The following is a 115,343-nucleotide window of genomic DNA, read 5'->3' as shown; positions in this document are numbered from 1 at the left end:
TGTGGCGGCCGTCGAGCATGAACTTCTCGGTCGAAAGCGCGGTTTCGTGCGCGGCCTGATAGAGGAATTCGGTGCGCTCGACCAGTTCGCCCCAGTTCGACGACGGGTGGATGTTCACTTCGATCACGCCCGGGTCGGGCGTCACCTGAAGCATCTTCAGGCGCGGGTCGCGCGGCGGCGGATAGCCTTCGATCACCACGGGCAGCGCGAGATCGGCGGCCGTGGCTTCGATGGCGGCGAGCAGATCGAGGTAATCGTCGAGTTGCGCGAGCGGCGGCATGAACACGTGGATCTGGCCTTGCGCGCCGCCGAACGCGGCGGCTTCTGCTTGCGGGCCGGCGGCGCGCGCGGGATCGCGCACTTCCACGCACAGCGCCGTGCGGCGAATCCACGCCGCCGATTCGCCGCGCGCGGGCTGGCGGGCGGTGTCGGGGTTGCGTTCGCTATTGCGTTCGCCGTGCGCGTGCGCGCTTTGATCGGCGTACGCGGTTGCGACATCGACATCGCCCTTGACCGTAGCCGCTTCGCCGCGATACTGCATGCGCAATTCGGCGGCGCTGCGCAGCGGCGTGGGCGCGCCGAACGGATCATGCGCGTGCTGCCACGGATAGTCGCCAGCCGACACCCACGGCAGCGAGTCGAGCGGCAGCCGGTAACCCATCGGCGAATCGCCGGGAATCAGGTACATGCGCTCGTCGCGGAAGAACCATGGGCCGCTGACCCAGCGCGGTCCTTGCAGGGCGGGCTGTATGCCGCTCTGCGCCGAAAGCGGCTCGAGCGGCAGCACGTAGCCGGTGACCGCATCGAGGCCGGTATCGAATACGCGGCGCAGGCGCACGCGCTCGAGTTCGTCGTCCAGACGCGAATCGAACGGATCGACGTTCACGGGCAGGCGGCGCTCGCGCCACAGGTAATACCAGGTGTCCTCGTAGCCGGGCTGCACGTGTTGCGGATCGACCGCGAGCTTCGCGGCGAGATGGCCGATAAAGCGTTGCGCGTCGGCGGCCGTGTGGTGCGTGCTACTGCGCTCGTCGGCGAACAGCGACGGGTCGTGCCAGCACGGCTCGCCGTCCGCGCGCCAGAACAGCGACAGCGCCCAGCGCGGCAGTTGCTCGCCCGGATACCACTTGCCCTGGCCGATGTGCAGGAAACCGCGCGCGCCGTACTGCGCGCGCAGTTTGTCCATCAGCGAAATGGCGTAGCGGCGCTTGGTCGGGCCGAGCGCTTCGGTGTTCCACTCGGGCGCGTCGCGGTCGCTGGCGGCCACGAAAGTGGGCTCGCCGCCCATCGTCAGGCGCACGTCCGAGGCGGCGAGCGCGGCGTCCACCTGCTCGCCCATCGCCTGCATCTGCGTCCATTGCTCGTCGGTGTAGGGCAGCGTCACGCGCGGCGTTTCCTCCACGCGCGTGATCGTCATCGAGTGCGAAAACTCGACTTCGCAGTCGTCCAGCGCGCCCGAAATCGGCGCGGCGCTGCCCGGTTCCGGCGTGCAGGCGACGGGAATATGGCCTTCGCCCGCGAACAGCCCCGAAGTCGGATCGAGGCCGATCCAGCCCGCGCCCGGCAGATAGACTTCGCACCAGGCGTGCAGATCGGTGAAATCGGCTTCGGCGCCTTGCGGGCCGTCGATCGCCTTGACGTCGGGCGTCAGTTGCAGCAGATAGCCGGACACGAAGCGCGCGGCCAGACCCAGTTGGCGCAGCGTCTGCACCATCAGCCAGCCGGAGTCGCGGCACGAACCCGAGCGCTTTTCGAGCGTATCCTCGGGCGTCTGCACGCCGGGCTCCATGCGGATGAGATAGCCGATGTCGCGTTGCAGCCGCTGGTTCAGATCGACGAGAAAATCGACCGTGGCGCGCGGCGAACGGTCGATGGTCTCGACGAAGGCGGCGAAGCGCGGCGTGGGCTCGCTGCGCGCGAGATAGGGCGCGAGTTCGGTCGCCAGCTCCGGCGTGTAGGCGAAGGGGAACTGCTCGGCGCTCGGTTCCAGGAAGAAGTCGAACGGGTTGTAGACCGCCATTTCCGCGACCAGATCGATCGTGACGCGGAATTCGCGCGTCGGCTCTGGAAAGGCGAGCCGCGCCTGATAGTTGGCGAACGGGTCCTGCTGCCAGTTCACGAAATGATCGGCGGGTTCGACGCGCATCGAATACGAAAGGATGGGCGTGCGGCAATGCGGTGCGGGACGCAGACGCACCACATGCGGCGCGAGGCGCACGAGCCGGTCATAGCGATACTGCGTGACATGGTTTAACGCGACACGGATGGACACACCCGACTCCTCGTTCGACAGGGATGAATTGAAAGGCTGGACGCGCGCCTATGATGCGCACGGTGCGAGTGGCGGTGATGACAACCGTCGGCAACGTGCCGCCGGATGTGACGCGGCACGCGGCGTGCTCTGCCGTTCGCGCCCAACACAGGAAAGCGGCCATGAAGACGTTTCACTGCGACCACTGCAATCAACTGGTGTTCTTCGAAAACGAGCGCTGCGAGCGTTGCGACGCCCGTCTGGGCTATGTGCCCCAGAGTGGTGAAATGCATGCGTTCGAGGCGTTGGAAGCGTTGGAACAGGCGGGCGAGGGCCGCTGGCGCATCCTGAACACGCAGGCGCCTGGCACGCTGTTTCGCCAGTGCCACAACTACGCGGTCGAGAACGTCTGCAACGGCATGATCCCCGACGACGCAGCGCACGCCAACGACACGCTCTGCCGCGCCTGCCAGTTCACGCGCACGATTCCCAATCTGGAGCGCCCGGAAAACCGGCTCTACTGGTACAGGCTGGAAGTGGCCAAGCGGCGCCTGCTCTACACGCTGGGCGCGCTGGGCCTGCCGCTGGCCACGCGCGCCGAAGACCCCGAACACGGCCTGCAGTTCGAGTTTCTCGAAGAGATGGGCGATGGCCAGCACGTGCTCACCGGCCACGACCACGGCCTCATCACGATGAACATCGCCGAAGCCGACGACGCCCATCGCGAAAGCACGCGCGTGTCGCTGCACGAGCCGTATCGCACCTTGCTCGGACATTTCCGGCACGAGGTCGGCCATTACTATTTCGACCGGCTGGTGGCCGAAACGCGCTGGATCGAGCCATTCCGGCAATGTTTTGGCGACGAGCGCGCCGACTACGCCGCGGCGCTCGCCACGCACTACGCGAACGGCCCCGCGCCCGACTGGACCGGGCGTCACGTGAGCGCGTATGCGTCGGTGCATCCGTGGGAGGACTGGGCGGAAACCTGGGCGCACTACCTGCATCTCGTCGATACGCTCGATACGGCGGCCGCCTGCGGCGTGGCGCTCCTGCCCGACAGCCCCGATGAACCCGTGCTGCTCGACCAGACGCCGGTGGACGAGGCCAGCTTCGACAACCGGATGGCGCGCTGGTTTGCGCTGACCTATGCGCTCAACAGCCTGAACCGCAGCCTGGGCATGCCCGACGGCTATCCGTTCACGCTGGCTCCGCCGGTCATCGACAAGTTGCGTTTCGTTCATCGCGTGATCTCGGCGGCGGCGCAAACCTGATTGCGGATGGTCCGACGGCGCGCGTCAGGCGGCGGCCGCGACCGGCTCGGGAATCGCCGGGCGCACGAGATCGCGGCCGACGCGGCGCGCCAGTTCGTTGATGCGCGCGATCAGCGCAACGAGCCAGCTACGCAGCGCCGAGGTTTGCTCATTCGCGAACCAGGCGTCGAGCGGCGCCTGCCGCACTTCCTCGCACAGTTGCAGCGCAAGCCGCTCGGTTTGCGCCGATTGCCCGTTGCGCAGCCGCACGGCAATGCGGCGGATTTCCTCCAGACTCGCGGCGAGCGAACCCGGCCAGTCCTGGCATTGAACCAGCAGGGCCGCGACGCGCGCGGGCGCGATGGCGTCGCGATACACCTCGCGATAGGCGTCGAGCCCCGACACGGCACGCAGCAGCGCATTCGCGCCGTGATAATCGAAGGCGTCCGGTTTGAGCAATTCGCAATGGGCTTCGAGCGTGCGCGCCATATGATCGGCGCGCTCCACGCAGCCGCCCAGATGCAGGAACGCGGAGGTCTCGTTCTGCACCGGCGCGGCCAGTTGCACGCCGCGCACGAGATGCAGACGCTGCTTGATCCACTCGAAGAACGCATAGGGATCGTGCTCGTGCAGATCGTCGGCGAGAAGGCGCTGCAAATCGAGCCACGTGGCGTTGAGCGTTTCCCACAACTCCGCGCCCAGACAGCCGCGCACGGCGCGCGCATTTTCGCGCGCAAAACGCAGGCTGCTGACGATCGACGACGGATTCGCCGCATCGGCGCCCAGATACGCGATCACCTCGCGGCGCTCGATGCCGTGATGCGAAAGCCGATAGTGATCGGCCAGCCCCACGATCGACAGGATCGTGAGCCAGCTATGCGCGGCGCTGTCTTCGGCTTCGCTCGCGCCGGCATACGCGGGCAGCAAGGAGCGCTGATAGCAGGCGTCGAGCAGACGCGCGAGATGATCGGCACGCGCGGTGTGACGGGTCATCCAGAACAGATGTTCGGCAGTGCGGCTCAGCATGGGGCCTCCGGAGTGGCGCGATCGGCTGATGATTCGTTTGGTTGAACCGGTTAATTCGGATTACTGATGAGTGTGCGAGTTTCAGCTCGCCTGTCGCTCCAGCACCCAGGTGTCCTTGGTGCCGCCGCCCTGCGATGAATTGACGACCAGCGAACCTTCGCGCAACGCCACCCGCGTGAGCCCGCCCGGCACCATGCGCACTTCCTGGCCGGACAGCACGAAAGGCCGCAGATCGATATGGCGCGGCGCGATGCCGCTTTCGACCCAGGTGGGGCAGGTCGAAAGCGAAAGCGTCGGCTGGGCGATGTATTTATCGGGATGCGCGATCAGCACGGCGCGGAATTCCTCGATCTCCGCGCGCGTGGCCGCCGGGCCGATCAGCATGCCGTAGCCGCCCGCGCCATGCGTTTCCTTGACGACCAGTTCGGGCAGATGATCGAGCACGTAACGCAGATCGTCGGGCTTGCGGCACATCCACGTGGGGACGTTGTTGAGCAGCGGCTCTTCGCCCAGATAGAAACGCACCATGTCGGGCACGTAGGGGTAGATCGACTTGTCGTCGGCGACACCGGTGCCTACCGCATTGCAGAGCGTGACGTTGCCCTTGCGGTACACGTTCATGAGGCCCGCTGCGCCGAGCGTCGAATCGGAGCGGAACGCGAGCGGGTCGAGGAAATCGTCGTCCACGCGCCGGTAGATCACGTCCACGCGCTGCGGTCCCTGCGTCGTGCGCATATAGAGGTGATCGTTTTCGACGAACAGATCTTGGCCTTCGACCAGCTCGATACCCATTTGCTGTGCGAGAAACGCGTGTTCGAAATACGCCGAGTTGTACATGCCGGGCGTGAGCAGCACGACGGTGGGATTGTCGGTGCCGGCGGGCGCGGCGGCGCGCAAGGTATCGAGCAGCAGATCCGGGTAATGCGCGACCGGCGCAATGCGATTGCGCACGAACAGGTCGGGGAACAGCCGCATCATCATCTTGCGGTTTTCCAGCATGTACGAGACGCCGGAAGGCACGCGCAGATTGTCTTCGAGCACGTAGAACTCGCCTTCGCCCGCGCGCACGATGTCGATGCCGGCGATATGCGCATAGATGTCGCGCGCGACGTTTACACCCTGCATTTCAGGGCGATATTGCGCGTTGCGCAGAATCTGGTCGGCGGGCACGATACCCGCGCGCACGATGTCCTGGCCGTGATAGATATCGTGGATAAAGCGGTTGAGCGCATTCACGCGCTGGCGCAGGCCGCGTTCCAGTTGCGTCCATTCATCGCGCTGGAAAATGCGCGGAATCACGTCGAAGGGAATCGTGCGCTCGGTGCCCGCGCCCGTGACGTCCTTCTCGCCATAGACGGCGAAGGTGATGCCCACGCGGCGGAAGATCGTGTCCGCTTCCGCGCGCTTCTTGTGCATCTGATGCTCGCTCTGGCTGCGCATCCACGCGAGAAACTCGCGGTAATGCGCGCGCGGCTCGCCTGCCTGCGGAAACGCCGCGGCAGTCAGGCCCCGAACATCGAACTCCCCGTACTCGAACATCTCATTGAAGAATGTTTGCGTCATATCCGTTCTTCCGTCCGCTGCTGTCGTTCACTGCTGGCTGGCAGGTTGTCCCTGACCCGCGCGGGCTCGTTGTACGCAAGCGTGCTGCTCCGATCGGTGACGCCGGAATTCCGCCGGGGCGTGCAGCGGACCCGTGAAGGGCACGCTGCGCGGCGTCGGTAGATTCGCCTGATCGAAACATCGGTGCATCCGGCGCGCGTCGCGAGGACGCGTGCCGGATGCACGTGGCTAAGCGTTGCATGAGCGCCGCATGAGCGTTGCTCAACGAGGCCGGCATGGCTGCGCTGGGTGATCGGGCTGAAAGAGGCAATGCAACTTCCATGCCGATGCGCGCAAACTCATGCGTCGCGGCTCGATTGGCCGGTGCACCGGTTCGGCGCCCGTGGCGCGCGATGCGGCCTGCATCGCGCCGGGCGCCTGAAGCGGTGCTCAACGCGCTCGAAGCACTAAATCGATGCGTAATCCGGCTGCGTGGCGAAAAGGAAGCGGAAGGCCATGCGCGAAGATGGTGCGCGTGGCGACGGTCGACGGCGAACCGGGGCGGTGGAGCATCGCGAAAGAGTCCATAGGCGACGATTAATCGAGAAGGCGGCGCGATGGCTGGCGCCGGATGCGCGCAGCCGCTCTCGTCGGCGCGCGCGTTCTTGTTGTCGGCCTACATGAAGCGCGTCGTGTGTTTCATGATGATGACAAGGCGATGCGTGAGAGATTAATCGACGAAAAATCGTTTTTCGCTGCGCGGCGAACGAAGCCAATATCGATGCGCGCGCAACTTTCTACTTCCTTTCGTGCGCGAGCGCACTGAACTTCAAACGCTCCCGAATCCGCTCCACCACCCATTTCGCCCGCGCCGAAAGCGGCCATTCCGCGCGATGCAGCAGCCACAGCGTATCCACTACGGGTGCGCCGCATTCGATCACCTTGATCGCGGCTGCATCGGCGAATGCTTCGCGCGCATGCCGCGGAATCACCGTAAAACCCAGGCCGCGCGCCACCGGCGCAAGAATCAGCGATATCTGGTTGCTGAAGCCGCGCAAGGGCAGCGCGCGCACGCCCGGACTGGCCGGAAAACGCCGCGCCAGCAGCCGCGTGGCCATGGCCTGGCCATCGGGGTGATCGATAAAACCGAGCCGTTCGAGATCGGCCCAGCTTTGCACGTCTTCGCCAGCGGGCACGACCAGTTCCAGCGGCTCTTCCGCAAACGGTTCGGCCGCAAGCCGCGGATCGTCGGGCCGCAGCGTCACCACGCCAATTTCATAGCACTTGTCGAGCACGGCCTCGCGCGTTTCCGTGTCCGGTGCGAAACGATGGCGGATCACGAGCCCCGGATGCGCCTGCTGCAAGTCCAGCAAGAGCGGATAGAGCGCGAGCCCCACGCTGCCCGGCGTGATGAGACTGACTTCGCCGCTGTCGACGGTGCGATCGGATAGCTGCAGTTGCAGCCGTTTATGCGCCTGTTCGACGGCGTTGCAGTAGTCGAGCAGCGCCACGCCGGCCGGCATCAACTCGATCTGGCGGCCGCGCCGGACCAGCAACGGACCCAGTTGGGCCTCCAGATGCTGCATGTGCTGGCTTACGGCCGCCTGCGTCAGCCCTAATTGATTGGCCGCGCGCGTGAAGCCGCCCAGTTCGGCCACCGCCGCGAAGGAGCGCAGCCATTGAGGATTGAGCATAACGAACTCTTATCAAAGCGATAAGGTTCCATTAGAGCAGATGTGGGCTCGCACGCGCTACGCTTGTCGGGTCAACGTTTTCAGGAGTGTTCTGTCATGAACCGGCCCTATCCGCGCAGCTTTTCCCACATCGGCCTGTCGGTCACCGATCTCGACGCCGCCGTGCGTTTCTACAGCGACGTCATGGGCTGGTATCTGATCATGCCGCCGACCACCATCACCGAAGACGACAGCGCCATCGGCGTGATGTGCACGGATGTGTTCGGCGCGGGCTGGGATTCGTTCCGCATCGCGCATCTGTCGACGGGCGATCGTATCGGCGTGGAGATTTTCGAGTTCCGCAACGCGCAGAAGGCCGAGAACAACTTCGAGTACTGGAAGACCGGCGTGTTTCACTTCTGCGTGCAGGACCCGGATGTGGAAGGGCTGGCGGCGAAGATCGTCGCGGCGGGCGGCAAGCAGCGCATGCCGGTGCGCGAGTATTTCCCCGGCGAGAAGCCGTACCGCATGGTCTATATGGAAGATCCGTTCGGCAATATCGTCGAGATTTATAGCCACAGCTACGAGCTGACCTATTCGGCCGGAGCGTATCAATCGTGACGAACACGGTCGCGCCGACCCATCGTGCCTGGACCTGGCACGGCAGCGCCAATCCGCTCGATCTGACGCTGCAGCAGGTGCCGATGCCGGTGCCGGCCGCCGGTCAGGTGCTGGTGCGCAATGTCGCGATCGGGCTGAATCCGGTCGACTGGAAGGTGCTGGGCGGCGCGCTGGTGGACTGGCAGGACGGCCATGTGCCGGGCGTCGATGGCGCGGGCGTGGTGGTGGCGCTGGGCGAGGGCGTGTCGGCGCACTGGCTGGGGCGCCGCGTGGCCTGGCACACGAGTCTGCACGCGCACGGCAGCTTCGCGGAGCACACGCGCGTCGACGTGCGCGCGCTGCTCTGCATCCCCGATACGCTCGATTTCGACCTCGCCGCGAGCCTGCCGTGTCCGGCGCTGACGGCCTGGCTCGCGATCGAAAAAGTGCCGGTCAAGCCGGGCCAGACCTTGCTGATCAGCGGCGCGGGCGGTGCGGTGGGCCAGTATCTGGTGCAACTGGCGGCCGCGCGCGGCTTCGTGGTGACGGCGATGGCGAACGCGCGGCATCGCGATCGCCTCAAGTCGCTGGGCGCAGCCGATTGCATCGACGGACCCTTGCCCGATAGTGGCGCGTGGACGGGCGGACGCCGCTTTTTCGCGGTGATCGATGCGGTGAGCGGCGCTCACGCCACGCGCATGGCCGATGCCTTGAAGGCGAACGGTCATCTGGTCTGCGTGCAGGACCGCGTGGCGCAGTGGCCGTGCGATCCGTTCGGCTTGACGCTGTCGATGCACGAAGTGGCGCTGGGCGCGCTGCATCAGCATGGCGACGACGACGCGTGGACGCAGTTGCGCACCGCAGGCGAGCAGATGCTGGCCGCCATCGCGCATGCGCGTTTGCAGCCGCCGGAACGCGTGGTGCGCGACTTCGAGGATCTGGCGCATCTGCTGGACGCACTGCGGCAGCGCAGTTTCGGCGGCAAGCCGGTGGTGCTGATTCGCTAGCGCATCAGCCTGCAATCTCCTTGAGCAGATCGCGCGCGGCGCGCACGACGGCATCCGCGGTGATATCGAATTTGTCGTACACGTCCTGGATTTTCCCGGACTCGCCAAAGCTGTGCATGCCGACAAACCGGCCTTCGGTGCCGAGGTAGCGATCCCAGCCCAGTTCGACCGCCGCCTCGACCGCCACTCTCACGGGCGAATCGCCCAGCACCTTGCGCTTATAGTCGCGATCCTGCGCTTCGAACAGCAGGCGGCAGGGCATCGATACGACGGCGGTCGGCACGCCTTCGGCCTGCAGGACGTCCCGCGCTTCGACGGCCAGTTGCAGTTCGGAACCGGTCGCGAGCAAGGTGACCTGACGCGGGCCGCCCTCGGCATCGTGCAGGATGTACGCACCGCGCGCCGAGCGGTTTTCTCCATCGGCGTCATGGCGTAGCAGCGGCAAGGGCTGGCGCGAGAGTGCGAGCAGCGCCGCCTGGCGCGGATGGTCGAGCACCAGTTCCCAGCATTCGGCGGTTTCAATCGCGTCGCCGGGACGATACACGGCAAGCTGCGGAATCGCCCGCAGCGCGGCGAGATGCTCGACCGGTTGATGCGTCGGGCCGTCTTCGCCGAGACCGATCGAATCGTGGGTCATCACGTAGATCGTGCGCACGCGCATCATCGCGCTCAGGCGAATGGCGGGGCGGCAATAGTCGGAAAAACACAGGAAGGTGCCGCCATAAGGAATCAGGCCGCCGTGCAGCGCGATGCCGTTCATCGCGGCGGCCATGCCGTGCTCGCGCACGCCGTAATGCACATAGGAACCGTCATAGTGGCCCGGCGTGATTTCGACCTGATTTTTAGCCTTCGTATTGTTCGACGGCGTGAGATCGGCCGAACCGCCGAGCAGTTCTGGAATCGCGGCGAACAGGTGATTGAGCACGTCGCCGCTGGCCTTGCGCGTGGCCATCGCTTCGCCGCTGGCGACGAATGCCTGGCGCGCCGCAGTGATCGCCTTTTTCCAGTCATCCGGCAATTTGCCCGCGGTGCGGCGCTCGAACTCGCTGCGTAATGGCTCGGGCGTCTGCTTGACGCGCTCGGCCCACGCGCTGCGCTTTTCGCGGCCTTGTGCGCCGACTTCGCGCCACGACTTCAATAAATCGTCGGGAATTTCGAAGGGCGGTGAATTCCAGTCCAGAATCTTGCGCGCGCCCGCGATCTCTGCTTCGCCAGGCGCGTCGCTATGAGCCTTCTGTGTGCCGGCTTTAGTAGGAAAGCCAAAGCCGATGATGGTCTTGCAGGCGATCAGCGTCGGGCGATCGTGCGTGGCGCGCGCGGTTTCGATTGCGTTGCGAATGGCGTCGGTGTCATGCCCGTCGATGTCGAGCACTTGCCATCCCGAGGCGTGAAAGCGTTCGATTTCATTGTCCGAGACGGCGAGGCTGGTCGCGCCATCGATGGAAATCGAGTTGTTGTCCCAGAACGCGATCAGCCGGTTCAGTTTCAGATGGCCAGCCAGCGAAATGGCTTCCTGACTAATCCCTTCCATCAGGCAGCCGTCGCCAAGAAAAACGTAAGTATGGTGATTGACGAGATCGTCGCCGAAATGCGCGTTCATGATGCGTTCGGCCAGCGCCATGCCCACCGATTCCGCAATGCCTTGCCCAAGCGGCCCGGTCGTGAGTTCGATTCCTTCGGCGTGCGAATATTCCGGGTGCCCGGCCGTCTTGCTGCCAACCTGCCTGAAGCGCTTGATTTCGTCGATCGTCATATCGGCGTAACCGGTCAGATAGAGCAGGCTGTAGAGCAGCATCGATGCGTGGCCATTCGAGAGCACGAAGCGGTCGCGGTCCAGCCAATGCGGATCGGACGCGTCGAATTGCATGAAGTCCTTGAAGAGGACTGTTGCCACGTCGGCGAGTCCCATTGGCGCGCCGGGGTGTCCGCTATTGGCTTGCTGGACCGCGTCCATCGAAAGAAAGCGGATGCAGTTCGCCATTGCGCGAAGATGCGGATCGCGCGGCGCGGGCACGGCGTGCGATGGCGTGGAATTCGGCTCGGTCATGGAAGTTCCTCGATAGCTTGCGTGAAAGGGGGCGAGCTTGCGGCGTCACATGCTGAAGTGATTCGTCAGCGCAATTTCCATACCGATTTGCGCGGGATTGGTATGGATCGGGCTTGGATCGATATCAATCAGGCATCGGCACATCGATTGCGCTTGAGTGTGGCCCGAAACCGCTCGAAGAACCTGAGGAGCCACCCATGCCCCATCGCAATCGTCCCGCTGGCAAGGCGCCAGCCAGTCAGGCCAACGCCGCGCATCCTGCGAATGCCAGCGCAGTGGACGCCAAGTCGCAAAGTCTCGAAACGTTCCGCGCGCACGCCGATGGCGAAGCGCTGCGCACGAATCAGGGCGTGAAGATCGCCGACAACCAGAACAGTTTGCGCGCCGGCCCGCGCGGTCCGACCTTGCTCGAAGATTTCATTATGCGCGAGAAAATCACGCACTTCGATCACGAGCGCATTCCCGAACGCATCGTGCACGCGCGGGGCTCGGCGGCGCACGGCTATTTCCAGGTCTATGAATCGCAGGCCAGGCTCACGCGCGCCGATTTTCTGCAGGACCCTGCTAAAACCACGCCGGTCTATGTACGCTTTTCGACGGTACAGGGCCCGCGCGGCTCGGCAGATACCGTGCGCGACGTGCGCGGCTTCGCCACCAAGTTCTATACGGACGAAGGCAATTTCGATCTCGTCGGCAATAACGTGCCGGTGTTCTTCATTCAGGACGCGATCAAGTTCCCCGATTTCGTGCACGCGGTAAAACCCGAAGCGCCCGACGAAATGCCGACGGGCGGCACCGCGCACGACACGTTCTGGGACTTCGTTTCCCTGGTGCCGGAAAGCGCGCATACGGTGATCTGGGCCATGTCGGACCGCGCGATTCCCAAAAGCCTGCGCACGATGGAAGGCTTTGGCGTGCATACGTTCCGGCTGATCGACGCTAAAGGTCACGCGCGTTTCGTGAAGTGGCACTGGCGGCCGGTGCTGGGTTCGTATTCGCTGGTCTGGGACGAGGCGCAGAAGATCGCCGGAAAGGATCCCGATTTCCATCGGCGAGATCTTTGGGAAGCGATCGAACGCGGGGATTATCCGGAGTACGAATTAGGCGTGCAGATTGTAGAAGAAGCCGACGAGCACAAATTTGGCTTCGATCTGCTCGATCCGACCAAACTCATTCCCGAAGAACTCGTGCCGGTTCAGTTGATCGGCAAGATGACGCTCAATCGCAACCCGGACAATTTCTTCGCCGAAACGGAACAGGTGGCATTTCATCCGGGGCATATCGTGCCGGGCATCGATTTCAGCAACGACCCGCTTTTGCAGGGGCGTTTGTTCTCCTATACCGATACACAGATCAGCCGTCTTGGCGGGCCGAACTTTCACGAGATTCCGATTAACCGGCCGGTTTGTCCGTTTCAGAATAACCAGCGCGACGCCATGCATCGGCAGACGATCAACGTAGGCCAGGCATCCTACGAACCGAATTCGGTGGGCGAGGGTTGGCCGAAGGAAACGCCGCCGAAGGACGGCGGTTTCGAAAGCTATCAGGAGCGCATGGACGGTGCAAAGGTCCGAGTGCGCAGCGAATCCTTCGCCGATCATTTTTCGCAGGCGACGATGTTCTATCAGAGCATGTCCGAACCGGAAAAGGCGCATATTCTTGCGGCCTATTCGTTCGAACTGGCCAAGGTCAAGCGCACGGAAATTCGCGAGCGTGTGGTCAATGAAATCCTCGTGAATATCGATGCGGATCTTGCGGCGCAGGTCGCGAAGGCGCTCGGTATGAGCAAGCCGAAGGCGGGTCGCAAGCCTGGCAAGCCGCATCCCGCGAGTTCGCCCGCGCTGAGTTTGTTGAATCGCGTCAAGCCCGGTATCGCCACGCGCAAGATTGCGCTTCTGAGTGCGCCGGGCGCGGATGGCGCGACGCTCAAGCAACTACGCGACGCGTTTGCGAAGGAGGGGGCGACCGCACTGCTGATTGCGCCAACGCTCGAACCCATCGACGGTCTTGCACCGGATGCGACGCTAGCGGGCATGCCTTCGGTCATGTTCGACGCGGTGTTTATCCCCGGCGGCGAGAAGGCGGCGCAGACGCTCGTGCAATCGGGCGATGCGCGTCACTTCGTGAACGAGGCTTTCAAGCATCTGAAGGCGATTGCTGCGGTGGATACGGGGCGCTTGCTGCTGGCGGCCGCGCAACTGCCCGATCATGCGGATGGCGTAGTACAGGGCGATGCCGCCGATCTGAAGCGAGTGATCGACGCGTTTATTGAAGCGGCGGGGCAGCACCGTATCTGGTCGCGTGCTGCGCAGGCTGAATCGGTGCCTGCATAAGGTTTGCGTGTCTGAAGCGCCTTGGCGAGCGATTCGCCTTGGCGCTTCAGCATGAAACTTGAATCACTTCGAATGCTTCTTCGGAATCTTCGCGCCTGATTTACGCGCTTCATTGAGCGCAATCGCTACGGCCTGCTTTTGCGGCTTGCCCTGTTTCATCTCCGTTTTGATGTTTTTCGAAATGGCTTCGCGAGACTTTCCCTTGCTGAGCGGCATGATCGTTCTCCCGTGTGAAAACCTCTACGCCTGCGCAGTGCGCATGCCCGCGATCTTATTTTACTTTGGCGGCGCTGGCGGGTTCGCTGCGGATCATCCGATCGTTGGTGGGCTGCTGGGGCTTCCTGACAGGCATATTGTCGGGATTCGTCGCACTGGCGGCGCCGGGCGCGGCAGCGGGCGGTTTGACCATGGGTGTGATGGGCGGTTCGGCTGGCGTGCTGGGCGACTGCGCGATAGCGGGCGCACTGCACAGTATCTGCGCAGCGCTGGCGACAACGAGCGCGAAGCGCAAACGTGGCGCTGTCATTTTCATGGCGATCTCCGAAAGCGGGCACACGCCGTTTCCGCGCGCGAATACCATGCCCGGTTGCCGGGAAAATCAATCCGCGAGCGTCGTTGTCAGAAGGGACGCGTTTGCGGCAATGTCGGCAATCCCGCCAGCGCTTATCGCCTGGCTATATAAAAAGCCCTGTGCATGCGTGCAGCCGTTCTGCAGCAGGAAGTCGCGATGCCCGTAGGTTTCGACGCCTTCCGCAATCAATTCGAAATCCAGTGCCTTCGCCACCGCAATCACGGCCAACGCAATGGCTTCCGTTTCCGCGTCATGACCGATTTCGCGCACGAATTCGCGATCGATCTTGAGGCGATCGACGCGAAAGCGCTTTAGATAACCCAAACTCGAATAACCCGTGCCGAAGTCGTCGATAGCGATACGCACGCCCATTTCGCGCAGCGTCGCGAGCGTTCGCGCAGTGAGTTCGGGGTTGCGCATGAGTGCGCCTTCCGTCACTTCCAGTTCGAGCAGTTCGGGCGCGAGGCCCGAATCGGCGAGTGCGTCGCTCACCTGCGCGATCAGATTGCCATGTTCGAGTTGCAACGGCGAAACATTGACCGATACGCGCGTGGGCCGCGCCGGATCGCGATTCCATTGCGCCGCTTCACGACAGGCCTCGCGCAGCACCCATTCGCCGATACCGCGAATCAGCCCGGTTTCTTCCGCAATGGGAATAAAGAGCGCCGGCGAAACGCTGCCCAGTTCCGCATCGGTCCAGCGCAGCAAGGCCTCCGCACCGATCATCGCGCCCGTTGCCATATCGAATTGCGGCTGATACAGCACGTTCAGTCCGCCGCTGCGGAACGCCTGGCGCAGACGCGTGGAAATGCGCAGACGCGAAGTTGCGGCTTCGCTCAATTCCGGGCGATAGAACTGATACTGATTGCGGCCATTTTGCTTGGCGAGATACATCGCGGCATCGGCATTGCGCACCAGGTTTTCCGCGTCGTCGCCATCGACGGGATAAAGACTGATGCCGATACTCGCTTCGATAAAGAGTTCGTGGCCGAGCACCTGAATCGGTTCGGTCATGGCGGCCAGCAGCGCGTCGAGCATCGGCATCAGCAAGGGACGCGTGCCGTCGCAGAACATCATGAATTCGTCGCCGCCGTAGCGCGCCACGGTGCCGCTCTCGCCAACCACGCGCTCGATACGCCGCGCGATCAAGGCGAGCAAGGCGTCGCCCACGCGATGGCCGAGCGAATCGTTCACTTCCTTGAAATTGTCGAGATCGAGAAAGATCACCGCAAGCGTTCTGGCCGACTGGCCCGCACGTTGCAATTCGAGCGCGATGCGTTCGTCGAAATGCTTGCGATTCGACAGACCGGTGAGCGCATCGTATTCGGCGCGATGCTGGAGTTCGGCCTGAACCGCGAGTTGCGCGGTGACGTCTTCCATTACGCACAACGTCGCGCTGCGTTCATCGAAATCCGTCTGCAGGTGAAACACATTCATCGAACGCAATTCGCCGTTGCGGGTGCGATGCTCCCAGATGGCCGTGCCGCCGTGCTGCGCGCGTCCGGGCGCGAGCGACGCACCGTGCAGCGCGGTCTCGTCCATGCGCAGATCGGCGAGCGACATGCGCAGCATTTCGTCGGCGCGATAACCCATCGCTTTGACCGCCATGTCGTTGACGGCGACCAGACCGGACGTTGCGTCGTCAACGATCCAAATCGGCAATGGATTCTGCTGGAACAGACGCTGATATTTCTGCCGATTGCTGTCCGCCGTGCGCAACGCTTCGCGCAGCGAGGCAGTCACGCGCGCATTGCGTTGCAAAAACGCAAGCAGTAGACATGCCGCTGCAAGACCCGAACCGAGCAGCAGGGCAGCGACGCGCTGCGAATCCCTGGACGCCTGCGTGACCGATTGTTCCAGATGCGCATCCTCGTCCACGCGGATTTCGCCGATCTTTTCCATGGTCTGGAAAAAGCGCGCATCGAGCTCGCCCAACGAAGGCGTCGCCACCGTCACGCTGCCGGGATAGAGCAGGGCGCGCATCGCCAGTTCATTGCTCAACTGGCCCAGATGGCGAATCATGTCTTTGAGTTCGTCGAGCAGCGCGAGACAGCGCTCGCGGCCTTCGCAGGTTTTCTGCGCGGCGTTGGCGTGGTCGATCAGCGCGGGCAGCGGATAGATATAAGCCGCGCGCCGGTAAAACGGCCGCGTGCCGATCACCGTGTAAAGCTGTTCGTGCTCGTCGAGCAGCGTATTTTGCAACTCGTCGAGATTCTGTTTGACCGACTCGACCGCGTGCTGCTGGGTCAGCGCGTTGCGCTGTTCGTGCACCTGCTTGAGCGCGAGGGTCGTATTCAGGGCAATGGCCGCCAGAATCGCGACAACGGCAAGAGGCGCAACAAGCCGCGCGCGCAACGCCGCCGCCGGTCGTTTGAGGACCGGATCATGGCTATCATCGCTCGTCTGTGTGTCGCTTTTTTGACTGCTCGTCATCGGGTTTCCCGCCATCAATGCCCACGGCTTATCGACAGCTAACGGAGCTAACTTGAGGGGTAAGCCGATGCACTTTGGGCTTTATTTGCGGGGCGGCGGGGAGTGCCAGAACCGGTCTGTCGCTCCCCGTCTGGCGATCAAGCGCGCAGCGCGGGCGCCGCCGGGAAATCGACCGGTACACGCGTGATGGCGTGTAAATAATTGGTCATAATCTTGTCGCCAATCACCATGATCGTGTCGACGAGATTCGCCTTTGTCCAGCCAGCCGCGAAGAACGCATCGACGAGTGCCGGGTCGGCATGACCGCGTTCGACTGCGATGTTTTTCACGAGGCGGGCGAGTGCATCGAACTTCGGATCGAAGCTTGCCGTGCCGGCGCGAATCTCCAGAATCTGCTCGTCGCTGAATCCATTCATCTTGCCGATGACCGTGTGGGCAGCGAGGCAGTACGCGCAGTCATTGACCTGACTGACGACGAGATTCACCACTTCGCGTGCGCGGCCCGTGATACTGCTTTTGGCATTCTGCAGTTGCAGATAATTGCCGAGTGCGTGTTCCGAATGCGCGAAGGTTGCATACAGGTTCGGCACCATGCCGAGGCCCGCTTTCAGCTTGTCGAACAGGGCCTGGTTTTCGGGCGAAACGTCGTCACGAGTCGGGATGTTGATCGTTTGCATGTTAGTCATCCGAAGTAAATGAAGTGATGGGATTGTTGCGCGTGTTGTGCTTATTGCGCGACATATCCGCCATCGACGGCAATCGACTGGCCGGTGAGAAAGCGCGCCTTGTCGCTGGCGAGGAACAGGATGGTTTCGGCGATTTCATCGGGCGATGCGGCGCGGCGCGCGGGCACGGTGGCGAGCAGGCCGGCCTTGTTGTCGTCGCTGCCGCCGGTGAAGCGATCGAGCATATTCGTCGCCACCGGGCCAGGCGCCACGGCGTTCACGCGCACGCCCGTTGCGGCGCCTTCGAGGGCCGCGCTTTTCGTCAGGCCTTCGACCGCGTGCTTGGAGGCGACGTACACCGACGCGCCCGCTATGCCGACCAGCCCCGCAATCGACGAAAGATTCACGATCGAACCGGCGCCTTGCTCCAGCATCACACGCATTTCGTGTTTGACCGAAAGCAGCGTGCCCAGCACGTTCGCGGAGAACGTCTCTTCGTAATTCGCGGCCGATTGCTCGACTATCGGCGCGATGTGGCCTTCGGTGCCCGCGTTGTTGACGGCCACATCGAGGCGGCCAAAACGGTGCACGGTCTGCTCGACCAGTTGCCGGACGTCGGCTTCGTAGCGCACATCGGCACGCACGAATTCCGCTTCGGCGCCAAGGGCGCGCAGTTCCGCGGCCAGCGCGTGACCGGCTTCTTCGCGGCGGCCGCTGACGACCACGCGGGCGCCGTCACGGGCGAAGGCGAGCGCCGTGGCGCGGCCGATGCCGGTCAGTGCGCCGGTAATGAGGACGACGGGTGAGTTCATGGCAAGACTCCTGGGTGGGTTTCGATTCTGTTCATTCGTGGATGTAATCGCGGATGCGATGGGTGAACTTTGATTGATTCCACTGATTTGCAGTAGCCGTCTAGTAGGCCTATTATTCAGTCCAGTCAGGAATGAATTAGCGAGCTGAAATGGACAAGCTGCAATCGATGGCCACTTTTGTGCGGGTGGTGGAAGCGGGGAGTTTTTCTTCGGTCGCGCACGAACGCGATACGACGCAGAGCGCGATCAGCAAACAGGTGGCGGCTTTGGAGCGCGTGCTAGGCGTGAAGCTGCTGACGCGCACCACGCGCTCGCTTTCGCTGACCGAAGAAGGCGCGCGCTATTTCGAAGAAGCGCGCCGGCTGGTGGCCGAAATCGCCGAGGCCGAAGGCGCGCTCCAGCGCGGCGAGCAGCAGTTGACCGGCTGGCTGCGGATTGCGGCATCGGTGGGATTCGGTCGCCTCAAGCTGATGCCGATCGTCCAGACTTTTCTCGCGGCGAACCCTGGCGTGAAGATCGATTTGCGCCTGCATGACAGCTTCGTCGATCTGGTCGAGCAGGGCATCGACGCAGCGGTGCGCATCGGCGATCTGGGCGATAGCAGCCTGGTTGCGCGCCGCATCGGCACTTCGCACCGGCAGATCGTGGCGCACCGGCGTTATCTGCGCGCGCTGCCCAAGGGCGTGACGACGCCGCGCAAACCCGATGACCTCGCCCAGCACAACTGCATCGTCTACACCGAGCTGGCGATGCGCAACAACTGGCCGTTCACCGCGCGCGCGGGAGCGGCGCAGCCCGAAGGCGCAACCTGCATCGTGCGCGTCGATGGCAATCTGCAAACCAACAGCAGCGAAGTGATTCGCGCGGCGACGCTGGCGGGGATGGGCATTGCCTACGCGCCGAACTGGTTGTTCGACGAGGAAATCGCCAGCGGCGAATTGCAGACGCTCTTGACCGACTGGCAGCCGCCGCCCATTCCCGTCCACCTGGTCAGCCCGCGCGAGCGGCGCAATTCGGCGAAGGTGCGGGCGTTTGCGCAGCATCTCGCCGAGGCGCTGGCCGATGACGAAGGCGCCCGGCACTGAGCAAGCAGGACGAACCCGGTATTGCCCTGTTTGCAACTAACTGCCAACCCCGCGCCGATCCGTCCAACACCTTCGGCGGCAAACAACGCGTTAGCGATAAACGGTAATTTTTCACGGGTGTCGTGCGATACGATACGCATCGGACCTTTCGCCGCTACAACTATTCTTATGCCTAGCGCTTTCGCACTCCTGGGGATTCTGATCGTCTCTTGTTTGATGAGTGTGGCCGTGCTGGGCTCGCTGGTGCGTACCACGGCGCCGGGCGTCAGCCGCTGGTGCGTCGGTTACGGGCTGCTGGCCGTATCGTCGTGCTGGATTCTGGTCGGCGGGATGGGTGCCGGCGCAATCACCGTCATCGGCGTGTCGTTCACGACGCTGGCCGCCGTGCTCGTGCTGGTGCAGGGCACACGCCAGTTCTTCGGCCTGCAGCCGGTGCGACGCGACGAGTGCATCGCGCTGATTGTCGTCTGCGCAGCGCTGCTGTACTTCACCTGCATTTCGCCGAACGTGGATGCGCGCGGCGTGCTGATCTCCATCGGCCTGATTTACGGGCGCATCGTGCTGGGTGTGCTGGCGCTGCGCCACGCGCCGCGCGAAGGCTCGCGCTACGCCTGCCGGCTGATCGCGGCGGCCGCGTGGCTGGGCGCGTTGGTCTATGCTGCGCGCATCGTCGTGATCGTGCTTGGCAAGGCGCCGACGCTATCGTTCCTGCAGCCGTCGCCGTGGAACGTGGCGCTGCTCGGGCTGGCGATCGTCTCTTTGCCCTGTATTTCGACGGGCATGGTGATGCTCGCGCACGACCAGATTTTGCGCAGGATGGAAAAGCTCGCGACGATCGACGAACTCACCGGCGCGCTGACGCGGCGCGCCTTCATGGAAAAAGCGCATGCGCGGCTGGTGGAGTTGCGCGAGCGGGGCGCGCTGATGTCGATCGCCATTCTCGATATCGACAAGTTCAAAAGCGTCAATGACAGCTTTGGTCATGCGGTCGGTGACCGGTTGCTAGCGCACGTTTCCGCGGTCGTATCCGCGCACTTGCGGCCCGGCGATCTGTTCGGGCGGCTGGGCGGCGAAGAGTTTGCCGTGCTGTTCGCGCGCGCGGGCCAGCACGACGCGGTGGCGATGACGAATGCACTGCGCATTGCCGTCGAGCGATCGGCTGCGGATGGCGTGAGCTGCACGCTGAGCGCGGGCGTGGGCGGCGTGATGTACGCGGATACGCTGGAAAGTGCGATGGTGCGGGCCGATGCTGCGCTCTATGTGGCGAAGGCGGCGGGGCGTAATCGCGTCATTGTGTCGTCGCAAGACGATGAAAGCGCATCGCCTCGAATTGCCGAATCGCGCTGAGCGAAAAACTCATTACGCACATTTTCGGCAAACAAATCTTTTATTTAAAAAAGTTAAGTGGATTGATGTGCCGGGCATAAATCGACATGAAGTCGATGTGAAGCCGACGTGAAGCCGACATGAAACATTACGCTTCCAGCAATCTCGCCAGCAAAAGATCGATTTCGTCGAACTGAATTTTCGATAATTGGTGAGTCTGCATAATTTCGCGCAAACGCTTGCGCCAATAAGCCGGCGGCAAACCTAAAGTATTCATATCCTGGATAGACAATCGCTGCAGCATCGACTTGATATGCAAAATATCGTCGTGCGCGATTTTTGATGAGGTAGCGCCCGACATTTTTGGTCGCGCGCCAATTTCCAGACCCCGTTCAGAGATTATTCCCATTGTTTTTTGCCGCAGAAACGGTCACGCGCAAGCCCTGAGCGCGATGCCGGCCTTGTCGCCTCCAGTTGCCATCTGATTGGATTCAGCGCCTGGCGAGCCCTTTTCGCCGGGAGCCAATGAATTTATTCGTTCGGCACTACCGAACGCTGTTCGGTAAGATTATTTATGGTAGGTTGCACACTAATGACTGTCAATGTCGAATGTGCGAAGCGGTCCATCGCTTCAAACCATTGTCCGATTCGCTAACGGTAAGAACATGAAATAAAAATGACCCAAACCGCACAAAGCACTGAAGACCGATATGCACTTCGCAGCGTCAGCCGGGCGCTCGATGTTCTGGAAGCACTGGGGACCGGCACGACAGATGGATCGACGGTGGCGGAAATCGCCACAGCCATTGGCGTTTCAAAGAGCACGGCATTTGCCTTATTGCAGACGCTGCTGGCGCGTAATTTTGTAATCGACGTGCGTCTGGGCGGTTCGCGGCGCTATCGGCTGGGATTTGCGCTCGTGCATCTTGGCGATCGCGCGGCAGCGGACGTGGGCGTGTCCCAACTGGCGATGCCGGTGCTCAGGGAGTTGACGGAAGTGACCGGCCTCACATCGCGGCTCGCCGTGCTCGATGAAAACGGTTACGCCGTGGCCATCAATCGTGTCGAGGCGCCGGGCATCGTGCGCATTGCGTCGTCGCTGGGGCAGCGTGAATTGCCGCATTGTTCGGCGCTCGGCAAATCGCTGTTTGCGCTGCTACCGCCCGCGCGCGTCGTCAAGCTGCTGGCGCATACCGGCATGCCGCGCCGCACGCGATTTACCCGCGTGACGCCGGGCGAACTGATGAACGATCTGATTCTGGTCGCCGAACGCGGCTACGCTTTCGACGACGAAGAGGACAACATCGGCGTGGTGTGCGTGGGCGCGGCCATTACCGATCGCGATGGAGCCGGCGTGGCGGCGATCAGCGTGACCACGCTAAAAGGCGATTTGAGCGACGACTATTTGCATGATTTGGGACGCACATTGCGTAAATATGCAGAGCGCATTAGCCAGATGCTGGGCGCTCAAGTGCAGTCATAAATTGATGGGCGGGGCCGGCGCAATCGATCGCCGGCCACCGCACTCACCGCGACGTCCGGGGATTTCATGTCGACTCATTTTCTCGATCTGTTCGATTGGCAAGACGTTGGAGGCTATCTGCCCGAATTGCTGCAGGGCGCGCTAACGAGCGTGCAACTGACGTTCTGTATTCTGGCGCTTGCGCTGCCGTGCGGTCTGCTGCTGGCGATCGCCCGCATCAGTCACACACGCGTGCCACGTTTGTTTGCAAGCGCCTATATCGAACTGATCCGCGGCACGCCCGCGCTGCTGCAGCTTTTCTATATCTATTTCGTGTTGCCTTCATTCGGCATTCGCTTCGCACCCTTTATCGCCGGGGTCATTGGCTTGTCGATCAATTACTCCGCTTATCTGGCCGAGGTATATCGCGCGGGCATCGAGGCGGTGCCCAAAAGCCAGATCGCGGCGGCCAAGGCGCTCGGCATGTCGAACGGCCAGACCTTGCGGCTGATCGTGCTGCCCCAGGCACTGCGTATTGTCGTGCCGCCGCTTGGAAATTATGCGATTTCGCTATTCAAGGACACATCGCTGGTTTCGATCGTGACCGTCAAGGAATTGATGTTCACCGGGCAGATTGTTTCTTCCACAAACTTTCAGTACGCGACGGTCTTCACGATAATTGGTGCAATATATTTGTCGCTATCGTGGCCGAGTGCATTCGTCGTGCGATGGCTAGAGCGCAAGATGGGCAGCCCCCGGCATGTGAATGTATCGACCGGTCCACGATGGATTGCGCGTTTTCGTGCGAGGGCTAAACAAACCGGTAACACAAACACCATTTAATTATTACGTCGGCCAAACCAATCATACTGGAGCCTTTCGTGCGCAAAATAATACTGGCGGTTGTCACTGTATTGACGGGGATTGTCGGGTTGTCCAATGCCTATGCCGATGACGGCGCTGCAATGAGCGGCGTGCGTTTCGACGGCGGCGACGGTTCATACACACGGGCGGTGCGCGACGGCGTGACGCTGGCTATCGCCAACGATCCGCCCTCGACCTTTCAGGACGACAAGACGCATCAATTCGATGGCGCGGATGTACGCATTTTCCGCGAAGTGATGAAGCGGCTTGGCGTTACGAAGGTCAATTGGCAGATCATGCCGTTCGACGCGATGATTCCGGCTCTGCTTTCCGGGCGCGCCGATGTCATTGTCGACAATCTGCACGAGAACGAAGCGCGGCTGCGCGTCGTGGCATTCACGAGCCCGGCGTACTGGTATGGATCGGCGATTGCGGTGCAAAAGGGCAATCCGTTGAATATTCACGGCTGGGACAGCTTTGCCGGTCATACCGTTGGTACGTTGCGCGGCAGTATCAATCACCAGCTCTTGCAGGGGCGCAAGGATCTTAAGGAACTCAAGCTCTATACGAGCAGCGAGGCGGAATTCGCCGATCTGATGGCCGGGCGTATTGATGTGGCGATGGAAGACGGCATCAAGATCGTGCAATTCCTGAAGCAACATCCGTCGTCGAGCATGGAAATGGTGGTCGACTATAAGCCTTTGCCGCAGGAATATGGCTATGCGCGCTACGCCGTGCGCAAGAACGATGTCGATCTGAATCATGCTGTCTCGCGCGCGCTCGACGAAATGCGCGCGGATGGTACGCTCGCTTCGATTCTTAAACAGTTTGGCTATAGCGATCGCAATCTCTGGTATTTCCCGGTGAAGGATTGAGTTTGCCGGTTCGTTAATGAAAAAGGCCTGGCGATCGCGCCAGGCCTTTTGCGTTTACATCGGTGTGCTATCCACGTGTTATCCACGCGCCTGCAGGCTGTCGAACGTGCCGAGCAGCGCCTGCATGGCGTCCTTGCAATCGGATTGATTCGGCGTGCTGGCGCGAAGGGCTTCCAATGCGCGGTCGATGGCTTTGTCGAGGCGATGCCAGTCGGCGGGCGCGCGTGGCTTGAGGCCGGCTTCGGCTTCGTCCCACGTTACTTCGAGTTCTTTCACGCGCGTCTTTGCGCCGGAAAGATCGCCGTTATTGACCTGGGTGGTCACGTCCGCAGCAATCGCACGAAACGCCGCCAGATCGCCGAGCGACGAAACGGTTTGCGTGGAACTGGCCGCTGCCGCGTTCGTGCTGGCGGAATCGGTTGAACGGGAACATCCGCTCATTGCCAGGGTGAGCGCGACGAGCGCAGCGCAGAGGGCAGAAAGACGTGCGAAACGAATCGACATGATGTTTCCTTGCTCAAGGATGTGTTATTTCGTGAGGGAATGCGTGTGGTCAATGCGCGCGTGCCATTGCGCGGCGCTCACCAGTCCGATAATGGCGGCGAGAAACAGCGCGCTTGTCCACTGGGCGCCAAAACCCAATCCGCCGTAGTGCTGCGCCTGCGTGAGCAGATCGCCTAGCGCCGCGCCGAATGGTCGCGTCAAAACATAGGCGATCCAGAATGTCGCAATGGCGTTCGCACCCATGCGCCAAAGCAGCCAGGTCAGTGCGATCAATGCACCGAATATCAGGACGCCTCGCGTAAAGCCGAGCCCGATCGCTTCGGTTGCGAGATCGCCCGCTGCGGTCCCGAGCGCGAAGGTGCAGAGAATGGCCGCCCAATAAAACGCCTCACGCTTTCGCGTGACGATGGTGTGGATCGACAAGGTGCGTTCGCTGCGATACCAGAGCGCAAAAATCGCGCTGAGTGCGATTGCAAAGCATGCGGTGCTGGCATAAAGACTCACGCCGAGTTTGTCGGTCAAGAGATCGGTGATCTGCGTGCCGACGATACTCACCAGTACGACCGCGAACCAGTAAAGCCAGGGACGAAAGCGCGGCGAACCCACTTGCAGCACGAGAATCGCGCAAAGCAGGGTGCCCATGATGGCGCTTGTCAGCCCTTGTCCAAGGCCTGCGTTGACAGCCAGTGAATCGGCGCCCGTTTCGCCGACGGTCGTGGACAGCACTTTCACGACCCAGAACGACAGCGTGATTGCCGGCACCTTGTTTTGCAGGGATATTGAAGGGGTTGAATGCGTAGTCGTCATGGCGCGTTCCGCGAAAGTTGAATCCGCCGGGATGGCTTCGATTACGCACAGCTTACGGTTGAAAGACTTAGCTAACGCTTAGCTTGCAATGCAAAATAACATTAAGGTTCCCCTAAGCGAGTAACGCAGAGAATTCCTTCGGCATGCGTGAAATCGGCCCGACTGTGCGTGCCCGATTCGCAAACAGGAATTCGTCGTGAACCCAACCGAGATGGCAGCGGCCCCCGATCTGTGGGCGGACTGGTTATTGCATAAGCGCTTTTCAAACGACGCGAATGTCGAAAGCGCATTGCGAAGCAGCATTGAAACTGACGTCGATCGAATGCTCGATCATGCGCAATTGAAAGCGGGCATGGCGCTGCTCGATGTAGGCAGCGGTGACGGCACCGTGGGCTTACGTGCCATCGCACGCGTGGGCGCGGCGCTGAACGTACACATGAGTGATGTTTCTCCCACCTTGCTCGATCACGCGAAACAGCGCACGCACGATGCGGGCGTGGCATCGCAATGCCGGTTTTCGCTGTGCGATGCGCAGGCGCTAACCGTCATCGAAGACGCTTGCGTGGATGCCGTGACGACGCGCGCGGTCATCGGCTATTTGCCGGATAAACTCGCGGTATTTCGCGAGTTTTATCGCGTGCTCAAACCGGGCGGCCGAATCTCGCTGGCCGAACCGATCCGGCGCGACGAAGCCTTCGAAGTGTGTTCACTCAGAAAGCTCGTGGAAGCGGGGCGCGACGCGCCGGAGAATCGCTTTTTCTCCTTGCTGCATCGCTGGAAACGTACGCAGTTTCCCGATACCGAAGAAGCGCTCGCCACCATGCCGATGACCAGTTTCAGCGAGCGCGATCTCGTCAGTTGCGCCATGTTGAGCGGCTTCACCGATATCCATATGGAGTTTCATATCGATATTGGCGCCGCAATCAGCCGCTCGTGGGACAGCATGCTGGACAGCACGCCATTTCCCTGGGCACCGACATTGCGCCGCGTGATGGACGAACAATTCAGCGTAGAAGAAAGGCAATTGTTCGAGCAGGTGTTACGTTCGGATATTGGTGCCGAACGAATGCGTACGGCTACGCGTATGGCGTATATATCCGCGGCGAAACCTTAGGCATTGCTGTGCGAAAACGGGTGCGTTGCCGCACCCGTTCAATGACTCATTACGGAGCCGCAACGCCCAGCGTTGCCGCGGTGTAAGGCGTATAGAAACTCGCGCCGGCCCAGGTGTGCGTCGGCTGGTTATAGAGCGCCGCGCCTTGCGTCCAGTTCGCACCGCTATGCCAGTCGCCGCTGCCGCTGTATCGCGCGACGGCCGGATACGGATAAACCGGGCGGCTTGCCGTGACCGCATTCGACGAATCGGTCTGATACGTCATGACGGCATTCGGCGCGGTGCCGTGCTCGGTCCAGGCCGTGATCTGCGAAACGAGGTCGATGTTCGGGAAGCCTTCGCCGCCGCCGCAATGACCCACGCCTGGCACGAGGTAAAGGCGCGCAAAATCGCTCACCGTAGACGCGCCCATGGTGTTCTGCATCGCCTCGTAGTATTGGATCGTGAAGAGCGGCGAGATATGTTGATCGGCCCAGCCGTGCCACAGAATCAGTTTGCCGCCGCCCTTTTTGAATGCCGAGAGATCCGGGTTGGTCGCGTCGTTGAGTGCGTGATTCGCCTGCAGGTAGTTGGCGTAGAAACTCGTATCGGTAAAGCCGAACGTATCCACCGTCGGCATGGTGGGCGAGCCCGTGAAAATCAGGTTATACGCGCCCGAAACAATCAGGTAGCTGAAAAGACTCGTCACGGGAACGGGCGTATCCGTCGAATTCGTGGTGGGCACTTCCACGCCGATCCAGTTGGCCTCCGAGCCAAATTGCGGCGAGCCGGCCAGCATGCGCTCGCCGGTTGTAGCGTCGACCGGGCCGCCATAGATCTTGCTGGCGGTGGCCACTTCGGCAGCCGTCAAACAGTTGCTCGTGCTGGTCGCGCCATTAGCGCATTCGATCGAAGCGGGATCGAAATTGCAGGTACGCGGGTCGGCCAGCAAGCCGTCGGCCACACCTGTCTGACCGCCGCATGCCGCCACCACGGCCTTGTGCAGCACGAGTGCCTTGTCGGCATAAAGAATGGCGTTGCCGGTGCTGTCGCCGGTCGTGCTTTGCGACTTTACGCTCCAGCCGTGATACAGTGAATTCTGGACCTGGAAATGCGCAGCCGGTGCGCCCGCGATAATGCCGTTGTAATCGGTGGGGTAGCGTTGCGCGGCCATGAGTGCTTCGCGTCCGCCGTCCGAGCAGCCAATGAAATAGGCGTATTTCTGCGTTTGACCGTAATAGGCTTTAATCAGTTTTTCGGCGGCGAGCGTGGTGATGTGCTGGCCGCGATAGGCGAAGTCGGCGCGTTGCTGTTCGTTGCTTGTCCACGTGCTGCTTTGTCCCGAGTGGCCCATGTCCGTCGCGGCGGTCACGAAGCCGCCTTGCTGTACGAGCGGGCAGGTATAGCTGAAGCTGAACGAACTCTGCTGCGTGGGATCGCTCAACGTTCCGCACAGGCCGCCGCAACCTAATTCGGCAAAGCGTTGTGTCCAGGTGCTGACCGGCAGCGCGACTTCAAAGGTATTGGACGGCGCGAGCGTGCCCTTCACGGTGCAGAAGTTGACCGAAGCGCCATTGATAGTGGCTGTCGTGACGGTCGCCGAAGTAATCGTGCTGCCGGGTCCGCCAATATCCGTTATATCGACTGCAGCCAGTTTCGAACAGTCCGTCACCGGCGCCACTACGGCCAAAGGCGTATTGGCGGTGCTGCCCACGCTACCGCCGCTTCCACAGGCCGCGAGCAGGGCGGTGGCGAGGGTGGCTGCGAAGGTGGCTGCAATACGCGCGAACCACGATGAAAAGCGCGCGTGCGTAGAGCGGGGCAGGCGCTCCAGGCGTATTCCTCTCATGCATCATCTCCTTGTTTTATCGTTGTTAAATAGCCGATTCGTCGCGCTTTTATGCGATCAGTAATCCTGCATAAATGGCGATGCGGTACAGCGGTTAATCGATGCAGATTCCGCCAGAGGTTATGGAAGGAAAGATATCGAGTCGGCGTGGCCCGATCAACGGGCGGGTAAACCATCAAACCGCTCGATTGGCTTACCGGCTTGCGAGAGAAAAGTATGCGGATGCGATGGGAACGACACGCGAAAGCGCACACCATGCCGCACCGCATTCGTTCTCACGGCGATCTGGCTGCCGGCCAAACGCGCCACGCGGCTAACATCGCGATAAGGAAAAATGATGGCAAAAGCGCAAACTCGCAAGCGCGCCCCAGGCGGCGCAGCCGCCATCAACCAGCAATGAACGCTTGAAGGACTGTCATGCGGTTGACTTAAGCAAAGCTTACATTCACGGCTCAAATTGAATCCCAAAGAGGACATAACCCGTGAATCACTCCTACCGCTCTACGGCGGTGGGCTGCTGTCTGGCCTTCGCGGCCAGCCTGCCGGCCTGCGCGCTCGCTCAATCCAACGCCACCGGTGACGGCTCCGTCACGCTCTACGGCATCATCGATACAGGCATCGAATACCTGACGAATGCATCCAGCTCGCAAGGGCAGACGCATAGCGTCGAACGTCTCACGTCCGGCAATATGTCGGGCTCGCGCTGGGGCGTGACCGGGACCGAAAACCTTGGCGGCGGCACGCATGCGTTCTTCCGCCTCGAAAGCGGCTTTAACGTCGATAGCGGTGCTTCGCTGCAAGGCAGCCGCGAATTCGGGCGTCTTGCCTACGTGGGGATCGCCGACCAGACCTGGGGCTCGTTCTCGCTGGGCCGTCAAGGCGGCCTGTTTCTCGATTGGGTCAGCGAATACAATCCGCTGAAAAACGCGGTCTATGCGATCAAGATGCAGGACCCGGCGTTTTCCGACCGTCTCGACAATACCGCGCGCTACGAGCAGCATTTCGGCGATCTGGCGGCCATCGTGCAGTACAGCTTCGGCTACGACAGCGTGACGTATGGCGCGCAACCGGCTGGCGATACGCGCCTCGCGCGCGTGATCGAAGCGGGCCTGCGCTACAAGCACGGGCCATTTAGCGCGACGCTCGTATACGACCAGAAGAACGGCGGCAGCACGAATCGCACCGCAGCGATGACAACCAAGGGCGGTGGCTACGAAGGCAATATCGACCGTCGCGTGGCATTGGCGGCGAGCTACAAGATCTCGACGGTGACCACCTACGCGGGTTATCGCTATCTCAACTCGCATGCCATCCATCTGACGACGCTCGACAGCGCGTCGCCGGCGGAATCGACCAGCCTCTACTGGCTGGGCGCAACGTGGCTCGCGAGGCCCGATGTGGCGTTTTCCGGCACCGCGATGTACCAGAACTTCTATGGCTCTTCGCGCGATCCGTGGTCGTTCCAGATTGATGCGGACTACTTCCTTTCGAAGCGCACCGATCTCTATCTGAACCTTGCTTATGCGCTCAATCGTAACGGCTCGAATCTGGGCTTGAACGGCTTTGGTTCGGATGTGGTGGCGGGCAAGAACCAGTTCGGTCTGATGGCTGGCATTCGCCACAAGTTCTAGGAGCGGGCATGAAGGGCGACAGCATCTCGATCCATTTGCGTGGATTACGGCAGCGCTTTAACGGCGTGAGCGTGCTCGACGGTATCGATCTCGACGTGCTTGCGGGAACGACGCTCGCGCTGCTCGGGCCGTCCGGCTGTGGCAAGAGCACCTTGCTCAAACTGCTGGCGGGATTGCTGCGCCCCGACGAAGGCCGCGTGATGTTCGGCAGCGAAACCGTTGCCGATGCATCGCAATGCGTGCCGCCCGAAGCGCGCGATCTTGGCATGGTGTTTCAGGACTATGCCTTGTGGCCGCATATGACAGTGGCGGGCAATGTGTCCTTTCCGCTCGAAATGCGCGGTGTGCCGCGCGCCGAACGCACCAAGGCGGTCGCTGATGCGCTCGCCCTGGTGGGTTTGCGGGAGCTGGCATCGCGCCGTCCGTCTGCTTTGTCGGGCGGACAGCAGCAACGTGTGGCGCTGGCGCGCGCGATTGTCGCGAGGCCACGCGTGCTGCTGTTCGACGAACCGCTTTCGAATCTCGATGCGCCGCTGCGCGCGTCCCTATGTGAAGAAATCCGCGCGGTCCTCGCGCAGTTGGGCACAACCGCCGTGTACGTGACGCACGATCGAGCCGAAGCCGATGCGCTCGCGCATACCATCGTCACGCTTTCGCACGGCAGGGTTGAACATACTGTCCATCGATAACGGAATCGCTACAATGCCAAGACTGATTGCTTCAACTCTCTGTTCCCTTTTTCTGGCCTTCGGGCTGAATGCTTCCGTGCACGCTCTCACTGTTTATACCGCCGGCCCCGGCAATCTCAGCAAAAAACTTGCGCAGGGTTTCGAGCGCAAGACCGGTATCAAGGTCGATCTTTTCCAGGCCACCACTGGCAAGGTGATGGCGCGCATCGAAGCCGAGGCCAGCAATCCGCACGCCGACGTGCTGATTTCCGCTTCGTGGGATACCGCAGAGGATCTCGACAAACGCGGCTGGCTCGCACCGTATACGAGCCCGAATGCCGAACACGTTCCGCCGATGTTTAAAACACCTGACTATGTGGCGCAGGGTATTTCCGCGCTCGGCATTGTCTGGAACAAGAACACGGGCAAACCCGAGCCGCGCGACTGGCGCGATCTGGCCCAGCCCGCGTATCGCGATCAGGTGACGACGCCGAACCCGGCGCTCTCCGGTGCATCGCTCGATTTGTTGCTGGGTTTGCAGGATCGCCTGGGCGAAGGGGCATGGTCGCTATTCGATAGCCTGCACAAGAACGGTATGGTCGTGCTCGGCCCGAATGCGCAGGCAATCAATCCCGTGCTGCAGGGCGCGAAATCGGCCGTATTCGGCGCCGTCGATTATGTGGCGTATGCGGCCGCGGCAAACGGCGAAGCGGTCAAGGTAATTTTCCCGACCAGCGGCACGGTCATTGCACCGCGTCCGATGATGATTCTGAAAACCTCGCGTGTTCAGACCGAAGCGCGTGCGTTTATCGATTATGTGCTTTCGGATGAAGGGCAGAGTCTTGTCGCGGCGGCGTATCTGATTCCCGCTCGCGACGATATCGACACGCCGCGCACGCGCCTGAAAGATCTCAAGCTTTTGCCGCAAGACGACGGCAGCAATACGAAATCGCGCGCCGACGTTCTGAAGCGTTTTAACGCACTCTTTGGCGAACACTGATGGCGAGCGTGCCCGCACGAAACCACGCGATGCGGCGCGCGTGGTTGCCGGTGCGCGCCAGCCGCTTTGCGGGCATCGGCGCGCTGTATGCCGTGCTTGCGCTGCTGGTTGTGTTGCCGATCGCCTTCGTTGCGCTACAGGCGCTGTTCCCTGAACTCAATCGCGGATCATTCGCGCATCCGTTCGCTGCCGTGCGTGCCACATTCGGCGATCCGGCAACGTGGCCGCTGTTCGGCAATACACTGCGATTCGGCGTCACGGTGGCGGTGCTGAGTCTTGCGATCGGTGTGCCGCTGGGCGCATTGCGTGGCCTCGTGCGCGTGCCGTTCGCGCGCTGCTGGGACGTGCTATTGCTTGCGCCGTTTCTGATTCCGCCTTATCTCGCGGCGCTTGGCTGGATGCTGCTTTTACAGCCTCATGGTTATTTAGCGCAAATTGCCGGTTTCGATCTGGGTGCTGCGTTGTTCTCGTTCGCGGGCATTGTCTTCGCCATGACGATGACGGTGTTTCCGGTGGTGTACTTCTCCGTATCGCGCGCGTTGATGGCGGCCGGCGGTCGACTCGCGCAAGTTGCGCGCGTGCATGGCGCGACGCCGTGGCGCGCGTTCGTGCGCATTACGCTGCCGCTCGCCGCGCCCGCAATTGCGGCGAGTGCGTTGCTCGCGTTCACGATGGCCATCGAGGAATTCGGCATTCCCGCAGCGCTTGGCGCACGCGCAGGCGTCAGCGTGCTGGTGACGTCGATCGAGGCACGCTTTTCCGATTGGCCAATCGATCTGGCAGGTGCATCCGTGCTCTCCGCATTGCTCGCATTGACGGCGATGCTGGCCTTCGTGCTGCAACGGCGTTTGCTCGCAGGCCGCGACTTCGAGACGCAAACCGGCAAGCCCGCTGCGCACGAACTCATCGAACCGGGCTGCTGGCGCGTGCCGCTCGTGTTGCTGTTTCTCGTGACGACGTGTTGCTCGACCTTCGCGCCTATCGGCGCAATCGTTGTCACTTCGTTCATGCGCACGCTCTCGGGTGGCCTCGCGGCGAGCAACCTAACATTGATGCACTACGGCTCCCTCTTCGCCGCAGGTGAGGGCGCAAGCGCCTTGCTCACGAGTCTGGGGCTTGCGGCGGCCACGGCCATCGTCACGGGTGCGCTGGGTTTTCTCGCCGCGTGGGTCGTGGTGAAGACGCGCACGCCGGGTCGCGCCGCGCTCGACGGCATGACGCTGATACCGCATGCCATGCCGGGCATTGTGATCGGCGTGGGGCTGATTCTCGCGTGGAATCTGCCGATATGGCCAGTCACGCCCTATAACACGTGGACGATTCTGCTGCTCTCGTATGCCTGTCTGATGCTGCCTTATCCCGTGCGTTATGCGAGCGCGGCGCTGCGGCAGATTGGCGGCAGTCTTGAAGCGGCGGGGCGCGTGCATGGCGCGAGCGGTGTACAGGTGTTGTGGCGCATTGTATTGCCGCTGGTGGCGGCGCCGCTCGCGGCATCGATGATGATTGTGTTTGCCGTAGCGTCGCGCGAGCTTGTGACTTCATTGCTGCTTTCGCCGAGCGGCGTGCAGACAACGGCCGTGTATATCTGGCAGCAGTTCGAACAAGGATCGATTGGCGACGGCATGGCGATGGGCACGATGCTGCTACTGATTAGCGGCGCGCTGCTGGCGCTGGCTTCGCGTCTGGCTGGACGTATCGATACATCGGCCTGAAAAGATCAAACCGTATCAAGCGGAGTGGATAGCCGGACCATTCTGGTCCGGCTATTGTCGATTTATCTCACGACATTACTGGCTGCAAAAGCCCGTTTGATACTTGTAGACCCACGCCGTTTTCGTCGTACTCGGCGACAGTACCCAATTCGTCATGCCCTGAAGCGTGTCGAAAATCAGTTGCGAGCGCGACGTCACCTTGTCGGTGAATACGCCGTCGTCGTTGACGTCCACTTCGAATGAGATTTCCGCGAGTGTCGGCGCGGTCGAGCCATTCGTGTACCACACCGTCATGGTGAAATCGGCATCTTCCTGACCGAGATCGCTGGTCGGTCCGCTGTACGTCAGTTCATGAATCGAAAGTCCGCTCACCGGCACGAGCGACTGGCTGCTGATGCTGTCGAAAGCGGTGGTGGTGGGAAACAGATCCTTGATGTCGCTGAGGTGATTGATGTTCTTCGAATCGGCCAGCGGTTCCTTGGTCGAATGCGAGAAAACATGATTCGACGGCGGCGTGATGTCCTCTTCGAGTTTGCTGCTGGCTTTGGATGAACTGCCCGTTACATCGGTATTGGCAGAGGTGCTTTCATCTGCGGAGCCAAATTTGAGCTCGATTTCGCGGTCGCCGCTTTCGTCGCGCTCGCGCATGGAATAGCCGATCGATTTGAGCGGGCAGGTGCCTGCTGTGTCGTAGTAGAGCACGGTGCGGTCGTCGTCGGCTTTGAAGGTTTTCGTGACGGTGCGATCGAAGCCGTTGGCCGCCAGGCTGGCCTGAAGATCCGTGAGAAAGCGGTTCGCCGTATCCGCGGGCGTGCCCGTGAAAGTAGCCGGGTTCAACAGGACTTTATATTCGCGGCTGCCGACGCTGGGCGTCTTTGCCTGTGCGACGCTCGCCACTGCGAACAGGGCGATAACGGCTGCATGATTCCATGTGATCTTTGTCATTTCGGTTCTCATGAGTTGATTGAGTAAATCTCGGGTGATGCGTTCGGTAATTTAGGGTAACGAAATGACGTGGTGGTGAAAGCAAGACTATTGAGTCGCTGTGTCGGCTGCTTTCCGTTGACGGGCGTGGCATACGCGATCACCATGATGCAATGGCCGTCATTGAGCGCTATCAGGGAGGCATCATGAGCGAACGCGACAAGGTGTTTGCGGGTTCGATTCCGCAGTTCTATGACACGTTGATGGTTCCGCTGATCTTCGATGTCTACGCTCAGGAGGTAGCGGCAATCGTCGCTGCCATGTCGCCGGCATCCGTGCTGGAAACGGCCGCCGGCAGCGGCGCCGTCACACGCGTGCTTGCGCCCCAACTGCGGGCCGACACGCGCTACGTGGTCACCGATCTCAATCAGCCCATGCTCGACTACGCCGCCGCGAAGCAGGGCGTAGACGCGCGAATCGAATGGAAACAGGCCAATGCACTCGCGCTGCCATTCGACGATGCATCGTTCGACGTGGTGTTCTGCCAGTTCGGTGCGATGTTCTTTCCCGATCGGACCGCGGGTTATACCGAAGCGCGCCGCGTGCTCAATATTGACGGGCGCTTTGTTTTCAGTGTCTGGGATCGCATCGAAGAAAACGAATTTGCGGATGAAGTGACCGGTGCATTGGCCACATTGTTTCCGAACGATCCGCCGCGCTTCCTGGCGAGAACGCCGCACGGCTACCACGATGTCGCGCTGATTCGCGAGGATTTGCGCTGTGCCGGGTTCACCGATATTCGAATCAACACGTACACGAAAGCGAGTCGCGCTCAATCCGCACGCGAAGCCGCGACTGCTTTTTGTCTGGGAACGCCGCTACGCAATGAGATCGAAGCGCGCGAGGCCAGTTTGCTTCAGCCCGCGATCGATTGTGCAACCAGGGCAATCGCAAGCCGCCATGGCAAAGGCCAGGTGAGTGGCCGGATTCAGGCACATGTGATCGTCGCCGCAAGTTGATGACGTTTCTGCGTTAAGTGCCTATGCCGTTGGTCGCCGTGACTTTCCCGCATTGCGGGAAATAGATTCCTCTTTTCGCTCTAGGTTCGATCCGGCCTGCGAATATACACTCGCCCAAAAGCAAAATAATGAAGTGGGCGGAGACACAAGGCGCGAGCCATTCGCATGAGTCGGCCATTGCTTGCATCAATCCGTCTGATGATTCCTATGTATTCCGAAATAATCGTGCGAATGATCGCAGGGATTTGCCTTGCCTGAAAAATCTAACAACGATGCAACCTACAGGAGCGGAGATTCAATGAACAAGATGTGGATGGGGATCGCAATGGCTGCGGTCGCGGCGTCGGCGCATGCGCAAAGCAGCGTGACCTTGTACGGCATTGTCGATAACGGGATTCAATACGAAACCGGTCAGCCCAAAGGGCATGTGTTCGGCGCGCAGAGTGGCGGTTGGGCGCAGTCCCGCTTCGGACTCAAAGGCGCTGAAGACATCGGCGGCGGAACGAAAGCCGTTTTCCAGCTCGAATCGCGATTGAATACCCAGAACGGCAGTCTGGCGAATGGCAGCTTTTTCGAAGGCCAGGCCACGGTGGGTTTGCAGAACGATAGTTGGGGGCAACTCAAATTCGGCAATATGGGTTCGGCGGAAATCAGCCAGTATTCTGGCGACGTCGATCCGCAGCAGACCAAGAAATATGCGATTGGCACGCTGGTGCGCGGCCGGATCTTTTCGCAGGCTGGCAATGGCGTGGAATACCTCTCACCGAAGATGGGCGGATTCATTGTGCAAGGCCAGTACGATCTGACCAATTCGCCTAAATGGAATGCCGGAACGCCGGGCAGTGCGCCAGGCCAACTCGGGTCATCCACGGGACTGGGCAGCGCGCAAGGCCGCACGGACGGCATCAAGCTGTCGTTCCAGAGCGGCGGGCTCTTCTGGCAGGCCACCTACGACGAAGTGCGTGATCCCAACGGTCAGTTCAGCAATGTCTATCTGGCTTCGCGCTCGATACTCACGGGCTTGACCTATGCGTTCGGGCCCGTGGTCGCCTACGTGGGATATCAACATCTGAGCGCGCCCAATGCTTCGAATGAAGGTTATTTCGGCAGCGCCACGCCCACTGCCTTGCCTGCCGGTACATCGTTGCCCACGGCGGTCAATCATGAATGGATCGGCGCGATCTGGCAGAGCACACCGGCCCTTGCGATTACCGGTGCGGTTTATCATGCCAACGCCAATAACGGCAATGGCAATGCAACCTTGTTCACCTTGGGCGTGAATTACTCGTTGTCAAAGCGGACCTTGCTCTACACTGAACTGGGCTATGTGCGCAACAGTTCGACGTCGAATCTCGGTCTGGATGGCGGGCTGTACGGTGCGAATACGAACTTCGACCCAACGAGCGCGAGTGCGTCCAGTACGAATCCGAACTACGGCAAGAGTCAGTTTGGCGTGATTGCGGGGATCGCAACGCAGTTTTAACGTGAGCGGGAAGGGCGAGCAACGATACGTTCGCCCTTTGTTTTGAGGGAGAAAGGTGCGCAGCACTATCTACGGAAGCGTGTGGCCACATGCTCGGGAATATTCTCGGGCGTCACCACGACGACCGACGATGAAGGAGAAACCGCCGATTCCGGCAACAAGCGGTGAAAGTGCATGATGTGCTGGCAGGCCGAGCGCATGTCCTGGCGCAAGTCGTGATAGAGAATGGCCTGAATCTTGCCTTCACGAAGCAGTTCGACATTGTCGCGATCCAGATCGTGCCCGATGTAGCACTTCGGCGTCTGCCCGTGAATCTCTAGCGCGCGTAGAATTGCACGATTCCCGCCGCCCATGGAGTACACCGCAAGCACGTCACGACGCGAATCGAGGGCTTTTTTTACGAGCTTTTCTGTGGGACCGTCGAGTCCGTGCCCACCACTCGCGTCGATCAGATCAAGGCGCGGATGGCGGGTTCGAAGCCCGCGCCGAAAGCTGATCTCGCGCTCCTCTTCGCCGCGAAAGCGCTCGTCGCTCATGGTGATCAGCACGCTGCCGGCAAGATCGCCAAGCCAGCGTTCGAGTAACCAGGCCGCCGTCGCCCCAGCTACGCGATTATCGAGCCCCGCATAAGCGATTCTTCCCGAGAGCGGTATGTCGGTGAAAATCGTGACCACGGGAATACCACTGCGTTTGAGTTCGCCAATGGCTTCCGTGATTTCGGGCACATCGCGCGCTTTCAAAAAAATGCCATGACTGCCGCGCTGGGCAATCGAGCGCAGCGCCGCGACTACTTCTGCCGTGGTCATGGTCTCCTGCATCAGAAAGCGCGGGCGGAAAATAGCGGGCTGCAGTGTGGGGAGTTCGGCCTCCAGTGCGTCGCGGATTTCATCGGCGAAACGATTGGGGGCCTCGACGATCACATCGACAATGAGTTTGCGCCCGGACGAATGCGCATAGTGCTCCTGCTGTTCCAGTTCCTTGATGGCCTGCTCGACGCGTTTTCGCGTTTGCTCGCGCACGTTGCCGCGATCGTTGATTACGCGGTCGACGGTCGCGACGCCCACCCCTGCCTGAAGCGCGATTTCCTTGATCAGAAAGCGATGGGCCACGAACTCATCTCCTCATTGATGGATTGCTGATGATCCGATGATAGCCGCGCCTACGCGAATTGAGCATTGAACGCATGGCAGAAGCATAGCGTTATGCCTGGATGGTTGAATAAAATCTCGGGTTATCCCCTAGTTTGATTGATTGCTGATGTGTTTTTGACGCATCAAAAACACATCGATTGCCGTATTCTTCCACTGACATGACCCGGATGGCAGGAGATGGACCAGTTCAAGGAAGTTCAGCTTTTCGTCGAGGTTGCAGAGACGGGGAGTATCAGCCGGGCAGCGGAGGCCGTCGAACTGTCGATCTCCGCTGCGAGCCGTTATCTGATTTCGCTGGAGTCGCGCCTGGGTGTGCAACTGGTGCGCAGAACCACGCGCAATCTCTATCTCACGGAAGCGGGCGCGGAATTCCACCGGCGCTGCAAATCCATTCTTGCGGATCTGGGCGAAGCGGAACTGGTCGTGAAAGACGCCGTGGCGCGCCCGAGCGGATTGCTCAGGGTGACTGCGTCGCTATCGTTTTGCATGCTGCATATCGCGCCGATGTTGCCGGAATTCAATGCACGTTATCCGGACATCAGTGTCGATGTGGTGGCCGCGAATCGCTATTACGACATCATCGAAAACGGTATCGATGTTGCGATCCGCACCAAAGTGCTGGAAGCCGACAGCAATATCACGGTGCGCCGGCTGGCTTCTACGCGACGCATTCTGGCGGCGTCGCCTGGCTATATTGCCGCGCACGGCGCGCCGCGCTTTCCCGCTGAATTAGGCAAGCATAAGGTGCTGAACTACGGCCTTGCCGATAATCCACGCGATCTTGCTTTTCAGCGCGACGGCGAATGCGTGGTGGTGAAAGTCAGGCCGTTGCTCGAATCGAACGATGGCCAGGTCTTGAGAGTTGCCGCGCTAGACGGTATGGGCATTCTGGTCCAGCCGAAATACATCATTTACGACGATCTCGTCGCTGGCCGTCTCGTGCCGGTGCTGGACGAATGGGATTTGCCGCGCCTGACCATGAATATCGCATTTCAGACGCGCTCGCATATGCCGGTCAAGGTTCGCCTCTTTATTGAAGCGCTCGCGGAACGCTTTCGCAAGCACGACTTCGAGCGGCTTTGGTCCGAGTGATGGCATATACCATCGCGTGAATGCGCTGCAGCCAGCGACTTTCCCGCGAAACGCGAAATAGATTCCCTTTTCAACTCTGTTTTGCCGGCGCGAGCGAATATAGACTTCCTTCAAAGCAGTACAAGAACACGGAAGGAGACGCTCAATGCAACAAGCTGGATCTCACGCTTCTCAATCGGCATCCTCGTATTTCGACGAGGCACGTTCCGCGGATGTTGTGAACGCTCGCATGGGCGCGGATGTCGATCCGCGACTCAAGCAGGTCATGGAGGTGCTCGTCAAGCACCTCCATGCCGCGGTCAAGGAAATCGAGCCGACTCACGAAGAATGGTTTGCCGCCATACGCTTTCTCACTGAAACCGGCCAGATGTGCAACGAATGGCGGCAGGAATATATCCTGTTGTCCGATATTCTCGGCGTGTCGATGCTGGTCGATGCGATTAATCATCGCCGGCCGAGCGGCGCTACACCGAACACGATTCTCGGGCCGTTCTATGTCGAGAACGCGCCGCAATATGAAAACGGCGCGAACATCTGCCTCGATGGCAAAGGCGAGCCGCTGATCGTCGCAGGACGTGTCACCGACATTAACGGCCAACCGGTGCCGAACGCGAAGCTCGAAGTCTGGCAGACCAACGACGACGGTTTCTACGACGTCCAGCAGAAGGGTATTCAACCCGACTCGAATTTGCGCGGCGTGTTCACCTCGGATGCTACCGGCGCGTATTCATTCCGGTCAGTCAAACCGCGCCACTATCCGATTCCCTCCGATGGCCCGGTGGGCAAACTGCTGGGCGCGATGGGCCGACATCCGAACCGTGCGGCGCATTTGCATTTCATCGTGACGGCGCCGGGCTACGAGCCCGTGATTACGCATATTTTTACGCCGGATTGCCCGTATCTCCCGGAGGACGCCGTGTTTGGCGTCAAGAGCGATCTGATCGCCGATTTCAAACAGATAGACGATGCCGAGGCCGCAGAAAAAGCCGGTCTGGCAGCGCCTTTCTGGTCGGTGACGTGGGATTTTACGCTGGCACCTGTCACGAAATCGGCCTGAATGTTTCGGCTGCGCCTGGCATTCCGAATTAATTTATCCACTGGATACTGGAAATGAGCACGAAAAGCAAAGAGCTTCTGGCCGCCTATTGGACGCTGGCTGGCGACGTCTATCCGGGTGCCCCGACGGAAATCAGCCCCTACACGCTGCGCGAACGCGCCGAGGCAGCATCGAAAGCGGGCTGGCGAGGCATCGGTCTGATTCTCGACGATCTCGAACACAGTGTCGATCAATATGGCATCGAGGGCGTGAAGCAGATTCTCGACGATACGGGCATGAAGTATTTCGAACTCGAAATCCTGATGGACTGGTATCTCGATGGCGAAGCGCGCGCTAAATCCGATCATTTCCGCCGCCGTGTGATTGAACTGGGCGCGCAACTCGGTATGCGCAATCTGAAGATAGGCGCGAACCCCTTCGATACGACGCCAGCGGATTTCCCGCGCATGACCGCCGAATTCGCGACGCTCTGCGAAGACGTCGCAACGATTGGCGCAACGGTGGCGATCGAATTCATGCCGTTCTCGGTCATTCGCAATATCGGCGACGCTTTGCAGATTGCTCAAGGCGCCGACCAGCCCAATGGTGGCTTGATGGTGGATCATTGGCACGTCGCGCGCTTCGGCAGCCCGTATAGCGAAGTTGCGGCTATTCCCGCACGCTTTATCAAGGGTGTCGAACTGGATGACGTGGCCGCACAGATTCGCGGCACCTTGCTGGACGACTCGACTTTCAATCGCCAGTTGTGCGGCGAAGGCGTCGCCGACTGCCCGGCATTCGTTCAGGCGCTGGAACAGGCCGGCTGCGATCTGCCTTATTACGGCGTCGAATTGATTTCGGAGTCGTTCCGCAAGCTGCCATTGGAGCAAATGGCGAAGCGCGCGTATGACACCACCATCGCGCAATTTTCTGCCACGAATCGTGCCCTGGCCTGATCCGGTCATTTTCGCCGATCGAAACCACTGAATATCTCTGGAGACAAACATGATTCGAATCGCCGTCCTTGGCGCTGGCCGGATTGGCCGCATTCACGCCGGCAATGCCGCTGCCATTCCGAACGCGAAGCTCGTCGTGGTGGCCGATCCGGTGCCTGCTGCGGCCAATGCACTCGCGGAACGTCTGGGTTGCGAGGCATCCACCGATTGCATGGCAGTGCTTCAACGCAGCGATATCGACGCCGTCGTGATCGGCACGCCGACCGACACGCATATTGCGTTCATGCTCGAAGCGGTGGCACGCGGCAAAGCCGTGCTTTGCGAAAAGCCCATCGATCTCGACATGGAGAAGTCGCTGGCCGCCGCGCGCGAAGTCGAGCGTCGCAATGGCCGCGTGATGCTGGCGTTCAATCGTCGCTTCGATCCCACGTCGCAGGCGTTTCGTCAGGCCATTGACGCGGGCGATGTGGGCGAAGTGCGCCAGGTGATTATTTCGAGCCGCGACCCCGGCATGCCTCCGCGCGATTACGTCGAGCATTCGGGTGGCATCTTCCGCGACATGGTGATTCACGACCTCGATATGGCGCGCTGGTTGCTCGGCGAAGAGCCGGTGGAAGTGATGGCGATGGCGAGCCGTCTCGTCGATTCATCGCTCTCCGAACTCGGCGACTTCGATACGGTGATGGTCCAGTTGCGCACGGCATCGGGCAAGCAATGCCATATCAACTGCTGTCGCGAAGCGGTTTATGGCTACGATCAGCGCATGGAAGTGTCGGGCTCGAAAGGCATGCTGCTACAGGAAAATCTGCGCCCGTCCACGATCCGCCGATGGAGCAAGGAAGCGACCGATGTGCGCGAGCCGCTGCTCAACTTCTTCCTCGAACGTTATGTCGATGCTTACCGTAATGAGTTGCAGGCTTTTGTCGATGCGCTGAATAACGGCACGCCGCTGCCGACTTCGGTTGACGACGGCCTGAAGGCGCTGCGCCTTGCTGAATGCGCGCTTGAATCCGCCCGTTCCGGCAAAGCCATTACGGTCTAATTCACGAGCAGGAGGAAAAAAGTCATGGCGCACAACATTGATTCTGCAGAAACGATTGGCGTAGCGTGTCTGGGCATTACGCATCCGCACACATCGGGCCGGGTGAAAGCGATTCAGCGCAGAAGCGACGCGAAGATGCTCGGCGCGTGGGACACCAGCCCCTTGCTCACGCCCTTCGTGGATGCGTTGGGACTGCAGGCGCGCACGAAAGAAGAGATTCTTGCCGATAAGAACGTACATGTCGTGCTCGTGCATTCGAAGAGCGACAAGATGGCGGAACTGACCATCGAGGCGCTCGAAGCCGGCAAGGCAGTGCTGTGCGAAAAGCCGGCCGGGCGCAGTTCCGAAGACGCCAGGCGCATCATGCAGGCCGTCGAGCGCACAGGCGGGCTCGTGCAGGTGGGATATTGCTGGCGCTTTGCACCGTCGGTCGACGCGATGCAGGCTGCGCTGAAAAGTGGGCGTCTTGGCAAGGTCGTGCAGGTGCGTGCGCACGGCGGCTGCTCGCACGACGAAGCGGGAACGGCGCATATGACGCAGCCAGGCGATATTGGTGGCGCGGTGTTTGTGATCGGCTGCCATCTGGTCGATCGCATTCTGCTGCATTTCGGTACGCCGAAGTCAGTCAACGCGCGTATCACGAAGTTCCCCGATTTCCACGGCGACGAATCGCGTGAAGATGCCGCGGGCGCAGTGCTCAATTACGACGACAAGATTGTGACCATCGACTTTATGTCGTGGGACGTGCTGCCATGGACGGAAAGCTGGGACATCACGGCTTATGGCACCGAAGGCATTATGTCGTCGCGTTCGCTGCCGGCCAGCTACAAGATTTACGACGCAGGCAAGGGCGATTATCCCGAAGGCTGGACCGAGTGGCAGGAAACCAGCTTCCCCGAAATCTGGGCCACGAAAAAAACCGAGTATTCGCCGGATATCGCTGAAATTGGCAACCCGGTGTATTTCGACCGCGAATCGACTGCGTTCTTCGACGCATTGCGCAACGGTACGCCGTCTGTCGTGCCAGCGAGCCAGGCCTACAACATCAGCCGTGTGATCGAGGCCATGTTCGCTTCGTCGAAAAAGGCAGGCGCCGAGGTCTTTATCGAGTAAGCGGAGTCAGCGGAAACCGGTCTCGTGGGAGGCCGGTTCATCCAGAATCATTCAATCAAAGATAATTAGTCATACTGATCAGGAGACAAGCATGAACATCGTCAAGCGTGCCGTTATTGCTACGGCTATCGGTATCGGCCTTTCCGCCATGTCGGCTTCTTTGTACGCGCAGGACAAGGGCGTGATCGGCATTTCGCTGCCGGACAAGACTGAGTCGCGCTGGCTGACCGACGGCAAAAGCATGGTCGAGGCACTCAAGGCCAAAGGCTATAGCGCCGACCTGCAATACGCGAACTACGATGTGCCGACCCAGGTGAATCAGGTCGAAAACATGCTGGCCAAAGGCGTGAAAGCGCTGATCATCGCGCCGATCGACGGCAAGACGTTTTCGGATGCACTGGCCTACGCGCAGAAGAAACATATCAAGGTCATCTCCTATGACCGCCTGATCAGCCAGACCAGGGATGTCGATTACTACGCGACGTTCGATAACTATGGCGTGGGTGTGCTGCAGGCGCAAAGCATCGTGGCGCAATGGCAGAAGAAGGGCAGCAAGACGCCGTTCAATATCGAACTCTTCGGCGGTTCGTCCGACGATAACAACGCACACATGATTTACGCGGGTGGTATGTCGGTGCTCAAGCCTTATATCGATAGCGGCAAGTTCGTGATTCGTAGCAAGCAGGTGGCGTTCGAGAAGATCGCGACGCGCAACTGGGACGGCGCAACGGCGCAATCGCGAATGGACAATCTTCTCAGCGCCTTCTACGGCAAGGAGCATCTTGACGCCGTGTGGACGCCCAATGACGCGATTGCCATCGGCGTGATTTCTTCGCTCAAGGGAGTGGGCTATGGGACGGCCCAGGCGGGTATGCCGGTCGTCACGGGCCAGGATGCGGACGTGCAGAACGTCAAGGCGATCATGCGCGGCGAACAAACCACCACGGTATTCAAGGACACGCGCAAGCTTGCGAGCGTCACCGCCGATATGGTGGACGACGCGCTCGCCGGCAAGACGGTTCCCGTCAACGACACGAAAAGCTACAACAACGGCGTGAAGGTCGTGCCCACCTATCTCGTGAAGCCGGTGCTGGTCGATAAGGATTCGGTGCAGAGCATGCTGATCAACAGCGGTTATTACACGCAAGCGCAAGTCAAGTAATGGCGGCAGTGCGGTGACGTGATCGGGCGTGTAAAGCGCGAGCCTGTGAGAAGCGAGGAACAGAGAGATGGACACGATTCTGGAAATGAAAAGCATCCAGAAGACCTTCGGCCAGGTCAAGGCATTGAATAACGTCAACCTGCGCGTCAGGAAGGGCGAGATTCACGCGATCTGCGGAGAGAACGGTGCCGGTAAATCGACGCTCATGAAGATTCTGAGTGGCGTCTATGCCCATGGTTCGTATGCTGGCAGCGTGGTGTATGACGGCGAGGAACGCGCCTTTTCGGATATCACCGATAGCGAGGACGTGGGCATCATCATCATTCACCAGGAGCTGGCGCTGGTGCCGATGCTCTCGATTACCGAGAACATTTTTCTTGGTAACGAGCAGTCGCGGCGCGGCGTGATCGACTGGCAGGGGGCGCGTGCACGTGCCAGGACGCTACTGGAGAAAGTCGGGCTGAACGATTCGCCGGATGCGCCGGTGGGCACGCTGGGCATCGGAAAGCAGCAACTGGTGGAAATCGCGAAAGCGTTGTCGAAGGAAGTGCGGCTGCTGATACTCGACGAACCTACGGCAAGCCTGAATGAGAAAGACAGCGAAACGCTGCTCGATTTGCTGCTGGATCTGAAAGAGCGCGGTGTGACGTCCATCATCATTTCGCACAAGCTCAATGAGATTTCGCGCGTTGCGGACAGCATCACTGTCATTCGCGATGGTTCTACGGTCGATGAACTGGATTGCCGCGCGCAAAGCGTGAGTGAAGACCGCATCATCAAGGCAATGGTCGGCCGCGAAATGTCGGATCGCTATCCAAAGCGCACACCTAATATCGGCGAAGTGATTTTCGAGGTGAAGGACTGGCGCGTCCAGCATCCCACGCAGCGCGATCGTGCGGTGATCAAGGGCGTCAATCTGCAGGCGCGCGCGGGCGAGATCGTCGGCATTGCGGGGTTGATGGGTTCGGGGCGAACCGAACTGGCGATGAGTGTGTTCGGCGGCACGTATGGTCAGGACATCAGCGGGACGGTGCTGCTGCATGGAAAGCCGGCTGATGTTTCTTCCGTGCGTAAGGCGATCGATGCGGGCCTGGCGTATGTCACCGAAGACCGCAAAGGCAATGGTCTGCTGCTGGACGACGATATTCAGACCAATATCTCGCTGGCCAATCTTGCGGGCGTTTCAAAATATGGTGTCCTGAATGAATACGGTGAAGCCAGCATCGCAGCAGAGTATCTCAAGAAACTGAGAATTCGCGCGCAGGGCGTGTCCCATGTGGTGGGCAACCTGTCGGGCGGCAATCAGCAAAAGGTCGTGCTCAGCAAATGGCTGTTTTCCGAACCCGATGTACTCATTCTCGACGAGCCGACACGCGGTATCGACGTCGGCGCTAAATACGAAATCTACAGCATCATCAATCAGGCGGTTGCGGCGGGTAAGTGCGTCGTCATGATTTCTTCCGAGATGCCGGAGCTTCTTGGCATGTGCGATCGCGTTTATGTCATGAACGAAGGCCGCTTTGTCGGCGAGTTCAGCTCGGAAGAAGTCTCGCAGGAAAAGATCATGCGGGCAATCATGCGTAATGGAGGCATCTGAAATGCGTAAAGCTCTCTCGCCCATGGCTGAGCAGGAAGTGGAAGTCAAGAAAAGCGAAATCGTGGCGGCGTTCAAGCGCGGCGCCAGTGAATATGGGCTGCTGTTCTCGCTCATCGTCATTATGGTGTTCTTTCAGGTGGCGACGGGCGGCGTGCTCATGCAGCCGCTCAACCTGACGAATCTGGTGCTGCAAAACAGCTATATCGTCATCATGGCGCTTGGCATGCTGATGGTGATCGTGGCGGGGCATATCGATCTGTCGGTGGGTTCGACGGCGGGGCTCGTTGGCGCACTGGCTGCGGTGTTGATGGTGCAGTTCAATGTCAACTATGTGTTGGCCACGCTGATCTGCATTGCAGCCGGCGCACTGATCGGCGCCGTGCAGGGCTACTGGATCGCGTTCTGGAAGATGCCATCGTTTATCGTCACGCTGGCCGGCATGCTGGTGTTTCGCGGGCTGACCAATCTGGTGCTGCAAGGCCAGTCGATAGGCCCTTTTCCTGATAGCTTCGCTGCCGTGAGTTCGGGATTCATTCCCGATGTATTCAACGGTCAGGATCTGCATATCACGTCGATTGTGCTTGGCGTGCTGGTGGGCGCGGCGTTTTTCGCCATCGAGTGGCGCCACCGCGCGAGCGCCGCGAAGCACGGCATGGCCAAGGGTTCGTTTTCGATGTTCGTGGCGAAGAACGTCGTGCTCACCGCCTTGATCGTCTATTTCTGCTATCTGCTGGCGTCGTATCGCGGCTTGCCTACGGTGCTCGTCATCATGGGCGTGCTGATTGGCGTGTACACCTTCGTGATGAATCGTACGACGATCGGCCGCCGTGTCTACGCGGTGGGCGGCAATGCCAAGGCCGCGCGCCTTTCCGGCGTGAGCGTACCGGCCGTGAGCTTCCTCACGTTCGTCAATATGGGCGTGCTCGCCGCACTGGCAGGGATTATTTTCGCCGCGCGCCTCAATAGCGGTACGCCTAAAGCGGGGACCGGTTTCGAACTCGATGTGATTGCCGCGTGCTTTATCGGCGGAGCGTCGGCATCTGGTGGCGTGGGCAAGGTCGTGGGTGCCGTGGTGGGCGCATTCATCATGGGCGTCATGAATAACGGCATGTCCATCATGGGCATCGGCGTCGATTATCAGCAGGTGATCAAAGGCATCGTGCTGCTGGCCGCGGTGTTCGTCGATGTCTACAACAAGAACAAGGCTTAAGGCGCCGATATGATCAAGCACATCGTAATGTGGAAGGTTCGCGGCGAAACGCCCGAGCAGAAAAGGGAAACGGCGCAGTTCGTGAAATCGGCCTTCGAAAGTCTGGCGGGCAAGATTCCCGGGCTGACGAAGCTGGAAGTCGGCATGGATGTCAGCAAGGTCGATTATGCGTGCGACGTCGTTCTGTATACGGAATTCGCCAGTCACGCAGATCTCGAAGCCTATGCTTCGCACCCCGAACATATGCGCGTCAAGCAGGTGCTCGGCGACTGCCGCATCGCGCGACATCAGGTCGATTACGTCTGACACTTCGCGGAGAAAACGGCTTATGTACGAGTTCACTTATACGACACATGCCGCGCGCGTGGTGTTTGGCGCGGGCAGCATGAATCTGGTCCAGCAGGAAGTCGAGGCGCTGGGCGCGCGCCGCGCGATTGTTCTGTGTACGCCGCAGCAGCGCGAGCAGGCGGAGGCAGTGGCCGCTTTGCTGGGCCCGCAAAGCGCAGGCGTATTCGATGGGGCACAGATGCACGTGCCGATCGAAAATGCGCGCCGTGCGCGCGAGTTTGCGAAAGAGGCTGGCGCCGATTGCGCAGTGGCGATTGGCGGCGGCTCGACCATTGGCCTTGGCAAGGCGATCGCGCTGGAGTCGTCGCTGCCGATCATCGCGATTCCCACGACCTATGCCGGATCGGAGATGACGCCGATCTTTGGCATAACTGAAGATGGCTTGAAGCGCACCGGCCGCGATGCCAAAGTGCTGCCGAAAACCGTGCTCTACGATCCAGAGCTATCAGCGGGGTTGCCTGCGCAGTTGTCGTTCGTCAGCGGCTTGAATGCCATTGCGCACGCTGCGGAAGGGCTGTACGCGAAAGACGGCAATCCCGTGATGGCCTTGATGGCGGAGGAGGGCATCCGTTCGCTGGCGAAGGGGCTGCGCGGCATCAACAAGCGTCACCGGAACATGGAAGCGCGCAGCGATGCCCTGTACGGCGCGTGGCTTTGCGGCATGGTGTTGGGTAACGTCGGCATGGCGCTGCATCACAAGCTTTGCCATACGCTGGGCGGCACCTTCAACCTGCCGCACGCCGAAACGCATGCCATCGTGCTGCCTCACGCACTGGCCTATAACAGCACGGCGGCGGAAGACGCGATGCTTCGTATCGCCCGTGCGCTCGACACGACGAATGCCGCGCAAGGACTTTACGATCTGAGCCGTGAACTGGGTGTGCCCGCGAGCCTCGCTGAAATCGGGCTGCGCGAAGAAGATCTGGACCGCGCGTGCGAAGTGGCGATGTCCAATCCGTACTGGAATCCGCGTGCGATTGAAGCGGCACCGCTGCGCGAACTGCTGCAGCGCGCCTGGGCCGGGCATCCGCCACGCGAATAACGCGCGCTTGTGCGCGAGCCGATAGAAAAATGGCGCTGCCGGCATGAAGCCCGCAGCGCCATTGCGCATTGCACGATCAGCAAAACTACGGTGCCAGCTTCACACCGTAGCGATGCGATCAACGCTTAGATCTGCACCGTGTCGGCGACTTCCTTGAAGTCTTCGATCTTGTCGAAGTTCATGTACTGATAGATCTTGTCGCCGTTCGCGGTGAGCACGCCCATATCGGCCATGTACTCTTCCTTGGTCGGGATCTTGCCCAGACGCGAGCAGATCGCTGCCAGTTCCGCCGAGCCCAGATACACGTTCGTGTTCTTGCCCAGACGGTTCGGGAAGTTACGGGTCGAAGTGGACATGACCGTCGCGCCTTCGCGCACTTGTGCCTGGTTACCCATGCACAGCGAGCAGCCCGGCATTTCGGTACGCGCGCCAGCCGTGCCGAACACGCCATAGTGGCCTTCTTCGGTCAGTTGCTTCTGGTCCATCTTGGTCGGCGGAGCGACCCACAGCTTGACCGGAATGTCGCGCTTGCCTTCGAGCAGCTTCGAAGCCGCACGGAAGTGACCGATGTTGGTCATGCACGAACCGATGAACACTTCGTCGATCTTCGCACCGGCGACGTCCGACAGCGTCTTCACGTCGTCCGGATCGTTCGGGCAGGCGACGATCGGCTCATGCACTTCGGCCAGATCGATTTCGATGACGGCTGCGTATTCCGCGTCTGCGTCCGGCTGGAGCAGTTGCGGGTCGGCCAGCCAGGCTTCCATCGCCTTGATACGACGCTCGAGGCTGCGCGGGTCCTGGTAGCCTTGCGCGATCATCCACTTCAGCAGCGTGATGTTGCTGTTGAGGTATTCGATGATCGGTTCCTTGTTCAGGTGCACCGTGCAACCGGCTGCCGAACGCTCTGCCGATGCATCCGACAGTTCGAATGCCTGTTCGACCTTCAGATCGGGCAGACCTTCGATTTCCAGAATGCGGCCTGAGAAGATGTTCTTCTTGCCTTGCTTGGCGACCGTCAGCGTGCCTTCCTTGATGGCCCACAGCGGGATGGCGTTGACGAGGTCACGCAGCGTGACGCCCGGCTGCATCTTGCCCTTGAAGCGCACGAGCACCGATTCCGGCATGTCCAGCGGCATCGTGCCGGTAGCAGCCGCGAAGGCGACCAGACCCGAACCTGCCGGGAAGCTGATGCCGATCGGGAAACGCGTGTGCGAGTCGCCGCCGGTGCCGACGGTGTCGGGCAGCAGCATGCGGTTCAGCCACGAGTGGATCACGCCGTCGCCCGGACGCAGCGCGATACCGCCGCGCGTGCTGATGAAGTTCGGCAGCGTCTGGTGCGTCTTGACGTCGACCGGCTTCGGATACGCTGCCGTGTGGCAGAACGACTGCATGACGAGGTCGGCCGAGAAGCCCAGGCAGGCCAGGTCCTTCAGTTCGTCGCGGGTCATCGGGCCCGTGGTGTCCTGCGAGCCAACCGAGGTCATCTTCGGTTCGCAGTACGTGCCCGGGCGCACGCCTTGGCCTTCCGGCAGACCGCATGCGCGGCCAACCATCTTCTGTGCGAGCGAGAAACCCTTGCCGCTGTTGGCCGGCTGTTGCGGCAGGCGGAACAGCGTCGACGGTGCGAGGCCCAGCGCTTCACGCGCCTTGGCAGTCAGACCACGGCCGATGATCAGCGGAATGCGGCCGCCGGCGCGCACTTCGTCGAACAGCACGTCGGACTTGACCTGGAACGTGGAGATGACTTCGCCGTTCTTGAAGGCCTTGCCTTCGTACGGACGCAGTTCGACCACGTCGCCCATGTCCATCTGCGACACGTCGAGTTCGATCGGCAGTGCGCCGGCGTCTTCCATCGTGTTGTAGAAGATCGGAGCGATCTTGCCGCCGAGGCACACGCCGCCGAAGCGCTTGTTCGGGATGAAGGGGATGTCTTCGCCCGTGAACCACAGCACCGAGTTGGTTGCCGACTTACGCGAGGAACCCGTGCCGACCACGTCGCCCACATAAGCGACCAGGTGACCCTTTTCCTTCAGCGATTCGATGAACTTGATCGGGCCGCGCTTGCCGTCTTCTTCCGGCGTGATGCCGGGACGGGCGTTCTTGAGCATCGCCAGCGCGTGCATCGGGATGTCCGGGCGCGTGGTGGCGTCAGGAGCGGGCGACAGGTCGTCGGTGTTGGTTTCGCCGGTGACCTTGAAGACGGTGATGGTCAGGCTTTCCGGCACTTCCGGACGGCTCGTGAACCATTCTGCGTCGGCCCAGCTTTGCAGCACGGCCTTGGCGTTTGCGTTGCCTTTATCCGCGAGTTCCTTGACGTCATGGAACTGGTCGAACATCAGCAGGGTTTTCTTCAGCGCGTCGGCTGCAACCGTGCCGACTTCGGCGTCGGACAGCAGCTCGATCAGCGGGGCGATGTTGTAGCCGCCCAGCATGGTGCCGAGGAGTTCGGTCGCGCGGGCACGCGAGATCAGCGCGCAGGCGGTTTCGCCCTTGGCCACAGCCGCCAGGAAGCCAGCCTTCACGCGAGCCGCTTCGTCCACGCCAGCCGGCACGCGGTTGGTGATCAGATCGACGAGGGTCTGCTCTTCGCCTGCGGGCGGGTTGGTCAGCAGTTCAACCAGCTCGGCGGTCTGTTGGGCCGTCAGCGGCAGAGGGGGAATGCCGAGCGCGGCGCGCTGGGCTACATGAGCACGGTAATTTTCAAGCATGGGGGACCTGCTGATATTGCGTTTCAGGGGAAGGCTCTTCGGCACTCCGAGGCTGTGCCAGGCACTGCTTTGACCGCGATTTTAACGGGATTGAGCGCTCGCGTCAAATGTCTTATGTCTTATATAAGAGTTAAAAAAGCCTTCAAAATCATGGATGTAGCGACGGTAATGGTTTTTGTGCGGAAAACTGGCGGGATGCCCGAAGGCATGAGCGGGAAGGGGTGTTCTGGCCCCGTCTGCGGAGCGCGTGCGCGGTGTTCGGGCCGCTTCGGCAACCGCTCGCTGGCTTTGGCGCGGACCGGCCAGCGAGCGGTTCGGTGGGACTGGGTGGAATCGGTGGAATTGCGTTGCGTTGCGCGGATCAGGTATTCGAGCCGATCACGTTCAGGCCGCCGGCGCCGCTGAACGTCAGCGTGTCGTTGGTGTTCAGCACGTTGTCCCACGAACTGCCGCGCGTCGTCACGACCTGCGAACCATTGGAAAACGCGCCGTCCGAACCCGAAGAAACGACGAGGCCGTTAAGGAACGGATTCTGCGAATTGCCGTATTCCACCGTTTGCCGTCCCCCCGGCGGCAACGTAACCGTCACGATCGGACCGGCTTGATTGGGTTCCGATCCCAGACGGGAAACGAGTTCGATTGAAAGTGACAGGCCGCTTTGGTTGATGAGCTTCTTGTAAGCCATGATTCGCTATCCTTAATAAAGTAAGGTGCCTCGGGCTGCCGCCGGTATTTCACGACTTCTGCAGGCGCGCGGCGGTTCGCGCCCGCTATGACCGGAATCTGGAAAAAGCACACGAGATGGCGCCTGCGTTGCGTTATCGGCAATGCATTGGACGCTTCGAAAGCGATGATCGTGGGAGTTTTTTGCGTGCTTTGAATGGGCTCGCGCGCCGTGAAAATTCGTGGTTTTCAGGGCCGGTTCTCTGTCTTTTGTTCTGAGGAAAATATAGGCGATTCGCAGTGCCTGGCAGGGCGATAAAAGGGCTTCCTATCCAGGTAGATAGTTAGGGTTGCGGTTGACGGATATGCTGCGGGCATTCAATCGAATTGGATTGGCGTGATTGGTCGATTTCAGTAATTTGCAATTTCGATAATTGAATAAGGAATACGTATTTTCGAAAAATCATATTTCGAAAATAGATGTCAGCATCACGGTGACATTCGCCGGCTGTGCTTGCCGTGTGCTTGCTGGTGCGGAATCTGTTCCGGGGTTTGCCCCGAAGCTTGCCCGGCCAGTTGCCATCCCCGCTAACCCGCATCGGGCAAAATAGGCGCGTCGAGACGCGGGTGGCGGCATCGCCCAGTCACTGTGGTTCTCATCGGAATGTGGAGATGCGCTATGGAAAACTTCCCGCTACGTCGTTTGGCGCTTGCTGCGTTGGCGCTCTTGCTGGCTGGGTGTGCGGCCTATGGCGTGCCGCAGAACGGTCCGCATCTGAGCCCGACCGAGTGCCGCGATCTGGCGGCGCTCAGGACCAACGCGCCGCCCACGATGGCCGAACATCAAAGCGAACTGGCCGCGCTCAGGAAAGCGGGCTACAACCCTTCGCCGTGGAACGACGACCCGTACTATCCAGACGATCTGCAGGAAGCGCAGCGCATCGTCGATTACTGGTTCACCACGGAATGCCAGCCGGGTCAGCGCCAGTGAAAGCATGAACTTGAGGGGAGGAAGCGTGATGAAGCTCCTCGTCTTCTTGGCTCGACGGCGTTTCAGGTGGCGTCCGAACCCGTAAAAAATCTCACAGGGCAGTCTTGCTTTCCAATTAGATGATGACTATCATCTAATTAACGTAAAATCTGGAAGCAGCCGCCGCCATGAGAAAGTCGAAAGTCGAAACCGCCGAAACGCGTCGCCGCATCGTGGAAATCGCGGCCGAAGCGTTTCGCGCCAACGGCATCCACGCCACGGGCCTCGCCGATGTGATGGCCGCAGCGGGGCTTTCGCACGGCGGTTTCTATCGGCACTTCGAGTCGAAAGATCAACTGGTGGCCGAGGCCTGCGAAGCCGGCACGGTCAGCATTCTCGAGTCGCTGGAAAATGCCGCCGGGGCGAGCGTGGGGGCCGAAGGACTGCGCGCCGTGGTGGACGCTTACCTTTCCAGCGCGCATCGCGATGCGCCGGGCGCGGGATGCCCGCTCGCCGGCATGGGCAGCGAACTCGCTCGCGGCGATGAAGGCACACGCGCCGCGGCATCGCGTAGCGTCGAGGCGCTCGTGACCCTGCTGGCCTCGCGCACCGGCGATCCGCAGGAAAAGGCGAACCGCTCGCAGGCCGTTTTCGCACTCTCGGCGATGATCGGTGCGCTGACCGTCGCGCGCATCCTGAACGATCCCGAAGCGTCGGACGCGCTGTTGAGCGATGTCCGACAGCAGATCGAAGCGATCGCACCGATCGAACCAATCGAACCAATCTAATAATAAGCATCTACGGATGCCGCTTTACTCGCTCCAAAATGTGCATATGCACAGATTAGAAATGCAGCTCCTCTGAACTCATGTAACGGAGAACCGTCATGCAGCAACGCAAATACCTCATTACTGGCGCCACGGGCAAAACCGGCGTGCATATCGTCAATAATCTGCTCGAAGCGGGGCACGCGGTACGCGCGATGGTGCGCCAGGAAGACGCGCGTAGCGCAGCGCTGCGTGCAGCAGGCGCCGAAGTCGTAGTGGGCGATCTGCTCAATCACGACGACCTGATTCGCGCGACATCGGGCGTAACGGGCGCGTACCTTTGCTATCCGGTGTCGCCGGGCTTTATTCAGGGCACCGCGTATTTCGCCGAGGCGGCGCGGCGCGCAGGACTCGAAGTCGTGGTGGAGATGTCGCAGATTTCCGCACGCGAGAATGCGAAAAGCCACGCCGCGCGCGATCACTGGATTGCGGAGCGTCTGCTCGACTGGTCGGGCGTGCCCACGATTCATATCCGCCCGACTTTCTTTTCCGAATGGCTGATTTTCCCGTGGGTGCGCGACACCATCGTCAAGGAAGGCCGGATTGCGCTGCCGTATGGCGAAGGGCGTCACGCCCCGATCGCGGCAGAGGATCAGGCGCGTTTCATTGCCGCCGTGCTGACGCAACCGGCAGCGCATATCGGCAAGGCATATGAGTTGTGCGGTCCCGTCGAGATGGATCACCACGCTATCGCCGATGAAATCAGCCGGATCATCGACCGCAAGATTGTGTATCGCCCGGATACGCTCGATCAATATCGCGCGCATCTGCAGCAGTATGGTCTTTCGGAATTCACGATCCAGCACTTTATTGAAGTTGCCGTCGATTACCAGAACGGCGTCTTCAAGGGCACCGACCAGGTGATCGAACGCGTGACCGGCCAGGCGCCGCAAACCGTGGCCGAATTCGTTCGCGCGCATCGTCAGCTTTTTCAGTCCTGATTCATTACGGCATCCTTATCAAGGTGATTAACATGAAAATCGCAAATTCCGTTGTATTCGTCACTGGCGCAAGCCGTGGTCTGGGTTTGGCTTTCGCGCGCGAAGCGCTGGCGCGCGGTGCGGCGAAGGTCTACGCGGGCGTGCGCAATCCGGCCGCCTTCAACGAGCCAGGCATCGTGCCGATTGCGCTCGACGTCACCGATGCGGCTTCGGTCGAAGCCGCCGCAAAAGCAGCGCCGGATGTCACGGTGCTGGTCAATAACGCGGGCATTGCCGAAGTGACCGGCTCGCCGCTGGCGGACGAAGCCGAAGCGCACGCGCGCCGCGTGTTCGAAACGAACTACTACGGCGTGATGCGCGTGACGCGCGCATTCGAACCCGCGCTGCCCGGCGACGGAAGCGGCGGCATCGTCAACGTGCTGTCCGACGTAACGTGGCGTACGGTGCCGATGCTCGCACCGTACGCTGCATCCAAAGCCGCCGCCTGGAGTTTCACCAACACGCTTCGCGCCCAACTCAAGACGCGCAACATCGGCGTGGTGGGGCTGCATGTCGGCTTTGTGGATACCGATCTCACGAAAGACTTCGATGTTCCCAAGGCCAGTCCCGTCGATGTCGTCAGGCAGGCATTCGATGCGCTCGAAGCAAATGAAAGCGAAGTGCTGGCAGACGAGGGCAGCCGCGCGCTGAAAGCGACGCTTTCACTGCCGGTTCCCGCTTATATCGATCCCGCCGTGCTCGAAGGAAAGTGAGCAACGCGCAATACGCCGCGGTTCACGCCTGGTTTACATCCGGTTTCTGCGCCACGTTTCGCTCGGCAATTCGCCGAACTGCTCGCGGTATTCGCTGGCGAAATTGCCGAAGTGCCAGAAACCCCAGCGCGTCGCGACCTCGGTAACGGTCGCGGCGTGCATCAATTCCTGGCGCACCCGCGCGAGCCGCACGGCGCGCATATAGGCGAGCGGGTTGATGCCCGTGGCCTCTTCGAAGGCGTATTGCAAGGTACGCCGGCTCGCATGCATGCGCGCGCAAAGCTCGGCCACCGAAAGCGGGCAATCGGGCGATCCTTCGACGATATCGCGCACGCTGCGCACCAGTTGCCAGTTCCGGGCGATGCGCGCCTCGCCGCGCTGCTGCGGGGCGATATCGGGAAACTCATGAAGCGCTTCGCTCAGTCCATAGACGATGGACTTTTCAAACGAGGCCACGCTTGCGCGGTCTGCGAGCAGACGCGGCGCCGCGCTCACGCTATCGAGCAAAACCCTTAGCACCGCGCGAAACCGTTCGAGCCGCTCTGGCGCGATGTTGACGATGCCCGATTTCGCGCCGATGCGCGCAATCACCGCTTCTAGTTGAGCGCGCGTGGCCAGATCCGTCACGGCCTCGGGCTCGATTTCCAGATTGACGAACAGATGCTGGTCGGGCGAGAGAAATTCGAAACCGTCCTTGCCGGAGAACACGTGAAGCGCGTCGAGATGGCTCGTCTGTCCCGACAGCAGGGCGTGGCCTTCGAGCTGAAACGGAATGCCCAGCGCGAATTTGTGTTCCGAGACACAGCCGCGCTGATAGACCGTGCGGTTGAGCTTCTCGACCAGCACTTTCACGCCGCCCGCCATGAACCAGCGCACCGAGCCGTCGAACAGGCCGCGCGAAAGCTGGCAATAGCTCTGGTTCCATGTGTCGAGCAGCGCCGCCTGTTCGTCGACGCTGTGACAGCTTCGAAACTGTATGGCCTCGTCCGGCCAGTGGCCCGCTTCCATTGAGTCTCCAGATGGGTGAGGCCGGCAATGTGGCCCCGCGCTCGCGCTTCGCAACCCTGCCGCCGCTCACTGCGCGATTCCTGATTTTTACGGCAATTTTATTTTTTTGCCAAATTTGGATAGTTCCCGTTTTTTGGCGCACCTAACTTGTGCATACCTTGCATACGAACAGGAGCCAGGCATGAGTGAAAGGTCCAGAAAGCTGGAAGGCAAGATCGCGATTGTGTCGGGCGGGGCAACCGGAGCGGGCGGCGCGGCGTCGCTGCTGTTCGCCCGCGAAGGCGCCCAGATTGCCGTGGTCGACGTCAATCGCGGCGCGGGCGAGGAAGTGGTGGCGCGCATCCGCGCGGAAGGCGGCGTGGCCGAACTGTTTGTGGCGGACGTTTCACAACGCGCCGCCGTGGACGCTGCAGTAGAGGGAATCGTCGAACGCTTCGGCCGTATCGACACCTTGTTCAATCACGCGGGCAGTATCGTGGTGAAGCCATTTCTGGACACCACCGACGACGAATACGACTGGCTCATGAACGTCAACGTGAAGAGCATGTTCATGATGACGCGGGCCGTTTTGCCCCACATGCTGGCGGCGGGGCGCGGCTCGATCGTGTGTACGGCGTCGATATCCTCGGTGGCGGCCACGCCGCTGGAAGTGCTTTACTGCACCACCAAGGGCGCCTGTGCGATGTTCGCGCGCGCCATTGCCGTGGAGTACCGCGATCGCGGCATACGCTGCAATGCGGTGTGTCCGGGCTTCATCAACACGCCGCACGGGCAGCGCGAAATCAGCGCGCTCGCGAAATATGGCTTCGATGCCAGCGAAGCCGCGCTGTCGCTCCAGCAAGGGCGTCTGTGCAAACCGGAAGAAGTGGCGCAGGCCGCCTTGTTCCTCGCCAGCGACGACGCCAGTTTCATCAACGGTGCGCATCTTTTTGTCGATAACTGCTTTACGGCTGCGTGATACGGAATCCTGATCAATGGATAACGGCTTCGACGCTTCAACCACCTCGTTTGAAGGATCGTCACATGGACGCGAATACGATTGAACCGGCGGCGGAAAGCGCCGACCACGACGTCTCGCTGCTACACAAGATGGGCTATGCCCAGGAGTTGTCGCGCCGCATGGGTGCGTTCTCCAATTTTGCTGTGTCGTTTTCGCTGATCTGTATTCTGTCCGGCGGCATTACCTCGTTCCAGATGGGCTTTTCCGCTGCGGGCGGCGCGTCGATCGGGCTGGGCTGGCCGTTGGGATCGCTGTTCGCGCTGGTCGTGGCGGCGGCCATGGCGCAGATTGCCTCGTCGTATCCCACCGCTGGCGGGCTTTATCACTGGGGCTCGATTCTGGGCGGGAAAACGTGGGGCTGGCTCACGGCCTGGTTGAATCTGCTCGGGCTGGTGTTCGTGGTCGCGGCCATCAATTACGGCACCTACGACCCGTTCTTTCGCACGCTGATTGCACCGATGTTCGGCGTGAATCCCGATTCGCTCGGCTGGTGGGATCAGACGATCTTTCTCACGCTGATTACCGCTTCGCAGGCATTTCTGAATCATCGCGGCATCCGCATTACGAGCAAGATCACCGATCTTTCCGGCTACCTGATTTTTGTGGTGACCGTGGTGCTCGTGGTGTCCCTGCTCGCGTATTCACCGGTGAAACTGGATCTTTCGCGTCTCTATACCTTTACGAACTTCACCGGCACGGACGGCGGCGCATGGCCGAAGCAGACCATGGCGATGGCGTTTCTCTCGGGCCTGCTGCTGACCGCCTATACGATTACGGGCTTCGACGCTTCCGCTCACACCTCCGAAGAAACCCATCAGGCGGCGCGTAACGTGCCGCGCGGCATCGTCGGATCGGTGTTCTGGTCGACGACGTTCGGCTATGTGATGGTGTGCGCCTTCGTGCTCGTCATGCCGGATCTCGCCGCGGCCGTGAAGCAGGGCACCGGCTTCTTCCAGGCCATCCTCGCGCCGATTCCCACGCCCTTGCGCATCACCATCGAGTTGCTGATGTTCTTCATCAACTACGCGTGCGGTCTGGCCGCCGTGACCTCGACTTCGCGCATGATGTTCGCATTCGCACGCGATGGCGGCCTGCCGGGATCGAAATGGCTGCGCAAGGTCAATCCGGCCCATCGCACGCCGGGCGTGGCGATCTGGACGTCGGCCGTGCTCGCGATTGCTGCGACGCTTTACGGCGATGCATTCACGGTCCTGAGCGCAGGCAGCGCGGTGTTCCTGTTCGTTTCGTATGCGATGCCGATTGCCGCGGGTATCCGCGCGGAAGGCCGCACGTGGACCGAGAAGGGGCCGTTCCAGCTGGGCAAACTGTCGAAGCCGTTTGCCATTGCGGCGGTGGTCGGGGCGCTGATTCTCGCGTATGTCGGCATTCAGCCGCCTAACGAGAAAGTGCTGTATCTGATCGGCGGGCTGCTGTTCGTGCTGCTGGCGATCTGGTACGTGGGCGGCGTGCGTAATCGCTTTGCCGGGCCGCCGGTTGCGCAAACGTCGGCACAGGCATCGCTGGCGCGCGAACAGCAACTGGAATTGGCCGAACGCGAAATCGGCGCTAAATAAAGGCGCTATTCAATCCTGCTGCGCGTGATCCATCGGCACGATCACGCGCACGCAGAGGCCGCCATCGGGATGATCGCCAATCTTGAGCGTTGCGTTGCACCGTTGCGCGAGACGACGCACGATCGACAGGCCGATACCCCAATGCGCGCCCAGCGCAAGGCCAGCCGCACTGGAAGGCGTAGTGAGCGGCGTATCGTCGAGCGTGCCCGCGCCGATGCCGCTGCCGTGATCGCGCACGCTCAGGACCCATGCGCGCGCGCCACGCGCGGTGCGAATTTCAACGGGCGGCGCGCCGTGTGCAAGCGCATTGCCGACGAGATTTTCGACCAGCCGCGTCAGCGCCGAACGCGGCAACTGGAACGCGTCGCCGGCTTCGAGCTTGACGACGATGCGGGCATCGTCCGCCATCGCGCCATAGATAAAGCGGTCCTTCAGCCAGGCTTCCACGCCCACCGGCGCATGGATGGCGCTATGGCCGCCGGCCGTTTCCACGAACTGCCGCGCCACATCCTGAAAGTGATCGATATCTTCGACCAAGGCCACGCGCAGATTCCAGCGCGCCACATTCATGGCGTAGGCGCGCAGCCGGGCGGCGCGCGACTCGATCTGCCGAAGGAAACCGCCGAAGCATTCCGACTGGTCTTCCAGCATGCTGCTGCGGCGTTGCAGGAGGTCGCCCAGCGTGCGCGCCAGGCCGTGCAGTTCGCGCGGATGGCACGCGGGCTCAGTGACTTCGTGGCCCAAAGGCAGGCTCAAACTGGCGGTGAGTTCATGCAGATCGGCGCGGATTTCACGCAGCCAGTAGCCGCGCAGCGCCACCAGAAACGCGCAGAACGCCAGCAGGCAGGCGGCGAATCGCGCGTCGAACCAGTGCGCCAACGTTTGCACGCTGGCGAACCCAGACGCGCTGGAATCGTTCAGATGCAGGGCGCCTGCAGCCGATTCGGCGTCCGTGGCCCAGACCGCGTCGCGCAGATGCGGTGCGACGCCGCGCTCGAGATCGACCATATGCGGCTTGATCGATACGGCCGCCACGACGCCTTCCGCTCGCATGGGCGGATCGAGTTCCGCGTCGGGCTGCCACGCCGGATGTTCCTGCAGCGAATCGGCCGGGAAACCTGCGCTGCCGGAAAAGAAGGGCGAATCCGCGTTGGGATCGCGAAAACCGACGTACGCCAGCATCAACGATGCAATCGATAACAGTGCGATTCTGGCTAGCAAGTCGGTCACCCCGTATTTTTTCTTGATATCGAATAGTTCGCTTTACGACGTCGGGCGTCGCGTGCGATAGCCGTAGTTTCGGACTATGACGGGCATTGTCCGCGATGCAGGGCGATTCAAAAGCGTCGAAAAAGGGCGGAAATGCAGGTCTTTTCCGCTTTTGAGCGGACGAAAAGCAGCGAAATGGAAGACCGGCACAAGCTGAACGCAAGGCGCAAGCCAGTGTGAGCAGCGTGAAAACGCGGCGTTCGAAGGGAGCGTTGGGCAGTGAAAGGCGCCGCGCACGTTGGTGCGCGACGCGTCTGGAACGCGGGCTCTTTAAAGCACGCGTTGGACCGTGCGTGCCGAGTCCGTGATGTCCTGGCCGAAGCCGGCAATCGTATTGCAGCCGGTCAGGCCGATCGTGGTAGCGGCGATCAGAAGGATCGCCAGAGTACGAATGTGCATGTCAAACCCCGCGTGATAAACGACGGCCGGCTTTGCGCTTTATTGCTTTCAGCTTTGCGTTCTGCGTTGCGTTGAGCTTTTGCGTTCTCTTCACCGGCACGGGCGGAAGTCTATCAGCACTCGGCGCTGCGGTGCCTTACATCGGCTTCTGGATAAAGCGCCGTTTATTGCGTCGCGTGCGTTGCGACTTCGTTCACACGCGGCGCACGCTTCGCACGCCAGCGTGCATAGGCGGCGGTCAGCAGCGGGGCGAGCAGGGACGTCACGATGGTCGAGGCCGCAATCTGCGGCGTGGCCACGGCCACCAGCGCACCCAGCCGCGGATCGACCGCGGCGATGGCCGTAGGTGTCGCGACGGCGTTGCCAGCCGTCGTCGCAGCGGCAATGCCGCCCACGCCCGAACCGCCCATCAGACGCGAAGCCAGCACGTTGAAAAGCGCGCCCGCAGCCAGCGTGATCAGCCCGAGCACGATGCCCGAAAGACCGGCGCCGAGAATCGCGTGCAGATTGATCTGTGCGCCCAGTCCGAAGGCAAAAAACGGAATCAGCAGGTCGCCGCCCGATTTGAGGAACTTGCGCATGTCGGCGTCGAGATTGCCGAGCACCATGCCGATCACGATCGGCAAGACTGTCGCGACCAGATCGAGCACGGGAATTTTTGCGAGGCCGGAAAGCCCGAGTGCCACCATCGTGACAAACGGTCCTTCGAGAATCGACAATACGGCAAGCGCGCCGCGATCCATTTCGTCGCCGAATTGCCGTGTGAGCGCCGCGTAAAGGCCCATATTCGCATTGGTGACGGCCGCGATGATCGCCATGCCCGACAAACCGAGAAAGCCTTCCGCGCCAAAGCATCGACTGACGACCAGACCAATCAGCACGCCGCTCACGAGTTTCGCAATCGTAATAGCCGCGCCATTGCGCAACGCACGCGGTGCAGTGCGAAATTGAATTTCCGCGCCCATGCAAACAAAAAACACCGCCAGAATCGGCAGCGCACCGTGCGCGAGTTGCGTCGAAAAACTGCCAATGCCGAGCACACGCGGCGCAAATGTATTGAGTACGCTGCCCCAAAGCAGAGGAATGACCATCATGCCTCCGGGAAAGCGCTCAATGGCCTTTTTGATTTTCATCTTGAGTCTCCTTCGTTATTGTCCGGCGCGGGCGCGCGGCTTTGCCTGATGTTTTGCTCATGGCGCCCGGCCGGTTTCATCGGTCAACGCGATACCGCACGCCGCATTACATTTGCGCGCCAATCATCCACGGCACAAATTCCTCATTGCCGATACCGAGTGCCTCGCTCTTGCTTTTACCGCCCGAGGCGACTTCGACGATCATGCGGAAAATCTCTTCGCCCTTTTGCTCGACGCTGGCCGTGCCGTCCATGATGTCGCCGCAATTGATATCCATATCGTCGGCCATGCGGCGATACATCGGCGAATTGGTCGCGAGCTTGATGGACGGCGCGGGCTTCGCGCCAAAGCACGAACCGCGGCCCGTGGTGAACACCACGAGGTTCGCGCCACTGGCGATCTGGCCGGTTGCGCCCATCGGGTCGTAGCCCGGCGCATCCATGAAAACAAGGCCATTCGTGTCGATCGGCTCGGCATAACGATAAACGCCCATCAACGGCGACGATCCGCTTTTCGCAACGGCGCCGAGCGATTTTTCGAGGATCGTCGTGAGGCCGCCGGCCTTGTTGCCGGGCGTCGGATTGTTGTCGATACTGCCTTTTTCGCGCTGCGCGTAAGCTTCCCACCAGTGAATGCGCTCGACGATTTTTTCGCCCACTTCCTGGCTGATCGCGCGGCGCGTCAACAGATGTTCCGCACCGTAAATTTCAGGCGTTTCCGAAAGAATGGCGGTGCCGCCATGCCGCACGAGCAGATCGACGGCGGCGCCCAGCGCGGGATTGGCCGTGATGCCCGAATAGCCGTCCGAGCCGCCGCATTGCAGGGCGATATTGATGTGCGAAACCGGCAAAGGCTCGCGCACGGACTGATTCGCGACCGGCAGCATGGCCTTCACGGCCGCAATGGCGGCGTCCACGGTCTTTTGCGTGCCGCCTTCTTCCTGCATCACGAGCGGCACGAGCAGCGGGCCCGGCTCGACGCCTTCGGCAATGAACATCGCGCCCATCTGATTGGCCTCGCAACCCAGGCCGATAATCACGACGCCCGCGAAATTCGGATGCTTTACATAGCCGCCAATCGTGCGGCGCAATTGCGCGATCCCTTCGCCATGATGGTCGATACAGCAGCCGAAGCTGTGGGTGATCGGCACGATGCCGTCGACATTCGGATACGCGTCGAGCGCGCCTGGCGTGCTGAAATGCTGCGAAACCAGCTTGGTGACGGTGGCTGAGCAGTTCACCGTGCTGATCACGCCGATATAGTTGCGGGTCGCGACGCGGCCGTCCGCGCGGCGAAAACCATTGAACGTGAGCGGCATGCTGGCCGGCTCGACGCGCGTGACGTCCTGGCCAAAGGCATAATCACGGTCGAATTCGCCGATCGAGAGATTGTGGACGTGGACGTGGTCGCCTGCACGAATCGGCTGTGTGGCAAAGCCGATGATCTGGCCGTAGCGGCGCACCGGCGCGCCCTGGGCAACGTCGCGGCAGGCGACCTTGTGGGCGGCGGGAATATCGGCGGCGCAAACAAGATTGTCGAAATCGGCGAGAATCGTACCGGCGGCAAGGGCGCCGCGTGCGATCAGCACGTCGTCGAGGTCGTGCAGTTTGATGGCGAGCGTAGCCTGGCTCATCGTGTCCTCCTGAATGTGGGGTCGGGGTGCCGGGCACGTCTCGTCGTAGTGGCTTGCGAGCGTTGACCGGCGTGGACACATGATCGGGCGGCCAGGAGACAGGCGCAAATTGGTCAGGCCACTTTATTCCGCGCCATCCAGGCAAAGCGAACAGAGAGTCGAAAGTGGAAAGTCGTTTAAAGAACACAGGCGCGCTGGCCCAGACGGTCAGGCGCATCGAGACAGGTATTCAGGAGGGGCTCTGGCTGGCTGAGGAGCGCTTGCCTTCCGAGCGTGCGCTCGCCGAGACCTATGGCGTGTCGCGCGCGACGGTGCGCGAGGCGATCGCGCGGCTCGCGAGCAAAGGCGTGCTGGAGACGCGGCGCGGCAGCGGCGTATATTTGTTGCGCGCGAAACCGGTTGGGCTGGCGGCGCCGTGGCTGCAGTTGATTGCCGATACGCCGCCATTGCGTTCGGAAACACTCGAATTCCGGCTGGTATTCGAATGCGCGGCGGCGCGTTTTGCGGCGCTTCGTTCGTCGGGGCATGAACTGGAGCGCTTTGAAACCATCCTCGAACGCATGCGCGATGCCGTTGCACGCGCCGATGTGGATGCCGAAGCCGCAACCGATGGCGAATTCCACACGGCGTTGACGGCCGCGTCGCATAACCGTTTGCTCGACCAGTTTTACGCGAGTGTAATTTCGATGTTGCGCGAGCATATCGCAAGCAATACTTACGATGCCACGGTGAACAATGCGAACGCGGCGACCCAGGCGCGCCGAAGGCTCGATCAGCACGAATCGATTTACTACGCGATTCGCGACCGCAATCCCGATGCGGCACAACAGGCGATGTATCTGCATATCGATTACGTGGGCAAGCAGTTCAATGTTTAAGCAGTGAATCAAGGAATGAAGGATGGACAAAGCAAAAGACGATGTGCCTGAAAACGGCGAATACGTAGCGATCTGCAAGGAAAACAATCCGCTTTCGGCGGCTGCAAATGGTCACAGCGAGGTATTCCCGCGCGCGCTGGTAATCGTGAAGGACGGTTGGGCCACGTTTTACCGCGACGGCGAGGAGATCTGGAATTGCAACGCACGCTATGCCGCGGCGAATTTCGTGCTTCAGAAGGAGTAAGGGGCGAGCAGGATTGCGCCCGGATGTGAATAGAGCAGCACACCGCTAACAATAACCTTGAAGCGTGCCGCGCATGACTCGCAATGACCCGCCCAGAGTATTCACTTCCAGGCGCCCTTATCGATGGGCACGGATTCTATTCAGCGTTCTGGTCATTGCGCTCGCCGCGGCAGTCATCGGCGGCTGGCTGACCTTGCGGGCCAGCTTGGCGCAACTCGAAGGCACGCATGCCGCGCCGCTTTCCGCCACGATAACGATCGAGCGTGACGCATTGGGCGTGCCCACCGTGACCGGCCGCACACGCGACGACGTGGCCTATGCGAGCGGCTTCATTCACGCGCAGGACCGCTATTTCCAGATGGATTTGCTACGCCGGGTTGCGGCGGGCGAAGTGGCGGCGCTGATCGGACCGGCGGCGCTTGCGCTGGACCGGCGCGACCGGCCTTTGCGCTTTCGCGAGCATGCGCGGGCCGCGCTCGCGGCCTTGCCGGCGGAACAGCGGCAATGGATCGAGCGTTACACCGCAGGTGTCAACGACGGACTTCAGGCGCTGCGCGCGCGGCCGTTCGAATACTGGCTGCTGCACACGCGTCCGGTGCCGTGGCGCGCCGAAGATACCTTGCTGACGGTCTATGCGATGTATTTCGACCTTCAGTATGAACAGGTTTCGCACACGTTATCGCGTGCGGCATTGCGCGAACGCGTCCCGGCCGATCTCTATACGTTCCTGCTCCCGGCGACTACGCATTGGGATGCGCCGCTCGATGGCGAACCAGCATCGGCGTCATGGCCTGTAGCGGTGCCTGCATCGCCGCCGTGGCTGAGAAGCGCGATAAATACCGCCGCAACGAAGCCAGAAACCTTAGCAATACCAGGTAATCTGCCTGGCTTCATCGATGGAAACGGCCCCGCGGGATCGATGGTCGGCAGCAACAGCTTTGCCGTCGATGGCGCTCACGGCGCGCAAGGCGGCGCACTGGTGGCGAGCGATATGCACCTCGGTTTGTCCTTGCCGAACATCTGGTATCGGATGTCGCTGATTTATCCCGCAGCGGATGGCACCGAACGGCGCATCACGGGCGTGAGTCTGCCGGGCACGCCGCTGGTCGTGGCGGGCAGCAATGGTCATATTGCGTGGGCATTCACGAACAGCTATGGCCGCTTTGTCGATCTGGTCGAATTGCAGCGTGATCCGGCCGATTCGCTGCATTACCGCGTGCCAGGCAATACGTGGGAGAAGGCGCGGGTGATTCACGAGCGCCTCGAGGTGAACGGCGGTGCGAGCGTCGATCTGCCCGTCGTTCAAACGCGCTGGGGCCCGCAAATCATGGCCGGTTCGCACGCATATGCGCTGCACTGGGTCGCGCAGGACCCGCAGGCAGTGAATCTGAATCTCGCGCTGCTCGAAGGCACGACAACCGTCGCCGATGCCTTGCGCGCCGCCACGACCTTCGGCGTGCCCACGCAAAACTTCACGGTGGCCGATGCGCAAGGCCATATCGGCTGGACGCTCGCCGGGCCATTGCCGCGTTTCGCCGATGCGGATATCGGCGCGAACACCACGCCGCTCGCCAGTTTGCCATCGGCTTCCAGTACGTATATCGGCTGGCAGGGTTATCGGGCGAGCGATGCGTACCCCGTGCGTATCAATCCGCCAGTGGGCCGGCTCTGGACCGCGAATAACCGCACGCTGCCTTTGCAGGAAGCGGCGCATATAGGCGACGCGGGTACTGACTTGGGCGCACGCGCCACGCAGATCCGCAACGATCTTCTCGCGCTGCCGCGGGCCCGTGCGAGCGACATGCTGGCGATCCAGACCGACGACCGCGCTTTCTGGATCGACTACTGGAAGCGCGTCGCGCTCGAAGCACTCGATGCGCACGCACTGGAAGGTCATCCGCAGCGCGCGCAATTCCGTCAACTGATCGAAACATGGAATGGCCGCGCCGATGCCGATGCAGTCGGTTACCGCCTGGTACGTGCGTTCACGTTTTCGCTCTACGATGCGTGGTTCGGCGCGCTCGACAAACAACTGGGCGCGATGGCGCCTGGCTTGAGCTATCGCGCGGCGAATACGCGCAATGTCGCGACGATGGAAACACTCGCCGATCATCACGCGTGGATACCCGAGGGCTTTGCGAACTGGCAGGCGTTCATGCTGGACCGCATCGATCACTCGATGGCGCAATTGCCGAAAGGTGTGAGTCTGGCCGATGCGCGCTGGGGCGAGCGTAATCGCTCGCAAATTGCGCATCCATTCGCGCGCATGGTGCCGGCCTGGTTGCCGTGGGTGCGTGGCTGGCTCAGCACGCCGCCCGATGCGTTACCGGGTGACATCAATATGCCGCGCGTGCAGACGCCGAATTTTGGCGCGTCCGAGCGCTTCGTTGTGTCTCCCGGGCGCGAGCAGGAGGGCATCTTCGAGATGCCGGGCGGACAGTCGGCGAATCCGCTTTCGCCGTACTTTATCGCGGGACACGAAGCGTGGGTGCATGGCGAGGCGACGCCGTTCCTGCCCGGCACGCCGGTGCATACGTTGACCTTGACTGCCTCCGGTGAGCGGTCATCGCCGTAACCGGAGGCAGTGAGCACAGGTTCAATGCGGTTTGTAGCCGTCGGTGAGCGTGCCGATAAACGCTATGATGTCCTGAATATCCTGATCCGACATCGCAGGCTTATCCGCGGGTTTGCGGTCGAATGGCGCATCGGCGTAATCGACATTGCCTTGCCAGGCCTTCGGAATATCGTTGTACACCTGCACCTTGCCCGAGGCATCGCGCGGATAGATCTTGCCCGGATCGGTATTGCGAAGATTGTAGAAGTCCATCACCTGCTTCAGGTCGTGATACACGCCGTTGTGAAAGTACACATGGCGAATCGCACTGTTGCGCAGCGTCGGCGTGAGGAACATGCCGCAGTATTGCGTCTGCTTCGACAGGTCCTGGCGAATCGGTCCGCACAGGCCGAGGTCGAAGAATTTTGGATCGCGGTTCGCTTCAAGGCGCGGATTGCGCGGCACGCCCAGCGCTTCGTATTGCGTATCGGTGAAAAGCGGCGGCAGGCCGTCCGAAGTCGGCTGGCTCAAATGGCAACCGGCGCAATTGGCTTTCTTCGAATCGTTGAACAGACGCAGGCCGCGCAGTTCCGCATGCGTGAGGCGCGCCTTGCCTTGCAGCCAGTAATCGTATTTGCTGGTGAAGGCGTGGAAGTCGGGTTCCTCGAATTCGTAGCGCCCGACTGCGAACATCGCCTCGGCGGTCAGCATGGTCGGATTGGCAAAAATGCGCGGGCCGAACAGCTTGCGGAAGCTGTCCGCATAGCTGGCGTGCGCGAGTTTATCGGCGACCGTGGCGGCGTCCGGGTTCGCCATTTCGGTGGGATTGAGCAGCGGCCCGAGCGCCTGGCGCTGATAGGAATCGGCACGGCCGTCCCAGAACAGGCCGCCTACCGGCACCATCGCGACTGTCGTGGGCGTGGCGCCCGCTACTTTGTCCGCGCGCTGCGTGCCCATTGCGGCTTGCGCGAGTGCATTGAAATCGGGCGGGGCGGCGGCATCGGCGGCATCGGGGCCGATGCTGAACGGCGCCTGCCGGTACAGATACGCGAGCGAGGGCGGCGGCCGGTAGCTCTGGCGATCGAGGTTCGGGCCGCCCAGTTGCACGTCGAGATCGTTCGGCGGTCCGTAGGCGCGCGTCGCGCTATGGCACGACGCACACGACTGCTTGCCCGAGGCCGACAGCGACGTGTCGTAGAAAATCTGCTTGCCAAGTTTCGCGACCGCGCTCAGCGGCGCCTGCGGCGGCAGCACGAGCTGCACGGGATGCGGATTGGCGCCGGTGAGATCCTCCATGGCGTCGCCCACTTGCTCGGGCATGCGTTCGGGCCAGGCGAGCGCATAGCCGGCCAGCCCGGCGACGGCGACCAGTGCGAGCGCGCAGCCTGCAAGCAGGCGCTGGCGGCCGCGCGAGGGTCCGTTAGGCCCTTTAAGTCCGTTAGGCCCGGTGGAATCGGCAGGAGACGACGTGCTGTACGGTTGCGTTGACATAAGCGGGTGATAAGCGATACCGGCGAAGCCCTTGAAAAACCGGGGCGATCGAACCGGGTAAAAAATGCATCGATCCGACCGCGGCCGGACCGATGCACAAAGGAGCGTCCTGATGCGATGTCTCGCAACGGGACGCTCATCGATGGTCAGACGTTTTGCGCAGGTTTTACGCTTAGAGCGACGGCCCGGTGATCGCTGCCGGTGCGGCCGAAAGCTGCGTGCCCTTGTTCGAATCGAGGTACAGCGTCGCATTCGGCGACGTGCTTGCGAAGTTGAACAGGTTCATGATGCTGCCCGCATTCGCGTCGTTCGAACCCTGGCCGATACGCGCGCCACCCAACCAGTTATCCTCGATAAATCGGACAACTGAGGATTGCGTGACGACCGTGGTGCTATCGACGAAGTTCGCCTTCGCATACGGCGAGATCACGAGGAACGGAATGCGCGTGCCCGGACCGCAGCGGCCGTTCACCGCGCCGCCGTTCACGCCCACGCCCTGTACCGCGCCCGTGGCGTTACAGACGCCCGCGCCGTTGAGCTGGTCGGCGCCCGTCACCGCGGTCTTGGTCGTCTGGCCCGTCGTTTCCGCCGAGGTGGAATCGAACGAGGAGGTTGTCGGCGCGATGTACTGGTGGTCATACCAGCCGTCCGAATCGTCGTAGGTCACGATCACGGCGGTGTCTTTCCAGTCCGGTTGCTGCTGCAGGAAGTTCACCACGCTCGTGACGAAGGACTGCTCGTCGAGCGGGTCGGAGTTGCCAGGGTGCGCGTCGGCAACGGCCGGTGCCTTCAGGAAACTCACCGACGGGAAGTTGCCCGCCTTGACGGCCGTGAAGAAGTCATTCACGTCGTACTGGTGATGCACCGGCGTGGCCGAGTTGTCGAGCGGATCGGTGTAGCCGATCGCCGCCACCGAAGAGGGACGTGTATGCGCGAGGTTCTGCGTGCTCGTGTAGTACTGGAACCACGCGTGATGCTGCACATAGTCGTTTTCGCTCGCCCCGAGCACCGACGAATACGTCGAGCGATTGCAGCCCGTCGTGCCGTTCGCGTTCACGGTCTGCAGATTGAAGCCGCCCATGAAGCCGCCCCACGTGACGCCGCCCGAATTGAGCAGGTCGCCGATGTTCTTCGACTTCAGCGCCGCCGTGGTGGTCGAGCCGGCTGCGACCGTACAGGCGTCGCCGGTCGGGTCGAGGTCGCCGGTCAGCGTCCAGCCGCCTTGCAGGTCATACACCACATCGGTCGACGGGCTCGACGTGGCGCTGCCTGTCACCACCGCGCCGTTCTTGGTCACCACGGTGCCGTTGTGCTGGCCTGAGATCACCGAAATCGCGCCGGGCGTGGAGGGACCATAGGTGTCCGTGTAGGCGTTGTCGCTCATCGCGAAGTGCTGCGCGTAATTCCACAGCGCTGTGACGGTGTTGCCGTCGTAATAGCCCATCACGAGGCCCGGCTCGCCGAACGTATTGGCCGAACCCACCGCGTTGTTACCCGTGTTGAGCGGGAACAGATCCATCTTGCCGCCATCGGCTGCAAGCTGTTCGGGCGTGTAGTTGTGGTTCTGGCTTTCCGTGGCGGCCTGCGAACGATCGAGACGGAACGGGTTGATGTTCGTGCCGCTCGGGTTGTTCGTGTTCGAGACTGTCGGGTTGCTGGTCAGCAGTGCCGAGGTGAGGCCGTTGACCGTGGGCGTGCCCGAGGCGGCCGTGAAGACCGGCTCGCCTTCGGGATTCTGCGCGTTCGGGTAGGTGCCGAAGTAGTGGTCGAAGGACTCGTTCTCGCCAAAGATCACGACGAGGTGCTTGATCGGCGTGGCCGTTTTGAGGGCGTCCTGCGTCGATACAGCGGCAGTCGTCGTCGAGGACGGATTGTTATTGCTGCTGCCGCAGGCAGCGATCACGGTGACAGCAGCAGCGATCGAAACGGACAGCAAAATCTTTCTTGAATGCATTTAGCGCACTCCAGGGTTTTTAATATGGCGCTTCGTCTTATGGGTCGAAAGCAGGCGGTTGTGTATTTGCAGAAAACGCAATGGTTGCTCTTTGATGGCGCCGTCAAAGTGGCCGCATTGAAGCATTTCATTGTGAAACTTTTATAAAGAATTTCGAATAATTGCCGAGTAATATTCGGCAATTGTTGCGATAAACAAGCGGAATAGGCGTGACTTTCGCCCTACATCAGGCAGGTAAATGAAAGCAATGAGCGAGGCGGGGCTTAAGAAGAAGTTACAGCGTGGAATGGATCGCCGAATGGGAAATGGCTTCCCGGGCGATCAATAAATCATTGATAAATCACTGTGAATGACAGATTCAGGCGGTGAAATAAAAAGTAAAAAACGTGTTATTAATTTGTGGAAATATTTCAATTCAATTTCTGCGTGGTTTCAATTACATTCTGCAATTGGACGCCTTTTGCCGATTTTTGCAGTTTTTGAATGGTTGTTCGCGCAACGGGTGCTAGTCGGCGATCGTCCGGCCAGGCACGGGAAAATGCACGCCAGCGCGTTGTGCGGCAGCGCGGATATGCGCCTCGATCGCCTCGCCCGCAATGGCCGGATCGCGCGTCTTGAGCGCCGCCACGATGGCGCTGTGCTCGCGGTAGGTCGAAAGCACAAGCTCGCGCCGGTAGAACGGCATGCGCTGGCTTTCCTTCATGATGTCCGCGCTGCTGCGCAGAATCGATTCGATCGCCGCGTTGCCCGCAAGACTGACGATGCGCATATGAAAGTCGAAGTCGAGTTGCGCGGCTTCGTCGAGTTCGTCGCAACTGAGCGCCGAGTGCAGCGCTTCCAGATTCGCCTCGAACCACGCCATGTCTGCGTCGCCGATCGCCAGGGCCGCCATGCGCGCCGCGAATCCTTCCAGCGCGTAGCGCATCTGGTACGTGTCGGGCAGGGAGGTCTGATCGGCGAATCGCCACGGATGCTCGCTGGCGGCCTGTGCGCTCGTCACGTACACACCCTTGCCCGCGCGGATCGTCAGCATGCCGAGCGCTTCCAGCGTGGATAGCGCCTCGCGCAGCGACGCGCGGCTGATCTCCAGTTCCTCGGAAAGCTGGCGCTGCGCCGGCAACAGGCTGCCGACCGGATACAGGCCGTTTTCGATCCGTTCGCGGATCGTGGCGATGGCGGCGTCGGTGACGGTGTGCGGAACGTTCTTCATTGGGCTGGGGCGTCACGTGGTCTGACCGGTATTGTAGTCCGGCGCGCGGGCCTCACAGGCGCCGCGTGGCGGCATCTATTGTGTTGTCGAGGGTAAACACGGTTTTTTGGCGCCTTGACTCCACTATATCGGCTTCCTACTATCCAACATAAAAGCACTGGTCAGACCAGTCGGAACAGTTGCTCGCCCCCCCTTGCAGGCTGTGCATGGGACGGGACTCGGCGATCAGGCGCCACGTCCCATCGACAAAGGAGAAAGTCGTGACGAAGTTCTTCAATTCGCTGTTTGGTCGGGTGGTCATTGCGCTCATCGCGGGCATCGTGGTCGGGGCGATATTCCCCCATTTCGCCCAGTCGCTCAGACCGCTAGGCGATGGCTTTCTCAAACTCATCAAGATGGTGATCGGGCCGATCGTGTTCTGCGTGGTCGTGAGCGGCATGGCGCACGCGGGCGACCTTAAGAAGGTGGGGCGAGTCGGTCTGAAGTCGGTGATTTACTTCGAAGCGATGACGACGGTTGCGCTCGTGATCGGCGCGATACTCGCTTACGTGACGCGGCCGGGCGCAGGCATGAACGTGAATCTGCATTCGCTCGACGCCGCTTCGCTCGCCACGTACACCGAGAACGCAAAGAGCCTGAAAGACACGGCCGCGTTTCTGCTGAAGATTATTCCCGATACCGCATTCGATGCTTTCGCGAAGGGCGACATCCTGCAGATTCTGGTGTTTTCCGTGTTGTTCGGCAGCGCGCTTTCGCTGCTCGGGCCGAAAGCGCAGCGCGTGAATGCGATTGTGGATGAACTCGCGCAGGTGTTTTTCCGCGTCATGGGTTTCATCATCAAGCTCGCGCCGCTGGGCGTGCTCGGTGCGATTGCTTTCACGACCGGCACGTATGGCGTGGCTTCGCTCAAGCAACTCGGTCTGCTGGTGATTGTGTTCTACGCGAGCTGTATCGTGTTCGTTGCGGTTGTGCTGGGTATCGTGATGCGCCTTGCGGGCTTCAATATCTTCAAACTGATTCGATATTTGCGCGAAGAACTGTCGATCGTGCTGGGCACCGCATCGTCGGATGCCGTGCTGCCGCAGGTCATGCGCAAGCTCGAATTCATGGGCGTGAAGGACTCCACCGTTGGCCTCGTGATTCCGACCGGCTATTCGTTCAACCTCGACGGCTTCTCGATCTACCTCACGCTGGCCGTGATCTTTATCGCGCAGGCCACCAATACGCCGCTTTCCGTGCATGACCTGATCGTGGTGGTGCTGGTTTCGCTCGTGACTTCGAAAGGCGCGCACGGCATTCCGGGCTCGGCCATCGTGATTCTGGCCGCGACGCTTTCCGCGATTCCCGCCATTCCCGTGCTGGGCCTGGTGCTGATTCTGCCGGTGGACTGGTTTGTCGGCATCGCCCGTGCGATTACGAACCTGATCGGCAACTGTGTGGCAACGGTGGTGGTGGCGGTCTGGGAGCGCGATATCGACAAGGCGCGTGCAAAGCGCGTGCTGAATTTCGACGAAGGTTTTCTCTTTGTGCCGGGCGGCAACGAAGAAGCCGCGAATCAGGCCGATGCGCACGACGGTCTGCTCGGCGGCAAGCCCGCACATGCATGAACATGCCGAACCCGCTGTAATCGATTCGAATAACTGAACATTTTATTTGCAGGAGACACAATCATGGCGATTCCGACGCTCGATCCCAATGCACCGGCTTTCACGCGCCGCTACATGAACCTTGCGGATTCGCGCCTTGGCGCCCGCGCGCTGGTCGCAAGCGATGAGTTTTTCGCGCCGAAGGAGCGCATGCTGGAACCGCAGGCCGCTGTCTTTATTCCGGGCAAATACGACGATCACGGAAAGTGGATGGACGGCTGGGAAACGCGCCGCAAGCGCACGACGGGCCACGATTTTTGCATCGTGCGGCTGGCGCGACCGGGCGTGATTTATGGCGTCGATCTCGACACCAGCCATTTCACCGGCAACTTCCCGCCGGCGGCTTCGATCGAGGCGTGCCATGCGGATAGCAGCGAAGACGCGCCGCCCGCCAACGCCGACTGGCAAACCGTTGTGCCCGCAACGACGTTGCAGGGCAACCAGCATCATTACATCGAAGTGAGCGATACGCGCGCCTTCACGCATCTGCGCGTGAATCTCTATCCCGATGGCGGTCTTGCGCGCCTGCGCGTCTATGGTCAGCCCAAACGCGACTGGAACGGTGTGGAGAAGGGCAGTCTCGTCGATCTGGCCGCCGTCGAAAACGGCGCGTATCTGGTGGCGGCAAACAACCAGCACTTCGGCATGGCCTCGACCTTGCTGATGCCGGGGCGTGGCGTGAATATGGGCGACGGCTGGGAAACGCGCCGCCGCCGCGAGCCGGGCAACGACTGGGCCATTGTGGCGCTGGCGCGGCCGGGCATCATCCACAAGATCGAAGTCGATACGGCGCATTTCAAGGGCAATTATCCCGACCGTTGCTCGCTGCAGGCGGCCACCGTAACCGGCGGCACCGACGATTCGCTCGTCACGCAGGCGATGTTCTGGCCGGTGCTGCTGGGCGAGCAAAAGCTCGAAATGGACAAACAGCACATCTTCGAAAGCGGCCTCGCGGCGCTCGGCCCGGTCACGCACGTGCGTTTCAATATCTTCCCGGACGGCGGTGTATCGCGTCTGCGTCTGTGGGGCGAACTCGCCTGAACGGAGAAGTGCCATGCAAACCGTACAGGCCTTGCAACTGGAACCGCTCACGCGTGAAGCGTTCGCGCCGTTTGGCGATGTGATCGAACTCGACGGCGCGCGCCATTTTCCGATCAATGGCGGCACGACCGAACGCTTTCACGACCTCGCACATATCGACGTGGGCGAAGCGGGCGGCCGGCCGCTCGTCAACGTGTTCCGCGCGCAGCCGCGCACATGGCCCGTGGCGATCACGATGATGGAGCGGCATCCGCTCGGCAGTCAGGCTTTCGTGCCGCTCGCGCCCACGCGTTATGCCGTAGTCGTGGCGCCCGCAGGCGAACTCGACGCCACGCAACTGCGTGCGTTCTGGGTGGACGGCACGCAGGGCGTGAATTATGCAAAAGGCGTCTGGCACCATCCCTTGCTCGCTTTCGACCGCGTGAGCGACTTCCTCGTGATCGATCGCGGCGGCACGCAGCCGAATTGCGATGAAACCGATCTGGCGATCGCGTGGGAGCTTGCGAAACCGCATTGAATCATCACTCGAGTCACGACTGCAGTCACCTCACGAATCCGCGCCCCAAAACGGCGCGGATTTTTTTTGACTTGCGCTGGCGAGCGCCTTCTGTTTAATCACCATTGCGTTGGTCAACCGCGATAAGGAAAAGTTATCACGCTAAGAAAAAGTGATTTGGCGGATATTTTTGATGAACGAATACTCAATCACACCTTCATCAACGTCTACGCCGGAGCGCTTTTATGAACCCTGTGATTCTGCCCGCCGCGCCAGTCGACGCACCCTCACGCGCCACACCGGCCAGTCGCAACGTGCGGACGATCGCCGCCTGTTCGATCGGCAATGCGCTGGAAATGTACGACTTCACGGTCTACAGCTTCTTCGCGATGCTGATCGGCAAGCTGTTCTTTCCCACCGATAGCGCTTACGGCTCGCTGCTGCTGGCGGTCGGCACGTTTGGCATCGGCTTCGTCATGCGTCCGCTCGGCGCGCTGGTGATCGGCAGTTTCGCGGACCGGCGCGGGCGCAAGGCGGCGATGACGCTCACCATCGCCTTGATGGTCGTCGGCACGCTTGGCCTCGCGTTCGCGCCTACTTATGCCAGCGCGGGCACGTGGGGCTCGCTCGTGGTGGTCGGCGCGCGCATGGTGCAGGGCTTTTCGCTGGGCGGCGAAATTGGTGCCTCCACTTCAATGCTGATGGAGTCGGGCGGCTTCGGCAGCCGTGGCTTCCGGATCGGCTGGCAAGGCGCCAGCCAGGGCTTCGCGGCGGTGCTCGGCGCGCTCAGCGGCGCGGTGCTGTATGCAAGCCTCGACGCGGCCGCGCTCGAAAGCTGGGGCTGGCGCGTGCCGTTTCTGCTCGGCCTGTTGATCGCGCCGGTTGGCCTTTATATCCGCTCGCATCTGGACGAAACGCTCGAACGCGAGAGCAGCAGCGAAGCGCAACCGCTCACCGAACTCTTTTCCTCGCACAAGAGCAAGATCGTGCGTGGCGTCCTGTCGATCGTATCCGGCACGGTGGGCATGTATCTGATCGTGTTCTTCATGCCGACGTTTCTGGTGCGTGTGCTGCATCTGCCCGCATCGCTTTCGCTGATGGCGGGTTGCGTCTCGGGCGCGACCATGGCCGTGATGTGCATCGTATCGGGCCTGCTGGCCGACCGCATGCGTTCACGCAAGCCGATGGCGCTGACTTCGGTCGTGCTCACCGCGCTGTTGATCTATCCGGCGATCGCGCTCATGACATCGCATCCGGGCGTGCCGCTGGCCCTCGCGATTGTCGCGGTGCTGACGGCGATCAGCAGCCTGGGCGGCGCGCACCTGCTGCTCCTGCTCATGGAGATGTTCCCGGCGCGCGTTCGCGCGAGCGGATTGTCCGTGATTTACAGCATCGCCGTGGCCTTGTTCGGCGGTACGGCGCAACTGATCGTGACCTGGCTGCTTGCCAAAACCGGCAACCCGATGTCGCTCGCGCTCTATATGGTGGTTTGCGGTTTTATCACCGTCTGCGCCATTTCCAGCCTGCCCGAGACGCGTACACGCGCTTCATGACACTCCGCGCGGCGCGCTGATGCCAGCGAAACGCCGCGCTTTCCGCTGCACTGACGATTCCTGAACGTCGCTGTGTCGCGCGCTCGCGAAATGCGGGCGGCGTGACACCGCTCGTCCCGACATTCGAATTTTTAACGACCCCACGCCAGCGGAGCTTCCGAATGAAATGCACTTTGCGCGCGCTTGTTGCCGCGCTTTCCACGGGCACCTGCCTGCACGCACTCGCCGAAGTCTCGCCGGGTGCGCCTTCCGACGCTGCCTCCACCACAGCCAGCACGGCCGGATCGCAGATGCAATCGACTTTTGCGTTCTGGGGATCGGGACTCGGGCCGCAGACACTCGGCGTCGCGCCGCAACGCACTTTCGTGACGCTCTACGGCACCGTGGATGAAGGCCTCAACTACACGCGCGGCGGCTCGCAGGGCGTCGTGCGCGTGCAGTCGGGCGGGGCGCTGACGTCGAAATTCGGCCTCTACGGCCAGGAATATCTGGGCAATAACTGGAGCGCGTTATTCCGGCTTGAAAATGGTTTTATGGCGAACACGGGCACGACGCAGGATTCGACGTCGATGTTCAATCGCGCATCGTATGTGGGTATGCAGAATCCGTTCTATGGACAACTCACGTTTGGCCGCCAATACACCTCGGGCGGCGCGGCGGCATTGGGCGCCGACCCGTTTCTCGGCCCGGCGCACGAATCCGCCTATACGTATTTGCTGGCCACTTCCGATCTGGGCACCGGCGCGAACAGCGATGCACTCGGTCGTCTGCCGAACACGATTCGTTATATCTCGCCACGTGTCGGCCACTTCGGTATCGACCTGAGCTACTCGTTCAAGCAGGACCAGGAAGTGGGACCGGCCGTGCATCAGCGCTCGGCGATGGTCTCCTATTCCGGGCGTCGCGTGATTATTTCGGCGGCGTTCGGGCAGGGCTGGTGCGATCCGGGCATGTCGGGCGATTGCAGCAGCACGGCCAACGATGCGCCGGGCAAACGCACCGACACCTATCTCGCGAGCGTGATGTTCGATGTCGGGCCGTTTATCGCGCAGGGTGCGTACATCCGCTACGTGCCGCAGGCGCAAACGAGTGCGATTGCAAATCTTTATCTGCTGGGCGTGCAGAAGTGGTGGGGCGTCGATCTCGTGCGCGCTTCCGCTGCGATGCGCGATACGACGATTTCGGGCGACTACGCTTACGGCGGCACCGTCGGTATCGATCATTTTCTTTCGAAGCGCACTTCGCTTTACGGCCGCGTGGGCGTGATGCGAAACGGTCCGCATTCGAGCATCACTTACAACTACGACAGCGGCTCGCCATCCGCAGCACCGGGCCGCACGTTCTCGAGCATCACGCTGGGCATGACGCATACGTTCTGAAAAAGAACGCGTAGCACAACCAGGCATCAATAAATCAATCTTCACTATCAGGAGCGCACCATGTCGATTGAGCTTGTCGACGATTTCATCGAAAGCAGCAAGCAACGCTACGTCACGCTATCCGACGATATCTGGCAATACGCGGAACTTGGCTATCACGAGCAGCAATCGGCGGCCGCACACATTGCCTTGCTGAAAAGCGAGGGCTTTCGCGTGCGCGAAGGCGTGGCCGGCATTCCGACTGCGTTTGTCGCGGAAGCGGGCTCGGGCGGCCCGGTGATTGCCATTCTCGGCGAATTCGATGCGCTTTCCGGGCTGAGCCAGGAAAGCCTTGCGCTGTCGTGCTGCCCATCGAGCGAGATTGCCAATGGCAACGGTCATGGCTGCGGCCATCATCTGCTGGGCACGGCCGCGCATCTTGCGGCGGTTGCGGTCAAGGACGCGCTCGCGCGTGCCGGTATCGAAGGCACGGTGCGTTTCTATGGCTGTCCCGCGGAAGAAGGCGGCTGGGGCAAAACCTATATGACGCGCGCGGGGCTGTTCGACGATGTATCTGCCGCCATCACATGGCATCCCGGCGTGGCCAATTCGATCATGAATCTGGAAAGCCTGGCCGTCAAACAGGCGTATTTCCGCTTCAAGGGCGTGGCTGCTCATGCGGGCGCGTCGCCGCATCTCGGTCGCAGTGCGCTCGATGCGCTCGAACTCATGAATATCGGCACGAATTTCCTGCGCGAACATATGTTGCCCGACGCGCGCGTGCATTACGCGATCACGGATTCAGGCGGTATCGCGCCCAATGTCGTGCAGCCCAATGCGAGCGCGCTCTATATGATTCGCGCGCCGCGCAATCGCGACGTCAAGGAGCTTTACGAGCGCGTGTGCAACATCGCGCGCGGCGCTGCGTTGATGACCGATTGCCAGCTTGAAATCGAGGTGCATTCCGCGTGCTCGAACCTGCTGCGCAATCACACGCTCAATGAGTTGATGCAGGCGAAACTCGCGGAATTGGGCGCGCCGGCTTATACGCGCCAGGAACGCGATTTCGCCGATTCGATGCATCGCACCACGCGTCCCGACGAGATCGAAATGGCGGGCCGCATGCTGCAAGCCGCGTGGCGAGAGCCCAAAGCGCTATTCGACCGCATCGACTCGCTCGATAACGATCGTCCCTCGCAGATGCACGGATCGACCGATGTCGGCGATGTGAGCTGGGTGACGCCCACCGTGCAGTGCATGACCGCGTGCTTTGCATTCGGCACCTCGCCGCATTCATGGCAGTGGGTCGCGCAGGGCAAGAGCGCGATTGCGCACAAGGGCATGGTGCTGGCATCGAAAACCATGGCGGCGACGGCGCTCGAACTGTTCTCGAATCCGCTGCTGCTGGCGGCCGCGCGCACGGAACTGAGCGAGCGTCTCGCGACCGAGCCCTACGTGTGCCCGATTCCGCAAGGTGTCGAGCCGCCGTTGCCGCGTGCGGCCTGACGCGAACCGAAGCGAACTAAAGCAAACTGAGCGCAACGGCTTTATGGCTTGTTATGCTGCCCCGTAACCGATCATCGAGCGGGGTTTCCTTGAAGCTGCGACAACTCGAGGCGCTGCGCGCCATCGCCGAGGCGAAAAGCCTCCACGAAGCGGCGCGCCGCCTGTTCCTCACCCAGCCCGCGATCAGCCGGTCGATTCGCGAGCTGGAAATCGAACTGGGCCTGCCGCTGCTCACGCGTTCGGCGCGCGGCGCAAGCCTCACGCCGTTCGCGCATCAGGTGCTCAAGCGCAGCCAGGTCGTGCAGCGCGAAGTGGGCCGTATTCTCGAAGATGCCGCTGCCGCGCGCGGCGAACTGGCGGGACAGTTGCGGATCGCCGTGACGCCGCCCGCCTCGACGCGCGCGCTGGCCGATACGCTGCTGGAACTGGTGGCGGCGCGGCCCGGCGTGCGGCCCGAAGTCATCGAATGGCGTGCGGAAAATATCGCCGATGGTCTCGACGACGGCACGATCGACGTCGGCGTTTTCACGCAGTATCGCGAGCCGCGCACGACGGCGTTCGAATGGGTTCGGCTCTATGAACTCGATGTGGTGCTGTCGATTCCCGCGAGCTGGCGCGGCAAGCGCACCATGAACGTGACGGAGATTCATGCGCTGCCCTGGATCGTGCTCGATGCGCCTGAAGACGACGCGGGTTTTGTCGCCACGTTCTTCGGCCGCTATGGACTGCCGTTGCCGAAACAGACGCTGCGCTGCAGCTCGATGAATCTTTATCTGGATCTGGCGATGCGCATGGAAGCGGTCGCCGTGTGGACTTCGCTCGCGCGGCCTTATCTGGCTGAACGCGAACGCGCGGGGAGCGTGATTCTGCTCGACGTCGACGAACCCTTGCCGCGCTCCGGCGTGTATCTGGCGTATTCGAGCGAGGATCTGCTGACGGCCACGGCGCAGGATTTTATCCAGCGATTGAGCGGCAAACTGATGGCCGACGAGCGCTCGCGCGCGCCAGCAGGTCTTATCTACGACGAATTCGTCTGACCGTATTTGTCTGACCGTATTTGCCTGACTACTGGCCGCGCCCGGCTGTCACATTCTTCATGCGCGTTTTTCAAGGCGCGCCTTTTAAAACAAATTTGTGCGGGCGTCTGCAATCGCCTTGCATCCCCATTGCGGCTTTCTACAATATAAGGCGATACGCAATTTTTGCCTTGCCGCGCGCTCACGCCCGCTTCAGCGATTCAATCAGTTCTCCGTCTACATTTTCTCTTTTTGTCGCGCCATTTCCTTTTTCGACTGCTACCGGCCATTGGCTACGAGCGATGGGCTACCGGCGGCCGTCCGTCCTGTCGACAGTGCCCAACGGAGGCAACCATGAGCTATCACCTTGAAGGCCGTCTGCTGGAGGTTTGCAACTGTCGCGTGCTGTGTCCGTGCTGGATTGGCGAAGATCCCGATTTCGGAACCTGCCAGTCGATCGTGGCCTGGCATTTCGATCAGGGTGCGATCGAAGGCGTCGATGTCGCGGGCTGCACGCTGGCCGCCGTGTGCAATATTCCGGGCAACGTATTGCAGGGCAACTGGGCCGTCGCGATCTATCTCAACGACGATGCCACGAAGGAACAGGAAGACGCATTGCTCGAGGTCTACACGGGCAAGGCGGGCGGCCCGATTGCCGATCTCGCGAAGCTGATCGGCACGGTGGTGTCCGTCGAGCGCGCGCCGATCCAGTTCGATGTGGTGGGCGGCAAGGGCACGCTCAAGATCGGCCAGGATTATCACGCGGATCTGGAGCCCTACATGGGGCCCTCGGGTGCAAAGACGACCTTGTCGGATACGGTGTTTTCCACGGTTCCGGGTGCGCCGGTATTCGTCGGCAAGGCGCCGCTTTATCGTTCGAAGAATGCGGCGCTGGGCATCGATATGAGTCTGAAGGACCATAACGCATTGCAAAGCACGTTCCGTTTCGATTCTTGATGAGCGTGTGATTCGCGCGCATCGCGCGGGTCGACCATGCCCGGCACTGCGCGACATCGGCGCATTTTCGTGCCCGTGCTCGGCGCGATGGTGCTGCTCGCGTGGCTGACCTTGTGGCTCTGGGCGCGCAGTCCGTACGGACGTTATCTTGAGCATGGCGAGCCGCTTGCCGCCGGGCCCGCTGCCGCGCTATGCCGCGCCATTCCGGGCGGCTCGCCGGTCCTGCAAGCCGTGCTCTACGCGCTCTCGTGGACGCTGATGATCATGGCCATGATGCTGCCGACCACGCTGGCGCTGTTCAACGCGGTCGAGCGTATCGTCGCGGGGCGGCCTGACCGCTCGCGTGTGCTGTCGATGCTTTACCTCGGCTATATCGCGGCGTGGAGCGCCTTCGGGCTGCTGGCGCATGGATTGCACGCGCTGCTGTTGGAAGGCGTCGCGCGCGTCCCGGCGATGATCGGCAACGGCTGGGTGATCGGTGCAGTGACGCTCGCGTGTGCCGGTGCGTTTCAGTTCAGCCAACTTAAACATCGGTGTCTGGAGAAGTGCCGCATGCCGCTCGGTTTCGTGATCGGTCATTGGCATGGCGCAGCGCCTGGTCGCGAGGCGCTTTCGTTAGGCTGGCATCACGGGCTGTTTTGCGTCGGGTGCTGCTGGGCGTTGATGTTGCTGATGTTCGTGGTCGGCACCGGCAGTCTCGGCTGGATGCTGGTGCTCGCGTGCGTCATGGCGATCGAGAAGAACTTCGCCTGGGGACAGCGGCTTGGCGCACCGCTGGGAGCCGTGCTGCTGATCTGGGCGGCATGCATTGTCGCGAGCCATGCCTGACGCGTTTCTATTCACTCTTCGATGTCTGAGTGCGGATATGGACCCTCTTCAACCCGCCGCGCGCACCGCGTTGCTCACCAGCGTCACGATGGTGGCATTCGCTTCCAACTCGCTGTTGTGCCGGCTGGCTTTGCAGCACGGCAGCATCGACGCCGCCAGTTTTTCCAGTATCCGGCTGGTTTCCGGCGCAGTCATGCTGCTGATACTCGCGCGCACGAACGCGGCCCGCACGCCGCCCGCGAAAGGCGACTGGCTCGCCGCTGTCATGTTGTTTGGCTACGTGGCATTTTTCTCGTTTGCGTATGTGACGGTGAGCGCGAGCACGGGCGCTTTGATTCTGTTCGGCGCGGTGCAATTGACGATGTTCGCGGCCGGTCTGCATGCGGGCGAGCAGTTCGCGCCACCCGCGTGGCTGGGTCTCGCGCTCGCGCTTGCGGGTCTCATCTATCTGGTTTCGCCGGGCATTACCGCGCCCACTCCGGTGGGCGCCGCGCTGATGAGCGTGGCGGGCGTGTGCTGGGGCGTGTATTCGTTGCGCGGCCGTGGCGTGGCGAATCCGCTGGCGGCCACGGCGGCTAATTTCTTGCGCGCGGCGCCGTTGGCGCTGGTGCTGAGCCTGTTTTTACTGGGCCGTTCTCACGCCACGCCTGCCGGTATCGCGCTGGCGATCACTTCCGGCGCGGTGACATCGGGGATCGGTTACGTGATCTGGTATGCCGCGCTCAAAGGCCTCTCGGCCATGCGCGCCGCAACAGTGCAGCTTTCCGTACCGCCGATTGCCGCGTTTGGCGCGGTATTTCTGCTTTCGGAGGCGATCACGATGCGCCTCGTTTTGGCATCGGCGGCAATTCTTGGCGGCATTGCCATGGCGATGACGAGCCGCACGCAAAGCCAGCGCCCGGCACCGTTGCTCGATGAGCGTCAAAAACAGCCGCGCCGTAATGGATAGGACATGTAAAGCGGGATCGTTTAATAACGATTCAAATTCCAATTTAAATGATAAACGTTACTGTTCTGATTCAGGCTCAAAGTATTGCTTAACGGCCCGGATACAAACTGTTTCAATTACGCTAACCCGCGCTCCACGCGTCTTTCACGGAATCCTAAAAGGAAATCGAAAGTAACGCTTCACGGCATTTTCTTATTCGGCTCCTTATCTCCTCTGGGGCACATTCGTGCCTCACTCAGAATTCCAATCAAGAGGTGAAGAATGAGCGAATCGAGAAAGTGGTTTGGAGCCAGGGCGATTTTCGGTGCGAGCATGCTGGCATTCGCGAGCATGAGCGCGATAGCGCAGGATCAGGATGGCGATCGCCATCGGCAATACACGCATGTGTTGTTGATCAGCGTGGATGGCATGCACGAGGCCGATCTGGAAAACTACATCAGGTCGCATCCGCAATCCACGTTCGCAAAGCTCGTCAAACACGGTGTCGAATACACGCACGCCTCCACGTCCAGACCTTCGGATTCGTTTCCAGGGCTTCTGGCGTTCGCAACGGGCGGCAGTCCGCTCAGCCACGGCGTTTTTTATGACGATACTTACGACGCCACGCTTTATCCGCCGGGCAGCAATTGCACCGGCACGCCCGGTACGGAAGTCAGCAATTTTGAAGCCCTAGACTGGGATCTGAGCCAACTCGACGGCGGCTCGCCGCCCGCGGGCGCAACGTATGATCCGCGCAATCCGCACATTAATCCGGCGAAGCTGGCGCTGCGCAAAACGTCCAGCGGATGCGAACCGGTCTGGCCGCATCGATATATGAAGAACGGCACGAATACGATTTTCGAAGTCATTCATCAGGCGGGTCTGCGCACGGCCTGGTCGGACAAACATCCGGCTTACGAAATCATCAATGGACCTTCGGGTGTGGGGCTGGACGAACTCTATGCGCCCGAAATCAATTCGACTTCACTGCAGACCAATGGCTTTCCGGCTGCGCCCGCCGGCGACGACTGGACTTCCGATCCGCTCTATACGCGCACTTATGACGGCTTCAAGGTCAAGGTCGTGCTGAACTGGATTCACGGGCTCGATCAGACCGGCACGAAACAGGTAGGCGTGCCAGCCATCTTCGGCATGAACTTTCAGGCGGTGAGCGTGGCCCAGAAGGTCACGGTGGCGATGGAGGGCGCTTCCACGAACCGCGGCGGTTATCTGGATGCCGCCGCCACGCCGACACTGCCGGTCACGCAATCGCTCGATTATGTCGATGGCGCATTGGGGCAAATGTACGACGCGCTGAAAGCGAGCCATCTGCTGCATTCGACCTTGTTTATCGTCGGCGCCAAACACGGGCAGTCGCCAATCGACGTCAGCAAACTTCAGATGCTGAGCGGCTCGAAGAATACCTATGCGAAGGCCGACGTCAGCGATGTGGCCGATCTCTTGACCAATGGCGGCGTGCCGGTTGCGCAGGAAACAGCGGACGATGTCTCGCTCATCTGGCTCAAGAATCACGGCGATGCGGCCAAGGCGGTGTCGATCCTGAGCGCCGATCAGGCAGGCAGCAATACCACCCATATCCAGACGCTCTATCACGACGCAACCTTGAAAACGATCTGGGGCAATCCCGCCGGCGGGCGCGTGCCCGATCTCATCGTTCAACCGATACCGGGCACGATTTACAGCAAGAGCGCGGCCAAACTGGCGGAACACGGCGGCCTGGCGGCGGACGATACGAACACCTTGCTGGTGCTCTCCAATCCGCATCTGAAGAAGAATGTCGTCAATGCGCCGGTCACCAATATGCAGGTGGCGCCGACCATTCTCAGGGCGCTTGGGCTCGATCCGCGCAGGCTGGTGGCCGTTCAGCGCGAAGGGACGCAGACGCTGCCGGGACTCGAAACGTCGGGTGACGAAGATACCGACGATTAAACTGTGAAATGGAATTGATGCAATAGAAAAAGCGCCGACGGTAAGGTTCGATTTAAAACCGTCGGCGCTTTTTTCTTATGGCGTGTTGCTTGCTGTTTAACGCGCCATCAGATCCGCGCCTTTGCAACCCGGATCGGGTTTCTCGCCGAGCGAAAGCATCGTGAAGCCATTACGTTCCTGGCGCACGACGCCATATTGCGTATCGGCTTCGCCGGGCTTCTTTGTCTGCAAGCCGATCTCCACCTGATAGCGGTCTTTGCCGCTGGCACACGCACGCACGGGGCCATAGTTGAGCAACTTGCTGTGGTCCTTGATGCTGGCCATCAGCGATTGGCGCGCCGCCAGTAGCGCGTCCGCAGCGTGCGGGTCGCTCCAGTTGCGTGCGCTGGCGTCATCCACGGTCAGCCATGCGTCGACGAAATCGCGCCCGTTGATGGCGGCCGGTTGAATGCGCTCGACCGTATCGCCCTTGACGCGGTAACGATAAACCGCCTTGCGCGTAATGAGTTCGGCGTCGAGCGGCGAGATGCTGGTGCGCAGTTCGAAACCATCCGGGCGAGCCTTCAGCGTCAGTCCGCCGCCGGTGACGTCCAGATCTTCGGCATAGGCATGATCGAGATGAAAGAGGCTGCGCTGCGCCTGCTTGTCGTCCGCGGGCGCGAGTACATCCAGGCCGAAGTTATGCCAGCGCGACGAACACCACGGCCCGCCATGCGCCACCGCAATTTGCCCGCCGGGCAGCACGGCGTACTGGAACGTATCGCCGAAAGCGCCCGAAATGCTGTCGTAATTGTCGCTCTGCCAACGCAGCACGCGACGCCATGTAGCGCCGTCCCATGCGTACGCAACGAGCAGATTGTCGTCGCCGCACGGAATGCCGAAGCCCGCACGTACGAGCATGAGCGGCTTGCTAGCCGCATTGCGCGTGACGCTCACATTGATCGCGCCGCCGATTGTGCCGCTGCTATCGGCGGCAGGCGGTGTTTTCACTACGCCGAACGACGCTTCTAACGCGCGCTGCAAGGCGTCGGGTTCCGCGTGCGCATCGCTGCACGAGAGGCGCGCGTCGATAGCATTGACGAGCGCATCCTTGAACGCCCGCATTTCGGTGCGCTGCTGCGCCGATACCGATTCGCCGTCCGGGTCCGATTTGTCAGCCGGGGCGTTCTGCAGCCGATGCTGTGCTTCGATTGCGAGGCGGCCAGCCGCTTCCGCATCGACGCAACTGGTGGACGCCCAGGCGAAGGAGGGCGCGGCAATCAGCGCAAGCAGCGCAGCCCGCAGCGAAATCCATCTCATCCCTGCATATAACGAATGCGTTTTTGAATTCATATCGACTCGAAGTGAAAGGATGCGCGAGCGGGCGCTGATTTTAAAAACGGCGGCTATTTTATGCCAATGCGGCGTACCAGGTCGTTTTTGCGTCATCAATTCATTCATGACGCATCGGAGTCACGCGTTTTCTACATCATAATGATGGCCCGTTTGGTGGTCCATTTAACTTGCTCATTCCCGATGAAACGTCGCGCATCGTTGTACCATTCCCGCCGGTTGATCGCTGGCCTTGCCACGTGCCTTAGCCTTGCGCACGGCCCGCTCGCGCAGGCCGACGAAACCGTGCACTCGATCGACGGCGTGCGCGGTGCGTTACATTCGAGCGATACCCGCCAGATGTTCGACGCGTCGATGAGCGGCAAGCAGAACGACGGGTTCGGCACGAGGCTGCCGGCCGGTTTTACGACGGCGTTTCTGGTCGCACAGATGGCGCCGGGGGAAGAAGCAGGTAGCGTTGTGATGGCGGGCGCGAAGCCTTGGCCGCTGCGCCCGCATAGCTACGTCGCGATGCTTTGCCTCGCCGATAATCCCGCCGATGCCGCCGAGGCCCGAAAGTATGGCGCACCTCCATGCGATATTTTGGGCGATGACGCCAGGGACGCGCGGCGTGTCTGGTTCGGCGTTTTTGAAAGTACGGAGGCGGGCGCACCGCGACTGGTGGCGCGCACCGAATCGCCGGTCGCAACACCGACCGACTGGAACGACACGAATATCGAACTGCCCGATAGCCTTGAAGAAGGCGCTGCGGGAAGCGACATGAAGGCCATGCCCACAAGCTGGTCGCGTTTCGATCTCGCCGCTTATCAACTGCGCACGGGCGAATACGCATTCGGTGTGCGTGCCGGCTGGAGCGTGGGTTACGCGGGCGGCGGAGCCGATTTCGAAGCGCTCTATCTTTTCGCCATCGACGGAAACACACTGCATGTCGTCTTCGCGCAGCCAATGGCCTTCGACAAGATGATCGCTGGCGACTGGCACAAGGACGGCACGCGCAGCCACGACGTCGACGACGGAGCCAATGCGCTGACCGTGCTTCCTTCGACAACGGCGGGCTATCACGATCTCCAGCTGCGGGAGAAAGCGGGCGGCAAATGGCGTCGCACCTTTAAATGGTCGAGCGCGGACCATCGCTATCAATAAGCCGGCGGCCAGGGCAAAGCCGAGAGGAGGGCCGCAAGCCTTTCCGATGAGTTTTCGCGAACGCAGGCATCGGAATATGTCACTTGTCGCCCCAATTGTGGCTACTTAGGATCAATCCGACTAGTCGCGGTGGGAGCGCTCGGCACAGCCGACGCGGGCCCGGTCTTCACTCTCTCGTCGGATGCCCAGCATGATCGACCCCAATAAAAGCAGACGCGCCAGCCTCGCGGTATTCGCGCTGCTCTATCTCGGCTACTGCATTTCGTATATCGATCGCTCGGCGATTGCCTTGTCGCTGGTGGCGATCGGCAAGGAGTTTCACGTAGGCTCGGCGGCGCTCGGCGTGGTCATGAGCACCTTTTACATCAGCTACGCCGCCATGCAGATTCCCGGCGGCTGGATTGCCGACCGTTGGGGCAGCAAGAAAGTCATTGTCGTTTCGGTGGCGTTCTGGTCCGTGTTCACGCTGATGACCGGCCTCGCGTGGTCGCTCGCCTCGCTGATCGCGATCCGCTTTATCTTCGGTCTGGGCGAAGGCGGCTATCCTGGCGCTGCGGTCAAGGGCGTGACGGAATCCTGCGCGCGCGCCGATCGTCCGAAGATGTCCGCGTTGTTGATGTCGTCGAATTACGTGGGGAGTTTTATTGCGCCGCTCGCCATTGCGCCCCTCATTTTGCTGCTGGGCTGGCGTCATGCGTTTGTCGTGGCGGGCTGCGCCGGTCTGGTGTTCGCGCTTTTTTATCTGTTCGCGGTAAAAGATACGCATCAGAAACGCGATTCGACGGGCCGCACCGCGCGCATCGACGGCGCCGCCACGCGTGCGCTCCTCAAAATGCCGCTGATGTGGAAGATTTTGCTGACCTGGTTCGGCATGGGCATCGTCAACAAGGGACTCGATGCCTGGATGCCCGCCTATCTGCTGACCGAGCGCCATCTCGATCTCAAGGCGGTCGGTATGCTCACGCCCTTGCCATTCGTGGCGGCGAGTATTTCGACGGCGCTGGGCGGCTGGATTCTCACGCGCTGGTTCGATGGCCGCGAGAAGTGGTTGATGGCGGCCTGCTGCGCGATTTCAGGCTTCTTTCTCTATGAGATGTATACGGCTGAAACGGTGACGGGCGTGATTGCGTTTCAATCGATCGTCTACTTCTTCAAGTCGTTCGTGTTTGCAGGCGTATTCGCGCTGCCGGCTAAATTCCTGCCGCAAAAACTCATTGGCACGGGCGCGGGTATGGTGAATTTCGGCGGACAGGTCGCGGGATTCGTTGCGCCCGCGGTGATTGGCCTGCTGGTCTCCGTTACCGGCAACTACAACGCCGTATTTGGTTTCCTGATCGTGGCGACGGCGTTTGCGCTCGTGACCAGTCTGTCGATCCGCCTCTCGCCCGAAGCCGATGCACGACTGGGCGCGCCCGGCGAGGCCTGAGCGCATTGGCGGACAATGAGGCGCTATGATGGAGCATTCCGCGTATTCCCATCGATCCATCATGAGCGCCCGTATTCTTCAGGAAGCCGCTGTTCGCTACTTCCTCGAAGTGGTCAACACCGGTTCCGTTGCCGATGCCGCCAGCCGGCTCAATGTCGTGCCGTCGGCGGTCAGCCGCCAGATTGCGCGGCTCGAAAGCGAACTCGGTACGCCGCTTTTCGTGCGTCAATCGCGCGGCATGGTGCCGAGCAAGGCGGGTGAAATGCTCGCCGCCTACGCGCGCCGCTCGCAACTGGACGCCGAACAGATTTCCCTTGAAATCGACGCCTTGCGCGGCGAAGCGGAACGCACGATCCGTATTGCCTGCACAGAAGGTTTCTCGGCCGCATTTTTGCCGCGTGCAATGGCGGAGTTTCGCCGCACGGTTGCGCCCGCTTCGTTTGAAGTCGTGCTCGATACGGCGGCAGGCGTCACGCAGCGCGTGCGCGAAGCCGAATGTGATATTGGCCTCACATTCAGTTTCGGGCCGGAAAAAGATATTCACGTGGCGTTTGCCGCGCCTTCGCCGATCTTCGCAATCGTGGCGGCCTCGCATCCGCTTGCGCAATCGGCGCAGGTGTCGTTTCGGGAATTGCTGGCTTATCCGCTTGCCTTGCCGGGCGTTCAATCCACATTGCACAAGCTGATCGATATCTATTGCAGCCGCGAAGGCGTGGCGTGCAAAAGCGTGCTGAGCAGCGCCACGCTAGAAACGCTGCTGGGTTTTACGCTTGCCAGCGACGCCGTCACTTTCAGCGGCGAACTGTTCGTGCGCCCGCGTCTCGCGAGCGGGGAACTGGTGGCGTTGCCCGTGCCGGAACTGACTGCGAGCGAGCGCACGGTGGAAATACAGACGCTTGCGCGGCGCGCATTGCCGCCCTTGCTGCAAGCGTTTATCGAACGTTTGAGCGGCGAACTATCGTCGCATGTCGATTGAAAAAAGCAGTGAGCAAAAGTGAATTGACCTTTCGATAAACATCACTGGCGGTGGTATTGGTCGTCGTCTACATTGGGCGAACTCCTGCTTGCCGCTAAATGGACTGTCCGATGAACGATCGCCACGAACTCACCCGTCATAGCGCTGTCGCGCTGCGCACGCTGTTGCAGACGCGCGAAATCTCCGCCGTTGAATTGCTCGAAGCCTGTATCGCGCGAATCGAAACGCTCAATCCTTATGTGAACGCCATTACGGCCACGAGTTTCGAGCGCGCGCGCATCGAAGCCCGCGCAGCCGATGCGGCACTCGCGCGTGGCGAATCCGTCGGCGCCTTGCACGGTTTGCCGATCGGTATCAAGGATCTCGAAGAGACCGAAGGCCTTCTCACAACGTACGGCTCGCCGATCTATCGCGCCAACGTGCCGGCGCAGGACAACACGCTGGTGCGCCGTCTGCGTGCAGCCGGGGCGATCGTCGTCGGCAAGACCAACGTGCCGGAAATGGGTGCGGGCGCAAACAGTTTCAATCCGGTCTGGGGCGCGACGGGTAATCCCTTCGATCCGCGCCTGAATGCGGGCGGCTCCTCGGGCGGTTCGGCCGCGGCGCTCGCGCTCGATCTGGTGCCGCTCGCCAGCGGCTCCGACACGGGCGGCTCGCTGCGCATTCCTGCTGCGAAATGCGGCGTCGTCGGTCTGCGCACCTCGCCGGGACTCGTGCCGAGCGATCGCAAACCGGTCGGCTGGACGCCGATTGCGGTCGTGGGCCCGATGGGCCGCAATGTCGAGGATACCTGGCTGCAACTCGCGGCGACAGTCGGCCAGTCGGGCAGCGATCCGCTCGGCTATCCGTTTGCCATGAATCCGACCATGGAGGGCCGCGCGCTCACGGATGTATCGAAACTGCGTATCGGTTACACGGAAGATTTCGGCGTGTGCGAAGTCGATAACGATATTCGCGCCGTGTTTCGCCGCAAGATCGAATACCTGCGCCGCGAGGTGGCGGTATGCGAGCCAATCGACGTGGATTTCGACGGCGCGCATCGCTGCTTCGACGTGCTGCGCGCCGAAGCCTTTGTCGCGGGCCTGCAAAAAGCCTATGAAGCCGACCCGGATTCGCTCGGGCCCAATCCGCGCGCGAACTATGAAATGGGTATCAACCTCGGACTCGCGGATTGCGTGCGCGCGCATGGCGATCAGACGCGCCTGTTCCGCCGTTTCCAGACGCTATTCGATCGCTACGATGTGATTCTTTCGCCCACCACGCCGGTTTCGCCGTTCCCGTGGGTGCAGCCGTATCTGAAATCGGTGAATGGCGTCGAGTTGGAGAATTACTATCGCTGGCTCTCGCTCACTTATGTGGTGACGCTCGCGACCAATCCGGCCTTGTCGCTGCCGTGCGGTGTCGATCATCGCGGCATGCCATTCGGCTTGCAGATGATTGGCGCATTTCGCGGCGATCTCGCGCTGCTCGATGCCGCGCGTGCCTTTGAAACGCTGTTCGAAACTTCCGAAGAAACGCGACGTCCTATTCCCGACGCCGCGAAACTGCGCGCATCGAAAGTGGACCTGAAGTCCATCGTCACGCATCCGCCCGTGCTCGATGCTGTCGCGTCTTCCCATAACTCCGCCTCCGCTGTCTGAATTCAAAATGATCGAATCGATTTACGGCAAGCTGCTCGACACCTGGCTGGACGAATACCCGCTCCTGCGCGAACTCATGGCGCTCGAACCCGTCGAGTGGTTCAATCCGGCCGTCGCGCCGCTCGTTGAAGCGATTCACGATATTCCGCTCGACGCCGCCCATATCGCCGACGCGAGCGCGCGTCTGCAGCGATTCGCGCCGTTCCTCGCCGAGGCTTTCGACGATGTGCGCGCGGCGGGCGGCATCATCGAATCGCCGTTGACGGAAGTGCCCGCATTTGCGCAGGCACTGAGCCAGCGCTACGACGTCGAAACGCCTGCACGCCTGCTGCTGAAACAGGACAGCCATCTGCCGATTTCCGGTTCGATCAAGGCGCGCGGCGGTATTTACGAAGTGCTCTTTCACGCCGAGCAACTCGCTATCCGTCACGGCCTGCTCAAAGAAGACGACGATTACCGCGTGCTCGCGGGCGACGCATGCCGTGCGCTGTTTCGCCAGCACAGTATCGCGGTGGGGTCGACGGGTAATCTGGGTATGTCGATCGGCATTGCCAGCGCAACGCTGGGCTTCGCGACGACCGTGCATATGTCCGCCGATGCGCGGCAGTGGAAAAAGGACCGTTTGCGCGCGCATGGCGTCACGGTGGTGGAATACGCGGGCGATTATGGCGAGGCAATCGAAAGCGGGCGGCGTCTCGCGGAAAACGATCCGATGTGCCATTTCGTCGACGACGAAAACTCGACGACGCTGTTCCTCGGTTATGCCGTCGCGGGCGAGCGTTTGAAGCGTCAGCTCGACGCCGCGAACGTGCGCGTGGATGCGGCGCATCCGCTCTTTGTATATCTGCCGTGCGGTGTCGGCGGCGGTCCTGGCGGCGTGGCGTTCGGTCTGAAACTCGCGTTCGGCGATGCCGTGCATTGCGTCTTTGCGGAACCGACGCATTCTCCCTGTATGTTGATGGGCGTGCTCACCGGGCTGCACGAAGCGCTTGCCGTGCAGGACTTTGGCATCGACAACGTGACGGCCGCCGACGGTCTTGCGGTGGGGCGTCCGTCCGGTTTCGTGGGCCGCGCGATGCAGCGCATGATCGACGGCTATTACACGGTCGATGACCGCGAACTCTATGCGCTGCTCGCGCTGATGGCGCAAACGCAGGATATTCGTCTGGAGCCGTCTGCGCTGGCGGGCGCGCCGGGTTTCGCGCGCGTTTCGAAGGCGCCGCAGGACTATCGCGCGCGCATGCAACTCGACAATGCGGCCATGCACAATGCCACGCATGTGATCTGGGCGACGGGCGGCGGCATGGTGCCGCCCGCGGAAATGAACGCGTATCTCGAGACGGGGCGCCAGGCGCTGGCCTAGAAAATGCGCTCGGGTTTGGTGGGCTTGACCGCTTCCAGCAGCGGTTTGCCGGTAGCGATCTCGCTGCCAACCCGCACAATCACGGCAGGCACGGCGATGATCGCGTGAATCACCATCGCGATCGCGAGATACACACCAAACTCCAGCCGCCGCAGCATACCGAGAGCACGGCCTTCCTTGTCGCCGAGGAAGGCCGCCTGCAACGACGCCACGTTTTTCCATTGCGCACGGTCGATTTCATCGCGCGTCGTGCGGCGATAGAGATTGCGGCTACGGCAACCCAGTGAAAATGCCCGCCACATTCTCCGTGGCTGCAAAATCCATCCTGTCGACAAGGCAATCAGATTCATGATGCCGAGTATCGGCGACGCCAGCATCGATCCAGTGCCCAGTTCCCACGCGCTGACTTCTCCTTCGCCAATTCGCCCCACGCTGTAACCCGTGATCATGTGGTGCAGATCGTGATATTTCAGGTAGCGATGCCGGGTTTCGATATTCGGCAATGGCACCAGCAGGCAACCGGTAAATACCGGCACTGTGCGCGGATGCGGGCCTTTCGAGGACGGCGCAAAACCGCAGCGTCGATAAAACTCGTCGAGTTCTTCCTGTAGCGTCATGGTCTCTATTCGATAAGCGTCGCGCTGATATTCATTTTAAATAGCGCGTGATTTGCGCGTCATTGGCGTGTTTTGCGCGCGTTCATGCTTATACACCACACCGCTGGGATAGCGGTCCACTAACGCGCAAGCGTCCAGATCAGCGAACCGGAAAAGAGCGCGACCACGATCGACGCGCATCGCTGGATCATGGCGGGGCGCACACGCGGCAGCCGACCTTCGCGCGGCGCGGCGCCAATTGCGATCCAGATGCAGCCGATGGGAATCAGCAGCAGCGCGAAGATCGCCATGGCTTCCAGCCATGTTTCGAATGTCGTGAATGCTCCGGGCGGAAAAATCGATCCTGCAAACAGAATGGCTTTGGGATTGAGCACGGTTGCGCTGAACAGCGTGCGCGCGCCAATAACCCTGGCTGCGGACGTTTCGATCGAATTAGCCGTGAGCCACAGGCGGATGGCGAGCCATGCAAGGTAGAGCGCGCTGGCGAGGCGCAAGGTCCTGGGCAGCCATGCCAGCGACTGTGACGCGTGTGTGAAGCAGAGACCCCACAACGAAATCGATACCAGATAGCCCGCCAGTTCCGCGACGCTCAGATGAGCGGAACGCCGGAATCCCTGACCGAGGCCGGCGGCGGCGAGCAGGGTGTTGGTCGGTCCTGGCATGAGCAGCACGATCGCGCTGCCCGACGCCATCAGCGCGGCGGTGGAAAAGGAGAGCATGAGAGGATAAGTGGGGTCAAACAAAAACCGGACAGGAATCAAAGAGCATTCAGACTGGATCGGTGCGCCATCACAGCCGTCGGGCGACATTTTAAGGCTTTCGCACCCGCGGCCGCATTCAGTCATATTCAGCGGAATTCAGGCGGAGCGGCACATCTCATTAACGCGCGAGTGCGTTGAACATGAACGTTGCAATCACAACGTTATCGATTTGTCTATCTAGATTCACCCCAGGTTATACGTATGCGATATGAATCGATAAAGCGGCAAGTGTCACACTCCTGAGAATTCTTTCGGAACTTTAAATCATTGATTTAAAAGTGAGTTATTGATGCTAGTCAGATGATTCTAATTTATTTCGGCGTTATCCCTAAATAAAGCGCATTGCATGCCGTTAAAGTAGGCGCGAGAACTCGAGCCTGGAATTGAATGGGCCGGGAATAATAGACCAACACCGTTCGGGGCGCGGCGCATGCACAGTGAGCCGCCGACCTTCACTCTGCCATGCCCGATTTATCCTGGACCTTGCCCGTCGCGCGTTGGTCCTTCTGGTCTTCTGCTGCGCAAAGCCAGCCTGACGTCGCCTTTGTCGATCCGATGATGCGCCGCCGGCTGAGTTCGCTCTCGCGGATGGCGTTGAAGGTCGCGGGCGATTGCGTCGATGCACAGACCCACGCGCGCGTGGTGTTCGCGTCGAGGCATGGCGAACTGCGCCGCACGACCGAGATCCTGCGCGACATCGAAGCGGGCAAACCGGTTTCGCCGAACGCATTTAGCCTTTCGGTACTCAATGCGATGTCGGGTCTGTTCGGTATCGCGCGGCGCGATCGCTCGGCGGCAACGGCCTTGTCGGCGGGGGCGCAAACGCTCGGCTATGCGCTGCTGGAAGCGCACGCGCAGCGCACGGACGATGCCGGCTCGCCAGTGCTGGTGATCTACACCGACGAGCCCGCCGACGCGTGCTACGGCGCCATCGAACAGGAAGTGCAGGGCGGCGCATTCGCCTTGCTGCTGGATACGGACGACACCGCACAAGGCCTGCTCACCTGTACGGTCGCGCCGTCCGCCCGCGGCGAAGCGCCCCCGGCAAGCATCGCGCAAGTCCATCAAGTCCATCAATTCGCCACCCAAAGCGAAGCGCTTCATCACTGCCTGAGCACCGGCGAATGCGCGGCATGGGACGGCGGCGGCAACCGTTGGCAATGGAGCTGGCATGCCGTCACGCCTTGATTACGCCTGGCGTCTTTTCGCCACGGCGTTCAGCTTCGTGGTGTTCGGCGTGTGCGGGTTGCTGTTTTCGCTGATCGCGTTTCCGCTCGCGTCGATCTGGCCGCATCGCGCGTCGCGCCAGCGCGCCGTCACGACCATCATCCACTGGTTTTTCCGCGCGCTGGTGGCCGCCTTGCAGCGTGCGGGCGTGATGGAACTCGATCTGGCCGGTGTCGCCGCGCTGCGCTCGGGCACGCCCGCCATTGTGGTCGCGAACCATCCCACCTATCTCGATGTGGTGGTGTTGCTCTCGCTCACGCCTTCGGCCTGCTGCGTGGTGAAGAACGCGCACTGGAGCAATCCCTGCCTGTGGGGCATCGTGCGGGCGGCCCAGTACGTGAGTAACGCCGATCCCGCCGGCTTCGTGGAAGACTGCGCGCGCCAGCTTCAGAACGGCTACACCATGATCATCTTCCCGGAAGGCTCGCGCAGCCCGGCGCCCAATCGGCTGCATGCTTTCTCGCGTGGTTTTGCGCACACCGCGCTCGAAGCCGGCGTGCCCATTCAGCCTTTGCTCATGCATTGCGACCCGCCTGCTTTCACCAAGCAGATGCGCTGGTATCACGTGCCGGAGCGTGCGTTTCGCATCACCGTGAACGTGCTGGCGCCTATCGGCGTCGAGCAGCTTGCGCCGCGCGAAATGCCGCCAGCACTCGCCGCCCGCAATGTCACACGCGCCGTCGAGGCGCATATCACCCAGTACCTGTTCGACTATGGATTCTTTAAAACTGGAAATTAAGCAGCTCCTGATCGAGGCGCTCGATCTGGAGCATCTCACGCCCGCCGATATCGACGACGACGCAGCACTGTTCGATACCGACGGCGTGGGCCTCGATTCGATCGACGCACTGGAGATCGGAATCGTGCTGCGCCAACACTATCAACTGACGATCGCCGCCGACGATGAAAACGTGCGTGGCCATTTTCGTTCGATCAACACGCTCGCCGCGCTCGTTGCAGGTCATCGCAACGACAGCGAAGCGCTGGAAGCAACTGCAGGCAAGGGGGACTGAAACATGAACGACGTAGAAATTCTCGAGCGTATCCGCGAGATCTTTCAGGAAAACTTCGATATCGAGCCGTCGCGCGTCACGCCCGATGCGCATCTGTTCGAAGAACTCGATCTGGACAGCATCGACGCCGTCGATCTCGCCATCAAGCTCCAGGAGATGACGGGCCGCCGCATCAAGCCGGAAGAGTTCAAGTCGGTGCGCACGGTGGGCGACGTGATCGCCGCGGTGGAGTCGCTGCTCGCGACCCAGGCCTGAAGGATTTCGTGATGGTTCGTTCCGGGCATGGCGCCCAGGCCGCATCAGCATCGGGCGTCGCGCGCGCGCAGGGCATGCTGAGACTGCTCGCGAAGCTCGCGTATCCGGTCGTGATTCTCTGCGCGTGGCGCTGGGATTCGCCGCGTCTCGTCGGCGTGATGCTGCTGGTGCTGCTCTGGCTGCAGCGCGTGGCGGGCACGGGCGCGATTGCGGCGCAGTTGCGCAAGCTCACGCCGGTGGACTGGGGCGTAGCCATCACCCTTAACCTCGCTTCGGTGGCGATTGTGTTCACCAATAGCGAACTGATCATGCGTTTGTATCCTGCATTTGTGAATCTCGGGTTGCTCGTGGCGTTCGGCGCGACGCTTGTCAAAGGACCGTCGATGATCGAGAAGTTCGCCCAGCGGAATTTCCCCGAACCGCCCGCGCATATCGTGCGCTACACGCGCCGCGTCACGCAGGTCTGGTGCGCGTTTTTCGCCGTCAACGGCGTGTTTTCCGCATGGACCGCGCTCGACTGGCCGGTTCGGCTGTGGTCGCTCTATAACGGCGCGATTGCCTATGGCCTGATCGGCGTGCTGATCGTGGGCGAGATCGCCTGGCGCAAATGGATCGTGCTGCCGCGCGCGGCCCGGCTGGAGGTTCTGTGATCGCGTTGCACGAATTGCTCGCGGTGCCGTGCCGCGAGCCGCAGGCCGTGGTGAGCATCGACGGCGCGAACCTTACGCGCTTCGGCGCGTTCCGCGCGCAGGCCTCGGGTATTGCTGCGCGGCTGCGCGAACGCACGGGCCAGCGCGTCGCACTCTGGAGCGACGATCCCTACCATTTCGCCTGCGCGCTGTATGGCGTGCTGGCGGCGGGCAAGGTGCCGGTGATCCCCGCGAATGCCACGCCGGGCTATCTCGCCGATCTGCGCGACGCCTACGATTTTCTGCTCGACGACAGCGAGATCGCGCCGTGGTGCGCCGATACGGCGGCCGCTCCGCAAGCGTCTTGCGACGCAATCGACTCAATCGACGCGAGCGCGCCGCTGATTCTCTTCACCTCCGGCAGCAGCGGCACGCCCAAGCCGGTGCACAAGACGCTCGCGCAATTCGATGCCGAAGTCTGCACGCTCGAAGCCGAATGGGGCGCGCTCGCCGCCGGGGCAACGGTGCTGGCCAGCGTGCCGCATCACCATATCTACGGGCTGCTGTTCCGGGTGTTCTGGCCGCTGGCGGCCGGGCGGCCGTTCGATCGCGCGACCTGTGCAGAGCCGCGGCAACTGCAGGCGCGCATGACCCAATGCGGCGAAAGCGTCGTAGTGTCCACGCCCGCGCAACTGTCGCGCTGGCCCGATCTGCCGGGTTTCGCCGCGCTGGCACCGCAGCCGCGTGCGTTTTTCTCATCGGGTGGCCCGCTTGCGCTCGACGCTGCGCAACGCTATGCCGAAACGTTCGGCGCAGCGCCGCTGGAGATTTACGGCAGCACGGAAACCGGCGGCATTGCATGGCGACGTCAGAGCGAAACCGATGCCTGGACGCCGATGCAAGGCATCCGCGTGCGTGCGGCCGCCGCGCAAGAGGGCGGCGCGCTCGAAGTGTGTTCGGCGCATCTGGGCCACGCTGCCTGGCATCGCACCGACGATAAAGCCGCCTTCGACGATCAGGGACGGTTCCGCCTGCAAGGCCGCCTCGACCGCGTGGTCAAGCTCGACGGCAAGCGCGTATCGCTCGGCGAAATGGAAAGCCGTCTGCTGCTGCATCCCGATATCGCCGAGGTGAGAACCGTGCCGCTCGCAGGCGCCGCGCGCCAGCGCATCGGCGCGTTGATCGTGCTGTCCGCGCAGGGCCGCGAGCGCTTGCAGCGCGACGGCCGCGTCGCGCTCGTGAAGGCCTTGCGCCGCCATCTCGCCGCGTGGTTCGATGCGGTCGTGCTGCCGCGTCACTGGCGCATTCGCCGCGCGCTGCCGCTCGATGCGCGCGGCAAGGTGCAGGCGCAGGCTGTCGCGCAGGCATTCACCGCTCGCGAAGAAGGGTTCGAGTTGCTGGCGGAATGGGACGATGCGCAGGCGCGCGTGTTCGAACTGCGCGTGCCCCACACGCTCGTGCATTTCGCCGGCCACTTTCCGGGCTTGCCGATCCTGCCGGGCGTGGTTCAGGTGGACTGGGCGCTGCGGCTTGCCGATGAATGGCTGCCAGGCGTGCGCACGCTCGCCTCGGTCGATCAACTGAAATTCATGGCGCCGGTGCCGCCCGGCGTGCTGCTCACACTCAAGCTGACGCACGACGCCGCGCGTCGGCGCGTCGCGTTCGTGTGGCGCTTCGGCGAGCGCGATTGCGCCTCGGGCGCCATCGTGTACCGGGAGCCCGCATGAGCCTCGCGGCCTGTATCGTTATTCCGATCTACAACCACAAGGACGCCATCGGCGACACCGTGGCGAACCTGATCGTTCACGGCCTGCCGCTGTTCGTCGTCGACGATGGCAGCGACGAAGCCACCCAGCAGGTGCTCGCCGGTCTCGCGCTGCGTTATGGCAGCCAGCTCACGCTGCTGCGCCTGCCCGTCAACGGCGGCAAAGGCGCGGCGGTGATGGCGGGACTGCGCGCGGCGCGCAACGCGGGCTATACGCACGCCTTGCAGATCGATGCCGATGGCCAGCACGACGCCGCCGACGTGCCGCGTTTTCTCGCCGCCGCCCAGGCGAAACCGCACGCGGTCGTGCTCGGCCGGCCCGTGTACGACGAGAGCGTGCCAAAGGCGCGCCTCTATGGCCGCTATCTCACGCATGTCTGGGTGTGGATCGAGACGCTGTCCCTGAGGATCCGCGATTCGATGTGCGGCTTCCGGCTTTATCCGCTCGATCTCGCCTGCGCGCTGATCGACCGCGTGAAGCTGCCCGAGCGCATGGATTTCGATATCGAGATTCTCGTGCGTCTGCACTGGCGCGGCGTCGAATTCGTGTCGATTCCCACCGCCGTCACCTATGCCGCCGATGGCGTCTCGCACTTCGACGTGCTGTGGGACAACGTACGCATCAGCCGCAGCCATACGCGGCTCGTCGCGGGCATGCTCGTGCGGCTGCCGTTGCTGCTCGCGCACAAGGTTCTGCCGCGCCGCGTGCGCGGCGACGGCACGCAGGCGCCGTGGTGGCGCCGGGCGGAGCGCGGCAGCCGTCTGGGCATGCGTCTGCTGGCGTTGAGTTGTCGTCTGTTCGGGCGGCGCTTCACGTCGCTCTGGCTGCATCCGATCGTCGCGTACTTTCTGCTCACGGGTCGTCCGGCGCGCGAGGCGTCGCGGCGCTATTTCGATCGACTCGCGCAGTACGCGCAATCCGCGCAAGCCGCACCGTTGCAGCACGACACGCCGCGTCCGGGCTGGCTCACGTCGTACCGCCATATGCTCGCGTTCGCGCAATCGGGTTTCGACAAGCTTGCCGCCTGGAGCGGCCGGGTCGATCTCGCCGATGTGCCGGTCGACGACGCCGGCGCGCTCGACGCGCTGCTCGCGAGCGGGCGCGGCGCGCTCGTGATCGGCTCGCATCAGGGCAATCTGGAGATGGCGCGCGCGCTTGCCGTGCGCGGCGCGCAGACGAAGGTGACGGCGATCGTCTACACGGAGCACGCGAAGCGTTTCAACAGCGTGCTGGCGGGCGCGCATCGCGATTTCGCGCAGCATCTCGTGCCGGTGAGCGACTTCGGTCCGCAGACCGCGCTGATGATGCAGGAGCGTATCGAGCGCGGCGAATTGCTGGTGATCGTCGGCGACCGCACGCCCGCGCACGAAAGCGGACGCACGACCGAGGCGCAGTTCCTCGGCGAGAAGGCGCCGTTCGCGCAAGGGCCCTACGTGCTCGCGCATGCGCTCGGATGTCCCGTCTATCTGCTGTTCTGCCTGAAAGAGCGCGGTGGCTACCGGATCTATTTCGAGCCGTTCGCGGAGCGCATCGATTTGCCGCGCCGCGGTCGTGCCGAACATATCGCGGCCTGGGCGCAGCGCTTTGCGAACCGCCTCGAACACTATTGCCGCAAGGCGCCTTATCAATGGTTCAATTTTTACGATTTCTGGGCGCGGCCCAACGGGAAAACCCATGGCCGACCATGACCTGAACGATGCGGCGCTTGCAGACGCAACGGCACGCCGGACCGCAACCGTGATCATTGGCGCTCGCCGTCTGACGATCGAGGACGTCGTGGCGGTGGCGCGCGAAGGCGCTGCCGTGCAACTGAGCGACGACCCGGCCTGGCGCGCACGCATCGCGCGCGGCGCGGAATTTCTGCGCCGTCATCTGGACGCGGGCGCCACGGTCTACGGCGTCAACACCGGCTATGGCGACGCCTGCGTGGTCGATGTGCCGATGGCGCTCGTCGAGGCTTTGCCGCTGCAGCTCACGCGTTATCACGGCTGCGGCATGGGCGAGTATCTGGACGATGCGTCCGCGCTGGCCGTGATCGCCGCGCGCCTGAATTCGCTGGCTTATGGGCTCTCGGGCGTGCGTCCGGTGCTGCTCGAACGGCTGGCCGATCTGATCAATCATCGCGTGCTGCCGCGCATTCCCGCCGAGGGTTCGGTGGGCGCGAGCGGCGACCTCACGCCGCTGTCGTATGTGGCGGCGGCGCTGGCCGGCGAGCGCGACGTGCAGTTTCGCGGCGCATCCTGCGCGGCGCGCGACGCATGGCAGGCGCTCGGCCACTCGCCGCTTACGCTGGCGCCCAAGGAAGGTCTCGCGCTCATGAACGGCACGGCCGTGATGACCGGGCTCGCGTGTCTCGCGTTCGCGCGGGCGGCGCAACTGGCCCGCCTGTGCGCGCGTCTCACCGCGCTCGCGACGGTGGCGCTCGACGGCCGCGCGGCGCATTTCGACGCCCTGATCTTCGAAGCCAAGCCGCACGCCGGGCAGGGCGAGGCTGCGGCGTGGATTCGCGCGGATCTGGCCGGGCGTCCCGATACACCGGGCCATCGGTTGCAGGACCGCTATTCGATCCGCTGCGCGCCGCATGTGATTGGCGTGCTGGGCGATGCGCTGACGTGGATGCGCCGCGACATCGAAAACGAACTCAACAGCGCCAACGACAACCCGCTGATCGATCCCGACGGCGAGCGCGTGCTGCACGGCGGCAACTTCTACGGCGGTCATATCGCGTTCGCGATGGACGGGCTGAAAACCGCCGTGGCCAATCTCGCCGACTTGATGGACCGCCAGCTTGCGCTGCTCGTCGACGACAAGTTCAACAACGGCCTGCCGCGCAACCTGACCGGCGCGAGCGCGGCGCGTGCGGCGATCAATCACGGCTTCAAGGCGGTGCAGATTTCGTCGTCGGCGTGGACGGCGGAGGCGCTCAAGCACACGATGCCCGCCAGCGTGTTCTCGCGCTCCACCGAAGCGCACAACCAGGACAAGGTGAGCATGGGGACGATCGCGGCGCGCGACTGTCTGCGCGTGTTGCAGTTGACCGAGCAGGTCGCGGCGGCGCATGCGCTCGCCACGGTGCAGGCAGCGCGCCTGCGTCTGCGAGGCAACGCGGCCACGGTCATTCCCGAACCGCTGCGCGTTTTCATGGACGCGGTCGAGGCAAGCTCGCCGTTCGTCGACGAAGACCGCGCGCTCGAACACGAACTGCGGGCCATGACGGAGCGCATCGCCGCTGGAGATTTCATCGGCGATATGAATGGCAGCAGAGTTAGCGGAGAACCTGTATGAGCGTGGCAGACAAAGCGGTACTCAGCGCGAGTACGACGTTCGAAGTGCCGTTTCATGACGTCGATGCCATGCACGTCTGCTGGCACGGACACTATCTGAAGTACTTCGAATTCGGCCGCGCGGCGCTGCTGCGCAAATTCGATTACGACTATCGCGAGATGGAAGCTTCGGGCTATGTCTGGCCCGTGGTCGAAGCGCATCTGAAGTTTGTGCGGCCTGCGGTCTATGGGCAGCAACTCGAGGTGTGCGCGCATCTGGTCGAGTACGCGAATCGCCTGAAAATCAGCTACGAGATTTTCGATTGCGTCTCGCGCGAGCGGCTTACCAAGGGCTTCACGATTCAGGTCGCGGTGCACGCCGGCACGAAGGAGTTGCAGTTCGTATCGCCGCCTGTGGTGACGGAAAAACTGGAGCGCGCATGGGCAAGCTGAAGCAGGGTCTCGCGCTTGCGGCGCTGCTCGCGCTACAGGCGGCGTGGGCACCGGCCTATGCTGCAACCGCTGCGCCGGCTGCCGCCACTAACGACGCCGATGCCGCCCTCGTCGCGCAGATCGCCGCGCGTCTTGCGCATGCGAAGGGCGTGCGCGCGCGCTTCACGCAGACGCAGACGCTCGCCGCCATGAAGGCGCCGCTCGTGAGCACCGGTTCGATGCTGTTTTTCCGCGACCGCGGGTTGATCTGGCAGATCGACACGCCTTACCGGAAAACCTGGGTCATGCGCGATGGCGGCCTGACGGTGCTCGATGCGTCGGGCAAGCGCGTCGCTGGCGGCTCGCAGCAGGGTGCGCGCGGCGCGACCGAGATCGGCAAGATGATGCGCTCGATGCTGGGCGGCGATCTGAGCGCGTTGTATTCGCAATTCGATGTGCAGGCGCGCGGCACGCCCGCGCGCTGGGAGATGCGGCTCGTGCCGCGTCAGCCGCAGATCGCGCAGGCGCTGCGCGGCATCGACATGCAAGGCGGCGATTTCCTGCAAAGCCTGCGCATCACGCTCGCCAATGGCGACCTCACGCAGTTCGACTTCAGCGGCAGCGCCGAAGTAATCGAACTCGCGCCCGCCGACCAGACGCTGTTCGGAACGCCATAGTGGATTCGCCCGAGATTCGTATCGCAAATGCTGCCTGGCGGCAATGGACGTTGCGCGCGGCGTGGCTGCTGCTCGCGGTGGCCGCCGCGCTTTACTGCGGCTGGCGCTTCGCCGGGCCGTCGCCGTTGCAGACCAATCTGCTCGCCCTGTTGCCCGCGACCGAAGCCGATCCGGTGGCCGAAGAGGCCGTCGATCAGCTTGCCGGCGTACTCGGCAATCGCGCCGTGCTGCTCGTGTCCAGCGACGATGACGCGCACGCCAAAGCCGCGGCGCTGCAACTGGGCGCGTCACTGACGGCGAGCCACGCGTTCGCCTCGGTCACGGCGCGCATTCCGCCGTTCGACCTCGGTCGCATCGCGCGCTTCTATATGCCGTACCGCTTCGGCCTGCTTACTCCGGACGACCGCGCGAACCTTGCGCAGGCCGGCGGCCCGCAGGCGCTGGGCGGCGCGCTGACCGAACGTCTCTACGGCATGCCGGGCGCGGGCCTCGCGACGCCGCTTGCCGACGATCCGTTCGGCTGGCTCCAGCACTGGCTGGCGGGCCTGCCGCTCGCGGCATCGAATCTCACCGTCGAAGATGGCTTGCTGGTCGCGCATCGCGGCGCTGCGACGAGCGTGCTCGTGGTGGGCACGCTGCCGGGCTCGGCCTACGAGTCGAGCGTCCAGCAAGGCGTGCTGCACGCCGTCACGCAGGGCGAAAGCGCGCTCAAGTCCGCGTGGCCCGACGTTTCGGTCGCGCGCACGGGGGCGGTGTTCTACGCCGAATCCGCGCGCCGGGCTTCCGAGCGCGACGTGCACGTGATCGGCATTGTTTCGGCGGTGGGCATCGCGTTGCTGATGCTGTGGATTTTCCGCTCGCCGCGCCTGCTCCTGCTGGGTTTCGTGTCGACGGCGCTGGGCATTCTGTGCGCGCTCGCCGCCACCATGCTGATTTTCGGCAAGCTGCATCTGCTGACGCTGGTGTTCGGCGCGAGCCTGATCGGCGAAGCGGTCGATTATTCGATTCAGTATTTCGTCGTCTATCTGGGCGCGCGACAGGGCTGGAACGCCAAGCGCGGCGCGCGCGAGGTGTTGCCCGCGCTGGGCGTGGCGCTGGCCACGAGTCTGCTGGGCTACGCGATCCTGACTTTCGCGCCGTTTCCGGCGCTCAAGCAGATCGCCTGCTTTGCGATCGTCGGCATCTTTACGGCTTTTGCTTCGGTGCTCGGTCTGTTGCCGAGCCTGATGACGCGTCCCGCGCGCCGCAGTCCGCAGACGCTGTTCGCCGTGGCGGCGACGCTGCTCGCGAAGTGGCATGCGCTGATCGGCGGCCGGCGCGCTTTCGTGCTGGCGCTGGCGATCGTGATCGTCGCGGTGCCGGGCTGGCTGCAACTGCGCAGCGACGACGATATCCATCTGCTGATCCAGCGCGATGCGTCGCTGGTGGCGCAGGAGCGCGTGGTGAGCGCCGCAGTGGGCGTCGATAACAGCGCGCAGTTCTTTGTGGTGCGCGGCGCCTCGCCGGAAGCGGTGCTCGAACGCGCCGAAGCGCTGTGCGCGCGTCTGGGCGCGCTCCCGGGCGATGTGGCGCTGCGCGGCTGGCAGTCGGTTACGTCCTTCGTGCCTTCGGCGCAGCAGCAGCGCGCCGATCGCGCCTTGCTGGGCGCGCACGTATTCGCCGATCGGACCGCGTTGCGCGCGATGTTGAGCGCCGCCGGATTTCGCGACGATATCGCCCAGAGCTGGCCCGAAGCGTGGTCCCAGTCGGGTACGAAGACGCTCGGTGTGAACGACTGGCTGGCCGAGCCGTGGTCGCAGCCGTTCCGGCATCTGTGGCTCGGCCGCCCGGCCAGCACGCCGGATGCGTTCGCGGCGGTGGTGATACCGCAAGGGGTGTCGACGACGAACGAACCCGCGCTGCGCGCGCTGGCGCAGACCCTGCCCGGCGTGAGTTTCGTCGATAAGGCCGCGAGCGTGTCGCATCTCTTCGGGGTCTACCGGCAGGACGGCGCGCTCTGGCTCGCAGGCGCGCTGGTGCTCGTGCTGGCGTTGCTGATGCTGCGCTACGGCTGGCGCGCGGCGTTCGCGGTTGCGCTGCCCGTGTGGCTCGCGATCGGCGTGACGCTGGCGGCGTTCGGCTACGCGCATATCCGCATCAATCTCTTCAACCTGCTGGCGCTGATGCTGGTGCTCGGCGTGGGCGCGAACTACGCGGTGTTTCTGCGCGAAGGCGCGATGCGCGCCGGTGCCGATATCGGCGCGGTCTGGACCGGCGTGCTGCTGTCGGCGGCGACCACCTTGCTGTCCTTCGGCATGCTCGCGATGACGTCGATGCCCGCGCTCAAGAGCTTCGGCGCGACCTTGTCGCTCGGCATCATGGTGTCGGTGCTGCTTGCGCCGGTCGGCATGGCCTCGATTCCAAGGAGAAACACGTAATGGCGCTGTCAGCCTCCCGGTCGGCTTTGCGGCCCGCTTCCAAGCCCGCTTATCTGCATGCGCTCGGCATGGTCAACGCACTGGGCGACGACGTCGCGGCGATCGTCGATGCGCTCGCACGCGGCGAAGCGCCCGGTATGGGGCCGATCGCGACGCGCATCGGCACGGCGTTCGCGGGCAGCGTGAAGACGCCGCTCGATGTCGCGCCGCCCGCGGCGCTCGCGCAGTACGACTGCCGCAACAATCGTCTGCTGCTGGCCGCGCTCGCCCAGATCGCGCCCGCCATCGACGCGGCGCGCGAGCGCTACGGCTCGGGGCGCATCGGCGTCGTGCTCGGTACGAGCACCTCGGGCATCAGCGCGGCGGAAGCGGTGTTCACGCAAGCCGGCGCAGCGCCTGCCGCCGCCTTCGACTATCGGCAGATGGAAATCGGCACGGCCGCGCCGTTTGCCGCCGCCGCGCTGGGGCTGGGCGGCCCGGCGTTCACGATCTCCACGGCCTGCACGTCGAGCGCCAAGGCCTTCGTCGCGGCGCGCCGCCTGCTGCGCGCGAATCTGTGCGACGCAGTCGTGGTCGGTGGCGTCGACACGCTTTGCGAACTCACGCTGCAAGGGTTCGCCGCGCTCGAATCGACCAGCGCCGTGCGCACCAATCCGATGAGCGCGAACCGTTGCGGCATCAACATCGGCGAAGGTGCGGCGGTGTTTCTGATGAGCCGCGAAGAAGGCGCGGTGCGGCTCGCGGGCGCGGGCGAATCGAGCGATGCGCACCATATTTCGGCACCCGATCCGCAGGGCACGGGCGGCGAAATCGCGCTGCGCGCGGCGCTGGCGGATGCGGGTATCGGCGCCGATGTGATCGGCTACGTCAATCTGCACGCCACCGCGACGATCAAGAACGACCAGATGGAAGCGCAGCTGATGGCGCGCGTCTTTCCCGATGGCGTGGCCGCGAGCGGCACGAAGCCCTTGACGGGCCACACGCTGGGTGCAGCGGGCGCGACCGAAGCCGCTCTCGCCTGGCTCACGCTCGCGCGCGCCGACGTCGCGCTGCCGCGCCACGTGTGGGACGGGCACGCCGATCCCAGCTTGCCGCCGCTCGATTTCGTCGAGTCGGTGCGCTACTTGCCGCCGGGATGCCAGTACGTCATGAGCAATTCGTTCGCGTTCGGCGGCAGCAACGTCTCACTGGTGCTTGCACGATGACCACAGAACTGTTCCCGCCGATCGAATCGATCATTCCGCACCGCGGCACGATGCTGCTGCTCGACGCCGTGTGCGCGTGCAGCGACGAATCGCTCACGGCACAGGCGAGCGTGCGCGCCGACGCCTGGTACGCCGATGGCGCGGGCGCGATGCCCGCGTGGATCGGCATCGAATTGATGGCGCAGGCGATTGCGGCGCACGTGGGCCTGTTGTCGATGCGCGAAGGCAAAGCGGCGCGCCCGGGCGTGCTGCTCGGCACGCGCCGCTATACGGCGATGCGCCCGGCGTTCGCCAGCGGCGCATTGCTGCGCGTGAGCGTCAACGAACTGCTGCGCAGCGCCGAAGGCCACGGCGCCTACGGCTGCACCATCGAACAGCATGGCGAGCTGTGCGCCGAGGCTACGGTCAAGGTGTATCAGCCGCACGATTTTCAGACTTTCATCGAGGAAAATTCCCGACCATGAACCGGCGTGTTCTCGTTACCGGCGCCAGCCGCGGCATTGGCCGCGCGATTGCGTATCAACTGGCCGCGGACGGCTTCGCCGTTACCGTGCATTGCCGCACGGGCCTCAATGAAGCGCAGGCCGTCACGGCCGGCATTACTGCGCAAGGCGGCACGGCGAGCGTCCTGCAATTCGACGTGCGCGATCGCGCCGCGTGCCGCGGCGCGCTCGAAGCGGATGTCGACGCGCACGGCGCGTATTACGGCATCGTCTGTTGCGCGGGCGTGACGCGCGACGCCGCCTTTCCGGCGCTGACCGAGGAAGACTGGGACATCGTGCTGGAAACCGGGCTCGACGCGTTCTACAACGTCGTGCATCCGCTTGTCATGCCGATGGTGCGTGCGCGCAAAGGCGGGCGCATCGTCACGGTGGCGTCGGTGTCGGGCGTGACCGGCAATCGCGGCCAGGTGAACTACAGCGCCGCGAAAGCCGGCCTGATCGGCGCGACCAAGGCGCTTGCGGTCGAACTGGCCACGCGCAATATCACGGTCAACAGCGTCGCGCCCGGGCTCGTGGACACCGGCATGCTCGACGAAGTGCCGCTCGATCACGCGCTCAAGGCCGTGCCGATGAACCGCGTGGGACAGCCCGCCGAAGTCGCCGCCGTGGTGGGCTTCCTGATGTCCGATGCGGCGTCTTACGTCACGCGTCAGGTGATCGGCGTGAACGGAGGGATGGTCTGATGCGGCGCGTCGTCGTGACCGGCATGGGCGGCGTCACCGCGCTCGGCGACCGGTGGGAGCAGGTGGAAGCGGCGCTCGAACGCGGCGTCAATGCCGTGCGGCGGGTGCACGACTGGGATTACATCGAGCAGCTGCATACGCGCCTCGCGTGCCCGCTGCCGAAGTTCGAGATGCCGGTGCACTATCCGCGCAAGAAGACGCGCTCGATGGGGCCGGTGTCGCTCTACGCGGTGCGGGCGAGCGAATACGCACTCGCCGATGCCGGTCTGCTCGACGATGCGTCGATCAAGGACGGCCGCATGGGCGTGGCGTATGGTTCTTCGTCCGGTTCGGTCGAGCCGATCCGTGCGTTCGGCAAGATGCTCGAAACCGGCTCGATGAGCGACGTGACCTCGAACAGCTACGTGCAGATGATGCCGCATACGACCGCGGTGAACGTGAGCCTGTTCTGGGATCTGAAGGGCCGCGTCGTGCCCACTTCCTGCGCCTGCGCGTCGGGCAGCCAGGCGATTGGCTACGCGTACGAAATGATCGCCAGCGGCAAGCAGACGCTGATGCTGGCGGGCGGCGCCGAGGAGCTTTCGGGCCCGGCCGTAGCGGTGTTCGACATGCTCTACGCCACCAGCACGCGCAACGACGAGCCGCAGCAGACGCCGCGTCCGTTCGATGCCGCGCGTGACGGCCTGGTGGTGGGCGAAGGCGCCGCGACGCTCGTGCTCGAGGAATACGAGCATGCCGTGGCGCGTGGCGCGCGCATTCACGCGGAAGTCGTGGGCTTCGGCTGCAATTCCGATGGCGCGCATATCACGCAGCCCACGGCGGCGACGATGGCCGTGGCGATGCGCCAGGCGCTCGCCGACGCGAAACTCGCGCCCGAGGCGATCGCCTACGTGAACGCGCACGGCACCTCGACCGATCGCGGCGACATCGCCGAAAGTCACGCTACCGCCGAAACCTTCGGCGCGCGGGTGCCGATCAGCTCGCTCAAGAGCTACATCGGCCATACGCTGGGCGCGTGCGGCGCAATCGAGGCGTGGTGGACGATCGAAATGATGAAGCGCAATCGCTACGCGCCCACGCTCAATCTGAACGAAGTCGATCCGGCCTGCGCGCCGCTCGACTACATCAAGGGCGCAGCGCGCGAGATCGACGCCGATTACGTGATGAGCAATAACTTCGCGTTTGGCGGCGTGAACACTTCGCTGATTTTTGCGCGCGTGCGGTGAGCATGCAGGAATCCTCGATATTCGCTGGATCGACCGGATCGGCTGGATTGCAGCGGGTGGTCGTCACCGGCATGGGGATCGTCTCGTGCCTGGGCAATACGCTGGACGGCGTAGCCGCGCGCCTGCGCGAAGGGCGCGGCGGCATCACGCGCGTGGAGGCCTGGCGCGAGCGCGGCTTCGCGAGTCAGGTGGCGGCGGTCGCAACCGTGGAGGGCGAAACGCCGTTTGCGCGCAAGGCCGAACGCTTTATGGGCGATACCGCGCGCTTTGCTTGCCACGCCGCGCGCAGCGCCATCGCCGATGCGGGTATCGACGAAGCGGCTTTGCGGCATCCGCGTGTTGGCGCGGTGGTCGGCTCGGGCGTCGGCACGATGTCGGCGTATGACGCGGCCATGGCCTGCGCGCAGGCGCGCGGCGTGGACCGCGTGCCGCCCTATACCGTGCCGCAGGCCATGAGCAGTACCGCATCGGCGAATCTCGCGCATGTGTTCGGCATGGAAGGCGTGACGTATTCGCCGTCCTCGGCCTGCACGACATCGGCGCTGGCGATCGGTCAGGCGATGCAGTTGATCCAGACCGGCCGTCAGGATGTGGTGCTGGCGGGCGGCAGCGAGGCGCTGCACGACAACATGACGTTGATGTTCGACGCCATGGGTGCGCTGTCACGCGGCTTCAACGACACGCCTGGGCAGGCGTCGCGGCCCTACGACGTGCGCCGCGATGGCTTCGTGATCGGCTCCGGCGCGGGGGTGCTGGTGCTCGAATCGCTTGCCCACGCGCAGTCGCGCGGCGCGCGTATCTACGCCGAACTGACGGGCTTCGGCCATTGCACGGACGGCGTGCAACTGGTCGCGCCGCAGGCGGGCGGGATTGCGCGCGCGATGCGTGCATCGCTCGACGAAGCGGCCTCATGGCCCGACTACATCAACACGCACGCGCCTTCGACGCCGTCGGGCGATGTCGAGGAACTGCTCGCGCTGCGCGCCGTGTTTGGCGCGGCAGTGCCGGCGTTTTCGTCGACCAAGGCCTTGAGCGGCCATCCGCTTGGCGCCTGCGGGGCGCACGAAGCGATCTACACCTTGCTGATGATGCGCGACGGCTTTATCGCGGGCGCCGTGGGTATCGACGATCTCGATGCGGGCGCGGCGGAAATGCCGCTCGTGCGGGCGACGCGGGAGGCGCGCATGGCTTCGGCGATGTCGGTTTCGTTTGGGTTCGGCGGGAGTTGCGCGAGCCTGATGTTTCGCGCCTGGAACGACAAGTGACGTTACAGGCAACCCTGAAAATGACGAGGAAAACCATGAGAACACCGAGCCTGACACTGAGTGCAGCCGCGCTGATCAGCCTGACGCTGGCCGCTTGCGGCACGGAGCTGAAAACGCTGCCGTTGCAGGGCGCGTTGCATCCCGTTACGTCTGTTACGAATGCCGCGAATGCCGCACCGGCTACGCCGAATGCGGCCTCCGATGTGGCGGTGTACTTCGGTGCGCAGCCGCATGCCGATGTCGTGCACCGTATCGGCGATGCGTCGCACGCTATCCGTGTCGCGCGCGCGACCGACGACGGCGATGTCGCCTGCAACAAGGCGCTCGCGGAAGGACTCGACAAGCTGCGCAACGACGCCCGCGAGAAGAAGGCGAACGCCGTTATCAACGTGACCACGCGCTTTCATGGCAGCCACTCGGAATCGTCCACCGAATTCAACTGCGGTCTGAGCCGCAGCGCCGCGGCGATCGTCGTGAAGGGCGATCTTGTCGTGCTGCAAGCCAATTGATTCATTGACCCAACGGAGAGCAAAAAAGATGAAGAAGCAGATGAAGAAGCTTTGGATGCTGAGCGCGCTGTGCGCCGCTTTCGCGACGTCGCACGTCTACGCGCGCGATTCGGTGAGCACCTATGCAGTGGACGCCGCGCTCAAGAGCGAGCCGGGCAAGGTGAGCGACGATATCGGCCTGTATTTTGCGGGCCAGTCGCATCCGGCCGTGCAGAAAACCATCGGCGAGTTTGCGACCAACAAGAAGACCAATGCGTTCGGCAAGAGCGATGAAGCGGCCTGCCAGCACGTGTTTCTTTCGGCCGTGCTGGAACTGCAGGAACGCGCGCGCAAGGAAGGCGGCAACGCGGTCATCAACATCAAGAGCAATTACAAGAAAGACCTGCGCGCAAGCGCCACGGAATTCACCTGCGGCGCGGGCGCCGTGGTGGCGGGCGTCGCGCTGGTGGGCGACGTCGTGACGCTGAAAGCGAAGTAAGCGCGGAAACGCGCGGCCTGAGATGTTGAAGCGGCGGCGCATGCCAGCACGGGCTGCCGCTTCAATCGGCCTGATCGCTATTTGTCAGACCGTTGCGTCCGCTTTCACGGCTGCCACGTTGACAAGCGTTTCGCGCCGCTTGCCGGGCTTCGGACGATGCAGACCCAGGCGCTCGAACAGCCCGAAGTCGGCGGCACGGCTCCACCACAAATAGGGGAGCGAGACATTGCGCTTTGTGAAGCGGAATCCGCCATGGCGTATCATTTCGAGATACTCGTCGGCGCTTTTCTGCACTTCCATCGGATGGCGGAACAGCAGGCGGATCACCCATGAACGAATGTAGGCCTCGGTGGACTCGGCGAATAACAGGATGCCGCCGGGTTTGAGCACACGATGGAATTCCGCGAGCGCGCGTTCCTGTTCGACCAGGTGATGAAAGGTCTGGTGACAGAACACGATGTCCGCGCTGGCCGAGGGTAGCGGCAGGTTCGCGCAGTCGCCATGCAGTACGTCGAATGCGATTTGCGATGGATTCGGACAGGCACGCGCGGCCTGCCTCGCGAGCTCGAGCGAATCTTCGTGATAGTCGATACCGACGATGCGACGCGGGTGAAACGCCTCTGCGAGCAGGTGAAACGATTTGCCCTGGCCGCAGCCGACATCGACGATCGTAGGAGCCGTGGGCAGAGGCGAGTCGATCAGGCGTTTGAGGTCGTTGATCGCGACACGCAGGACATGATGTTCCCACGTGTGCGTGCGGAGAAACCAGATGCCGAAGGCCGTCTCCGGCACGAACGGCACCTGCTTTGATTCGGAAACCGACATATTTTTTCCCCGATGCATTTCCGGTCCTGGAAGAGAAGGGGCATTGTAATGGCAAGGGCGGCGTGAATGGCGTGAGGTCGACGTCAAAGCGGTCATCGCGTCGCGCATTCATGCGACGCACGCAGGAAGAGCTTAGGAATTATGGAACACAGTCAGGAAGAGACAGTAAAGGACGCTGCGATCCAGCGTGAAACGGTCGACGTGGCCATCATCGGCGCGGGTCCTTCGGGTGCGCTGGCGGCGGCGCTGTTGCGCAAGTCCGGCCGTTCGGTGCTGGTGCTCGAACGTCAGCATTTTCCGCGCTTTTCGATCGGCGAAAGTCTGTTGCCGCAGAGCATGGCGTACCTCGAAGAAGCGGGCATGTTGCAGGCCGTTGTGGAAGCCGGCTTTCAGTACAAGAACGGCGCGCAGTTCGTGTGGCGCGATCGCGCTACGGCCTATGACTTCCGCGATAAACATTCGCCGGGTTGGGGCACGACGTATCAGGTCGAGCGCGCGAAATTCGACGACGTGCTGATTCAATGCGCGGCTCAGCAGGGTGCGCAAGTGCGCTTCGGTCATACGGTGCTGGCGATGCATCCGGGCGACGCGCCGGTGCTCGAAGTGGCCGACGAAAGCGGCGCGCGCTACGACGTTCACGCGCGCTTTGTGCTCGATGCGAGCGGCTTTGGCCGCGTGCTGCCGCGTCTGCTGAATCTGGAAGCGCCAACCGGCATGCCCACGCGCGCGGCGATCTTCAGCCATGTGCGCGACGGCCTCGCACTCGACGACTTCGATCGCAACAAGATCTGCGTCGCGACGCATCCTGAGCATCGCGATGTGTGGTTCTGGATGATTCCGCTGGCGGGCGGCCGCTCGTCGGTGGGCTGCGTGGCCGACGCCGCGTTTCACGACATGCCTGAAGACGAGCGCGAGGCGCGTCTGCGCACGCTGATTCGCGAGGAACCGACGCTGAACCGTTTGATTGGCGACGCCCCTTTCGTGATGCCGGTGCGGCAGATCGGCGGCTATGCGGCCAATGTCGAACGTCTGCACGGGCCGGGTTATGCATTGCTCGGCAACGCGGGAGAGTTTCTCGATCCGGTATTTTCGTCGGGCGTTACGATCGCATTGCGTTCGGCGCGTCAGGCAGTCCAGGTGCTGGAGCGCGTGCTCGAAGGCGAGACTGTGGATTGGCACGCCGACTACGACGTGCCCTTGCGCAAGGGGATCGATACGTTCCGTGCGTTCGTCGAGCGCTGGTACACGGGCGAGTTACAGGACATCATTTATTACCCGCGCCAGACGCCCTTGATTCGACGCATGATCTGCTCGGTGCTCGCGGGTTACGCATGGGATGAGAGCAATCCGTATGTGGCGGAACCGGATCGCCGGCTCAATACCTTGTACGAGGCCTGCAAGTCCTGAGCGAATGGCGCGGCAATACGCATCAGAACTTGTGCGTAATGCCGACGATGACGCCGCGCGCGGTCGCGCCCGGCGTCATGGCGATACCGGAATACTCCGTGCCGTTGAGCGTGTAGCTGGCCTGATTGCGGTTATCGATCAAACCGGCCGCAGCGTAGAGAATCGACGACTTCGAGAGAAAGTATTCATAGGACAGACCGATCTGTTGCGCGTTGTTGCCCTTTCCGGTGCGATCGTGCAGATAACCGTACATCACTGCGATCTCATTGGCCGGATTGAACAGGTAGGAAGCAGAAGCCGAATAGGTGGCTTCATTCTGGCTATGATCGGATTGGGTTTCCGTGTGATAGACCAGATAGAAGCGTGCCGCCTTGACCCGTAACGACGTGACGGCGGTGAAAACCTTCTGCATCGACTTGCCTGTTGCGTTGTCCTGCTGGTCGTAGCCGGCCGCAACGTGCCACGGGCCATTGATGTATTTCACCACCACGTTATAGGTTTGAATGCCGTTGGAGGGCTGCGTGGTGGAGTCGCGCAGGCCCACCAGAAATTGTGCGGTTAGCCCGTGCCAGTCTGGCGTAAACCAGGTAATGGCGTTGCTTGCCCGCACGGAGACGTCGTCGAAATCGTTGAGCGGCGAGGCAATGGATTTCGCAGCCAGCGGATCGATTTCGCCATCCAGATAGAGATATTGCGGCTTCTTTTGCCGGCCAAAGCGCAATTCGCCGAAGCTTCCCGACAAGCCGACCCAGGCAAGACGATTGAATGCGTCGGCTGAATTCTGTGCTGCGCCATTTACGGCGGAAAAGCCTTGTTCCAGCTGGAAATTCACATGAAGGCCACCGCCCAGATCCTCGTGACCGATGAAACCATAGACGGTTGCGAACAGACCGCCCGACGAAGCGCGGATCACATGATTCGCACCGCCGCCGCTCTGATATTCGATGCCGTTATCGACGATGCCGTAGAGCGTAACGGAAGACTGGGCATGGGCGGGCTGGAAGGAAAACGACGAGATCGCGGCGGACGCGGCGAGAAGGGTCTTCTTCATTTATCTCCATGTCTGTTTATTGTCGGCACCCTGACGAATTCGCAAGGCCAGCCCATGGTAGGAAATTGAAGGAGCGGAGTCCCTGCAATAAATGGTGATTCGCTTGAATTTTTTGCTGATGCGAACGTGGTTGCTGCGTGCGGTAATTTGTGGAGTAGTGTGTGGATGGTCGGTTAATTTGACCGGTATGCACGTGGGCAAAGTCGTGCACAATAGCGCGGATGGATACTGCAGACCTTGAACGCCTCGTTACGCTTGCGATGCCCTTTGGGAAGTACAAAGGTCGGCTGATTGCCGATCTGCCTGGGCATTATCTCAACTGGTTTGCACGGGAGGGATTTCCGCCGGGGGAGATTGGCAGGCTGCTCGCGCTGATGCAGGAGATGGATCATAACGGGCTGCGGGGGTTGCTGGTGCCATTGCGGAAGCGGGGGTAGGTTTTGGTTTTGTGGTGTTGGTTTTTGGCATTTCCTTGTTTTCGTGTCGGTCTATTAGCGTTGTCC

102 protein-coding genes (1 of these 102 running past the window's edge) are annotated in these 115,343 nt (G+C 61.9%); 71 read left to right on the top strand and 31 right to left on the bottom strand.

Going from position 1 to position 115,343, the window contains the following annotated elements; genetic code table 11:
- Positions 1–2,272: the 5' portion of a transglutaminase family protein gene (locus U5A67_RS12680; protein ID WP_321814887.1), read on the bottom strand. The gene continues 1,226 nt to the left of window position 1, outside the view; 2,272 of the gene's 3,498 nt are visible here — the first part of the coding sequence; the start codon lies at positions 2,270–2,272; the stop codon falls past the left edge of the window.
- A 161-nt stretch (positions 2,273–2,433) separates the two neighbouring features.
- Between U5A67_RS12680 and U5A67_RS12675 the strand changes: the two genes are divergently transcribed.
- Entirely contained in the window at positions 2,434–3,522 is a 1,089-nt protein-coding gene (locus U5A67_RS12675) for a putative zinc-binding metallopeptidase (RefSeq protein WP_321814888.1), read from the top strand.
- Between the two features lie 24 nt (positions 3,523–3,546).
- On the opposite strand, the gene U5A67_RS12670 is transcribed toward U5A67_RS12675, so the two are convergent.
- The 3 genes from U5A67_RS12670 to U5A67_RS12660 all read right to left on the bottom strand — a co-directional run bounded on the left by U5A67_RS12670 (position 3,547) and on the right by U5A67_RS12660 (position 7,763).
- On the bottom strand, positions 3,547–4,527 hold the full coding sequence (locus tag U5A67_RS12670) for an alpha-E domain-containing protein (protein ID WP_321814889.1): 981 nt from the start codon (positions 4,525–4,527) through the stop codon (positions 3,547–3,549).
- Between the two features lie 81 nt (positions 4,528–4,608).
- Positions 4,609–6,090: a circularly permuted type 2 ATP-grasp protein gene (locus U5A67_RS12665; RefSeq protein WP_205981035.1), complete on the bottom strand. Its 1,482-nt coding sequence runs from the start codon at positions 6,088–6,090 to the stop codon at positions 4,609–4,611.
- Between the two features lie 776 nt (positions 6,091–6,866).
- Positions 6,867–7,763 (bottom strand): LysR family transcriptional regulator, encoded by an 897-nt coding sequence (locus U5A67_RS12660; protein ID WP_321814890.1) that lies wholly within the window; start codon positions 7,761–7,763, stop codon positions 6,867–6,869.
- A gap of 96 nt (positions 7,764–7,859) precedes the next feature.
- Here U5A67_RS12660 and U5A67_RS12655 point away from each other — a divergent pair, with 96 nt between their 5' ends.
- Both U5A67_RS12655 and U5A67_RS12650 read left to right on the top strand, forming a co-directional pair.
- A complete protein-coding gene (locus U5A67_RS12655; RefSeq protein WP_321814891.1) occupies positions 7,860–8,363 on the top strand; it encodes a lactoylglutathione lyase family protein in 504 nt (167 codons plus the stop codon).
- Positions 8,360–9,349 (top strand): zinc-binding dehydrogenase, encoded by a 990-nt coding sequence (locus tag U5A67_RS12650; RefSeq protein WP_321814892.1) that lies wholly within the window; start codon positions 8,360–8,362, stop codon positions 9,347–9,349. The genes U5A67_RS12655 and U5A67_RS12650 overlap by 4 nt, the downstream gene beginning before the upstream one ends.
- A gap of 4 nt (positions 9,350–9,353) precedes the next feature.
- Here U5A67_RS12650 and tkt read toward each other — a convergent pair whose 3' ends face one another.
- Positions 9,354–11,396, bottom strand: coding sequence for a transketolase (tkt, locus tag U5A67_RS12645; RefSeq protein ID WP_321814893.1), 2,043 nt, complete (start codon positions 11,394–11,396; stop codon positions 9,354–9,356).
- A 197-nt stretch (positions 11,397–11,593) separates the two neighbouring features.
- Here tkt and katE point away from each other — a divergent pair, with 197 nt between their 5' ends.
- A complete protein-coding gene (gene katE / locus U5A67_RS12640; RefSeq protein WP_321814894.1) occupies positions 11,594–13,729 on the top strand; it encodes a catalase HPII in 2,136 nt (711 codons plus the stop codon).
- 63 nt (positions 13,730–13,792) lie between these two features.
- Here the strand turns inward: katE and U5A67_RS12635 are convergent, their stop codons facing one another.
- The 5 genes from U5A67_RS12635 to U5A67_RS12615 all read right to left on the bottom strand — a co-directional run bounded on the left by U5A67_RS12635 (position 13,793) and on the right by U5A67_RS12615 (position 18,210).
- On the bottom strand, positions 13,793–13,888 hold the full coding sequence (locus tag U5A67_RS12635; RefSeq protein ID WP_321959713.1) for a DUF6496 domain-containing protein: 96 nt from the start codon (positions 13,886–13,888) through the stop codon (positions 13,793–13,795).
- 112 nt (positions 13,889–14,000) lie between these two features.
- Positions 14,001–14,261: a hypothetical protein gene (locus U5A67_RS12630; protein ID WP_321814895.1), complete on the bottom strand. Its 261-nt coding sequence runs from the start codon at positions 14,259–14,261 to the stop codon at positions 14,001–14,003.
- 66 nt (positions 14,262–14,327) lie between these two features.
- Positions 14,328–16,733: a putative bifunctional diguanylate cyclase/phosphodiesterase gene (locus U5A67_RS12625; RefSeq protein WP_321814896.1), complete on the bottom strand. Its 2,406-nt coding sequence runs from the start codon at positions 16,731–16,733 to the stop codon at positions 14,328–14,330.
- A gap of 137 nt (positions 16,734–16,870) precedes the next feature.
- Positions 16,871–17,410, bottom strand: a complete 540-nt coding sequence (locus tag U5A67_RS12620; RefSeq protein ID WP_321814897.1) for a carboxymuconolactone decarboxylase family protein — start codon at positions 17,408–17,410, stop codon at positions 16,871–16,873.
- A 50-nt stretch (positions 17,411–17,460) separates the two neighbouring features.
- Complete coding sequence (locus tag U5A67_RS12615; RefSeq protein ID WP_321814898.1) at positions 17,461–18,210, bottom strand: glucose 1-dehydrogenase; 750 nt, start codon at positions 18,208–18,210, stop codon at positions 17,461–17,463.
- A 149-nt stretch (positions 18,211–18,359) separates the two neighbouring features.
- Between U5A67_RS12615 and U5A67_RS12610 the strand changes: the two genes are divergently transcribed.
- Both U5A67_RS12610 and U5A67_RS12605 read left to right on the top strand, forming a co-directional pair.
- The gene (locus U5A67_RS12610; protein ID WP_321814899.1) at positions 18,360–19,295 is read left to right on the top strand and encodes a LysR family transcriptional regulator; all 936 of its coding nucleotides are present in this window, start codon (positions 18,360–18,362) and stop codon (positions 19,293–19,295) included.
- A 168-nt stretch (positions 19,296–19,463) separates the two neighbouring features.
- Positions 19,464–20,642 (top strand): GGDEF domain-containing protein, encoded by a 1,179-nt coding sequence (locus U5A67_RS12605; protein ID WP_321814900.1) that lies wholly within the window; start codon positions 19,464–19,466, stop codon positions 20,640–20,642.
- 127 nt (positions 20,643–20,769) lie between these two features.
- On the opposite strand, the gene U5A67_RS12600 is transcribed toward U5A67_RS12605, so the two are convergent.
- Entirely contained in the window at positions 20,770–21,030 is a 261-nt protein-coding gene (locus U5A67_RS12600) for a hypothetical protein (RefSeq protein WP_205981025.1), read from the bottom strand.
- 267 nt (positions 21,031–21,297) lie between these two features.
- On the opposite strand from U5A67_RS12600, the gene U5A67_RS12595 reads away from it, so the two are divergent.
- The 3 genes from U5A67_RS12595 (at position 21,298) to U5A67_RS12585 (ending at position 23,822) form a co-directional block, all read left to right on the top strand.
- A complete protein-coding gene (locus tag U5A67_RS12595) occupies positions 21,298–22,104 on the top strand; it encodes an IclR family transcriptional regulator (RefSeq protein WP_205981024.1) in 807 nt (268 codons plus the stop codon).
- A gap of 66 nt (positions 22,105–22,170) precedes the next feature.
- Complete coding sequence (gene ehuD, locus U5A67_RS12590) at positions 22,171–22,926, top strand: ectoine/hydroxyectoine ABC transporter permease subunit EhuD (RefSeq protein WP_321814901.1); 756 nt, start codon at positions 22,171–22,173, stop codon at positions 22,924–22,926.
- Positions 22,927–22,964: 38 nt separating this feature from the next.
- On the top strand, positions 22,965–23,822 hold the full coding sequence (locus U5A67_RS12585; RefSeq protein ID WP_321959701.1) for a transporter substrate-binding domain-containing protein: 858 nt from the start codon (positions 22,965–22,967) through the stop codon (positions 23,820–23,822).
- Positions 23,823–23,900: 78 nt separating this feature from the next.
- Here U5A67_RS12585 and U5A67_RS12580 read toward each other — a convergent pair whose 3' ends face one another.
- Together U5A67_RS12580 and U5A67_RS12575 are read right to left on the bottom strand one after the other, a co-directional pair.
- Entirely contained in the window at positions 23,901–24,326 is a 426-nt protein-coding gene (locus U5A67_RS12580; protein WP_321814903.1) for a hypothetical protein, read from the bottom strand.
- A 24-nt stretch (positions 24,327–24,350) separates the two neighbouring features.
- The gene (locus U5A67_RS12575) at positions 24,351–25,133 is read right to left on the bottom strand and encodes a hypothetical protein (protein ID WP_321814904.1); all 783 of its coding nucleotides are present in this window, start codon (positions 25,131–25,133) and stop codon (positions 24,351–24,353) included.
- A gap of 196 nt (positions 25,134–25,329) precedes the next feature.
- On the opposite strand from U5A67_RS12575, the gene U5A67_RS12570 reads away from it, so the two are divergent.
- Positions 25,330–26,247, top strand: coding sequence for a class I SAM-dependent methyltransferase (locus tag U5A67_RS12570; protein ID WP_321814905.1), 918 nt, complete (start codon positions 25,330–25,332; stop codon positions 26,245–26,247).
- 49 nt (positions 26,248–26,296) lie between these two features.
- On the opposite strand, the gene U5A67_RS12565 is transcribed toward U5A67_RS12570, so the two are convergent.
- Complete coding sequence (locus U5A67_RS12565) at positions 26,297–28,075, bottom strand: tannase/feruloyl esterase family alpha/beta hydrolase (protein WP_321814906.1); 1,779 nt, start codon at positions 28,073–28,075, stop codon at positions 26,297–26,299.
- 482 nt (positions 28,076–28,557) lie between these two features.
- Here U5A67_RS12565 and U5A67_RS12560 point away from each other — a divergent pair, with 482 nt between their 5' ends.
- From U5A67_RS12560 to U5A67_RS12545, 4 genes are read left to right on the top strand one after another with little or no spacing between them, the layout of a single operon-like run.
- Positions 28,558–29,706 carry a porin gene (locus U5A67_RS12560; RefSeq protein WP_321814907.1) on the top strand — a complete coding sequence of 383 codons (1,149 nt, stop codon included), beginning with the start codon at positions 28,558–28,560 and terminating at the stop codon, positions 29,704–29,706.
- 8 nt (positions 29,707–29,714) lie between these two features.
- Positions 29,715–30,395 (top strand): ABC transporter ATP-binding protein, encoded by a 681-nt coding sequence (locus U5A67_RS12555; RefSeq protein WP_321814908.1) that lies wholly within the window; start codon positions 29,715–29,717, stop codon positions 30,393–30,395.
- Positions 30,396–30,408: 13 nt separating this feature from the next.
- Entirely contained in the window at positions 30,409–31,374 is a 966-nt protein-coding gene (locus U5A67_RS12550; RefSeq protein ID WP_321814909.1) for an ABC transporter substrate-binding protein, read from the top strand.
- Complete coding sequence (locus U5A67_RS12545) at positions 31,374–33,086, top strand: iron ABC transporter permease (RefSeq protein ID WP_321814910.1); 1,713 nt, start codon at positions 31,374–31,376, stop codon at positions 33,084–33,086. Before U5A67_RS12550 ends, U5A67_RS12545 begins: the two co-directional genes overlap by 1 nt.
- 75 nt (positions 33,087–33,161) lie before the next feature.
- On the opposite strand, the gene U5A67_RS12540 is transcribed toward U5A67_RS12545, so the two are convergent.
- The gene (locus U5A67_RS12540; protein ID WP_321814911.1) at positions 33,162–34,031 is read right to left on the bottom strand and encodes a hypothetical protein; all 870 of its coding nucleotides are present in this window, start codon (positions 34,029–34,031) and stop codon (positions 33,162–33,164) included.
- 185 nt (positions 34,032–34,216) lie between these two features.
- On the opposite strand from U5A67_RS12540, the gene U5A67_RS12535 reads away from it, so the two are divergent.
- Complete coding sequence (locus U5A67_RS12535) at positions 34,217–35,029, top strand: class I SAM-dependent methyltransferase (protein ID WP_321814912.1); 813 nt, start codon at positions 34,217–34,219, stop codon at positions 35,027–35,029.
- Between the two features lie 298 nt (positions 35,030–35,327).
- Complete coding sequence (locus U5A67_RS12530; protein WP_205981011.1) at positions 35,328–36,512, top strand: porin; 1,185 nt, start codon at positions 35,328–35,330, stop codon at positions 36,510–36,512.
- A gap of 65 nt (positions 36,513–36,577) precedes the next feature.
- On the opposite strand, the gene U5A67_RS12525 is transcribed toward U5A67_RS12530, so the two are convergent.
- The gene (locus tag U5A67_RS12525) at positions 36,578–37,621 is read right to left on the bottom strand and encodes a LacI family DNA-binding transcriptional regulator (RefSeq protein ID WP_321814913.1); all 1,044 of its coding nucleotides are present in this window, start codon (positions 37,619–37,621) and stop codon (positions 36,578–36,580) included.
- Between the two features lie 219 nt (positions 37,622–37,840).
- On the opposite strand from U5A67_RS12525, the gene U5A67_RS12520 reads away from it, so the two are divergent.
- The 10 genes from U5A67_RS12520 (at position 37,841) to U5A67_RS12475 (ending at position 48,261) form a co-directional block, all read left to right on the top strand.
- Complete coding sequence (locus U5A67_RS12520) at positions 37,841–38,755, top strand: LysR family transcriptional regulator (protein ID WP_205981009.1); 915 nt, start codon at positions 37,841–37,843, stop codon at positions 38,753–38,755.
- Between the two features lie 145 nt (positions 38,756–38,900).
- Positions 38,901–39,812: an intradiol ring-cleavage dioxygenase gene (locus U5A67_RS12515; protein ID WP_321814914.1), complete on the top strand. Its 912-nt coding sequence runs from the start codon at positions 38,901–38,903 to the stop codon at positions 39,810–39,812.
- Between the two features lie 53 nt (positions 39,813–39,865).
- Positions 39,866–40,747, top strand: coding sequence for a sugar phosphate isomerase/epimerase family protein (locus U5A67_RS12510; RefSeq protein ID WP_321814915.1), 882 nt, complete (start codon positions 39,866–39,868; stop codon positions 40,745–40,747).
- A 49-nt stretch (positions 40,748–40,796) separates the two neighbouring features.
- The gene (gene iolG / locus U5A67_RS12505) at positions 40,797–41,789 is read left to right on the top strand and encodes an inositol 2-dehydrogenase (protein WP_205981006.1); all 993 of its coding nucleotides are present in this window, start codon (positions 40,797–40,799) and stop codon (positions 41,787–41,789) included.
- A gap of 24 nt (positions 41,790–41,813) precedes the next feature.
- Entirely contained in the window at positions 41,814–42,902 is a 1,089-nt protein-coding gene (locus tag U5A67_RS12500) for a Gfo/Idh/MocA family oxidoreductase (protein WP_321814916.1), read from the top strand.
- Positions 42,903–42,993: 91 nt separating this feature from the next.
- Positions 42,994–44,064: a multiple monosaccharide ABC transporter substrate-binding protein gene (gene chvE / locus U5A67_RS12495; RefSeq protein ID WP_321814917.1), complete on the top strand. Its 1,071-nt coding sequence runs from the start codon at positions 42,994–42,996 to the stop codon at positions 44,062–44,064.
- A gap of 67 nt (positions 44,065–44,131) precedes the next feature.
- The gene (mmsA, locus tag U5A67_RS12490) at positions 44,132–45,661 is read left to right on the top strand and encodes a multiple monosaccharide ABC transporter ATP-binding protein (protein ID WP_321814918.1); all 1,530 of its coding nucleotides are present in this window, start codon (positions 44,132–44,134) and stop codon (positions 45,659–45,661) included.
- A gap of 22 nt (positions 45,662–45,683) precedes the next feature.
- A complete protein-coding gene (gene mmsB / locus U5A67_RS12485; RefSeq protein WP_205981081.1) occupies positions 45,684–46,871 on the top strand; it encodes a multiple monosaccharide ABC transporter permease in 1,188 nt (395 codons plus the stop codon).
- A gap of 9 nt (positions 46,872–46,880) precedes the next feature.
- Positions 46,881–47,177: a Dabb family protein gene (locus U5A67_RS12480; protein ID WP_321814919.1), complete on the top strand. Its 297-nt coding sequence runs from the start codon at positions 46,881–46,883 to the stop codon at positions 47,175–47,177.
- Between the two features lie 22 nt (positions 47,178–47,199).
- On the top strand, positions 47,200–48,261 hold the full coding sequence (locus U5A67_RS12475; RefSeq protein WP_321814920.1) for a maleylacetate reductase: 1,062 nt from the start codon (positions 47,200–47,202) through the stop codon (positions 48,259–48,261).
- Between the two features lie 125 nt (positions 48,262–48,386).
- On the opposite strand, the gene acnB is transcribed toward U5A67_RS12475, so the two are convergent.
- Positions 48,387–50,972, bottom strand: coding sequence for a bifunctional aconitate hydratase 2/2-methylisocitrate dehydratase (gene acnB, locus U5A67_RS12470; protein WP_205981000.1), 2,586 nt, complete (start codon positions 50,970–50,972; stop codon positions 48,387–48,389).
- A gap of 361 nt (positions 50,973–51,333) precedes the next feature.
- A complete protein-coding gene (locus tag U5A67_RS12465; RefSeq protein WP_241023126.1) occupies positions 51,334–51,657 on the bottom strand; it encodes a hypothetical protein in 324 nt (107 codons plus the stop codon).
- A 657-nt stretch (positions 51,658–52,314) separates the two neighbouring features.
- Here U5A67_RS12465 and U5A67_RS12460 point away from each other — a divergent pair.
- From U5A67_RS12460 to U5A67_RS12445, 4 genes are all read left to right on the top strand, one after another.
- Positions 52,315–52,626, top strand: a complete 312-nt coding sequence (locus U5A67_RS12460; protein ID WP_321814921.1) for a DUF4148 domain-containing protein — start codon at positions 52,315–52,317, stop codon at positions 52,624–52,626.
- 167 nt (positions 52,627–52,793) lie between these two features.
- A complete protein-coding gene (locus U5A67_RS12455) occupies positions 52,794–53,393 on the top strand; it encodes a TetR/AcrR family transcriptional regulator (protein WP_321814922.1) in 600 nt (199 codons plus the stop codon).
- A 98-nt stretch (positions 53,394–53,491) separates the two neighbouring features.
- Complete coding sequence (locus U5A67_RS12450; RefSeq protein ID WP_321814923.1) at positions 53,492–54,373, top strand: NAD(P)H-binding protein; 882 nt, start codon at positions 53,492–53,494, stop codon at positions 54,371–54,373.
- A 32-nt stretch (positions 54,374–54,405) separates the two neighbouring features.
- Complete coding sequence (locus U5A67_RS12445; protein WP_321814924.1) at positions 54,406–55,125, top strand: SDR family oxidoreductase; 720 nt, start codon at positions 54,406–54,408, stop codon at positions 55,123–55,125.
- Positions 55,126–55,158: 33 nt separating this feature from the next.
- Here the strand turns inward: U5A67_RS12445 and U5A67_RS12440 are convergent, their stop codons facing one another.
- Positions 55,159–56,133, bottom strand: a complete 975-nt coding sequence (locus U5A67_RS12440) for a helix-turn-helix domain-containing protein (protein WP_321814925.1) — start codon at positions 56,131–56,133, stop codon at positions 55,159–55,161.
- 181 nt (positions 56,134–56,314) lie between these two features.
- Here U5A67_RS12440 and U5A67_RS12435 point away from each other — a divergent pair, with 181 nt between their 5' ends.
- Both U5A67_RS12435 and U5A67_RS12430 read left to right on the top strand, forming a co-directional pair.
- Positions 56,315–57,091: an SDR family NAD(P)-dependent oxidoreductase gene (locus U5A67_RS12435; protein ID WP_205980994.1), complete on the top strand. Its 777-nt coding sequence runs from the start codon at positions 56,315–56,317 to the stop codon at positions 57,089–57,091.
- A gap of 65 nt (positions 57,092–57,156) precedes the next feature.
- A complete protein-coding gene (locus tag U5A67_RS12430; protein WP_321814926.1) occupies positions 57,157–58,707 on the top strand; it encodes an amino acid permease in 1,551 nt (516 codons plus the stop codon).
- A 9-nt stretch (positions 58,708–58,716) separates the two neighbouring features.
- Here U5A67_RS12430 and U5A67_RS12425 read toward each other — a convergent pair whose 3' ends face one another.
- The 4 genes from U5A67_RS12425 to U5A67_RS12410 all read right to left on the bottom strand — a co-directional run bounded on the left by U5A67_RS12425 (position 58,717) and on the right by U5A67_RS12410 (position 63,141).
- A complete protein-coding gene (locus U5A67_RS12425; RefSeq protein ID WP_321814927.1) occupies positions 58,717–59,928 on the bottom strand; it encodes a HAMP domain-containing sensor histidine kinase in 1,212 nt (403 codons plus the stop codon).
- A gap of 318 nt (positions 59,929–60,246) precedes the next feature.
- Positions 60,247–60,375: a hypothetical protein gene (locus tag U5A67_RS12420; protein ID WP_277397885.1), complete on the bottom strand. Its 129-nt coding sequence runs from the start codon at positions 60,373–60,375 to the stop codon at positions 60,247–60,249.
- 164 nt (positions 60,376–60,539) lie between these two features.
- Entirely contained in the window at positions 60,540–61,508 is a 969-nt protein-coding gene (locus tag U5A67_RS12415; RefSeq protein ID WP_205980991.1) for a 2-keto-3-deoxygluconate permease, read from the bottom strand.
- 106 nt (positions 61,509–61,614) lie between these two features.
- A complete protein-coding gene (locus U5A67_RS12410; RefSeq protein ID WP_321814928.1) occupies positions 61,615–63,141 on the bottom strand; it encodes an altronate dehydratase family protein in 1,527 nt (508 codons plus the stop codon).
- A 164-nt stretch (positions 63,142–63,305) separates the two neighbouring features.
- Here U5A67_RS12410 and U5A67_RS12405 point away from each other — a divergent pair, with 164 nt between their 5' ends.
- The 3 genes from U5A67_RS12405 (at position 63,306) to U5A67_RS12395 (ending at position 66,838) form a co-directional block, all read left to right on the top strand.
- Positions 63,306–64,019: a FadR/GntR family transcriptional regulator gene (locus U5A67_RS12405; protein ID WP_205980989.1), complete on the top strand. Its 714-nt coding sequence runs from the start codon at positions 63,306–63,308 to the stop codon at positions 64,017–64,019.
- Positions 64,020–64,041: 22 nt separating this feature from the next.
- Entirely contained in the window at positions 64,042–64,263 is a 222-nt protein-coding gene (locus U5A67_RS12400; protein ID WP_205980988.1) for a hypothetical protein, read from the top strand.
- Between the two features lie 73 nt (positions 64,264–64,336).
- Positions 64,337–66,838, top strand: a complete 2,502-nt coding sequence (locus tag U5A67_RS12395; protein WP_415767820.1) for a penicillin acylase family protein — start codon at positions 64,337–64,339, stop codon at positions 66,836–66,838.
- 21 nt (positions 66,839–66,859) lie between these two features.
- On the opposite strand, the gene U5A67_RS12390 is transcribed toward U5A67_RS12395, so the two are convergent.
- The 3 genes from U5A67_RS12390 to U5A67_RS12380 form a co-directional block, all read right to left on the bottom strand.
- Positions 66,860–68,308, bottom strand: coding sequence for a cytochrome-c peroxidase (locus U5A67_RS12390; protein WP_415767819.1), 1,449 nt, complete (start codon positions 68,306–68,308; stop codon positions 66,860–66,862).
- Between the two features lie 172 nt (positions 68,309–68,480).
- A complete protein-coding gene (locus U5A67_RS12385; RefSeq protein WP_321814930.1) occupies positions 68,481–70,262 on the bottom strand; it encodes an alkaline phosphatase family protein in 1,782 nt (593 codons plus the stop codon).
- Positions 70,263–70,767: 505 nt separating this feature from the next.
- Positions 70,768–71,472 (bottom strand): FadR/GntR family transcriptional regulator, encoded by a 705-nt coding sequence (locus U5A67_RS12380; RefSeq protein ID WP_321814931.1) that lies wholly within the window; start codon positions 71,470–71,472, stop codon positions 70,768–70,770.
- Positions 71,473–71,732: 260 nt separating this feature from the next.
- On the opposite strand from U5A67_RS12380, the gene U5A67_RS12375 reads away from it, so the two are divergent.
- The 11 genes from U5A67_RS12375 (at position 71,733) to U5A67_RS12325 (ending at position 84,751) form a co-directional block, all read left to right on the top strand.
- Positions 71,733–73,079 (top strand): C4-dicarboxylate transporter DctA, encoded by a 1,347-nt coding sequence (locus tag U5A67_RS12375; protein WP_321814932.1) that lies wholly within the window; start codon positions 71,733–71,735, stop codon positions 73,077–73,079.
- 63 nt (positions 73,080–73,142) lie between these two features.
- On the top strand, positions 73,143–74,159 hold the full coding sequence (gene alc / locus U5A67_RS12370) for an allantoicase (RefSeq protein WP_321814933.1): 1,017 nt from the start codon (positions 73,143–73,145) through the stop codon (positions 74,157–74,159).
- A 13-nt stretch (positions 74,160–74,172) separates the two neighbouring features.
- Complete coding sequence (locus U5A67_RS12365; protein ID WP_321814934.1) at positions 74,173–74,676, top strand: ureidoglycolate lyase; 504 nt, start codon at positions 74,173–74,175, stop codon at positions 74,674–74,676.
- Positions 74,677–74,900: 224 nt separating this feature from the next.
- Positions 74,901–76,208 (top strand): MFS transporter, encoded by a 1,308-nt coding sequence (locus tag U5A67_RS12360; RefSeq protein WP_321814935.1) that lies wholly within the window; start codon positions 74,901–74,903, stop codon positions 76,206–76,208.
- 161 nt (positions 76,209–76,369) lie between these two features.
- Positions 76,370–77,587, top strand: a complete 1,218-nt coding sequence (locus U5A67_RS12355) for a porin (RefSeq protein ID WP_205980979.1) — start codon at positions 76,370–76,372, stop codon at positions 77,585–77,587.
- 60 nt (positions 77,588–77,647) lie between these two features.
- A complete protein-coding gene (locus U5A67_RS12350; RefSeq protein WP_321814936.1) occupies positions 77,648–79,072 on the top strand; it encodes a M20 family metallopeptidase in 1,425 nt (474 codons plus the stop codon).
- Between the two features lie 89 nt (positions 79,073–79,161).
- Positions 79,162–80,109: a LysR family transcriptional regulator gene (locus U5A67_RS12345; RefSeq protein WP_321814937.1), complete on the top strand. Its 948-nt coding sequence runs from the start codon at positions 79,162–79,164 to the stop codon at positions 80,107–80,109.
- A 333-nt stretch (positions 80,110–80,442) separates the two neighbouring features.
- Positions 80,443–81,045 carry a DUF1326 domain-containing protein gene (locus tag U5A67_RS12340; protein WP_205980976.1) on the top strand — a complete coding sequence of 201 codons (603 nt, stop codon included), beginning with the start codon at positions 80,443–80,445 and terminating at the stop codon, positions 81,043–81,045.
- Positions 81,046–81,081: 36 nt separating this feature from the next.
- A complete protein-coding gene (locus U5A67_RS12335; protein WP_321814938.1) occupies positions 81,082–81,873 on the top strand; it encodes a DUF2182 domain-containing protein in 792 nt (263 codons plus the stop codon).
- 37 nt (positions 81,874–81,910) lie between these two features.
- Positions 81,911–82,822: a DMT family transporter gene (locus U5A67_RS12330; protein ID WP_321814939.1), complete on the top strand. Its 912-nt coding sequence runs from the start codon at positions 81,911–81,913 to the stop codon at positions 82,820–82,822.
- A 261-nt stretch (positions 82,823–83,083) separates the two neighbouring features.
- Complete coding sequence (locus U5A67_RS12325) at positions 83,084–84,751, top strand: alkaline phosphatase family protein (RefSeq protein WP_321814940.1); 1,668 nt, start codon at positions 83,084–83,086, stop codon at positions 84,749–84,751.
- Between the two features lie 96 nt (positions 84,752–84,847).
- On the opposite strand, the gene U5A67_RS12320 is transcribed toward U5A67_RS12325, so the two are convergent.
- Positions 84,848–86,050: a hypothetical protein gene (locus tag U5A67_RS12320; protein ID WP_321814941.1), complete on the bottom strand. Its 1,203-nt coding sequence runs from the start codon at positions 86,048–86,050 to the stop codon at positions 84,848–84,850.
- A gap of 120 nt (positions 86,051–86,170) precedes the next feature.
- On the opposite strand from U5A67_RS12320, the gene U5A67_RS12315 reads away from it, so the two are divergent.
- The 5 genes from U5A67_RS12315 to dsdA all read left to right on the top strand — a co-directional run bounded on the left by U5A67_RS12315 (position 86,171) and on the right by dsdA (position 92,631).
- A complete protein-coding gene (locus U5A67_RS12315) occupies positions 86,171–87,226 on the top strand; it encodes a hypothetical protein (RefSeq protein ID WP_321814942.1) in 1,056 nt (351 codons plus the stop codon).
- Between the two features lie 190 nt (positions 87,227–87,416).
- Complete coding sequence (locus U5A67_RS12310; protein WP_205980971.1) at positions 87,417–88,652, top strand: MFS transporter; 1,236 nt, start codon at positions 87,417–87,419, stop codon at positions 88,650–88,652.
- Positions 88,653–88,713: 61 nt separating this feature from the next.
- On the top strand, positions 88,714–89,628 hold the full coding sequence (locus U5A67_RS12305) for a LysR family transcriptional regulator (RefSeq protein ID WP_321814943.1): 915 nt from the start codon (positions 88,714–88,716) through the stop codon (positions 89,626–89,628).
- 110 nt (positions 89,629–89,738) lie between these two features.
- Positions 89,739–91,268, top strand: a complete 1,530-nt coding sequence (locus U5A67_RS12300) for an amidase (protein WP_321814944.1) — start codon at positions 89,739–89,741, stop codon at positions 91,266–91,268.
- A 7-nt stretch (positions 91,269–91,275) separates the two neighbouring features.
- Complete coding sequence (gene dsdA, locus U5A67_RS12295; RefSeq protein ID WP_321814945.1) at positions 91,276–92,631, top strand: D-serine ammonia-lyase; 1,356 nt, start codon at positions 91,276–91,278, stop codon at positions 92,629–92,631.
- On the opposite strand, the gene U5A67_RS12290 is transcribed toward dsdA, so the two are convergent.
- Together U5A67_RS12290 and U5A67_RS12285 are read right to left on the bottom strand one after the other, a co-directional pair.
- Positions 92,628–93,248 (bottom strand): hypothetical protein, encoded by a 621-nt coding sequence (locus U5A67_RS12290; protein WP_321814946.1) that lies wholly within the window; start codon positions 93,246–93,248, stop codon positions 92,628–92,630. The genes dsdA and U5A67_RS12290 overlap by 4 nt on opposite strands.
- 119 nt (positions 93,249–93,367) lie before the next feature.
- The gene (locus U5A67_RS12285; protein ID WP_321814947.1) at positions 93,368–93,967 is read right to left on the bottom strand and encodes a LysE family translocator; all 600 of its coding nucleotides are present in this window, start codon (positions 93,965–93,967) and stop codon (positions 93,368–93,370) included.
- Positions 93,968–94,471: 504 nt separating this feature from the next.
- On the opposite strand from U5A67_RS12285, the gene U5A67_RS12280 reads away from it, so the two are divergent.
- From U5A67_RS12280 to U5A67_RS12195, 18 genes are read left to right on the top strand one after another with little or no spacing between them, the layout of a single operon-like run.
- Positions 94,472–95,197, top strand: a complete 726-nt coding sequence (locus tag U5A67_RS12280; RefSeq protein ID WP_321814948.1) for a beta-ketoacyl synthase chain length factor — start codon at positions 94,472–94,474, stop codon at positions 95,195–95,197.
- Positions 95,181–95,975, top strand: coding sequence for a 1-acyl-sn-glycerol-3-phosphate acyltransferase (locus tag U5A67_RS12275; RefSeq protein WP_321814949.1), 795 nt, complete (start codon positions 95,181–95,183; stop codon positions 95,973–95,975). The genes U5A67_RS12280 and U5A67_RS12275 overlap by 17 nt, the downstream gene beginning before the upstream one ends.
- Entirely contained in the window at positions 95,950–96,249 is a 300-nt protein-coding gene (locus U5A67_RS12270) for a phosphopantetheine-binding protein (RefSeq protein WP_321814950.1), read from the top strand. Before U5A67_RS12275 ends, U5A67_RS12270 begins: the two co-directional genes overlap by 26 nt.
- Positions 96,250–96,252: 3 nt before the next feature.
- Entirely contained in the window at positions 96,253–96,504 is a 252-nt protein-coding gene (locus U5A67_RS12265) for an acyl carrier protein (protein WP_321814951.1), read from the top strand.
- An 11-nt stretch (positions 96,505–96,515) separates the two neighbouring features.
- Entirely contained in the window at positions 96,516–97,154 is a 639-nt protein-coding gene (locus U5A67_RS12260) for a hypothetical protein (RefSeq protein WP_321814952.1), read from the top strand.
- Complete coding sequence (locus tag U5A67_RS12255) at positions 97,151–98,860, top strand: AMP-binding protein (RefSeq protein ID WP_321814953.1); 1,710 nt, start codon at positions 97,151–97,153, stop codon at positions 98,858–98,860. The genes U5A67_RS12260 and U5A67_RS12255 overlap by 4 nt, the downstream gene beginning before the upstream one ends.
- Positions 98,857–100,587: a glycosyltransferase family 2 protein gene (locus U5A67_RS12250; RefSeq protein WP_321814954.1), complete on the top strand. Its 1,731-nt coding sequence runs from the start codon at positions 98,857–98,859 to the stop codon at positions 100,585–100,587. Before U5A67_RS12255 ends, U5A67_RS12250 begins: the two co-directional genes overlap by 4 nt.
- On the top strand, positions 100,574–102,184 hold the full coding sequence (locus U5A67_RS12245; protein ID WP_321814955.1) for an aromatic amino acid ammonia-lyase: 1,611 nt from the start codon (positions 100,574–100,576) through the stop codon (positions 102,182–102,184). Before U5A67_RS12250 ends, U5A67_RS12245 begins: the two co-directional genes overlap by 14 nt.
- A complete protein-coding gene (locus U5A67_RS12240) occupies positions 102,181–102,615 on the top strand; it encodes a thioesterase family protein (protein WP_321814956.1) in 435 nt (144 codons plus the stop codon). The genes U5A67_RS12245 and U5A67_RS12240 overlap by 4 nt, the downstream gene beginning before the upstream one ends.
- Positions 102,603–103,271, top strand: coding sequence for an outer membrane lipoprotein carrier protein LolA (locus U5A67_RS12235; RefSeq protein WP_321814957.1), 669 nt, complete (start codon positions 102,603–102,605; stop codon positions 103,269–103,271). Before U5A67_RS12240 ends, U5A67_RS12235 begins: the two co-directional genes overlap by 13 nt.
- Positions 103,271–105,688 (top strand): MMPL family transporter, encoded by a 2,418-nt coding sequence (locus U5A67_RS12230; protein WP_321814958.1) that lies wholly within the window; start codon positions 103,271–103,273, stop codon positions 105,686–105,688. Before U5A67_RS12235 ends, U5A67_RS12230 begins: the two co-directional genes overlap by 1 nt.
- Positions 105,688–106,893: a beta-ketoacyl-ACP synthase gene (locus U5A67_RS12225; RefSeq protein WP_321814959.1), complete on the top strand. Its 1,206-nt coding sequence runs from the start codon at positions 105,688–105,690 to the stop codon at positions 106,891–106,893. The genes U5A67_RS12230 and U5A67_RS12225 overlap by 1 nt, the downstream gene beginning before the upstream one ends.
- A complete protein-coding gene (locus U5A67_RS12220) occupies positions 106,890–107,357 on the top strand; it encodes a hotdog family protein (protein ID WP_321814960.1) in 468 nt (155 codons plus the stop codon). Before U5A67_RS12225 ends, U5A67_RS12220 begins: the two co-directional genes overlap by 4 nt.
- Entirely contained in the window at positions 107,354–108,079 is a 726-nt protein-coding gene (locus U5A67_RS12215) for a 3-ketoacyl-ACP reductase FabG2 (RefSeq protein WP_321814961.1), read from the top strand. Before U5A67_RS12220 ends, U5A67_RS12215 begins: the two co-directional genes overlap by 4 nt.
- The gene (locus U5A67_RS12210; protein ID WP_321814962.1) at positions 108,079–109,305 is read left to right on the top strand and encodes a beta-ketoacyl-ACP synthase; all 1,227 of its coding nucleotides are present in this window, start codon (positions 108,079–108,081) and stop codon (positions 109,303–109,305) included. Before U5A67_RS12215 ends, U5A67_RS12210 begins: the two co-directional genes overlap by 1 nt.
- 2 nt (positions 109,306–109,307) lie before the next feature.
- Complete coding sequence (locus U5A67_RS12205; protein ID WP_321814963.1) at positions 109,308–110,570, top strand: beta-ketoacyl synthase N-terminal-like domain-containing protein; 1,263 nt, start codon at positions 109,308–109,310, stop codon at positions 110,568–110,570.
- 35 nt (positions 110,571–110,605) lie between these two features.
- A complete protein-coding gene (locus U5A67_RS12200) occupies positions 110,606–111,079 on the top strand; it encodes a signal peptidase (RefSeq protein ID WP_321814964.1) in 474 nt (157 codons plus the stop codon).
- A 40-nt stretch (positions 111,080–111,119) separates the two neighbouring features.
- Complete coding sequence (locus tag U5A67_RS12195; RefSeq protein ID WP_205980963.1) at positions 111,120–111,557, top strand: excinuclease ABC subunit A; 438 nt, start codon at positions 111,120–111,122, stop codon at positions 111,555–111,557.
- Positions 111,558–111,641: 84 nt separating this feature from the next.
- Here U5A67_RS12195 and U5A67_RS12190 read toward each other — a convergent pair whose 3' ends face one another.
- Entirely contained in the window at positions 111,642–112,382 is a 741-nt protein-coding gene (locus tag U5A67_RS12190) for a class I SAM-dependent methyltransferase (protein WP_321814979.1), read from the bottom strand.
- Between the two features lie 141 nt (positions 112,383–112,523).
- On the opposite strand from U5A67_RS12190, the gene U5A67_RS12185 reads away from it, so the two are divergent.
- Complete coding sequence (locus tag U5A67_RS12185) at positions 112,524–113,789, top strand: NAD(P)/FAD-dependent oxidoreductase (protein WP_205980962.1); 1,266 nt, start codon at positions 112,524–112,526, stop codon at positions 113,787–113,789.
- A 22-nt stretch (positions 113,790–113,811) separates the two neighbouring features.
- On the opposite strand, the gene U5A67_RS12180 is transcribed toward U5A67_RS12185, so the two are convergent.
- Complete coding sequence (locus U5A67_RS12180) at positions 113,812–114,840, bottom strand: porin (RefSeq protein WP_321814965.1); 1,029 nt, start codon at positions 114,838–114,840, stop codon at positions 113,812–113,814.
- 221 nt (positions 114,841–115,061) lie between these two features.
- Between U5A67_RS12180 and U5A67_RS12175 the strand changes: the two genes are divergently transcribed.
- Entirely contained in the window at positions 115,062–115,277 is a 216-nt protein-coding gene (locus U5A67_RS12175) for a DUF3820 family protein (protein ID WP_321814966.1), read from the top strand.
- Positions 115,278–115,343 lie beyond the last annotated feature (66 nt).

It is taken from the genome of Paraburkholderia sp. J69-1 (assembly GCF_905220255.1).
Lineage (GTDB): Bacteria > Pseudomonadota > Gammaproteobacteria > Burkholderiales > Burkholderiaceae > Paraburkholderia.
This window is presented reverse-complemented; position numbering and strand designations above follow the sequence as displayed.

What these genes read in the sequence shown, in the direction of transcription:
- U5A67_RS12210 (WP_321814962.1), top strand. Translation starts at nt 108,079, where the DNA reads ATGCGGCGCGTCGTCGTGACCGGCATGGGCGGCGTCACCGCGCTCGGC.
- U5A67_RS12340 (WP_205980976.1), top strand. Translation starts at nt 80,443, where the DNA reads ATGAGCTATCACCTTGAAGGCCGTCTGCTGGAGGTTTGCAACTGTCGC.
- ehuD (WP_321814901.1), top strand. Translation starts at nt 22,171, where the DNA reads ATGTCGACTCATTTTCTCGATCTGTTCGATTGGCAAGACGTTGGAGGC.
- U5A67_RS12245 (WP_321814955.1), top strand. Translation starts at nt 100,574, where the DNA reads ATGGCCGACCATGACCTGAACGATGCGGCGCTTGCAGACGCAACGGCA.
- U5A67_RS12190 (WP_321814979.1), bottom strand. Translation starts at nt 112,382, where the DNA reads ATGTCGGTTTCCGAATCAAAGCAGGTGCCGTTCGTGCCGGAGACGGCC.
- chvE (WP_321814917.1), top strand. Translation starts at nt 42,994, where the DNA reads ATGAACATCGTCAAGCGTGCCGTTATTGCTACGGCTATCGGTATCGGC.
- U5A67_RS12600 (WP_205981025.1), bottom strand. Translation starts at nt 21,030, where the DNA reads ATGGGAATAATCTCTGAACGGGGTCTGGAAATTGGCGCGCGACCAAAA.
- U5A67_RS12350 (WP_321814936.1), top strand. Translation starts at nt 77,648, where the DNA reads ATGTCGATTGAGCTTGTCGACGATTTCATCGAAAGCAGCAAGCAACGC.
- U5A67_RS12310 (WP_205980971.1), top strand. Translation starts at nt 87,417, where the DNA reads ATGATCGACCCCAATAAAAGCAGACGCGCCAGCCTCGCGGTATTCGCG.
- dsdA (WP_321814945.1), top strand. Translation starts at nt 91,276, where the DNA reads ATGATCGAATCGATTTACGGCAAGCTGCTCGACACCTGGCTGGACGAA.
- U5A67_RS12290 (WP_321814946.1), bottom strand. Translation starts at nt 93,248, where the DNA reads ATGACGCTACAGGAAGAACTCGACGAGTTTTATCGACGCTGCGGTTTT.
- U5A67_RS12530 (WP_205981011.1), top strand. Translation starts at nt 35,328, where the DNA reads ATGAACAAGATGTGGATGGGGATCGCAATGGCTGCGGTCGCGGCGTCG.
- U5A67_RS12445 (WP_321814924.1), top strand. Translation starts at nt 54,406, where the DNA reads ATGAAAATCGCAAATTCCGTTGTATTCGTCACTGGCGCAAGCCGTGGT.
- U5A67_RS12250 (WP_321814954.1), top strand. Translation starts at nt 98,857, where the DNA reads ATGAGCCTCGCGGCCTGTATCGTTATTCCGATCTACAACCACAAGGAC.
- U5A67_RS12480 (WP_321814919.1), top strand. Translation starts at nt 46,881, where the DNA reads ATGATCAAGCACATCGTAATGTGGAAGGTTCGCGGCGAAACGCCCGAG.
- U5A67_RS12620 (WP_321814897.1), bottom strand. Translation starts at nt 17,410, where the DNA reads ATGCAAACGATCAACATCCCGACTCGTGACGACGTTTCGCCCGAAAAC.
- U5A67_RS12300 (WP_321814944.1), top strand. Translation starts at nt 89,739, where the DNA reads ATGAACGATCGCCACGAACTCACCCGTCATAGCGCTGTCGCGCTGCGC.
- U5A67_RS12630 (WP_321814895.1), bottom strand. Translation starts at nt 14,261, where the DNA reads ATGAAAATGACAGCGCCACGTTTGCGCTTCGCGCTCGTTGTCGCCAGC.
- U5A67_RS12365 (WP_321814934.1), top strand. Translation starts at nt 74,173, where the DNA reads ATGCAAACCGTACAGGCCTTGCAACTGGAACCGCTCACGCGTGAAGCG.
- U5A67_RS12215 (WP_321814961.1), top strand. Translation starts at nt 107,354, where the DNA reads ATGAACCGGCGTGTTCTCGTTACCGGCGCCAGCCGCGGCATTGGCCGC.
- U5A67_RS12320 (WP_321814941.1), bottom strand. Translation starts at nt 86,050, where the DNA reads ATGAGATGGATTTCGCTGCGGGCTGCGCTGCTTGCGCTGATTGCCGCG.
- iolG (WP_205981006.1), top strand. Translation starts at nt 40,797, where the DNA reads ATGATTCGAATCGCCGTCCTTGGCGCTGGCCGGATTGGCCGCATTCAC.
- U5A67_RS12475 (WP_321814920.1), top strand. Translation starts at nt 47,200, where the DNA reads ATGTACGAGTTCACTTATACGACACATGCCGCGCGCGTGGTGTTTGGC.
- U5A67_RS12380 (WP_321814931.1), bottom strand. Translation starts at nt 71,472, where the DNA reads ATGAAGAACGTTCCGCACACCGTCACCGACGCCGCCATCGCCACGATC.
- U5A67_RS12550 (WP_321814909.1), top strand. Translation starts at nt 30,409, where the DNA reads ATGCCAAGACTGATTGCTTCAACTCTCTGTTCCCTTTTTCTGGCCTTC.
- U5A67_RS12565 (WP_321814906.1), bottom strand. Translation starts at nt 28,075, where the DNA reads ATGAGAGGAATACGCCTGGAGCGCCTGCCCCGCTCTACGCACGCGCGC.
- U5A67_RS12335 (WP_321814938.1), top strand. Translation starts at nt 81,082, where the DNA reads ATGCCCGGCACTGCGCGACATCGGCGCATTTTCGTGCCCGTGCTCGGC.
- U5A67_RS12510 (WP_321814915.1), top strand. Translation starts at nt 39,866, where the DNA reads ATGAGCACGAAAAGCAAAGAGCTTCTGGCCGCCTATTGGACGCTGGCT.
- U5A67_RS12595 (WP_205981024.1), top strand. Translation starts at nt 21,298, where the DNA reads ATGACCCAAACCGCACAAAGCACTGAAGACCGATATGCACTTCGCAGC.
- U5A67_RS12665 (WP_205981035.1), bottom strand. Translation starts at nt 6,090, where the DNA reads ATGACGCAAACATTCTTCAATGAGATGTTCGAGTACGGGGAGTTCGAT.
- U5A67_RS12185 (WP_205980962.1), top strand. Translation starts at nt 112,524, where the DNA reads ATGGAACACAGTCAGGAAGAGACAGTAAAGGACGCTGCGATCCAGCGT.
- U5A67_RS12500 (WP_321814916.1), top strand. Translation starts at nt 41,814, where the DNA reads ATGGCGCACAACATTGATTCTGCAGAAACGATTGGCGTAGCGTGTCTG.
- U5A67_RS12440 (WP_321814925.1), bottom strand. Translation starts at nt 56,133, where the DNA reads ATGGAAGCGGGCCACTGGCCGGACGAGGCCATACAGTTTCGAAGCTGT.
- U5A67_RS12325 (WP_321814940.1), top strand. Translation starts at nt 83,084, where the DNA reads ATGAGCGAATCGAGAAAGTGGTTTGGAGCCAGGGCGATTTTCGGTGCG.
- U5A67_RS12580 (WP_321814903.1), bottom strand. Translation starts at nt 24,326, where the DNA reads ATGTCGATTCGTTTCGCACGTCTTTCTGCCCTCTGCGCTGCGCTCGTC.
- U5A67_RS12175 (WP_321814966.1), top strand. Translation starts at nt 115,062, where the DNA reads ATGGATACTGCAGACCTTGAACGCCTCGTTACGCTTGCGATGCCCTTT.
- U5A67_RS12420 (WP_277397885.1), bottom strand. Translation starts at nt 60,375, where the DNA reads ATGCACATTCGTACTCTGGCGATCCTTCTGATCGCCGCTACCACGATC.
- U5A67_RS12675 (WP_321814888.1), top strand. Translation starts at nt 2,434, where the DNA reads ATGAAGACGTTTCACTGCGACCACTGCAATCAACTGGTGTTCTTCGAA.
- U5A67_RS12180 (WP_321814965.1), bottom strand. Translation starts at nt 114,840, where the DNA reads ATGAAGAAGACCCTTCTCGCCGCGTCCGCCGCGATCTCGTCGTTTTCC.
- U5A67_RS12625 (WP_321814896.1), bottom strand. Translation starts at nt 16,733, where the DNA reads ATGACGAGCAGTCAAAAAAGCGACACACAGACGAGCGATGATAGCCAT.
- U5A67_RS12240 (WP_321814956.1), top strand. Translation starts at nt 102,181, where the DNA reads ATGAGCGTGGCAGACAAAGCGGTACTCAGCGCGAGTACGACGTTCGAA.
- U5A67_RS12285 (WP_321814947.1), bottom strand. Translation starts at nt 93,967, where the DNA reads ATGCTCTCCTTTTCCACCGCCGCGCTGATGGCGTCGGGCAGCGCGATC.
- U5A67_RS12395 (WP_415767820.1), top strand. Translation starts at nt 64,337, where the DNA reads ATGACTCGCAATGACCCGCCCAGAGTATTCACTTCCAGGCGCCCTTAT.
- U5A67_RS12265 (WP_321814951.1), top strand. Translation starts at nt 96,253, where the DNA reads ATGAACGACGTAGAAATTCTCGAGCGTATCCGCGAGATCTTTCAGGAA.
- U5A67_RS12260 (WP_321814952.1), top strand. Translation starts at nt 96,516, where the DNA reads ATGGTTCGTTCCGGGCATGGCGCCCAGGCCGCATCAGCATCGGGCGTC.
- U5A67_RS12415 (WP_205980991.1), bottom strand. Translation starts at nt 61,508, where the DNA reads ATGAAAATCAAAAAGGCCATTGAGCGCTTTCCCGGAGGCATGATGGTC.
- U5A67_RS12535 (WP_321814912.1), top strand. Translation starts at nt 34,217, where the DNA reads ATGAGCGAACGCGACAAGGTGTTTGCGGGTTCGATTCCGCAGTTCTAT.
- U5A67_RS12605 (WP_321814900.1), top strand. Translation starts at nt 19,464, where the DNA reads ATGCCTAGCGCTTTCGCACTCCTGGGGATTCTGATCGTCTCTTGTTTG.
- U5A67_RS12225 (WP_321814959.1), top strand. Translation starts at nt 105,688, where the DNA reads ATGGCGCTGTCAGCCTCCCGGTCGGCTTTGCGGCCCGCTTCCAAGCCC.
- U5A67_RS12385 (WP_321814930.1), bottom strand. Translation starts at nt 70,262, where the DNA reads ATGCATTCAAGAAAGATTTTGCTGTCCGTTTCGATCGCTGCTGCTGTC.
- U5A67_RS12355 (WP_205980979.1), top strand. Translation starts at nt 76,370, where the DNA reads ATGAAATGCACTTTGCGCGCGCTTGTTGCCGCGCTTTCCACGGGCACC.
- mmsB (WP_205981081.1), top strand. Translation starts at nt 45,684, where the DNA reads ATGGCTGAGCAGGAAGTGGAAGTCAAGAAAAGCGAAATCGTGGCGGCG.
- katE (WP_321814894.1), top strand. Translation starts at nt 11,594, where the DNA reads ATGCCCCATCGCAATCGTCCCGCTGGCAAGGCGCCAGCCAGTCAGGCC.
- U5A67_RS12540 (WP_321814911.1), bottom strand. Translation starts at nt 34,031, where the DNA reads ATGACAAAGATCACATGGAATCATGCAGCCGTTATCGCCCTGTTCGCA.
- U5A67_RS12400 (WP_205980988.1), top strand. Translation starts at nt 64,042, where the DNA reads ATGGACAAAGCAAAAGACGATGTGCCTGAAAACGGCGAATACGTAGCG.
- alc (WP_321814933.1), top strand. Translation starts at nt 73,143, where the DNA reads ATGGCGATTCCGACGCTCGATCCCAATGCACCGGCTTTCACGCGCCGC.
- U5A67_RS12655 (WP_321814891.1), top strand. Translation starts at nt 7,860, where the DNA reads ATGAACCGGCCCTATCCGCGCAGCTTTTCCCACATCGGCCTGTCGGTC.
- U5A67_RS12280 (WP_321814948.1), top strand. Translation starts at nt 94,472, where the DNA reads ATGCCCGATTTATCCTGGACCTTGCCCGTCGCGCGTTGGTCCTTCTGG.
- U5A67_RS12390 (WP_415767819.1), bottom strand. Translation starts at nt 68,308, where the DNA reads ATGTCAACGCAACCGTACAGCACGTCGTCTCCTGCCGATTCCACCGGG.
- tkt (WP_321814893.1), bottom strand. Translation starts at nt 11,396, where the DNA reads ATGACCGAGCCGAATTCCACGCCATCGCACGCCGTGCCCGCGCCGCGC.
- U5A67_RS12660 (WP_321814890.1), bottom strand. Translation starts at nt 7,763, where the DNA reads ATGCTCAATCCTCAATGGCTGCGCTCCTTCGCGGCGGTGGCCGAACTG.
- mmsA (WP_321814918.1), top strand. Translation starts at nt 44,132, where the DNA reads ATGGACACGATTCTGGAAATGAAAAGCATCCAGAAGACCTTCGGCCAG.
- U5A67_RS12545 (WP_321814910.1), top strand. Translation starts at nt 31,374, where the DNA reads ATGGCGAGCGTGCCCGCACGAAACCACGCGATGCGGCGCGCGTGGTTG.
- U5A67_RS12330 (WP_321814939.1), top strand. Translation starts at nt 81,911, where the DNA reads ATGGACCCTCTTCAACCCGCCGCGCGCACCGCGTTGCTCACCAGCGTC.
- U5A67_RS12205 (WP_321814963.1), top strand. Translation starts at nt 109,308, where the DNA reads ATGCAGGAATCCTCGATATTCGCTGGATCGACCGGATCGGCTGGATTG.
- U5A67_RS12575 (WP_321814904.1), bottom strand. Translation starts at nt 25,133, where the DNA reads ATGACGACTACGCATTCAACCCCTTCAATATCCCTGCAAAACAAGGTG.
- U5A67_RS12670 (WP_321814889.1), bottom strand. Translation starts at nt 4,527, where the DNA reads ATGCTGAGCCGCACTGCCGAACATCTGTTCTGGATGACCCGTCACACC.
- U5A67_RS12455 (WP_321814922.1), top strand. Translation starts at nt 52,794, where the DNA reads ATGAGAAAGTCGAAAGTCGAAACCGCCGAAACGCGTCGCCGCATCGTG.
- U5A67_RS12430 (WP_321814926.1), top strand. Translation starts at nt 57,157, where the DNA reads ATGGACGCGAATACGATTGAACCGGCGGCGGAAAGCGCCGACCACGAC.
- U5A67_RS12195 (WP_205980963.1), top strand. Translation starts at nt 111,120, where the DNA reads ATGAAGAAGCTTTGGATGCTGAGCGCGCTGTGCGCCGCTTTCGCGACG.
- U5A67_RS12435 (WP_205980994.1), top strand. Translation starts at nt 56,315, where the DNA reads ATGAGTGAAAGGTCCAGAAAGCTGGAAGGCAAGATCGCGATTGTGTCG.
- U5A67_RS12235 (WP_321814957.1), top strand. Translation starts at nt 102,603, where the DNA reads ATGGGCAAGCTGAAGCAGGGTCTCGCGCTTGCGGCGCTGCTCGCGCTA.
- U5A67_RS12520 (WP_205981009.1), top strand. Translation starts at nt 37,841, where the DNA reads ATGGACCAGTTCAAGGAAGTTCAGCTTTTCGTCGAGGTTGCAGAGACG.
- acnB (WP_205981000.1), bottom strand. Translation starts at nt 50,972, where the DNA reads ATGCTTGAAAATTACCGTGCTCATGTAGCCCAGCGCGCCGCGCTCGGC.
- U5A67_RS12410 (WP_321814928.1), bottom strand. Translation starts at nt 63,141, where the DNA reads ATGAGCCAGGCTACGCTCGCCATCAAACTGCACGACCTCGACGACGTG.
- U5A67_RS12270 (WP_321814950.1), top strand. Translation starts at nt 95,950, where the DNA reads ATGGATTCTTTAAAACTGGAAATTAAGCAGCTCCTGATCGAGGCGCTC.
- U5A67_RS12275 (WP_321814949.1), top strand. Translation starts at nt 95,181, where the DNA reads ATGCCGTCACGCCTTGATTACGCCTGGCGTCTTTTCGCCACGGCGTTC.
- U5A67_RS12610 (WP_321814899.1), top strand. Translation starts at nt 18,360, where the DNA reads ATGGACAAGCTGCAATCGATGGCCACTTTTGTGCGGGTGGTGGAAGCG.
- U5A67_RS12615 (WP_321814898.1), bottom strand. Translation starts at nt 18,210, where the DNA reads ATGAACTCACCCGTCGTCCTCATTACCGGCGCACTGACCGGCATCGGC.
- U5A67_RS12360 (WP_321814935.1), top strand. Translation starts at nt 74,901, where the DNA reads ATGAACCCTGTGATTCTGCCCGCCGCGCCAGTCGACGCACCCTCACGC.
- U5A67_RS12220 (WP_321814960.1), top strand. Translation starts at nt 106,890, where the DNA reads ATGACCACAGAACTGTTCCCGCCGATCGAATCGATCATTCCGCACCGC.
- U5A67_RS12635 (WP_321959713.1), bottom strand. Translation starts at nt 13,888, where the DNA reads ATGAAACAGGGCAAGCCGCAAAAGCAGGCCGTAGCGATTGCGCTCAAT.
- U5A67_RS12305 (WP_321814943.1), top strand. Translation starts at nt 88,714, where the DNA reads ATGAGCGCCCGTATTCTTCAGGAAGCCGCTGTTCGCTACTTCCTCGAA.
- U5A67_RS12465 (WP_241023126.1), bottom strand. Translation starts at nt 51,657, where the DNA reads ATGGCTTACAAGAAGCTCATCAACCAAAGCGGCCTGTCACTTTCAATC.
- U5A67_RS12515 (WP_321814914.1), top strand. Translation starts at nt 38,901, where the DNA reads ATGCAACAAGCTGGATCTCACGCTTCTCAATCGGCATCCTCGTATTTC.
- U5A67_RS12460 (WP_321814921.1), top strand. Translation starts at nt 52,315, where the DNA reads ATGGAAAACTTCCCGCTACGTCGTTTGGCGCTTGCTGCGTTGGCGCTC.
- U5A67_RS12555 (WP_321814908.1), top strand. Translation starts at nt 29,715, where the DNA reads ATGAAGGGCGACAGCATCTCGATCCATTTGCGTGGATTACGGCAGCGC.
- U5A67_RS12200 (WP_321814964.1), top strand. Translation starts at nt 110,606, where the DNA reads ATGAGAACACCGAGCCTGACACTGAGTGCAGCCGCGCTGATCAGCCTG.
- U5A67_RS12450 (WP_321814923.1), top strand. Translation starts at nt 53,492, where the DNA reads ATGCAGCAACGCAAATACCTCATTACTGGCGCCACGGGCAAAACCGGC.